This is a genomic window from Roseburia porci, assembly GCF_009695765.1.
In the GTDB taxonomy this organism is placed as follows: Bacteria; Bacillota; Clostridia; order Lachnospirales; family Lachnospiraceae; genus Roseburia; species Roseburia porci.
The window spans coordinates 1-115,343 of sequence record NZ_VUNI01000007.1 but is presented as its reverse complement, the minus strand read 5'-3'; the positions used below and the strand labels follow the sequence as shown (position 1 = coordinate 115,343).

The 115,343-nt window shown below is 41.4% G+C and carries 106 protein-coding genes and 1 other annotated feature (1 of these 107 running past the window's edge); of the genes, 101 read left to right on the top strand and 5 right to left on the bottom strand.

Features of this window, described 5'->3' with window-relative positions; genetic code table 11:
* From FYJ75_RS06165 to pulA, 21 genes are all read left to right on the top strand, one after another.
* Positions 1-1,079, top strand: partial view of an alpha-amylase family glycosyl hydrolase gene (locus FYJ75_RS06165; protein ID WP_235907021.1) — the 3' end only. It extends 3,505 nt beyond the left edge of the window; 1,079 of the gene's 4,584 nt are visible here — the last part of the coding sequence; the start codon falls outside the window, past its left edge; it ends in the stop codon at positions 1,077-1,079.
* Positions 1,080-1,335: 256 nt separating this feature from the next.
* The gene (locus FYJ75_RS06160) at positions 1,336-1,899 is read left to right on the top strand and encodes a TetR/AcrR family transcriptional regulator (protein ID WP_154429589.1); all 564 of its coding nucleotides are present in this window, start codon (positions 1,336-1,338) and stop codon (positions 1,897-1,899) included.
* Positions 1,900-1,944: 45 nt separating this feature from the next.
* The gene (locus FYJ75_RS06155; protein ID WP_154429588.1) at positions 1,945-4,407 is read left to right on the top strand and encodes a glycoside hydrolase family 2 protein; all 2,463 of its coding nucleotides are present in this window, start codon (positions 1,945-1,947) and stop codon (positions 4,405-4,407) included.
* 45 nt (positions 4,408-4,452) lie between these two features.
* Positions 4,453-5,931, top strand: coding sequence for a DUF6937 domain-containing protein (locus FYJ75_RS06150; protein ID WP_154429587.1), 1,479 nt, complete (start codon positions 4,453-4,455; stop codon positions 5,929-5,931).
* A gap of 14 nt (positions 5,932-5,945) precedes the next feature.
* A complete protein-coding gene (locus FYJ75_RS06145; RefSeq protein ID WP_154429586.1) occupies positions 5,946-7,343 on the top strand; it encodes a glycoside-pentoside-hexuronide (GPH):cation symporter in 1,398 nt (465 codons plus the stop codon).
* Positions 7,344-7,357: 14 nt separating this feature from the next.
* Positions 7,358-9,709 (top strand): alpha-galactosidase, encoded by a 2,352-nt coding sequence (locus FYJ75_RS06140; RefSeq protein ID WP_154429585.1) that lies wholly within the window; start codon positions 7,358-7,360, stop codon positions 9,707-9,709.
* Positions 9,710-9,780: 71 nt separating this feature from the next.
* Positions 9,781-11,271 carry a methyl-accepting chemotaxis protein gene (locus FYJ75_RS06135; protein WP_154429584.1) on the top strand — a complete coding sequence of 497 codons (1,491 nt, stop codon included), beginning with the start codon at positions 9,781-9,783 and terminating at the stop codon, positions 11,269-11,271.
* A gap of 152 nt (positions 11,272-11,423) precedes the next feature.
* The gene (thiM, locus tag FYJ75_RS06130) at positions 11,424-12,248 is read left to right on the top strand and encodes a hydroxyethylthiazole kinase (protein WP_154429583.1); all 825 of its coding nucleotides are present in this window, start codon (positions 11,424-11,426) and stop codon (positions 12,246-12,248) included.
* Between the two features lie 22 nt (positions 12,249-12,270).
* The gene (gene thiE, locus FYJ75_RS06125; RefSeq protein ID WP_154429582.1) at positions 12,271-12,915 is read left to right on the top strand and encodes a thiamine phosphate synthase; all 645 of its coding nucleotides are present in this window, start codon (positions 12,271-12,273) and stop codon (positions 12,913-12,915) included.
* A gap of 6 nt (positions 12,916-12,921) precedes the next feature.
* On the top strand, positions 12,922-13,599 hold the full coding sequence (locus FYJ75_RS06120; protein ID WP_154429581.1) for an HAD family hydrolase: 678 nt from the start codon (positions 12,922-12,924) through the stop codon (positions 13,597-13,599).
* 2 nt (positions 13,600-13,601) lie between these two features.
* On the top strand, positions 13,602-14,399 hold the full coding sequence (thiD, locus tag FYJ75_RS06115) for a bifunctional hydroxymethylpyrimidine kinase/phosphomethylpyrimidine kinase (protein ID WP_154429580.1): 798 nt from the start codon (positions 13,602-13,604) through the stop codon (positions 14,397-14,399).
* Positions 14,400-14,575: 176 nt separating this feature from the next.
* A complete protein-coding gene (locus FYJ75_RS06110) occupies positions 14,576-15,565 on the top strand; it encodes a 2-hydroxyacid dehydrogenase (RefSeq protein WP_154429579.1) in 990 nt (329 codons plus the stop codon).
* A gap of 77 nt (positions 15,566-15,642) precedes the next feature.
* Positions 15,643-15,960: a binding site (T-box leader), on the top strand.
* Positions 15,961-16,011: 51 nt separating this feature from the next.
* A complete protein-coding gene (gene trpE, locus FYJ75_RS06105; RefSeq protein ID WP_154429578.1) occupies positions 16,012-17,415 on the top strand; it encodes an anthranilate synthase component I in 1,404 nt (467 codons plus the stop codon).
* On the top strand, positions 17,412-17,981 hold the full coding sequence (locus FYJ75_RS06100; protein WP_154429577.1) for an anthranilate synthase component II: 570 nt from the start codon (positions 17,412-17,414) through the stop codon (positions 17,979-17,981). The genes trpE and FYJ75_RS06100 overlap by 4 nt, the downstream gene beginning before the upstream one ends.
* 12 nt (positions 17,982-17,993) lie before the next feature.
* The gene (trpC, locus tag FYJ75_RS06095; protein WP_154429576.1) at positions 17,994-18,776 is read left to right on the top strand and encodes an indole-3-glycerol phosphate synthase TrpC; all 783 of its coding nucleotides are present in this window, start codon (positions 17,994-17,996) and stop codon (positions 18,774-18,776) included.
* A gap of 41 nt (positions 18,777-18,817) precedes the next feature.
* Positions 18,818-20,005 carry a tryptophan synthase subunit beta gene (gene trpB / locus FYJ75_RS06090; RefSeq protein WP_154429575.1) on the top strand — a complete coding sequence of 396 codons (1,188 nt, stop codon included), beginning with the start codon at positions 18,818-18,820 and terminating at the stop codon, positions 20,003-20,005.
* A 12-nt stretch (positions 20,006-20,017) separates the two neighbouring features.
* A complete protein-coding gene (trpA, locus tag FYJ75_RS06085; RefSeq protein WP_154429574.1) occupies positions 20,018-20,815 on the top strand; it encodes a tryptophan synthase subunit alpha in 798 nt (265 codons plus the stop codon).
* Positions 20,816-20,832: 17 nt separating this feature from the next.
* Positions 20,833-21,843 carry an anthranilate phosphoribosyltransferase gene (gene trpD / locus FYJ75_RS06080; protein ID WP_154429573.1) on the top strand — a complete coding sequence of 337 codons (1,011 nt, stop codon included), beginning with the start codon at positions 20,833-20,835 and terminating at the stop codon, positions 21,841-21,843.
* A 13-nt stretch (positions 21,844-21,856) separates the two neighbouring features.
* Positions 21,857-22,894 (top strand): threonine aldolase family protein, encoded by a 1,038-nt coding sequence (locus FYJ75_RS06075; RefSeq protein ID WP_154429572.1) that lies wholly within the window; start codon positions 21,857-21,859, stop codon positions 22,892-22,894.
* A complete protein-coding gene (locus FYJ75_RS06070; protein ID WP_154429571.1) occupies positions 22,894-23,904 on the top strand; it encodes an asparaginase in 1,011 nt (336 codons plus the stop codon). Before FYJ75_RS06075 ends, FYJ75_RS06070 begins: the two co-directional genes overlap by 1 nt.
* Positions 23,905-24,086: 182 nt before the next feature.
* Entirely contained in the window at positions 24,087-26,048 is a 1,962-nt protein-coding gene (gene pulA / locus FYJ75_RS06065) for a type I pullulanase (RefSeq protein ID WP_154429570.1), read from the top strand.
* 9 nt (positions 26,049-26,057) lie between these two features.
* Here the strand turns inward: pulA and FYJ75_RS06060 are convergent, their stop codons facing one another.
* On the bottom strand, positions 26,058-27,317 hold the full coding sequence (locus tag FYJ75_RS06060) for a chloride channel protein (RefSeq protein ID WP_154429569.1): 1,260 nt from the start codon (positions 27,315-27,317) through the stop codon (positions 26,058-26,060).
* 236 nt (positions 27,318-27,553) lie between these two features.
* On the opposite strand from FYJ75_RS06060, the gene malQ reads away from it, so the two are divergent.
* The 17 genes from malQ to FYJ75_RS05975 all read left to right on the top strand — a co-directional run bounded on the left by malQ (position 27,554) and on the right by FYJ75_RS05975 (position 48,704).
* On the top strand, positions 27,554-29,086 hold the full coding sequence (malQ, locus tag FYJ75_RS06055; protein WP_268878581.1) for a 4-alpha-glucanotransferase: 1,533 nt from the start codon (positions 27,554-27,556) through the stop codon (positions 29,084-29,086).
* A 55-nt stretch (positions 29,087-29,141) separates the two neighbouring features.
* Positions 29,142-30,653 carry a stage IV sporulation protein A gene (gene spoIVA / locus FYJ75_RS06050; protein WP_154429567.1) on the top strand — a complete coding sequence of 504 codons (1,512 nt, stop codon included), beginning with the start codon at positions 29,142-29,144 and terminating at the stop codon, positions 30,651-30,653.
* Positions 30,654-30,722: 69 nt separating this feature from the next.
* Entirely contained in the window at positions 30,723-31,556 is an 834-nt protein-coding gene (locus tag FYJ75_RS06045; protein ID WP_154429566.1) for a purine-nucleoside phosphorylase, read from the top strand.
* 8 nt (positions 31,557-31,564) lie between these two features.
* Entirely contained in the window at positions 31,565-32,863 is a 1,299-nt protein-coding gene (locus FYJ75_RS06040) for an amidohydrolase family protein (RefSeq protein WP_154429565.1), read from the top strand.
* A 16-nt stretch (positions 32,864-32,879) separates the two neighbouring features.
* Positions 32,880-33,626: an MBL fold metallo-hydrolase gene (locus tag FYJ75_RS06035; protein ID WP_154429564.1), complete on the top strand. Its 747-nt coding sequence runs from the start codon at positions 32,880-32,882 to the stop codon at positions 33,624-33,626.
* Positions 33,627-33,730: 104 nt separating this feature from the next.
* On the top strand, positions 33,731-33,895 hold the full coding sequence (locus FYJ75_RS06030; RefSeq protein ID WP_154429563.1) for a vanadium nitrogenase: 165 nt from the start codon (positions 33,731-33,733) through the stop codon (positions 33,893-33,895).
* Between the two features lie 29 nt (positions 33,896-33,924).
* On the top strand, positions 33,925-36,585 hold the full coding sequence (alaS, locus tag FYJ75_RS06025; RefSeq protein ID WP_154429562.1) for an alanine--tRNA ligase: 2,661 nt from the start codon (positions 33,925-33,927) through the stop codon (positions 36,583-36,585).
* A 131-nt stretch (positions 36,586-36,716) separates the two neighbouring features.
* Entirely contained in the window at positions 36,717-36,893 is a 177-nt protein-coding gene (gene rpsU, locus FYJ75_RS06020) for a 30S ribosomal protein S21 (RefSeq protein WP_006856185.1), read from the top strand.
* A gap of 60 nt (positions 36,894-36,953) precedes the next feature.
* Positions 36,954-38,684, top strand: a complete 1,731-nt coding sequence (locus tag FYJ75_RS06015; RefSeq protein WP_154429561.1) for an ABC transporter ATP-binding protein — start codon at positions 36,954-36,956, stop codon at positions 38,682-38,684.
* A 99-nt stretch (positions 38,685-38,783) separates the two neighbouring features.
* Positions 38,784-39,818, top strand: a complete 1,035-nt coding sequence (locus tag FYJ75_RS06010; protein WP_154429560.1) for a CobW family GTP-binding protein — start codon at positions 38,784-38,786, stop codon at positions 39,816-39,818.
* 20 nt (positions 39,819-39,838) lie between these two features.
* Complete coding sequence (locus FYJ75_RS06005) at positions 39,839-40,783, top strand: TIGR03943 family putative permease subunit (RefSeq protein WP_154429559.1); 945 nt, start codon at positions 39,839-39,841, stop codon at positions 40,781-40,783.
* Between the two features lie 149 nt (positions 40,784-40,932).
* Positions 40,933-41,976, top strand: a complete 1,044-nt coding sequence (locus FYJ75_RS06000) for an ABC transporter substrate-binding protein (RefSeq protein ID WP_154429558.1) — start codon at positions 40,933-40,935, stop codon at positions 41,974-41,976.
* A gap of 17 nt (positions 41,977-41,993) precedes the next feature.
* The gene (locus FYJ75_RS05995; protein WP_154429557.1) at positions 41,994-42,935 is read left to right on the top strand and encodes an ABC transporter permease; all 942 of its coding nucleotides are present in this window, start codon (positions 41,994-41,996) and stop codon (positions 42,933-42,935) included.
* On the top strand, positions 42,935-43,747 hold the full coding sequence (locus FYJ75_RS05990; RefSeq protein ID WP_154429556.1) for an ABC transporter ATP-binding protein: 813 nt from the start codon (positions 42,935-42,937) through the stop codon (positions 43,745-43,747). Before FYJ75_RS05995 ends, FYJ75_RS05990 begins: the two co-directional genes overlap by 1 nt.
* Before the next feature lie 86 nt (positions 43,748-43,833).
* The gene (locus tag FYJ75_RS05985) at positions 43,834-44,718 is read left to right on the top strand and encodes a sulfide/dihydroorotate dehydrogenase-like FAD/NAD-binding protein (RefSeq protein ID WP_154429555.1); all 885 of its coding nucleotides are present in this window, start codon (positions 43,834-43,836) and stop codon (positions 44,716-44,718) included.
* Positions 44,719-44,742: 24 nt separating this feature from the next.
* Entirely contained in the window at positions 44,743-46,128 is a 1,386-nt protein-coding gene (gltA, locus tag FYJ75_RS05980; RefSeq protein WP_154429554.1) for an NADPH-dependent glutamate synthase, read from the top strand.
* Between the two features lie 200 nt (positions 46,129-46,328).
* Positions 46,329-48,704: a cation-translocating P-type ATPase gene (locus tag FYJ75_RS05975; RefSeq protein ID WP_154429553.1), complete on the top strand. Its 2,376-nt coding sequence runs from the start codon at positions 46,329-46,331 to the stop codon at positions 48,702-48,704.
* Here the strand turns inward: FYJ75_RS05975 and FYJ75_RS05970 are convergent.
* Positions 48,699-49,790: a pyridoxal phosphate-dependent aminotransferase gene (locus FYJ75_RS05970; protein ID WP_154429600.1), complete on the bottom strand. Its 1,092-nt coding sequence runs from the start codon at positions 49,788-49,790 to the stop codon at positions 48,699-48,701. The two genes, FYJ75_RS05975 and FYJ75_RS05970, sit on opposite strands and share 6 nt — an antisense overlap.
* 104 nt (positions 49,791-49,894) lie before the next feature.
* Between FYJ75_RS05970 and FYJ75_RS05965 the strand changes: the two genes are divergently transcribed.
* The 11 genes from FYJ75_RS05965 (at position 49,895) to FYJ75_RS05915 (ending at position 62,827) form a co-directional block, all read left to right on the top strand.
* Positions 49,895-53,434 carry a DUF5717 family protein gene (locus FYJ75_RS05965; RefSeq protein WP_154429552.1) on the top strand — a complete coding sequence of 1,180 codons (3,540 nt, stop codon included), beginning with the start codon at positions 49,895-49,897 and terminating at the stop codon, positions 53,432-53,434.
* Positions 53,435-53,470: 36 nt separating this feature from the next.
* The gene (locus FYJ75_RS05960) at positions 53,471-54,706 is read left to right on the top strand and encodes a DUF5716 family protein (protein ID WP_154429551.1); all 1,236 of its coding nucleotides are present in this window, start codon (positions 53,471-53,473) and stop codon (positions 54,704-54,706) included.
* Between the two features lie 13 nt (positions 54,707-54,719).
* Positions 54,720-55,559: a hypothetical protein gene (locus FYJ75_RS05955; RefSeq protein WP_154429550.1), complete on the top strand. Its 840-nt coding sequence runs from the start codon at positions 54,720-54,722 to the stop codon at positions 55,557-55,559.
* Positions 55,560-55,566: 7 nt separating this feature from the next.
* Positions 55,567-56,730 carry a hypothetical protein gene (locus FYJ75_RS05950; protein ID WP_154429549.1) on the top strand — a complete coding sequence of 388 codons (1,164 nt, stop codon included), beginning with the start codon at positions 55,567-55,569 and terminating at the stop codon, positions 56,728-56,730.
* 94 nt (positions 56,731-56,824) lie between these two features.
* Positions 56,825-57,553 (top strand): polyphosphate polymerase domain-containing protein, encoded by a 729-nt coding sequence (locus FYJ75_RS05945; RefSeq protein ID WP_235907020.1) that lies wholly within the window; start codon positions 56,825-56,827, stop codon positions 57,551-57,553.
* Complete coding sequence (locus FYJ75_RS05940; RefSeq protein WP_154429548.1) at positions 57,547-58,236, top strand: DUF4956 domain-containing protein; 690 nt, start codon at positions 57,547-57,549, stop codon at positions 58,234-58,236. The genes FYJ75_RS05945 and FYJ75_RS05940 overlap by 7 nt, the downstream gene beginning before the upstream one ends.
* Positions 58,237-58,298: 62 nt before the next feature.
* Positions 58,299-58,496 (top strand): spore coat associated protein CotJA, encoded by a 198-nt coding sequence (locus tag FYJ75_RS05935; protein ID WP_154429547.1) that lies wholly within the window; start codon positions 58,299-58,301, stop codon positions 58,494-58,496.
* Entirely contained in the window at positions 58,493-58,774 is a 282-nt protein-coding gene (locus FYJ75_RS05930; RefSeq protein WP_154429546.1) for a spore coat protein CotJB, read from the top strand. Before FYJ75_RS05935 ends, FYJ75_RS05930 begins: the two co-directional genes overlap by 4 nt.
* Positions 58,774-59,370, top strand: a complete 597-nt coding sequence (locus FYJ75_RS05925; RefSeq protein ID WP_154429545.1) for a manganese catalase family protein — start codon at positions 58,774-58,776, stop codon at positions 59,368-59,370. Before FYJ75_RS05930 ends, FYJ75_RS05925 begins: the two co-directional genes overlap by 1 nt.
* A gap of 136 nt (positions 59,371-59,506) precedes the next feature.
* Positions 59,507-60,958: a glutamate--tRNA ligase gene (gltX, locus tag FYJ75_RS05920; RefSeq protein ID WP_154429544.1), complete on the top strand. Its 1,452-nt coding sequence runs from the start codon at positions 59,507-59,509 to the stop codon at positions 60,956-60,958.
* A 21-nt stretch (positions 60,959-60,979) separates the two neighbouring features.
* Complete coding sequence (locus FYJ75_RS05915) at positions 60,980-62,827, top strand: ATP-dependent helicase (RefSeq protein ID WP_154429543.1); 1,848 nt, start codon at positions 60,980-60,982, stop codon at positions 62,825-62,827.
* A gap of 47 nt (positions 62,828-62,874) precedes the next feature.
* Here FYJ75_RS05915 and FYJ75_RS05910 read toward each other — a convergent pair whose 3' ends face one another.
* Together FYJ75_RS05910 and FYJ75_RS05905 are read right to left on the bottom strand one after the other, a co-directional pair.
* On the bottom strand, positions 62,875-63,201 hold the full coding sequence (locus FYJ75_RS05910) for a DUF1292 domain-containing protein (RefSeq protein ID WP_154429542.1): 327 nt from the start codon (positions 63,199-63,201) through the stop codon (positions 62,875-62,877).
* A gap of 17 nt (positions 63,202-63,218) precedes the next feature.
* A complete protein-coding gene (locus tag FYJ75_RS05905; protein WP_154429541.1) occupies positions 63,219-64,310 on the bottom strand; it encodes an HD-GYP domain-containing protein in 1,092 nt (363 codons plus the stop codon).
* 157 nt (positions 64,311-64,467) lie between these two features.
* Between FYJ75_RS05905 and FYJ75_RS05900 the strand changes: the two genes are divergently transcribed.
* From FYJ75_RS05900 to FYJ75_RS05645, 52 genes are all read left to right on the top strand, one after another.
* On the top strand, positions 64,468-66,342 hold the full coding sequence (locus tag FYJ75_RS05900) for an alpha-amylase family glycosyl hydrolase (RefSeq protein WP_154429540.1): 1,875 nt from the start codon (positions 64,468-64,470) through the stop codon (positions 66,340-66,342).
* 3 nt (positions 66,343-66,345) lie between these two features.
* Positions 66,346-66,951, top strand: coding sequence for a DUF5662 family protein (locus FYJ75_RS05895; protein WP_154429539.1), 606 nt, complete (start codon positions 66,346-66,348; stop codon positions 66,949-66,951).
* A 65-nt stretch (positions 66,952-67,016) separates the two neighbouring features.
* Positions 67,017-67,640, top strand: coding sequence for an RNA polymerase sporulation sigma factor SigK (gene sigK / locus FYJ75_RS05890; RefSeq protein WP_328596872.1), 624 nt, complete (start codon positions 67,017-67,019; stop codon positions 67,638-67,640).
* A 99-nt stretch (positions 67,641-67,739) separates the two neighbouring features.
* The gene (locus FYJ75_RS05885; RefSeq protein ID WP_154429538.1) at positions 67,740-69,272 is read left to right on the top strand and encodes a YifB family Mg chelatase-like AAA ATPase; all 1,533 of its coding nucleotides are present in this window, start codon (positions 67,740-67,742) and stop codon (positions 69,270-69,272) included.
* Complete coding sequence (dprA, locus tag FYJ75_RS05880) at positions 69,269-70,348, top strand: DNA-processing protein DprA (protein WP_154429537.1); 1,080 nt, start codon at positions 69,269-69,271, stop codon at positions 70,346-70,348. The genes FYJ75_RS05885 and dprA overlap by 4 nt, the downstream gene beginning before the upstream one ends.
* Before the next feature lie 146 nt (positions 70,349-70,494).
* Positions 70,495-72,579 (top strand): type I DNA topoisomerase, encoded by a 2,085-nt coding sequence (topA, locus tag FYJ75_RS05875; RefSeq protein ID WP_154429536.1) that lies wholly within the window; start codon positions 70,495-70,497, stop codon positions 72,577-72,579.
* 89 nt (positions 72,580-72,668) lie between these two features.
* Complete coding sequence (gene codY / locus FYJ75_RS05870; protein WP_154429535.1) at positions 72,669-73,448, top strand: GTP-sensing pleiotropic transcriptional regulator CodY; 780 nt, start codon at positions 72,669-72,671, stop codon at positions 73,446-73,448.
* Between the two features lie 158 nt (positions 73,449-73,606).
* Positions 73,607-73,996, top strand: coding sequence for a flagellar basal body rod protein FlgB (gene flgB, locus FYJ75_RS05865; protein ID WP_154429534.1), 390 nt, complete (start codon positions 73,607-73,609; stop codon positions 73,994-73,996).
* Positions 73,997-74,014: 18 nt separating this feature from the next.
* Positions 74,015-74,455, top strand: coding sequence for a flagellar basal body rod protein FlgC (gene flgC, locus FYJ75_RS05860; RefSeq protein WP_154429533.1), 441 nt, complete (start codon positions 74,015-74,017; stop codon positions 74,453-74,455).
* Between the two features lie 21 nt (positions 74,456-74,476).
* The gene (fliE, locus tag FYJ75_RS05855; RefSeq protein ID WP_154429532.1) at positions 74,477-74,788 is read left to right on the top strand and encodes a flagellar hook-basal body complex protein FliE; all 312 of its coding nucleotides are present in this window, start codon (positions 74,477-74,479) and stop codon (positions 74,786-74,788) included.
* Between the two features lie 45 nt (positions 74,789-74,833).
* Entirely contained in the window at positions 74,834-76,441 is a 1,608-nt protein-coding gene (gene fliF / locus FYJ75_RS05850) for a flagellar basal-body MS-ring/collar protein FliF (protein WP_154429531.1), read from the top strand.
* 6 nt (positions 76,442-76,447) lie between these two features.
* Positions 76,448-77,452, top strand: a complete 1,005-nt coding sequence (gene fliG, locus FYJ75_RS05845; protein ID WP_154429530.1) for a flagellar motor switch protein FliG — start codon at positions 76,448-76,450, stop codon at positions 77,450-77,452.
* Positions 77,433-78,215: a FliH/SctL family protein gene (locus tag FYJ75_RS14640; RefSeq protein ID WP_154429529.1), complete on the top strand. Its 783-nt coding sequence runs from the start codon at positions 77,433-77,435 to the stop codon at positions 78,213-78,215. Before fliG ends, FYJ75_RS14640 begins: the two co-directional genes overlap by 20 nt.
* Before the next feature lie 22 nt (positions 78,216-78,237).
* The gene (fliI, locus tag FYJ75_RS05835) at positions 78,238-79,551 is read left to right on the top strand and encodes a flagellar protein export ATPase FliI (RefSeq protein ID WP_154429528.1); all 1,314 of its coding nucleotides are present in this window, start codon (positions 78,238-78,240) and stop codon (positions 79,549-79,551) included.
* Between the two features lie 8 nt (positions 79,552-79,559).
* The gene (gene fliJ / locus FYJ75_RS05830; protein WP_154429527.1) at positions 79,560-80,000 is read left to right on the top strand and encodes a flagellar export protein FliJ; all 441 of its coding nucleotides are present in this window, start codon (positions 79,560-79,562) and stop codon (positions 79,998-80,000) included.
* 34 nt (positions 80,001-80,034) lie between these two features.
* A complete protein-coding gene (locus tag FYJ75_RS05825; RefSeq protein ID WP_154429526.1) occupies positions 80,035-80,925 on the top strand; it encodes a MotE family protein in 891 nt (296 codons plus the stop codon).
* A gap of 42 nt (positions 80,926-80,967) precedes the next feature.
* Positions 80,968-82,440 carry a flagellar hook-length control protein FliK gene (locus tag FYJ75_RS05820; RefSeq protein ID WP_195838951.1) on the top strand — a complete coding sequence of 491 codons (1,473 nt, stop codon included), beginning with the start codon at positions 80,968-80,970 and terminating at the stop codon, positions 82,438-82,440.
* Positions 82,441-82,458: 18 nt separating this feature from the next.
* The gene (locus FYJ75_RS05815; RefSeq protein WP_154429524.1) at positions 82,459-83,202 is read left to right on the top strand and encodes a flagellar hook assembly protein FlgD; all 744 of its coding nucleotides are present in this window, start codon (positions 82,459-82,461) and stop codon (positions 83,200-83,202) included.
* A 9-nt stretch (positions 83,203-83,211) separates the two neighbouring features.
* On the top strand, positions 83,212-83,616 hold the full coding sequence (locus FYJ75_RS05810) for a TIGR02530 family flagellar biosynthesis protein (protein WP_154429523.1): 405 nt from the start codon (positions 83,212-83,214) through the stop codon (positions 83,614-83,616).
* A 77-nt stretch (positions 83,617-83,693) separates the two neighbouring features.
* Positions 83,694-85,037, top strand: coding sequence for a flagellar hook protein FlgE (locus FYJ75_RS05805; protein ID WP_154429522.1), 1,344 nt, complete (start codon positions 83,694-83,696; stop codon positions 85,035-85,037).
* Between the two features lie 215 nt (positions 85,038-85,252).
* Positions 85,253-86,044, top strand: a complete 792-nt coding sequence (locus FYJ75_RS05800; RefSeq protein ID WP_154429521.1) for a motility protein A — start codon at positions 85,253-85,255, stop codon at positions 86,042-86,044.
* Entirely contained in the window at positions 86,044-86,868 is an 825-nt protein-coding gene (locus FYJ75_RS05795) for a flagellar motor protein MotB (RefSeq protein ID WP_328596870.1), read from the top strand. The genes FYJ75_RS05800 and FYJ75_RS05795 overlap by 1 nt, the downstream gene beginning before the upstream one ends.
* Before the next feature lie 19 nt (positions 86,869-86,887).
* Positions 86,888-87,418: a flagellar basal body-associated FliL family protein gene (locus FYJ75_RS05790; RefSeq protein ID WP_154429520.1), complete on the top strand. Its 531-nt coding sequence runs from the start codon at positions 86,888-86,890 to the stop codon at positions 87,416-87,418.
* A gap of 61 nt (positions 87,419-87,479) precedes the next feature.
* Entirely contained in the window at positions 87,480-88,460 is a 981-nt protein-coding gene (gene fliM, locus FYJ75_RS05785; protein ID WP_154429519.1) for a flagellar motor switch protein FliM, read from the top strand.
* Between the two features lie 4 nt (positions 88,461-88,464).
* On the top strand, positions 88,465-89,604 hold the full coding sequence (fliY, locus tag FYJ75_RS05780) for a flagellar motor switch phosphatase FliY (protein ID WP_154429518.1): 1,140 nt from the start codon (positions 88,465-88,467) through the stop codon (positions 89,602-89,604).
* Between the two features lie 23 nt (positions 89,605-89,627).
* Positions 89,628-89,990: a response regulator gene (locus FYJ75_RS05775; RefSeq protein ID WP_154429517.1), complete on the top strand. Its 363-nt coding sequence runs from the start codon at positions 89,628-89,630 to the stop codon at positions 89,988-89,990.
* Between the two features lies 1 nt (position 89,991).
* Positions 89,992-90,369: a flagellar biosynthetic protein FliO gene (locus FYJ75_RS05770; RefSeq protein WP_154429516.1), complete on the top strand. Its 378-nt coding sequence runs from the start codon at positions 89,992-89,994 to the stop codon at positions 90,367-90,369.
* A gap of 1 nt (position 90,370) precedes the next feature.
* Complete coding sequence (fliP, locus tag FYJ75_RS05765) at positions 90,371-91,219, top strand: flagellar type III secretion system pore protein FliP (RefSeq protein ID WP_154429515.1); 849 nt, start codon at positions 90,371-90,373, stop codon at positions 91,217-91,219.
* A 33-nt stretch (positions 91,220-91,252) separates the two neighbouring features.
* Positions 91,253-91,528: a flagellar biosynthesis protein FliQ gene (gene fliQ / locus FYJ75_RS05760; RefSeq protein ID WP_328596875.1), complete on the top strand. Its 276-nt coding sequence runs from the start codon at positions 91,253-91,255 to the stop codon at positions 91,526-91,528.
* Between the two features lie 3 nt (positions 91,529-91,531).
* Positions 91,532-92,311: a flagellar biosynthetic protein FliR gene (gene fliR / locus FYJ75_RS05755; RefSeq protein WP_154429513.1), complete on the top strand. Its 780-nt coding sequence runs from the start codon at positions 91,532-91,534 to the stop codon at positions 92,309-92,311.
* Complete coding sequence (flhB, locus tag FYJ75_RS05750) at positions 92,295-93,443, top strand: flagellar biosynthesis protein FlhB (RefSeq protein WP_235907019.1); 1,149 nt, start codon at positions 92,295-92,297, stop codon at positions 93,441-93,443. Before fliR ends, flhB begins: the two co-directional genes overlap by 17 nt.
* Positions 93,444-93,468: 25 nt before the next feature.
* The gene (gene flhA, locus FYJ75_RS05745; protein WP_154429512.1) at positions 93,469-95,502 is read left to right on the top strand and encodes a flagellar biosynthesis protein FlhA; all 2,034 of its coding nucleotides are present in this window, start codon (positions 93,469-93,471) and stop codon (positions 95,500-95,502) included.
* Positions 95,503-96,837, top strand: coding sequence for a flagellar biosynthesis protein FlhF (gene flhF / locus FYJ75_RS05740; protein ID WP_154429511.1), 1,335 nt, complete (start codon positions 95,503-95,505; stop codon positions 96,835-96,837). It abuts the gene before it with no gap.
* Positions 96,838-97,716 (top strand): MinD/ParA family protein, encoded by an 879-nt coding sequence (locus FYJ75_RS05735; RefSeq protein WP_154429510.1) that lies wholly within the window; start codon positions 96,838-96,840, stop codon positions 97,714-97,716.
* Between the two features lie 11 nt (positions 97,717-97,727).
* On the top strand, positions 97,728-98,471 hold the full coding sequence (locus FYJ75_RS05730; RefSeq protein WP_154429509.1) for a flagellar brake protein: 744 nt from the start codon (positions 97,728-97,730) through the stop codon (positions 98,469-98,471).
* Positions 98,472-98,475: 4 nt separating this feature from the next.
* A complete protein-coding gene (locus FYJ75_RS05725) occupies positions 98,476-99,549 on the top strand; it encodes a protein-glutamate methylesterase/protein-glutamine glutaminase (RefSeq protein ID WP_154429508.1) in 1,074 nt (357 codons plus the stop codon).
* A gap of 1 nt (position 99,550) precedes the next feature.
* Positions 99,551-101,629 carry a chemotaxis protein CheA gene (locus tag FYJ75_RS05720; protein ID WP_154429507.1) on the top strand — a complete coding sequence of 693 codons (2,079 nt, stop codon included), beginning with the start codon at positions 99,551-99,553 and terminating at the stop codon, positions 101,627-101,629.
* 15 nt (positions 101,630-101,644) lie between these two features.
* Positions 101,645-102,112 carry a chemotaxis protein CheW gene (locus FYJ75_RS05715; RefSeq protein WP_154429506.1) on the top strand — a complete coding sequence of 156 codons (468 nt, stop codon included), beginning with the start codon at positions 101,645-101,647 and terminating at the stop codon, positions 102,110-102,112.
* Positions 102,113-102,176: 64 nt separating this feature from the next.
* Complete coding sequence (locus FYJ75_RS05710; protein WP_154429505.1) at positions 102,177-102,797, top strand: chemotaxis protein CheC; 621 nt, start codon at positions 102,177-102,179, stop codon at positions 102,795-102,797.
* Positions 102,798-102,814: 17 nt separating this feature from the next.
* Positions 102,815-103,300 (top strand): chemotaxis protein CheD, encoded by a 486-nt coding sequence (locus tag FYJ75_RS05705; RefSeq protein ID WP_154429504.1) that lies wholly within the window; start codon positions 102,815-102,817, stop codon positions 103,298-103,300.
* A 16-nt stretch (positions 103,301-103,316) separates the two neighbouring features.
* Complete coding sequence (locus FYJ75_RS05700) at positions 103,317-103,598, top strand: hypothetical protein (RefSeq protein WP_154429503.1); 282 nt, start codon at positions 103,317-103,319, stop codon at positions 103,596-103,598.
* Between the two features lie 14 nt (positions 103,599-103,612).
* A complete protein-coding gene (locus FYJ75_RS05695; protein WP_154429502.1) occupies positions 103,613-104,377 on the top strand; it encodes a FliA/WhiG family RNA polymerase sigma factor in 765 nt (254 codons plus the stop codon).
* Positions 104,378-104,391: 14 nt separating this feature from the next.
* Entirely contained in the window at positions 104,392-105,984 is a 1,593-nt protein-coding gene (locus FYJ75_RS05690) for a DUF342 domain-containing protein (protein WP_154429501.1), read from the top strand.
* A gap of 45 nt (positions 105,985-106,029) precedes the next feature.
* A complete protein-coding gene (locus FYJ75_RS05685; RefSeq protein WP_154429500.1) occupies positions 106,030-106,344 on the top strand; it encodes a hypothetical protein in 315 nt (104 codons plus the stop codon).
* A gap of 15 nt (positions 106,345-106,359) precedes the next feature.
* Entirely contained in the window at positions 106,360-107,028 is a 669-nt protein-coding gene (locus tag FYJ75_RS05680) for a DUF6115 domain-containing protein (RefSeq protein WP_154429499.1), read from the top strand.
* Complete coding sequence (locus FYJ75_RS05675) at positions 107,025-107,621, top strand: hypothetical protein (RefSeq protein WP_154429498.1); 597 nt, start codon at positions 107,025-107,027, stop codon at positions 107,619-107,621. Before FYJ75_RS05680 ends, FYJ75_RS05675 begins: the two co-directional genes overlap by 4 nt.
* Before the next feature lie 158 nt (positions 107,622-107,779).
* Positions 107,780-108,517 (top strand): 30S ribosomal protein S2, encoded by a 738-nt coding sequence (gene rpsB, locus FYJ75_RS05670; protein ID WP_154429497.1) that lies wholly within the window; start codon positions 107,780-107,782, stop codon positions 108,515-108,517.
* Positions 108,518-108,549: 32 nt separating this feature from the next.
* Positions 108,550-109,482, top strand: a complete 933-nt coding sequence (gene tsf, locus FYJ75_RS05665; RefSeq protein WP_154429496.1) for a translation elongation factor Ts — start codon at positions 108,550-108,552, stop codon at positions 109,480-109,482.
* Positions 109,483-109,602: 120 nt separating this feature from the next.
* Entirely contained in the window at positions 109,603-110,223 is a 621-nt protein-coding gene (locus tag FYJ75_RS05660; RefSeq protein ID WP_154429596.1) for a methylated-DNA--[protein]-cysteine S-methyltransferase, read from the top strand.
* A 154-nt stretch (positions 110,224-110,377) separates the two neighbouring features.
* On the top strand, positions 110,378-110,785 hold the full coding sequence (locus FYJ75_RS14825) for a nitrous oxide-stimulated promoter family protein (protein WP_154429495.1): 408 nt from the start codon (positions 110,378-110,380) through the stop codon (positions 110,783-110,785).
* On the top strand, positions 110,782-112,521 hold the full coding sequence (locus FYJ75_RS05650; RefSeq protein ID WP_154429494.1) for an ABC transporter ATP-binding protein/permease: 1,740 nt from the start codon (positions 110,782-110,784) through the stop codon (positions 112,519-112,521). Before FYJ75_RS14825 ends, FYJ75_RS05650 begins: the two co-directional genes overlap by 4 nt.
* The gene (locus FYJ75_RS05645; protein WP_154429493.1) at positions 112,521-114,272 is read left to right on the top strand and encodes an amino acid ABC transporter ATP-binding/permease protein; all 1,752 of its coding nucleotides are present in this window, start codon (positions 112,521-112,523) and stop codon (positions 114,270-114,272) included. Before FYJ75_RS05650 ends, FYJ75_RS05645 begins: the two co-directional genes overlap by 1 nt.
* A 39-nt stretch (positions 114,273-114,311) precedes the next feature.
* On the opposite strand, the gene FYJ75_RS05640 is transcribed toward FYJ75_RS05645, so the two are convergent.
* The gene (locus FYJ75_RS05640) at positions 114,312-115,193 is read right to left on the bottom strand and encodes a diguanylate cyclase domain-containing protein (protein ID WP_195838950.1); all 882 of its coding nucleotides are present in this window, start codon (positions 115,191-115,193) and stop codon (positions 114,312-114,314) included.
* Positions 115,194-115,343 lie beyond the last annotated feature (150 nt).

The following is a 115,343-nucleotide window of genomic DNA, read 5'->3' as shown; positions in this document are numbered from 1 at the left end:
GAGGAACAAGAACCGATATTCAGACATCAGATGAGGAAGGATACAGTATTTTTGAACGCAGCTATCAGGGAGATACGCTGACGATCGGCTTAAATATCTCTGAGGGCGCAAAAGAAGTTACTTTCCATACCGATTATGCGGCTGGCACGATTTTAAAGGATCTTTATGGCGGCAGCAGTTATACCGTCGGTAAAGATCAGAACGTTACGGTGACAATACCTTCAGCAGAAAATGGAGGAACTGTAATTCTTTCAAAAGTAACAAGTGAATCAACGGATCCGACACCGGCTGTACCAGCTGGAGGAAAGGATACCAAATCAGAAGGAACAAAAGAAGAAACAAAAGAAGAAATTCCAACTGTTGCATCTGAAACAAAAACAGAAACAGAAACTGTGGAGACACCTGATACTGTCAGCGGAACAGTTTCAGCAACCGATTGGGATGCAGTAGTTTCAGCAATCAAAGGTGCTGCAGATGGCGAGACAATCACAGTTGTCATGGATGAAAAAGGAATCCTTTCAAGTCGTGCGATTGAGGCGTTAAAAGGAACCAGTAAAAAATTAATTCTTGATATGGGAAATGGAATAAAATGGATCATTGATGGAAAAAATATTGAAAAAGTTCCAACAAGTGATATTCATATGAAAGTAAAACTTGGATCTGATGCCATTTCAGATGCAGTGATCAAAGCATCTGATCTTGGAGAAAATGTAGAAAAGATCCTTACATTCAGCCTGGAACATGATGGCGAATTTGGATTTATGCCAACGTTGTCTCTTGAAATCGGAAAAGAATATGCCGGAAAATATGCAAATTTGTTTTATTATAATCCGAAGACCAAGAAACTTGAAGGCAAAACTTCGGTAAAAATTGCAGAAGATGGAACTGTAGAGTTCACATTCCGTCATGCATCTGATTATCTGATCTCTGTAACCGAGAATGCGGTTATGAGTGAGAACAAGATGGTACCAGATACCGGAGACACACAAAATGGTGAGGCATATTTACTTCTGATTGCGTTAGGTGCTGTGGCAATTGTGGCGGCCGGATATCAGAAGAAAAAGGCCGGTATGAGATAATGCTTAATTACATCTTTTTGATTCCTACCTAATAAATAGCGGAGGCGTCGGGAAATATCCCGGCGCTTCTGCTATTTTACTATATAGGAAAATTCCTTGCGTGCTGGATCTTTCTTTTGGACAAATTATACAAAAAAGGGAAACGCAATTTGTAAATTTAGTTTCTTGAAATGTATGTCAGATGGGTGGTAAAATATAGGAAACGGAAAAACGAAAATCAGTTTCTTGTGACAACAGCAAAGAGCGGGGAGGAAATATGGAGCAGAGGGAAAAAATACTGGATGCGACAATTAGAGTGTTTAACCGGAAAGGATTGAAATTTACAATGGACGATATTGCTGGAGAATTGTCCATGAGTAAAAAGACAATTTATACGGTATTTCGTGATAAAGAGACCTTGTTTTTTCAGATGGTAGATTATTGCTTTGACAATATAAAAGAAAGTGAACAGGCTATTTTAAATGATACTTCTTTAAAAACAGAGGATAAGATCCGGAAAATACTTGGGGTTCTTCCAGAAGGATATAAGGATATCGATTTTCGTAATCTCTATCAGCTGAAAGATAAATATCCGAAAATATATCACAAAGTGGAGGAACGATTAGAGACCGGATGGGAAAATACAATCGCTCTCATTCATCAGGGAGTGGAGGAAGGAGCAATCCGGCCGGTAAACATTATCGTAATTAAAACAATGTTGGAAGCAACGATTGAACAGTTTTTTCAAAGAGATGTGCTCATTACAAATGGTATTTCCTATGGGGATGCGTTGCAGGAGGTTGTAGATATTATTGTTGATGGTATAGCAATCAGAAAGTAAATTAAATGAGGAATTAATAAATGGACGACAGATGGAGGCGATAGAATGAGCCGTACATATTTAAACGACAACTGGAATTTTTCTACGGAATATACGGATGCGATGCTACAGGCAGATTATGATGAAAGCAGTATGGAAAGCGTTCGGATTCCACATACCTGCAAAGAAGTTCCGTTTCATTATTTTGATGAACAGATGTATCAGATGGTCTGTGGCTACCGCCGGAACATTTTTGCTCCAGAGACCTGGCGTGATAAATCGGTGGTGTTGACATTCGAGGGAGTCGCTCATAGTGCGCAGATCTTTATCAATGGAAAGCTGGTGAAAGAGCATAATTGCGGGTATACGGCATGTTCAGTTGAAATTGGCGATCTGCTGCGCTATGGACAGAACAATCAACTGACGGTAAGGGTGAACAGCAGAGAAGATCAGAACATTCCACCGTTTGGTTTTGTAATTGATTATATGACATTTGGTGGAATCTACAGGGATGTTTATCTGGAGGTAAGGGAAAAAGAATATCTGGAAGATATCTTTGTTAAGACTCTTTTGCCGCCGGAACTCAAAAGTCATCCGGAAAAGAAAGCAGCGGAACACTATCCGGCAAAGATCGTTTCTCTGATACAGATCCATTCTGACGATATCCAGGATCCGGAAAAGGAACCTTTGTACATCCGTCAGAAGCTTTTGAAAAAGGACAATGAGGATCTTGCGCTTGGGGAGACGGAGATCTCCGGAAATGAAGTAGAGATAGAGGAGGCTGTATCAGATATTCTTTTGTGGGAACTGGATGATCCATGCCTGTATGAACTGAAAACGGAACTGGTTCGTTCGGGTAAGGTAATCGATACGAGAGTGGATACATTTGGATTTCGTAAAGTGGAATTTGAAACAGATGGGTTTTACTTAAATGGAAATAAAGTAAAAATCCGTGGATTAAACAGACATCAGTCGTATCCGTATGTTGGCTATGCAATGCCGGAATCCATGCAGAAGCAGGATGCTGAGATTCTGAAACAGGAACTTGGATGTAATGCTGTACGGACATCCCATTATCCACAGTCGCAGTATTTCATCGAACGCTGTGATGAAATCGGACTGCTTGTATTTATGGAGATCCCGGGATGGCAGCATATTGGCGATGAAAACTGGAAAAGACAGGCGATACAGAATGTAAAAGATATGATCCGTCAATATCGGAATCATCCTTCCATTATTCTGTGGGGGGTGCGGATCAATGAATCCGGGGATGATGATGAATTTTATATACGAACGAATGAAGCTGCACACGAACTGGATGATTCGAGACCGACAGGCGGGGTGCGTGCACATAAGAAAAGTCATTTGTTCGAAGATGTGTATACATATAATGATTTTTCACATGATGGGAAAGCGCCTGGATGTGAGCCGAAAAAGAACATTACCAGTGATCGGAATAAACCATATCTGATCTCTGAATACAATGGACATATGTATCCAACGAAAGCGTTTGACGATGAAGAACACAGGAGAGAACATGCGCTTCGCCATGCAAGAGTACTCGATGCAGTGGCCGGACAGAATGATATTGCAGGAAGTTTCGGATGGTGCATGTTTGACTATAATACGCACAAAGACTTTGGAAGCGGAGACCGTATCTGCTATCACGGTGTTTTAGATATGTTCCGGAATCCGAAAATGGCTGCGTATGTTTATGCCTGTGAAGCGGAAGATGGAGACACCGTACTGGAATTAAGCTCTTCTATGGATATTGGAGAGCATCCGGGCTGCAATCGGGGAGCAACTTATATTTTTTCGAATGCAGACAGTGTAAAAATGTATAAGAATGATCATTTCATAAAAGAGTATACGAGAAAGGATTCTCCATTTCAGAATCTGAAACATGGTCCGATACTCATCGATGATTTTATCGGAGATGAGATCAAAAAGAGTGGTGATTTTACAGAAAAACAAGCAGAAGAAATTAAATCAGCACTTAATTACACGGCTGTACATGGATATGGCCATTATCCGGCGTGGATTATTAAGATTGCATTGAAAGCACTTCTTTTTTATCATATGAAGCCGGAAGACGCTGTAACGCTTTATAACAGTTATGTAGGGGACTGGGGTGGAAGCAGCACGATATATCGTTTTGAAGCGATTAAAGATGGGAGGATCGCAAAAACGATTGTCAAGAAGCCAATGACTGCTTATCATATGGACCTTACGGTTTCTTCCAGGGAATTGCTGGAACAAAGAAGTTATGATGTGGCGGAAGTAAGGATTGTGATGAGAGATGAAAATGGCAATCAGCTGTTCTATTTTGAAGACCCCGTGATTGCAGAGACTGAGGGACCAATCGAAATGATCGGACCGGAAATTGTTCCAGTGAGGGGAGGAATGACCGGAATTTATGTAAAAAGTCTTGGTGAATCCGGAAAAGCCGCATTGACATTACGATGTCTGGGCGCGGACCCGGTTCGGATCGAATTTGAAGTGATCTGTCCGGATAATAATGAGGGATAATTTTTGAGGGAAAATTATTTGAAGTAAATGATGAAGGAGTATAACATGTTGGAAAAATCGAAAAATATTTTTGGAAATGAGATCAGTGCCAGAGCATATAAGAGTGCGTGCAGATCAAAGGAAAAGTATCGGAAAAAATTTGGGGATGATTCCAGAAACGATTATCCGGTGAGCATTGAAAAAAATCTGTATATTGGGGATTCGCTTGGTGTCCGGAACATTTTGCTGGAACAGAAAGACAACAGTGCGGATTTTGATATGGAGAAGGGAATTATCGTTGGAAATATCCGTATGGGATTTGGACATTACCGGATTTCAATGGCGATGGCTTCGGCAGCAAAATATCTGGGATACACTCCATACTGGATGGATTTAAACGGTTATCCGCAGACCACATGCACAAAAGTCATCAGTGCACAGAATAAACTGTATTCTCTGGGTTCAAGAATGTCAAAAAACCGATTGTTTAACAAACTGGTCTGGGAACCGATGAACTACGAGGGATTCCGGGCATTGTCATATAATGCTTCCGACCAGAAAAATGCAGAACTTATGGTGCCGGTATTTCGGAATATCCCGAAGGAGATTCCGGTGATTGGAACCCATGTGTGGCCTGCGCAGGCTGCGGTTCATGCAGGCATGAAATATGTTGTCAATGCGATTCCGGATAACTGGCCGATGGCGCTTCATCTTGCAGAAGGCAGTGTGCATACGATCCAGTGTCACAATGCTTATATGGGATACCGTATTTTAAACGGAATGAATAAGAAAAATGTCTGCAATCCGATGCCGGCGGATGCTCTGGTGTATACCGGTCATTATATTGATCATGAATTGGTCAGCAATATAGAAAATGACTGTCAGGCGAGAATCGAGCGGAAAAATCAAAAGAAACCGATGCGTTTTCTGCTGACGATCGGCGGAGCCGGAGCACAAAAAGAAATCTTTGCTGCGATTATCCGCCATCTGCTTCCAATGATCCATGAAAAAAGAGCTGTTTTGTATATAAATGTCGGGGATTATAAAAATGTGTGGGATGAACTGAAAGAGATTCCGGAAATGGGGTCGGTTGCAACCGAACATTTTGAGAACTGGAAAGCAACCGAAAAATTTGCAGAAGACGCATTAAATCCGGCAAATGATATGTTCGGAATACATGGATTCTGGCATTCCAATATTTTTGAGGCAGTTTACTGTACCAACCTTCTGATGAGAAGTGCAGATGTGCTTGTGACAAAACCAAGTGAGCTTGCGTTTTATCCGGTTCCAAAACTTTTTATCAAGAGGGTCGGAAAGCATGAAATGTGGGGAGCAATTCATTCGGCAGAAATCGGCGATGGAACACTTGAGTGCAGGGATATTCCGCATACACTCCAGATGATCGATCTGTTTTTAAATGACAACGATCTACTGGAAGATATGTGTCAAAACATTATGACTAATAAATCCATCGGAATCTATGATGGAGCATATAAAGCAGTAGAACTTGCAATGGGGTTAAAAAATAAAGATCAGGGAAGATAGCATAGGAGAGAAAAATGGAAACGAAGAAAAAATTATCAGGAATAGAAAAGTTTGCCTACGGAATTGGCGCAGTTGGAAAAGACATGGTGTACATGTTATCTGCAAGTTACATCCTGTATTATTATCAGGATATTATGGGAGTCAGTGCATGGGCAATGGGAGTTATTCTTCTTGTAGCACGTGTGTTTGATGCATTTAATGATCCAATCATGGGGGTGATTGTTGCCAAAACAAAGACCAGATGGGGAAAATTCCGTCCGTGGCTTCTGATTGGAACGCTGACCAACGCGGTGATTTTATATCTGATGTTTTCCGCACCGACTTCTCTCAATGCGGGAGGACTTGTGGCATATGCGGCTGTTACATATATTTTGTGGGGTGTTACATACACCATGATGGATATTCCATACTGGTCCATGGTTCCTGCCTTTACAGAGAGTGGAAAAGAACGTGAGAATCTGTCGGCGCTTGCGCGTTCCTGTGCAGGAGTCGGCTCAGCAGTCATCACAATTATTACTGTTATGTGCGTGTCGGGACTTGGAAAATGGCTTGGCGGAGCAAACGATGGCGAGGTGGAGCGGCTTGGTTTTCAGGCTTTTGCAGCAATTGTCGCAGTATTATTTGTGATTTTTACAGTTATCACCTGTGTCTGCATCAAGGAAAAATCGTCGGTGGATATGCAGACCGCATCGGTAAAAGATATGTTCCGTGCTTTGATCCAGAATGACCAGGCAATGACGATGGTTGCAGCAATTGTCCTGATCAATTCAGCTCTTTATATTACGTCAAACTTACTGATCTATTTCTTTAAATATGATTTCAGTGGTGCCGGATGGAAAGCAGATTATACCTTGTTTAATACTTTTGGAGGAGCATTTCAGATACTTGCCATGATGATCCTGTTTCCACTTCTGAGAAAATTCATGAGCACGATAAAAGTATTTTATGTCAGCTTTACAATGGCTTTTTGCGGGTACCTCATCTTACTGTTCCTTACAACAGGAGGAGTGACAAATGTATACTTCCTTTTAGTGCCGGCATTTCTGATTATGTCCGCAATCGGAATGCTAAATGTAATTGTTACAGTTTTCCTGGCAAATACCGTAGATTATGGAGAACTGAAAAATAAACGAAGAGATGAGTCGGTTATTTTTTCCATGCAGACATTTGTGGTGAAACTTGCTTCCGGAATCTCTGCGCTTGTTGCTTCGCTTGTGCTTACCGTATGCCAGATCAGTTCGGATGAAACAGTGGAGGCAACCGTCAGCGGAAGCTCCAGAATCGGACTTCGCATGAGTATGACCATTATTCCGATATTTGTACTTATCATTGCAGTTATCATATTCCGCAGACACTATATCCTTACGGATGAAAAATTGAATGAAATTAAAAAGGAACTTGAGAAAAATTAAAGGAGGATATAATAATGATTCGAAAACTGGAAAATATTATGGTTCTTGATACAGAACATACAACGTATTGTTTCAAAATCCTTCCGACCGGACAGCTGGAACATCTGTATTATGGTGAAAAAATCATCATCGATTCCGCAGCAGAGGCAGAGGTACTCAGCGAGAAGCATGCATTTGCTCCGGGAAATACGAACGTGTATGATGCGGCACATACCAGCTATTCTCTTGAAGATATGAGACTTGAAATGTCTTCATACGGAAAGGGCGATATCCGGGAGCCATTTGTGGAACTTGTGCATGCAGATGGAGGAATGACATCGGATTTTGTGTATGAAGAAAGTCTGATTACAGAAGGCAAGGAGCCGTTTGTAACACTTCCTGGTTCTTATGAAGAGAATGGTAAAGTTGAGCATCTGACAGTAATCATGAAGGATCATAATTATGGACTGGTTCTGGAATTGAATTATTATGTCTTCCCCAAAAAGGATGTGATCACACGTGCTTCAAAACTGATCAATGAAAGTGAGGATTCTGTCTGGCTGAAAAGGCTCATGAGTACACAGCTGGATTTTGAAACGGATGATTATATCCTTACAACGTTTAATGGTTCGTGGGCCAGAGAGATGCAGCGTCATGACATCCGTGTCTGTGCTGGAAAACATGTGAATGCTTCCTATACAGGGACTTCTTCTAACCGTGCGAATCCGTTTGTCATGCTCTCAAAGGCGACAACCAGTGAAGATACAGGAATATGCTATGGCATGAATCTGATCTATAGTGGAAATCATTATGAGGCTGCAGAAGTGAATGGATATCATAAAACGAGATTTGTTGCCGGAATCAACCCGCAGAGCTTTTCCTTTGAAGTAAGACCTGGAGAATTCTTTGAATCACCGGAAGCAGTTATGACCTGTTCTACGGAGGGATTTAATGGAATGAGCAGACGGATGCATGCATTTGTACGGGCATGCATCTGCAGAGGTGAGTGGAGAGATAAAATCCGTCCGGTTCTCCTGAACAGCTGGGAAGCTGCTTATTTTGACATCAGTGAAAACAAGCTGTTAAAACTTGCAAAAGCAGGAAAAGCTGCAGGAATCGAATTGTTTGTTATGGATGACGGCTGGTTTGGACACCGGAATGATGACAAATCTTCATTAGGGGACTGGTATGTCAATAAGAAAAAACTTCCGAATGGACTGGAAGGGCTTGTAAAAAAAATAAATGCTCTTGGACTTGATTTTGGAATCTGGGTAGAACCGGAAATGGTCAATACAGACAGTGATTTGTACCGCGCACACCCGGAGTGGACGATGGAAATTCCTGGAAAACCACATTCCGAAGGACGAAATCAGAGAATTCTGGATCTGGCGAATCCAAAAGTCGTAGAGTATATCATCGAAGAGATGACAAAGGTATTTTCTTCAGCAAATATCAGTTATGTCAAATGGGACATGAACCGGATCTTTTCGGATTATTATTCGCAGTATCTGGATTATGAGCATCAGGGAGAGACCGCACATCGTTATGTACTTGGTCTGTATCGTGCAATGAAGACTTTGACAGAACGTTTCCCGCAGATCCTGTTTGAAGGCTGTGCGGCAGGCGGAAACCGTTTTGATCTTGGAATTTTGTCTTATTTTCCACAGATATGGGCAAGTGATGATACGGATGCTGCCTATCGTGTACAGGCACAGACGAATTACAGCTATGGATATCCGATGTCCTGCGTCAGTGCACATGTATCGGCCTGCCCGAATCATCAGACACTTCGAAATACTCCGTTAGATACCAGATTTCATGTGGCTGCATTTGGCATTTGTGGATATGAGTGTAATTTCTGCGATATGTCAAAGGAGGAATTAAGACAGATCAAAGAGCAGATTACACTTTATAAGGAATGGCGCGAAGTATTACAGCACGGAGAGTTTTACAGAGGAAGAAACGGACAGAATCTGTATGAATGGACCTGTGTATCCAAAGATCGTAAAAATGCAGTCGGAATGCTGATGCAATATATGGTGCAACCCAATACACAATTTGAACAATATATACCAAAAGGATTGATCAAAGAAGATAAATATAAATTATTTAATCAGGAATTAACATATAACATCAAAGAATTCGGCGATCTGGTCAATACACAATCACCGATTCATATCAAACAGGGCTCACTGGTGCAGCATGTTGTTTCCAGGTTTGTGACGATGCCGGGAGAAAAGGAAGAAGTGACAGCGTCCGGGTCTCTTCTGATGAATGGGGGAATTAAATTGAAGCAGGCGTTTGCAGCAACCGGATACAGCAATGAGGTCCGGTATTTCCAGGATTTTTCCTCCCGCATGTACTTTTTGAAAAGTATGAATTCGTAGTAGATATTTCCTAAAAATTAGTTTATAATTTTTATTATATTCGAATGAGGAAAGGGAGAGGAGACATAAAGATGGAGGAGACAAAATACCGTTATAACGATATCTCGGAGCGTTACCGCAAAATGAACCGTTTGAATCTGATTGCAATTGGATTCCTTTCTGCGGTTATTCTTGCATATATGTGGTTAAAACTGTTGAACGGACATATTCAGAGAATCACCGTGTTCAGCAATACATTTTTAATCATTGTTTTTCTGGCGCTGAATGCAGTGCTGTATCTGAGAGACAGGGCAACAACCAGACTGAAAGTTGCGGCAACTGTGGAGATGGCTCTTGAGTATTTACTTTTAGGAGCCCAGACAGATGCCAGTTTCATCCATTATATTCTGATCGGTATTCTGATTCTTCAGATTCCGTATTATGATCTTAAAGGGATCAAATACACAGGCATCATTACCGGTGTGTTTTATATAGTTGTGCTGGTCATCCAGGCGGTAAAAGGAATTACCGGAACCGATGTAGAGGCAATCTGTATTGTGCTTTGTGTACTGGCATTGATTCTTACTTCAACAAATGTAGGGAAAATTGCAATTTTATTTAATGATGATGCATTTGGGGCGATTGATGAGGAACATCAGAAACAGCAGGCAATTATGGACGGAATCATTTCAACCTCGCAGACAATTCAGGCCGAATCTGAAAAGAGCGGGGAACTGATCGAAAAGCTGGTTTCTGCAACGCAGTCGGTGACAGAGAGCATGCAGGAGATTACGGATTCTTCCAATACGACAGCACAGAGCATTGAAGAACAGAACAATATGACCAATTCCATCCAGGATGCAATTGAAGTTACCGGACAGAGTTCCAGACAGATGGTTCAGATAGCAACGAATTCCAATGAAAGTATTCAGCAGAACATACAGGTTATGGAAGAACTGAAAGAGCAGTCTACGCAGATCACAGAGACAAATAATGAAGTAACACAGGCGATGACGAAGCTTCAGAACAAGACAAAAGAAGTGGAAGAGATTGCCGGAATGATCTTAAATATCTCCAACCAGACCAATCTGCTGGCATTAAATGCTTCGATTGAAAGTGCGCGTGCGGGAGAAGCCGGTAAAGGATTTGCTGTTGTTGCAGAGCAGATCCGGCAGCTTGCAGAGCAGACAAGAAATTCAACAGAAGAAATTACTGCAATTGTAAATGAGCTGAATGAGAATGCCAACGAGGTTGTTCAGTCGGTTCAGGTATCGGTTGAGGCAACACAGAGTCAGAATGAGAAGATCATGGCTGCTTCAGAGGCGTTTGAACAGCTTGGAAAGAATATTGGAGAGCTTGTAAACCATATCGAGGAAGTGAACACACAGGTCGATGGACTTGCAGGTTCGAATAATAAGATCGTTGAGAATATTTCGCAGTTATCAGCTGCCACAGAAGAAGTAACTGCCAGCGCAGAGCAGGTTCACGGCATGAGTGAACAGAACCTGGATCATGCGGAGGCGGTAAAAGCTTCTGTTGACAGGATTCGAAGTACTGCGGACGATATGAAGAAATACATATAATACTTGTTTTTTACCTTTGTAAGAGGTAGTATGAGTGTAATGCCAACGTAGTATAAACTGCGCATAACCGGATGAGGCTATGTGCAGTTTTTGCGTTATCCGAAAAGGACGTATGTGTAAGGCACAAACGATGTTATTTTGGGAGATAGATCATGATCGCAGAATGTCTGAAAAATGTAAGAGAAAAGAAACCGCTGATACATAATATTACCAATTATGTTACTGTCAATGATGTGGCGAATATTTTGCTGGCCTGCGGCGGAAGTCCGATCATGGCGGACAATCCGATGGAAGTTGAGGAAATTACATCCATCTGTCAGGGGTTAAATATTAATATTGGAACGTTGCAGCAACATACGGTGAAGTCAATGTTTCTTGCTGGAAAAAGAGCAAAGGAACTTGGACATGTGGTGTTGTTTGACCCGGTAGGAGCTGGAGCAAGCCGGTTTCGGACCGAAGCCGCTTTAAAACTTATGAGAGAAATTCCCTTTGATGTGATACGCGGAAACATATCGGAAATTAAAACATTAGCGAATGGTTCCGGGTGTACAAGAGGTGTGGATGCCTCGGTCAGCGATCGTGTGACAGAGCAGAATCTGGGTGAAGCTGTTTCTTTTGTAAAAGAATTTGCGAAAAAGACGGGAAGTGTTATTGCAGTGACCGGAGCAATTGATCTGGTGGCAGATGACAGGGAATGTTATGTAATAAGAAACGGCCGGGCTGAGATGGGGAGTATTACAGGAACCGGATGCCAGCTTTCCGGAATGATGACGGCGTATCTTGCTGCAAATACCGAACACCTACTGGAAGCTGCGGCTGCCGCGGTATGTGCCATGGGCGTTGCCGGTGAAATCGCGTGGCAGCACCTTCCGGTGTATGGAGGAAATGCATCTTACCGTAATGCCATCATTGATGAAATCTGTCATCTGGATGAAAAAACACTTACAGAATATGCAAACTATGAGATTTATAAGTAGATAGAAAGGAAGCAGGATACATATGAGCAACTGCAGAAAAGAAGATATGTTATTATATGCGGTTACAGACCGCAGCTGGCTTGGAGACAAGACACTTGCAATGCAGGTAGAAGAGGCATTGAAAGGTGGAGCAACATTTGTACAGCTCAGGGAGAAGCATCTTGACAAAGAAGCATTTCAGAAGGAAGCTGTGGAGATTCAGAAGTTATGCCGCAAATACCATGTACCGTTTGTCATCAATGACAATGTGGAGATTGCCATGGAGATCGGTGCAGATGGCGTCCATGTCGGACAAAGTGATATGGAAGCCGGATCGGTGAGGGAAAAGCTTGGACCGGATAAAATAATCGGAGTATCAGCAGCTACCGTAGAACAGGCTTTACAGGCAGAAAAACGTGGAGCTGATTATCTTGGAGTAGGTGCGGTGTTTTCCACCAGCACAAAAGAAGATGCAAAGCCACTGGATCATAAAGTGTTAAAAGAGATCTGTGAGGCGGTAAATATTCCGGTTGTGGCAATTGGTGGGATCAGCCAGGATAATGTGCTTGAACTGAAAGGAAGCGGAATTTCAGGAATTGCAGTTGTAAGTGCGATTTTTGCACAGAAAAATATCAAAGAAGCTGCAAACAGATTAAAACAGTCTGTGGCTCAGATTGTGAAAGAATAGTCGGATATGAGTATAAAAGGGATTATTTTTGATGCGGATGGAGTACTTTTAGATTCGATGGGAATCTGGGATCAGGCTCCGGAAATGTATTTACGGAGTAAAGGGATTACTCCGGAGAAGCATCTTGGACAGAAAATGTTTGCCATGAGTATGACGGAAGGCGCAGAGTATATAAAGAAACATTATCTTGTCGATTTTCCGGTTACAAAGATATTAGATGGAGTTACGGACACGATCTGTACATTTTATGAACAGGAGGTTCTTTTGAAACCCGGAGTGGAAGAGACACTGCGGTGGATACAAAAACAGAGAATTCCAATGACTGTGGCGACGTCATCAGAGAAGAATGTGATCAGTAAGGCATTTGAACGTCTTGGAATTTTTTCCTGTTTTCAACAGGTCTTTTCCTGTGAAGAGGTTGGTGCAGGGAAAGACAGACCGGACATTTATTATGCAGCACAGCAGGAGATGGCGTGCAGAGTGGAAGAGACGATCGTATTTGAAGATTCGTTTTATGCACTTCAGACGGCAAAGAAGGCCGGATTTGTGACGGTTGGAGTCTATGACCGTTTTAGTGAAAATCAAAGAGAGGAAATTCAAATGCTTGCAGATCACTATCTGGGAAAGTTATCGGCAGATCAGGTCAGGGCGTGTATCGCGCAGCATGACAGTGGAAAGGAGTAAAAATGCATACAGCACTTACAATCGCGGGAAGCGACTCCTGTGGAGGCGCAGGAATACAGGCAGATATTAAGACAATGACAGTAAACGGAGTATATGCCATGAGCGCAATCACGGCATTGACCGCGCAGAATACGACCGGTGTCACCGGAATTATGGAGGTTACTCCGGAATTTTTAAAGAAACAGCTGGATGCGGTCATTACGGACATTTGTCCGGATGCAGTGAAAATAGGTATGGTTTCTTCCGGTGAACTGATTCATGTAATCGCAGAAACAATCCGGCAGTATCAACTGAAAAATGTGGTTGTAGATACCGTGATGGTTGCCACAAGCGGAGCGAGATTAATCAGTGAAGAAGCAATCGGGATACTTAAGCAGGAATTGCTCCCACTTGCAGATGTGATCACACCAAATATTCCGGAGGCAGAAGTACTCTCCGGCAGAAAAATAAACTCCGAAGAGGATATGATGTCCGCAGCAGAATGGATACAGAAACATTATCAGTGCAATGTCCTGTTAAAGGGAGGACATCAGGTAAATACAGCAAATGATCTGCTTGCAGATGCAGATGGAATGCACTGGTTTAAAGGCAGAAGAATCGATAATCCGAATACACACGGAACCGGATGCACGTTATCGAGTGCAATTGCAGCAAATCTTGCAAAAGGAATGACCATGCAGGCGGCAGTGGAAGGGGCAAAAGATTATATTTCCGGTGCGCTTGCAGCAATGCTTGACCTTGGAAAAGGAAGCGGACCGATGAATCATGCGTATGTAATCGATGAAATTTCTCAAAAATAGGAATGTTTTTTGTATGAAAAGAGAAACAAGCAAAAATGTTGTAAATACAACGTGCTTTTTCTCCGGATCTATGTTATATTCCTACCATGGAACAAGGAAATAACTGGCAGAGAAAATGTGATGTATGCAATCACGTTCTGTCGGGAAAAATATAAGCATTATGGAGGTAAGAATATATGAGAATCCTATTTTATGATGCAAAGCAATATGATGTAGATTCCTTTGAAAAGGAGCGTCCGAATTATCCGGATCTTGAAATTGAATATCTGGATACGGACATTTCTCCGAAGACAGCGGCTCTTGCGGATGGGTATGATGCAATCTGTGCATTTGTAAGTTCCGATCTTGGAGAAAAGACACTGGATATACTTGCAGACAAAGGCATAAAACTGATTCTTATGAGATGTGCGGGATTTAATAATGTGGATCTGAAAAAAGCGGAAGAACTTGGAATTACAGTACTTCGTGTTCCGGGATATTCACCGGAGGCTGTAGCGGAACATGCCATGACGCTTGCAATGAGCGTGAACCGGCGCATCCATAAAGAATATATCAAAGTACGTGAAAATAATTTCAGTCTGGTTGGACTGATGGGCTTAAATTTCCATGGACGTACAGCTGGAATTATCGGAACCGGAAAGATCGGGGCAGCTATGGCAAAAATCTGCCATGGATTCGGAATGAAAGTAATTGCCTATGATAAATATCCGAATAAAAATCTTGATTTTATCGAGTACAAAGAATTAGGGGATGTTTTGAGTGAAGCAGATCTGATCTCTCTTCACTGCCCGCTGACAGACGAGAACTATCATATGATTAACGCGCATACGATTGCAAAAATGAAAGATGATGTGGTACTCGTCAATACATCCAGAGGAGAACTGGTAGATACGAACGATCTGATTCAGGGAATCCGCAATCATAAATTCCATGGAGTTGGTCTGGACGTTTATGAAGAAGAAAGAGACAATGTGTTTGAAAATCGTTCCGCAGATATTCTGGAGTCATCGGTAACAGCAAGACTGTTGTCCTTCCCGAATGTTATCGTGACATCACATCAGGCATTTTTTACGGAAGAAGCGATGGCAGCGATCAGTAAAACAACACTGGATAATGCGGTTGATTTTATAAACAATGAGATCAAGGAAATGAATCTTGTAAAATAATCTGTAATTTTTAAAAATTGGTGTTGACATTAACACTTTAATAGGGTAGACTAACATCAAGTTAAAGAAATTCATAAGTAAAATCAAAGAGCGAAAGTAGTACTTCAGATGATTCTTCACAGAGAGTCTGCGGTGGTGGAAGCAGGCAGGATAGTTTGACAGGAATGGATTCGTTAGATGCAAAGTGAACAAGAGTAGCGGATGCCGTTTCCCCACGTTACAGGGGCAAGATATCGAAGTGACAAAGAATGCTTACTTCCGTATCTGCAGAGAGATGACGTAATTGGTGGCTGATATTTCCGATTGGAGATATCAGCCTTTTTGTTTCCAGAAGATGGATATATCTACAATTACATCATAAAGCAGGGTGGCACCACGAGAAATTCGTCCCTGGGAGATGCAAGAAAACATCTCCCGGGGACTTTTTATTTTATCAGGAGGAAAAAATGAGAAGATTACGGGTTTACAAGAAAACAGTCAGTATTGTAAATGAGACAGCAACCGGAATGTATGCGAGTCTGGTTGGAAACAAAAAGGGATTTTTGCTGGAAAGCTATGATAAAAATTATGACAGATATTCTTTTTTCGGAGAAGAACCGGAAGAACTGATCACATCAAAAGGCAATTCCCTGATCGTGACAAAACGCGATGGAAGCAAGACCGTAAAGGAAGGCAATCCACTGGTTCTTTTAAAAGAATATTACAGTGATTTTGATATTGTAAAAGACAATGAAGAGTTATCTTTCTCCGGAGGACTTGTTGGAAACCTTGGATATGATTTTGTAAGATATGCGGAAAAACTTCCGGACAATAATCCGGATGAGATTGGAATTGAAACGATCCAGATGATGCTTATGACAGAATTTCTTGTCATGGATTATGTGGCAGAAACACTGACAGCGATCGTTCTCGGAGAGGACAGCGAAGAAGGAAGGGAAAAGTCGCTCTTAAAAGCACAGGATATGATCGAACGCGCGAGAAGAAAACCGGAAGAAGAAACAGCATTTCATCACGATGGTGTAATCGTAGCGCAGTCCGACACATTAGAAGAGTACAGCAAAAAGGTCAATAAGATCAAAGAGTATATCAGAGAGGGGCATATCTTCCAGACTGTGTTATCTCAGCGCTGGACGATCGAGACAGGTCAGGATGGATTTGCACTCTATAAGGAGTTAAGAGAATTAAACCCATCTCCGTATCTGTATTATTTCAACTATGGAGAGTTTGAAGTGATCGGAAGCTCACCGGAAATGATCGTAAAACAGCAGGGAAACCGTGTGTTCACATGCCCGATCGCAGGAACAAGACGGCGTGGAGCAGATCCTCAGGAGGATGCACTTTTAAGAGATGAGCTGCTTCAGGATGAAAAAGAACGTGCCGAGCATGTAATGCTTGTTGATCTTGCAAGAAATGACATGGGACGTATCGCAGAGTTTGGAACCGTAAAAGTGACACAGTTTATGGAAGTGCAGAATTACTCGCACGTGATGCATATTGTTTCCCAGGTAGAGGGAAGAAAAAAAGGAGAATTTCATCCACTTGATCTGGTTTCTTCCTTCCTTCCGGCCGGAACATTGAGCGGTGCGCCGAAGATCCGGGCGATGGAGATCATCGATGAATTAGAGACGGTAAGGCGTGGATTGTATGGAGGCGCAACCGGATATATCGATTTTTCCGGAGATATGGATTTTTGTATTACAATCCGTACGATGGTGAAAAAAGGAAATCGTGTCTATCTGCAGGCGGGCGCAGGAATCGTTGCAGATTCTGTACCGGAAAACGAATATCAGGAATGCTGCAATAAAGTAATGGCACTTGCAAAAACACTGGTTGAGGAGGAAAACTTATGATTTTACTGATTGATAATTATGATTCATTTACATATAACCTGTATCAGTATATTGGTATTTTCGAGGATGGTATCAAAGTGGTACGAAATGATGAGATCACGATTGACGAGATTAGGCAGATGAATCCTCAGAGAATCGTGCTTTCACCGGGACCAAAGAATCCGAAAGAGGCCGGTATCTGTATGGATGTTGTAAAAGAGTTCTATGATAAGATCCCGATTCTTGGCATCTGTCTTGGACATCAGTGTATCGGTGAAGCACTTGGAGGAACTGTATCCTATGCCAAAGCTCTGTTTCATGGAAAACAGTCAACCATCACACATGACGGAACAAGCATTTTCAGTGGGATTGATTCACCGATCAAGGTGGCAAGATATCATTCACTTGCGGTACAAAGGGATACACTTCCAAAGGAACTTAAAGTGCTCGCAGAAACGGAAGATGGAGAGATCATGGCGATGCGCCACAGAAAATATCCGGTAGTTGGATTGCAGTTTCATCCGGAATCTATCTATACACAGCACGGCAAACGGATGATCGAGAATTTTATCAATGGAACAATATAAACGGAGGATGGCATGATTTTAGATGAAATCGTAGAAGACAAGAAAATAAGACTTGCAGAGCAGAAAAAAAAGATCCCATTCGAAGAGATGCGCCGGATGGGAGAAGGGCAGAAAACCAGAGAGAAAGACAGCTTTTATCATGCACTGAAAAAGCCGGGGTTATCCATTATCGGTGAGTTTAAAAAGGCATCGCCGAGCCTTGGAAACATTACAAGCAAAATTGATCTGATGGAACGGATCGATGAATATAACGAATCGGTAGATGCAATCAGCTGTCTGACAGAGGAAGATCATTTTCATGGGGATGTGAAATATCTGCAGCAGATCAGAGAGCGGTCAGACCTTCCAATCATTCGGAAAGATTTTATGATCGATGAATATCAGTTCTACGAAGCCAAAGCGATTGGGGCAGATGCCGTTCTTCTGATTGCCGCCATTTTGGATGATGAGAAACTCCGGGCATTTTATCAGCTGTCAAGAGAAATGGAACTGGATGCACTGGTAGAAGTTCACGATGAATACGAGATGGAGAGGGCATTAAAGCTGGACCCAAGGATCATCGGGATCAATAACCGGAATCTGAAAGATTTTTCCATCAGTCTGGAGAACACGGCAAGGCTTCGCAGCATGGTGCCGAAAGAGAAAGTACTGATCGCTGAAAGCGGGATCGTAAAAGACGATGATGTACGCTTCCTTGCAGAGTACGAAGTATCCGGATTTTTGATCGGAAGAGCATTTATGGAAGCTGAGGAGCCAAAAGTGTTAGCAAAACACTGGAAAGAGATTTATAAGTAATCACTACATATAGAAATGAAAAGTCAGAAAGGAAAAGAAAAATGAACAGTAAAGCATATTATGGACAGTACGGTGGACAGTACGTAGCAGAATCTTTGATGAACACATTGGAAGAACTTGATCAAGCCTTTGAGGAGGCAATTCATGATCCGGAATTTATGAAGCAGTATCATTATTATCTGAAACAGTATGTAGGACGTGAGACTCCGCTTTATTATGCGGAACGTCTGAGCGAGAAGTATGGAACCAAAATATATTTAAAGAGAGAAGATTTAAATCATACCGGAGCGCATAAGATCAATAACGTAATCGGTCAGATCCTTCTTGCAAAACGTATGGGAAAGACAAAAGTGATCGCAGAAACCGGTGCCGGACAGCACGGTGTTGCGACAGCGACCGGAGCTGCACTGTTTAATATGGAATGTACCGTATATATGGGAAAAGAGGATATTGAAAGACAGAAATTAAATGTTATGCGTATGGAAATGCTTGGAGCGAAAGTGGTATCGGTAGAATCCGGAAGCAATACATTAAAAGACGCAACAAACGAAGCCATCCGTACATGGGCAAAAACAGCAGAGGATACTTTCTATATTATCGGATCTGCGGTCGGACCATATCCATATCCGAAGATGGTAAAGGAATTCCAGAGTGTGATCAGTAAAGAAGCAAGAAAACAGCATATGGAAGTAGAAGGAAGAAATCCGGATGTTGTAATGGCCTGCGTTGGTGGTGGCTCCAATTCCATCGGTATGTTTGCGGATTTCATTGATCAGAAAGAAGTAGAACTGATCGGTGTGGAGGCAGCCGGCCTTGGAGTGGAAACCGGAAAACATGCTTCTGCAATGGCAATGGGAGAACCTGGAGTACTCCATGGAATGCGGTCATATCTGCTTCAGAATGAGGATGGCAATATCCAGCTTGCACATTCAATCTCTGCGGGACTTGATTATCCGGGAGTTGGACCGGAACATGCTTATTTAAAAGACACCGGACGTGCAAAATATGTCAGCATCACAGATGTCGAGGCAATGGATGCACTGATGGAACTTTGCAAGTTAGAAGGAATCATTCCGGCAATTGAAAGTGCGCATGCCGTTGCATATGCATTTAAAAAGGCAAAAGAAATGACAATGGATCAGTCTATGATCGTTTGCCTGTCAGGACGCGGAGACAAAGATGTGAATACTATTGCAAGCTATCTTGCAGGTGAAGGATATTTGAATTAGGAGGGAAATGGAATGAATCGTATTGAAGAGAAGCTTCAGGCATTAAAAAAAGACAATAAAAAGGCGTTTATCACATATATTACAGCCGGTTTTCCGGATTACAACAAGACAAAGGAACTGATTGAGGCACAGGAAAAAGCAGGTGTTGATATTATCGAGCTTGGAATTCCGTTTTCAGATCCGGTAGCCGATGGTCCGGTTATCCAGCAGGCATCTTACGAGGCAATTCTTGGAGGAGCCAATCTTGCCAAAACATTTGACTGCATGAAAGAAATGAGAGAAGCCAACGTTCAGGTGCCGATCGTTTTTATGATGTATTACAATACGGTACTTCATTATGGGGTGGAAGCATTTGCTGCAAAATGTAAGGAATGCGGAGTAGACGGACTGATTATCCCGGATCTTCCGTTTGAGGAGCAGGAAGAATTACAGAAGGCGTTAAACGGGGCAGATGAAACGATACTGATTGAACTCGTATCACCGGTATCAAAAGACAGAGTGCCAAAGCTTCTTGAAAACGCAAGAGGCTTTGTATATTGCGTATCGGCAATGGGAGTTACCGGACAGGGCGGTGAATTCCATAAACAGGTCAAAGAATATCTTGCTTCGGTGAAAAAGGTTTCAAAGATTCCGGTTATGATGGGATTCGGAATCCGTACGGCGAAGGATGTTGCACCGATGAAAGATCTGATTGATGGTGCTATTGTAGGAACACATTTTATTGAACTGATGCGTGAGAGCAATTTTGATGCAAAAACAGCTTCTGAGTATGTAAGCACATTCAAAAAAGAACTGAATGAATTGGATTAAGAACTGGAGGAAAGATGATGAAAGAGATATTAGGCAAACTTGCAGCAGGTGAAAATTTGACAGTAGATGAGGCAAAACAGGCACAGGAAGAGATCCTGACAGGTCAGGCAACTCCGGCGCAGATTGCCTGCTTTCTCACGGCGCTTCGCATGAAAGGGGAAACATTAGATGAGATTACAGGACTTGCATCTGTGTTAAGAGACAAAGCTATGACGATTGCACCAGACGTTCCAAATCATGTGGATCTTGTGGGAACCGGCGGAGACTGCACCTATTCTTTTAATATTTCGACAACCTCTGCGTTTGTTGTTGCAGCAGCCGGTCTTCCGGTTGCAAAACATGGAAACTGTTCCATCTCATCCAAGAGCGGAGCGGGAGATGTACTTGAAGCGTTAGGAGTAAATATCAGCGCGGATCCTGAGGTTGTAAAAAAATGTGTAGAAGAAGCTGGAATCGGCTTTATGTTTGCTCCACATTTTAATCCGGCAATGAAATATGTCGGTCCGGTACGAAAAGAACTTGGATTCCGCACCGTATTTAATATTTTAGGACCAATGTCAAATCCATCCCGTGCAAAGGGCATGGTCATTGGCGTTTATGATGCAAAACTTACAAAAGTGATTGCCGGTGCAATGATGAATCTTGGTGTGGAACGCGCTTATGTGGTAAGCGGATGTGACAATATGGATGAAATTACACTGACCGGGGAAACTACCGTTTCCGAGATCAAAGATCATGAGGTACATACGTTTACCATCACACCGGAGCAGTTCGGATTTGAGCGATGCAGCCTGGAGGAACTCCAGGGAGGCGACGGAATGGTCAATGCGCAGATTACAAAAGATATTTTATCCGGAAAAGAACAGGGCGCCAAGAGAAATATTGTACTTATGAATGCAGGTGCGACCTTGTATATTGGTGGAAAAGCTGATACTATGGAGGAAGGCATTCAGATTGCCGCTGATGCGATTGACTCCGGAAAAGCATTAAAAACACTGGAGGCTCTCGTAGCAGAATCCAATAAGTAAGAGAGTGAACCAGATGATCTATTTCAATTGTGACTATACGGAGGGCTGTCATCCGGATATTTTAAAAAGACTGACAGAAACAAATATGGAACAGACGATCGGGTACGGAATGGATGAACATTGCAGACATGCCGCTGATCTGATCCAAAAAGCCTGTGATGCACCGGATGCAGATGTACATTTTCTTGTAGGTGGCACACAGACAAATGCAACGGTCATTGATGCTGCATTAAAACCATATCAGGGGATTTTGTGTGCAGAGACAGGACATATCAATGTACATGAGACTGGCGCTGTGGAGGCGTGCGGACACAAATGCATTACGTTTCCAACCAATGACGGTAAGATCGAGGCAAAGCAGATCCGTGACTATGCAAAGGAGCATTTCCGAAATGGTGGAAATGAACACATGGCACAGCCGAAGATGGTATACATTTCCACACCAACGGAACTTGGAACCATCTACCAGAAAAAAGAACTGGAAGATATTTATCAGGTATGCCGGGAGTATGGAATGTATCTGTTTGTAGATGGGGCACGTATGGGATACGGACTTGTCTGCAAACAGAATGACCTGACACTTGCAGATATTGCAGCGAATTCGGATGTGTTTTATATTGGTGGAACAAAAGTCGGAGCATTGTTTGGCGAGGCAGTTGTAATTACCAATCCGGAATTAAAACCGGATTTCCGCTATAACATCAAGCAGCATGGAGGTATGCTCGCAAAGGGGCGGCTTCTTGGAATCCAGTTTGAGACGCTGTTTGAAAATGACTTATATTTTGAGATCGCAAAAAATGCGATCCGGCAGGCGGAGCGGATCACGGAATGTCTGACCGCGCTTCAGGTTCCTTTTACCGTTACACCACAGACAAACCAGTTATTTGTTGTACTTTCGGATGAAGTCTGCGACCGGCTTTCTGAAAAATACGTTCTGGAATATCAGGAAAAATTCGATGAAACACATTCTGTCATGAGAATCTGTACCAGCTGGGCAACCCGGCAGGAGGATGTTTCACAGTTCATGGAAGATTTAAAAGAGGTGTTGTAATGAAAGATATTTTATTTATTGCAACCGGTGGAACTATTGCATCGAAAAAGTCAGAAAATGGGCTAAAACCGCAGATTAAACCGGACGAACTGCTTACCTATATTCCACAGGTAAAAAAGGTGTGCCGCGTGCATGTGGAGCAGCTTTTAAATCTGGACAGCTCCAATATCGAACCGGTGCACTGGAAGATGATGGTCGAGTGTATCCAGGAGAATTATGAGCAGTATGATGGATTTGTCATTGCACATGGAACAGATACCATGGCCTACACGGCTGCTGCATTATCTTATATGATCCAGAATTCGCAGAAACCGATCGTGATCACAGGTTCACAGAAACCAATCAACATGGATATTACTGACGCCAAGACGAATCTTCTGGATAGCTTTGTCTATGCTTCCGATGCAAAATCACAGGGCGTTCAGATTGTTTTTGATGGTAAAGTAATCGCTGGAACGCGTGCAAAAAAAGTGCGTTCCAAAAGTTATAATGCATTTTCCAGCATTGATTTTCCGTCTCTTGCAGTTATTCAGGATATGAATATCATGCGTTATATTCCAATGATCCCATATGAGGATAAGGTTCGGTTTTATACCAGAATGAACGATAATATTTTCCTGTTAAAACTGATACCCGGAATCCGGCCGGAGATTCTGCCTTTTATTTTTGAACATTATGATGCAATAGTGATCGAAAGCTTTGGAGTCGGGGGAATTCCGCATTCCATCCGTGATGCATTTTGCAAATTATGTGAAGAACATCCGGACAAGATCATTATTATGGCAACACAGGTGGCACATGAAGGTAGTGATATGACTGTGTATGAGGTCGGCAATGAAATGAAGACCATGTGTAATTTCCTTGAGACGTATGATATGACACTGGAATCCGCGATCGCCAAGACGATGTGGATGAGTGCAAACGTGGACTGGAAGCGCTTTGACAGAGAAGATATCTTTTATAAAAACATCAATTATGATGTAATTTTTGGAAAAAACAGAAAATGTTAATCAGAAATCTCTATTACAACGTTGTAGTAATAGAGATTTTTTGCGTTTGTTTTTGCTATTATTACTAAATTTGAGACGATATTTTGAGTGAATTTCCCAATTGCCAAGTAAAAAGAAATAAAATATAATAAATACGAAAAAAAACGAAAATTTCGAATTCGCAAAGTAAGGAACACAGGAATATGAAACAAAACAAAGTAAATTATGAATTTGATGAAGCCTTTGACAAAAAGTTCTACTATAACGGGGATGATCTTGGCGCTGTCTATACAGTGGAAAAGACGAACTTCCGGCTATGGGCACCGACCGCAGAAAGCGTGGTACTTTGTCTGTTTGAACAGGGAGACGGAGAATGCCTGCTTGCAGAATATCCGATGCAGCAGTCGGAACATGGAACCTGGGTATATGAGTATCTGGGAGATCTGGAAGGCAGATATTATACCTATCTTGTGAAATGCGGCGGGGGAGAGAAGGAAACGATCGATCCTTATGCGAAAGCGGCCGGAGTGAATGGAAAACGTGCTATGGTAACCGATCTGAAAAAGACAGATCCAGCTGGATTCGATAAAGATCATGGACCGGCACTTTTACATAATACGGATGCTGTGATCTGCGAGATTTCCATTGCGGATACAACGGCCGATGCTTCATGCCACGCAGAATATCCGGGAAAATATCTGGGACTGACAGAAAGTAACACCGTAAATGACGAAGGAATGGCAACCGGAACCGATCATCTGAAGGAACTGGGAGTCACACATGTACAGATTATGCCATCGTTTGACTTTGGAAGCATTGATGAATCGGATCTTTCGGATCATCCTTATAACTGGGGATATGATCCACTGAATTATAATGTGCCGGAGGGCTCATTTGCAACCGATCCGTATCATGGTGAGGTAAGAATCCGTGAGTACAAACAGATGGTGCAGCATTTCCACCAAAATGGCATTGGCGTTATTATGGATGTTGTGTTTAATCATACCCATAATATTGAGGACAGCTGTTTCCAGAAGACGGTTCCAGATTATTTCTACAGAAAAGATGGGGAGCAGTATTCGGATGCATCTGCATGTGGAAATGAGATCGCATCGGAGCGGGCAATGGTTCGCAAATATATTGTGGATTCCGTATGCTACTGGGCAAAAGAGTATCACATTGACGGATACCGCTTTGATCTGATGGGATGTCTGGACATTGAAACCATGCAGCAGGTATATGATGAACTTAAGAAAATCAATCCGGATATCATTGTATATGGTGAGGGGTGGACCGGAGGAGATTCTACACTTCCGGTCGATCAAAGATCGTTAAAGGTCAATATCCCGAAACTGCATGGTGTCGGAGCGTTTTCCGATGACATCCGTGACAATATCAGAGGCCATGTTTTCTATGATGAAGAAAAAGGATATGTAAGCGGCGTACAGGGAAAAGAAAATGCAATCCGTTATTCAGTTGCCGGAGCATGCCGGCATCCACAGGTTGATTACAAGGCATATGAGTATACCAAATCCGGTGCCTGGGCGAAAAATCCGGTGGACACGATCAATTATGTATCCTGTCATGACAATTTGACATTGTGGGATAAAATGAGTATTTCCTGCAGGGAAGAGGATGAAGAGACAAGAATCAGAATGTGCAGGCTTGCGGCATCGATTGTATTTACGTCACAGGGAGTTCCGTTTTTCCTTCAGGGAGAGGAATTTTTACGCAGCAAACCAATTGAGGGAAGACCTGGTGAAGTATCTTCGAACAGCTATAATCTGCCATTATATACAAACGGTTTAAGATATGACCTGTTGTCTTGCAATAAAGAAGTATTTGAGTATTATAAGGGTTTGATCGCATTCCGAAAAGCGCATAAAGGTCTGCGCATGGCAACACAGAAAGAAGTGGAAGAACATCTGGTGTTTTTCTCAGATAAAGCAAAGAACGTTGTTTCATTCATCATTCAGGATGAAAAAGAACAGATTTTTGTTGCGTACAATGCTAATAAAGATGCAGTTGGGATCAGCCTTCCGGAAGGAGAAGCATGGAATCTCTGCGTGGATGGTGTAAAAGCAGGCAATGATACGCTGCAACAGATATCCTCCGGTACATATGAGATTCCGGGAATTGCCTGTATTGCAGCGTATCGTTCCTGAAATGCTGTATTATAATGTGGATTTGTTGATGTAGTTTGTTTTGTATTTGGAGTAAATGATCTTCTGGCTGCGGTAGAGTCCAAAGTATCCGGATAACATATAGCTTAATGCTACAGATAAGAGGAAATATGGCATACCGTCGTAACCGAATAATTCAAAACTGATTAAAAGTGATGAAATCGGGCAGTTTGTAACACCGCAGAATACGGCGGTCATTCCGACAGCAGTACATAAAGTTGGGGAAAAACCGAAGGCCAGTCCAAACAGGCAGCCGAACGCGGCACCGATGAAGAAGGATGGAACGATTTCCCCGCCTTTATATCCGGCACCGAGTGTACATGCCGTGAAAATGATCTTCAGAAGAAAAGCTTCCGGGCGTACAGAACCATCGATACACTGGGCGATAATATTGATTCCGGTTCCGTTGTAATTCTGGTTTCCGACTAGAAGTGTCAGAAACAATACAATACAGCCGCCGACAAAGACACGCAGATACGGGTTCTGGAAAAACTTCTTATAAAGATGTTCGCTTTCGTGTAATGCCACACAGAATAAAATACTTACGAGCGCACAGAGCACGGCAAGAATGGAAATGCGGACAGAATTACCGACGGAAAAAGCCGGAATATCCGTAATCAGGAACATTTCGTTGGATACACCGAAAGAATATGCGATTCCATGTGCAATCAGAGAACTGATCACGCACGGAACGAGAGCGGCGTAATACATAACGCCGACACTGACAACTTCCATAGGGAAGATCGCTGCAGCCATTGGAGTTCCAAATAATGCGGAGAATGCCGCACTCATGCCGCACATGATCATGACATGTTTGTCTTTTTCATCAAAGTGAAAAAGCTTGCCAAGTGTATTTCCGAGGCTTCCTCCCATCTGAAGAGCAGCACCCTCTCTTCCAGCAGAACCGCCAAGCAGATGGGTGATTAACGTCGAAATGAAGATCAGTGGTGCCATCCGGAACGGAAGCTCATCATCGGAATGAATGGCGGAAAGAACCAGATTGGTACCGGTGTCTTTTTCATCGTGGAGCATATGATAGAGTGCGACGATCGCGAGACCTCCGATCGGGAGGAAAAAGATCAGCCACGGATTTTGTGTGCGCACAACGGTTACAAGCGACATGCCAAAATAGAAGGCAGTACCGCAAAGTCCGACGATGATTCCGACCAGGATCGCAAAGATGATCCATTTGACGGAAGTGATTGCACGTTTTAAATTATGCTGCATTTTATGTTTTATCTGATCGTTCATTAGATTGTCCTCTTTTCGAATTCTGATATATAACATAATAGTAGCATTGCAAATTGCATTTTACAATGGTTTTCCAGGGTTTTGGGTTGTCCGATTCGTCAATTCTCATAAAAAAAACTTACGAAAATTAGCGAAAAAGTAGAAAAAGAAAGAAATTATTGAAATACCTACCGGAAAAAACTATACTGTTTTTAATTGGATGAAAACGTTCCCAGTGGGATGAATACATACGAAAAATGAAATTGTGTTTCAGGAGGAATATAATAATGAGAACAAGTGGTGTCTTAATGCCGATATCTTCACTGCCATCACCATATGGTATTGGAACAATGGGAAAAGCAGCGAGAAAATTTATTGATTTTCTGGATAAGTCAGGTCAGACTTACTGGCAGATACTTCCAATCTGTCCAACCAGTTATGGAGATTCTCCATATCAGTCATTTTCAAGCTTTGCAGGTAATCCGTATTTTATCGATCTCGAATATCTCTGCAAAGACGGACTGTTAAAGAAGAGTGAATGTGAATCTTTCGACTGGGGCGGAAGTGAGAAGTACGTAGATTATGGAACCATGTATGAGTCCAGATATGCACTCTTAAAGAAAGCATATGCGAGATTCGAGAAAAAGCTCCCGGATGATTATAAGGAATTCTGCAAAAATGAGGCTGAATGGTTAGAGGAATATGCGTTATTCATGGCTTTAAAAGATGCAAATGACGGTGTTGCTTGGCTGGAGTGGGAGAAAGATCTGAAATTCCGCAAACCGGAAGCGATTGATGCAGCAAAGAAGAAGTATGCACAGGACATTGAATTTTACTGCATGCTCCAGTATCTGTTCTTTAAACAGTGGAAAGAATTAAAAGCATATGCGAACGGTAAAGGAATCGAGATCATCGGTGATGTTCCAATCTATGTTGCACTTGACAGTGCTGATGTATGGGCAAACCCGACACAGTTCTACCTGAACAAAGACCTTGATCCGATCGAAGTGGCAGGATGCCCTCCGGATGCATTTTCAGAAGACGGACAGCTCTGGGGCAATCCGTTATTCCGCTGGGATGTCATGAAAAAAGACGATTATGCATGGTGGACAAAACGTATTTCCGCTATGGCAGATCTGTATGATATCGTAAGAATCGATCATTTCAGAGGATTTGATTCCTACTATGCAATTCCGGCAAAGGATGACACTGCGAAAAACGGAAAGTGGAAAGAGGGACCTGGAATGGACCTTTTCCGTGCACTTGAGAAAAAACTTGGAAAGCTTCCGATTATCGTGGAGGATCTTGGATTTTTAACTCCGTCGGTACATAAACTGCTCAAAGATTCCGGATTCCCGGGAATGAAGGTAATCCAGTTCGCATTTGATTCCAGAGAAGACAGCGATTATCTTCCACATAACTATCCAGAGCACTGCGTGGTTTATACCGGAACACATGATAATGATACCTGCATGGGCTGGATGAAAACTGCACCGAAACAGGCTGTAAAATACGCGAAAGAATACTTAAACCTCACAAAAGAAGAGGGATATAACTGGGGAATGATGAGAGGTGCATGGTCATCTGTAGCAGAGATGGCAATCGTTCCAATGCAGGATCTCATCGGACTTGGTTCTGAAGCCCGGATCAACACTCCGTCTACCATTGGTAACAACTGGAAATGGCGTGCAACTGAGGAGCAGATCAATACAAAGCTTGCAAAGAGATTATATAAATACATGGTTATGTATGGCCGCGAGCGCAAAAAAGAAGAAACCGAAGAAAAATAGCATAATAAGAACACCCCTTCCATATATTTATTGTAAATGAGGAAGGGGTATTTTTATGGACAAAAATACAAACAGTGAATTTAACCTGTACAAAGACATTCAGGGGCGGACAGATGGAGAAATCTATATTGGCGTTGTGGGCCCCGTAAGAACCGGAAAATCCACATTCATTAAACGGTTTATGGATATATGCGTGATTCCGATGATGGAAGACGGAGGAGCAAAGGAAAGACTGATCGATGAACTTCCCCAGTCTGCCCAGGGAAAAACGATTATGACAACCGAACCGAAATTCATTCCACAGGAAGCAGCGCAGGTGACACTTGAAGATGGAAGCAGCATCCGTATGCGGATGATCGATTGTGTGGGATTTATGGTGGATGGTGCGAGCGGACACATGGAAGGTAATGGAGAGCGCATGGTGAAAACACCGTGGTCAGAGGAAGAGATTCCATTTGTAGATGCAGCGAGAATCGGAACTCAGAAGGTGATCCATGAGCATGCAACAATCGGTGTTGTGGTTACAACCGATGGAACTGTGGGGGAGATTCCAAGGGAAAATTATCTTGCGGCAGAAAAACAGACAATCGATGAGATCAGTGGGATCGGAAAACCGTTTGTCATTGTTTTAAACTGCGAACGTCCGTACAGTGAGGAAACAAGGAATCTGAAAGATCAGATGGAGCAGGAGTATCAGGCTCCGGTTATTCCGGTAAACTGTAAACAGATGCGGAAAGAAGATATTAACCGGATATTAGAGGCAATGCTTTATGAATTTCCGGTATCGAATGTGGCATTTTTTATTCCAAGATGGACAGAAATGCTTTCATCTGAACATTGGGTAAAGAAAATGCTGATCAACCGTGCACGGGAAATCATGGGGAATATGATCCGGATGCGGGATGTATATCAGGATACATGGAAAACAGAACAAAGTTCAGATGTGGAAGGAACACCCGGACCGGTTACCAGGGAAGAAATTAAAAACGTTTCGCTTGAACAGGGTACCGTAGCACTGGCAATGGAAGTAGACGAAAAATATTATTATCAGAATATCAGTGAGATGACCGGAATACCGATTGAAGGGGAATATCAGCTGATCGCTATGGTGAAGGAACTTGCTGCCATGAAACAGGAATATGAGCAGGTAAAGGACGCAATGGATTCCGTACATATGAAAGGATATGGCGTGGTGATGCCAAAGCTTTCAGATATTAAAATGGAGAATCCGGTTCTGATCCGCCATGGCAATAAATTTGGCGTCAAGATCAATGCAATTTCGCCTTCGATACATATGATCAGGGCAAATATTGAAACGGAGATCGCCCCGATCGTCGGAAGCGAGGAACAGGCACAGGATCTGATCGATTATATCAAAAAGGGAGAGGAAAGCCAGGAGGGAATCTGGACAACGAATATTTTTGGAAAATCCGTGGGAGAACTTATGGAAGACGGAATCAAAAATAAGATCGCACTGATGGATGATGAATGCCAGATGAAGCTTCAGGATACGATGCAGAAAATCGTGAATGACAGCAATGGGGGAATGATCTGCATTATCATATAACACATTTAAGGAGTTCCTATTTGCCGATTTTTCTGGTATAATTTTATAAATTACAAAGGGGGAATTTTAATGAATCCGGTATATGATAAACTGATGAAATGCTATGCATGTTTTCAGGAAAAAACGAAGTTCAGACCACGTGTCGCACTGGTTTTAGGTTCGGGACTGGGAGATTATGCGAAAGACATCCGGGTTGTGGAGACACTTGACTATCATGAGATAGAAGGTTTTCCGGTTTCTACGGTACCTGGACACAAAGGCAGGTTTATTTTTGGATATGTAGGAGATGATCCGGTTGTCTGCATGCAGGGGCGTGTCCATTACTATGAGGGATATGCAATGGAGGATGTGGTTCTTCCAATCCGTCTGATGAAGCTGATGGGGGCAGAAGTATTGTTTTTGACGAATGCAGCAGGAGGAATCAGGCAGGGCATGCAGGCGGGGGATTTTATGCTCCTGACAGGACAGATTGCTTCTTTCGTTCCATCCCCGTTGATCGGAACAAATATTGACGAGCTGGGACCTCGCTTTCCGGATATGAGCCAGGTGTATGATCGTGCATTGCAGAAGATCGTAAGAAAAACAGCAATGCAGCTGGATATTCCGCTTCAGGAAGGCTGTTATGTCCAGCTGACAGGACCACAGTATGAAACACCGCAGGAAATTGCCATGCTCAGGACACTTGGCGCTGATGCTGTCGGAATGAGTACCGCGTGTGAGGCAGTTGCTGCAAAACATATGGGAATGCGGATCGTCGGGATATCCTGCATATCCAATCTGGCCTGCGGAATCTCTCCGGTTCCGCTGAGCCATAAGGAAGTACAGGAGACCGCAGACCGGGTGGCTCCGCAATTTAAAAAACTGGTAACGGAAACCATATTGGAGATTGGCAGAATACAATAGGAGAACATATGAATATTCGTTTTTATAATGCAAAGATCCTGATCTCGGAGCCGGATCATAAATTCCGGATCGAGGAAGGAGAACTTTGGGTCAAAGGGAACAGGATCTGTTATATTGGGGACGGCGAGGACGTTACGGATGTGTGCGGACCGGATGAGATACTGATCTGGGAGCGAGAAATTGATGTAAAAGGCAATTTGTTAATGCCGGGATTTAAAGATGCACATACACATACGGCAATGACGTTTTTAAGATCCTATGCAGACGATCTTCCACTTCAGGAATGGCTGAATGAGAAGGTGTTTCCAAACGAAGCCAGATTAAAGGAACAGGATCCGTATCCACTGAATATACTTGGAATTATGGAATACCTTACTTCCGGGATCACGGCGGATTTTGATATGTATCCATATCCGATGATTACAGCAAAGGCAGCTGTGGATTGCGGATTCCGGTCGGTAATTACCTCGGGATTTAATGATTTTGTGTCGTCAATCGGACAAATGGAAGAGGAGTATCACCAGATTAATGAGCTGAGCGAGCTGACAAGCTTTATACTTGGATTCCATGCAGAATATACAACCTCAGGGAAGCATATGGAGGAACTTGCAGATCTGGCAAACCGCCTGAAGACGCCAGTCTGGACGCACAATTCGGAAACAAAGCGGGAAATGGCAGAATGCCAAAAGCGCTGGGGCAAAACACCGACACAGTTTATGGAATCCATAGGAATGTATGAATATGGTGGCGGCGGTTATCATTGTATCTGGTTTGACGATGAAGATTTTGAAATATTCCGGAAACATCATATGAGCGTTGTTACAAATCCGGCATCGAATCTGAAGCTGGCGAGCGGGATTGCTCCGGTCAAACGTTTTCTGGACGAGCATATCAATGTCGGGATTGGAACCGATGGACCGGCAAGTAATAACTGCCTGGATATGTTCCGGGAAATGTTTCTGGTATCCGGGCTTGCAAAGCTGAGAGAAGAGGATGCAGCCTGTGTTGGCGCAGAAGAGATCCTCTATATGGCGGTTACCGGAGGGGCACATGCAATGGAACTTTGGGATTGCGACTGTCTGGCAAAAGGAAAAAAGGCGGATCTTATCATGATTGATTTAAACCAGCCGAATATGCAGCCGGAAAATAATCTTGTGACCAATCTGGTATACAGTGGAAGCAAGCAGAATGTAAAAATGACTATGATCAACGGCGTGATACGGTATGAAGACGGACAGTTTTTCATTGGACAGGATCCGAAAGAAATATACCGGCAGGCAAACGCAATTATTGACAGAATGAAATAGGACAGAGGAAAAAGATATGCTGGTTCGATTTATACACCACAGCTGTTTTGTTGCAGAAACAGACAGCAAGGTGCTGATATTTGATTATTTTGAAGGTGACCGTGTGAATGGATACCATTTTAACGGAAAAATTCCAGAGTATGACAGGAATACGCCAATCTATATGTTTGCAAGCCACAGTCACAGGGATCATTTTGATATGGATATTCTCCGCTGGACGGAAAAATATCCCAATATAAAATATATTTTGTCAAAGGACATACGGATAAGTCCGAACTTCCTGAAAAAGCATAAAATTGATCCAAAGGTACGGGAGCGGATACTTTTTGTGGCACCGGCTGCGGAATATGAGCTGGATGACATGAAGATCCGGACACTCCGGTCAACGGATGCGGGAGTGGCATATTATGTCCAGACAGACGGGACAGGCATTTATCATGCCGGAGATCTGAATATGTGGGTCTGGGACGGAGCCGGTGACCTGATCAACGGTCAGGTGAAGTCATTATACCGTTCCCAGATCCGGAAACTGGAGGAACTTCCGATCGAGGCTGCATTTGTTCCGATGGATCCAAGACTTGGCAGAAATGAATTCCTTGGGATTGATTATTTTATGAAAAACACAGAGTGTGAACATGTTTTTCCGATGCACATGTGGCAGGACTACAGTGGAATTGCCAGATACAAAAAGCGTATCACAAACCGGGATATGGCGGATCGGATCATGGACATCACGGAAGAAAACCAGCAATTTATTCTGTAGAAGATCTGATAAATGGAATCGTTACTTGAATTATGAAAAAACATCATATATAATATTAAAGTTATAAGCAGAGGGAAAGCTTATGCATACAGGGAGGGATTACTATGATCGCATTTTTGGGATGGGTTGTTCATTATCTTATTGTGTTAGTTGTACTGGCTGTATTTGCAGGACTTGGTCTTACAATCGGCATTAAACTGCGCAAAAAGAAGGATGCAAAAGAAGCTCAGATGACAGATACTGTTGATCAGGCAGTTGAAGATAAATAAAACCAAGATATTTTGGAGGAATTCACATTATGAAGAAGAGTTATGGCGTAAACGAATTACGTCGGATGTACCTGCAATTTTTTGAAAGCAAGGGACATCTTGCAATGAAAAGCTTTTCATTAGTACCACACAATGATAACAGCTTATTATTAATTAATGCTGGTATGGCACCATTGAAACCATATTTTACAGGACAGGAGATTCCACCTCGCAGAAGAGTGACAACCTGTCAGAAATGTGTGCGTACCGGAGATATTGAGAATGTTGGTAAGACAGCACGACACCTTACATTTTTTGAAATGCTGGGTAACTTCTCATTTGGAGATTATTTTAAGCACGAGGCCATTGCGTGGTCATGGGAGTTCCTGACACAGGTTCTCGGACTTGAAGAGGATCGTTTATATCCTTCTATTTATGGAGAGGATGAAGAGGCATTTGATATCTGGACCAAGGAGATCGGAGTGCCTGCAGACCGCATTACACGTTTCTACAGAGACCCGGAGACGGGAGAATGCGACAACTTCTGGGAGCATGGTGCTGGTCCTTGTGGTCCATGTTCAGAGATCTATTATGACCGCGGAGAGAAATACGGATGCGGCAGCCCGGATTGTAAAGTAGGCTGCGACTGTGACCGTTTTATGGAAGTATGGAACAACGTATTTACACAGTTTGAAGGCGATGGCAAGGGCGGATATACAGAACTTGCCCAGAAGAACATTGATACCGGAATGGGACTGGAACGTCTTGCAGTTGTAATGCAGGATGTCGATTCTGTATTTGATATTGATACAATGAAAGCAATCCGTGACAGTGTATGTGCAATGTCTGGAAAGAAATATCAGGTGGATGCACTGGATGATGTTTCTATCCGTCTGATTACAGATCATATCCGTTCTTCCACATTTATGGTTTCTGATGGAATCATGCCATCAAATGAAGGACGTGGATATGTACTTCGCCGTCTGATCCGCCGTGCAGCACGTCATGGAAGAATGCTTGGCATTGATGGCTTATTCCTTGCCAGACTGTCTGAGACAGTAATCAATGAAAGTAAAGACGGATATCCGGAACTGGAAGAGAAGAAAGACTTTATCTTCAAAGTTCTGACACAGGAAGAAGAAAAATTCAATAAGACGATCGATCAGGGCCTTGCAATCTTAAATGATATGCAGGATGAGATGAGCAAAAACGGAAGTAAGGTGCTCTCCGGAGAGAATACATTCAAGCTTTATGATACCTATGGATTCCCGGTAGACCTGACAGCTGAGATCCTGGAAGAAAAGGGATTCTCATACGATGAAGCCGGATTTAAAGCATGCATGGACGAGCAGAGAGAAAAAGCACGTAAGGCACGTAAGACGACAAACTACATGGGGGCAGATGTTACCGTTTATGAGTCGATTGACCCTTCCATTACAACAGAATTTGTTGGATATGATAAGCTTACAGCCAAATCCGAGATTTCGGTCCTGACAACAGAGTCAGAAATCGTAGAGGCATTAAGTGACGGAGAGATCGGAACTGTTATAGTAAAAGAGACCCCATTTTATGCAACCATGGGTGGACAGCAGGGAGATAAAGGTATTATCAAGACGGCTTCCGGTGAATTTAAAGTAGAAGATACAGTAAAACTTTTAGGTGGAAAAGTCGGACATATTGGTAAGATGATCTGTGGAATGATAAAAACCGGAGATCAGGCAGAACTGATGGTTGATGAAAAACTCCGCAGCCAGACATGCAAAAACCATTCTGCAACACATCTGTTACAGAAAGCACTTCGAATCGTACTTGGTACACATGTTGAACAGGCAGGATCTTATCAGGACAATGAAAGAACACGTTTTGACTTCAGCCATTTCCAGGCTATGACAGCAGATGAGATTGCAAGAGTTGAGCAGATCGTGAATGACGAGATTGCAGCAGCACTTCCTGTTGAAACTGCGATTATGTCAGTGGATGAAGCAAAAAAGACCGGTGCAATGGCTTTATTTGGTGAGAAATACGGCGAGAAGGTACGCGTTGTTTCTATGGGCGATTTCTCGAAAGAGTTCTGCGGCGGTACACATGTAAAGAACACATCAGAGATCACTGCATTCAAGATTATTTCAGAAAGTGGTGTGGCTGCCGGTGTACGTCGAATTGAAGCACTGACCGGAGATAATGTGTTCGCATATTACAAACACATGGAAGAAGAACTGAATACAGCAGCTAAAACGGTGAAAGCAACACCGGCTAATCTGGTAGAACGTCTGGAACATCTGATGGCTGAAATGAAAGCACTTCAGAGCGAGAATGAGTCATTAAAGAGTAAGGCAGCAAAAGACGCACTTGGTGATGTTATGGATCAGGTAACAGAAGTAAAAGGCGTAAAACTCCTTGCAGCTTCTGTTGACGGAGTGGATATGAACGGACTTCGTGAACTTGGCGATCAGCTGAAAGAGAAACTTGGAGAAGGCGTTGTAGTACTTGCTTCTGCTAATGAAGGCAAAGTAAATCTCATTGCAATGGCAACAGACGGAGCCATGAAACAGGGAGCACATGCAGGTAACCTTATCAAAGCGATCGCAGCAAAAGTCGGCGGTGGCGGTGGCGGACGTCCGAATATGGCTCAGGCAGGCGGAAAGAACCCTGCAGGTATTCCGGATGCAATCGCAGAAGCCAAAAATGCACTCGAAGGTATGCTGAAATAAATAATTTTTCAGTATTTACGAAAAAACTATTGACAAATAGGAATATTTTGATAAAATCTTTACTAGTGCAATAAAGATTACCTTACAGTTGATGCACAATACGCAACTGGAGGGAGGTTAGGTGTGAGATAATGTCTAGTGTAATTGTAAAAGAAAACGAGACTTTAGATAGCGCTTTACGTAGATTTAAAAGAAACTGCGCTAAAGCTGGTATCCAGCAGGAGATTCGTAAGAGAGAACATTACGAAAAACCAAGCGTAAAACGTAAGAAAAAATCTGAAGCAGCAAGAAAAAGAAAATACAATTAATCAAACTGAAGGAGTCATCGCTTGTGCGATGACTTCTTTTTTTCAAAACGAGAGGGATCTATGAATAAAAATCTGAAAAAAATGATGACTTATTATCGGCCATATCGGAAGATATTCTGGGCGGATATGCTTTTTGCCATACTTGATGCGGCGGTAGCTTTATCGATACCATTGATCATTCGTTATATTACATCGAAGGTTGTCTTTATGGAACCGGATCAGGCTTTGCATAAAATCATAATGCTCGGAATTGCGATGGTTCTTATGGTGGCAGTTGGATGTTACAGTAAATTTTTTATATGCAATTACGGGCATGTTATGGGTGCAAAAATCGAATATGATATGAGAGCGGAGATTTTTGGACATTTTCAGAAGCTGTCTTTTTCCTTTTATGATGAGGAAAAAGTGGGACAGCTCATGTCAAGAATTACATCGGATCTGTTCGATATCAGTGAGCTGATGCATCATGGTCCGGAAAATATTGTAATTTCTATGCTGAAAATCTTAGGTGCATTTGTGATTTTATTAAATATCAGTCCGAGACTTACGGTTGCAGCATTTCTGATGATTCCGTTTATGATCGTTTACGCGTATTTTGTGAACAGGCATATGCGAAAAGCATTTCGACAGAACCGGATTAAAATCGCGGAGATCAATGCACAGATCGAAGATAATCTGTCTGGAATCCGTGTTGTAAAATCTTTTGCAAATGAAGATATTGAACAAAAGAAATTCCGTGTCGGGAATGAAGGATTTCTCAATGCAAAAAGAAACAGCTATCACTATATGGGAGCTTTTCAGGCTGGGCTTGGAAGCTTTACCACTCTGATCCAGGTGTGTGTGATCGTTGCAGGAACTTATTTTATAACGCAGGGCAGCGTGGATGTAAATGACCTGATTACATTTATTTTGTATATATCGGTTTTTACAGATCCGATCCGGACATTGATTGATTTTACAGAGCAGTTCCAGAATGGATACAGTGGATTTGAAAGATTTATGGAAATTATGTCGATAGAGCCGGATATCGAGGACTCAGAAGATGCGATCGAAGCCCCTGTGTTAAAAGGAGATATTTGTTTTAAGGACGTTTCGTTTGCCTATAACGACAGTACTCCGGAAGTGTTAAGTCATGTTTCCCTGAATGTGCCGGCAGGATCGTATATGGCGCTTGTGGGATCTTCCGGAGCTGGAAAAACAACGCTTTGTTCTCTGATTCCAAGATTTTATGAGGTGACATCGGGCGAGATTACCATTGATGGAATTGATATCCGGAAAATGACACTGAAAAGTTTAAGAAACCAGATAGGAATCGTTCAGCAGGATGTATATCTGTTTGCAGGCTCTGTTTATGAAAATATATTATACGGAAAACCGGATGCAACAGAGGAAGAGGTCTATCAGGCTGCAAAGAATGCAAATGCACATGAGTTTATCATGAGCCTTCCGGAAGGATATCAGACGGACATCGGACAGAGGGGTATTAAACTTTCCGGAGGACAGAAGCAGCGTTTGTCGATTGCGAGAGTATTTTTGAAAAATCCGCCAATATTGATTTTTGATGAGGCAACGTCTGCGCTTGACAATGAAAGCGAGCGTGTTGTACAGGAGTCGTTGGAACATCTGGCAAAGAATCGTACAACATTTGTCATTGCGCACAGACTTTCAACGATTCGCAATGCAGAAAAAATACTTGTACTGACCGAAGACGGAATTGCGGAGCAGGGAACTCATGAAGGACTGCTTGCAAACGGCGGAATTTATGAGAAACTGTATCACATGCATGATTAATATTTGCAATCTTTTTAAAATGCGAGTATTATATATCAGATGGGATGAAATACCCAAAGGATATTTGAAATGGAATTTCCAGAAAAAGGAGCGATTAAAATGACAAAAATTGACATTATTTCAGGCTTTCTTGGTGCAGGTAAAACAACTTTCATTAAGAAAATGATAGAAGAAGCCTTTACAGGTGAGCAGGTAGTTTTGATTGAAAATGAGTTTGGTGAAGTCGGAATTGACGGCGGATTTTTAAAGGATTCCGGAATCCAGATCACAGAAATGAACTCCGGATGCATCTGCTGTTCACTGGTAGGTGATTTTGGAAAGAATCTGAATGAGGTAATTACCAAATATCATCCGGATCGTATTCTGATCGAGCCATCCGGAGTTGGAAAACTGTCAGATGTAATGAAATCAGTTATCGATATTGAAAAAGAACAGGATGTAAAACTGAACGGACTGGTTACGGTTGTAAATGCGTTAAAAGCCAGCAAGCAGATGAAAGCATTTGGTGAATTCTTTAACAATCAGATTGAGTGTGCAACGACAGTTATTTTAAGCAGAAGCCAGAATGCAACACCGGAGCAGCTGGAGTTTTGCGTAAAACAGATTCAGGCATTGAATCCAAAGGCTGCAATTATCACAACTGACTGGAATGCAATAAACGGAAAACAGATTCTGAAGGTTATGGAGGGACAGGATTCTCTTGAGATGAAACTTCTTGCGGATCAGATGCATAAACAGGAAGAGGAAGAACATGAACATGAGCATCATCATGATCATGACCATGAAGAACATGAGCATGGTGAGAACTGCACCTGCGGATGTCATGACCATGACCATCATCATCACCATCATGCAGATGATGTATTTACAAGCTGGGGCAAAGAGACTCCTCATAAATATGAGAAATCAAAGATTGAAGAAATCTTAAAGACTTTCCGCGATACAGAAGATTATGGCACGATTCTCCGTGCAAAAGGAATGGTAGAGAGCACAGATGGTACCTGGATCTACTTTGATATGGTTGAAGGAGAATACGAGCTGCGTGAAGGTGAACCGGATTATACGGGAAGACTTTGTGTAATCGGAACCAATATTGATGCACACAGATTAGAAGAATTATTTGAGATAGCCTAGAAAAGTGAAAAGGAGTAAGTATGGCACAGGAGATACCAGTTTATTTATTTACCGGTTTTATGGACAGCGGTAAAACAACATTAGTGAATGAAACCCTGTTTGAAAATGATTTCGCTGAGGGCGGCAAAGGTATTATTATAATGTGCGAAGACGGCGATGTGGAATATGATCTTGAGAAATTGAAAACGGTCAATTTTCAGGTTGTTACCATTGATTCAGAGGAAGAATTTACAGAAGAAAAGATGAAAGAAATCAATCTTCAGTACCTTCCGGAGCAGGTCTTTATTGAGTACAACGGCACATGGGGAATGGACAAGATTCTGGAGATGAACCTTCCGAAGGACTGGATCATTGTACAGTCGCTTGCAACCGTGGATTCAACGACATTTGAGATGTATATGAATAATATGCGTGCAATGATGCAGGAGCAGGTGTTCTCATCCGACGTTGTAATTTTTAACCGTACCGATGATAATACAGACAGAGGAAAATTCCGTCGTCTGATCAAGACAATCAACCGTAAGGCTCAGATTGTATATGAAAGAAAAGACGGTACGATCGATGAACGTCCGGAGGAACTTCCATTTGATATCAATCAGGATATCATCGAATTATCGGATGCAGATTATGCAATCTGGTACATGGATGCTATGGATAATTACAAAAAATACGATGGTAAGAAAGTAAAATTCCGTGCACTGGTATACAACCCGGATAAATTAAAAAAAGGAATTTTTGTACCGGGGCGTTTTGCAATGACCTGTTGTATAGAAGATGTAACCTTTATCGGATTTAAGTGTAAATATGATAAGGAAAATGAAATTCCGCATAAGTCATGGATCGATATCACAGCAGAAATCAGAGTAGAATTTGCACGTGAGTATAAAGGAAAAGGACCGGTGCTTTATCCGATCTCAATTGAACCGGCAGAGAAGCCGGAAGATGAACTTGTATACTTCACGTAGTATAATATAAGTTTCAGTTATAATAACGATTCAATTTTGCTGACTTGACAAAGATACTTTAATGAGATAAAGTGTTGTCATGTTCAAGCAGAAAAGACCATTTCAGGACTGCCTTGAAATGGTCTTTTTAGATTTAAGGAGGTCTGTTTATGAAAAAGAAAGTAGTAGCAACAATAATGATGGCAGTTCTGGCGGCATCGTCCGTAGTTGGATGCGGTGCATCGAACGGGGATGAGAAGGACAGTTCTGCAGGAAGTGATAAAGTATATAAAGTAGGAATTGTACAATACGTGGATGACGCGTCCTTAAATCAGATTGAAGCTGCAATTGAAAAAGAACTTGATGCAAAGGGAAAAGAGCTCGGAGTTACCTTTGACTATGGTGATTATGTCAACAATGGTCAGGCGGATTCGACGGTACTTGGACAGATCGCAACGGATCTGGTAGCCGATGACGTAGATGTGATTATTCCAATTGCGACTCCGGCGGCTATGATTATGCAGAATGCGACAGAGGATAATCAGATTCCGGTTGTTTTTTCTGCTGTATCCGATCCGGTATCCGCAGGTCTGGTAGACAGTATGGATGCTCCGGGAGCCAATATTACCGGAACTTCTGATGCACTGGATACAGAAGCAGTTATGAAGCTTATGATGGCAGCAAATCCGGATACAAAGAAAGTTGGACTTTTATATAATAAGAGTCAGGATTCATCACTCAAAGCAATTGAAGAAGCCAAAGATTTCTGCGATAAAAATAATCTGGAGTATGTTGAAAAAACAGGTACAACCAATGATGAGATTATGCTTGCAGCGGATGCACTTGTATCAGAAAAGGTAGATGCCGTGTTTACTCCGACAGATAATACCGTCCAGGTTGCTGAGATCTCTATTTTTGAGAAATTTGCAGATGCAAAGATTCCGCATTATGCAGGAGCAGACAGCTTTGCATTAAATGGAGCTTTCTGTGGCTATGGAGTCAACTATGAAGAGCTTGGAACCAAAACAGCAGATATGGTTGTTGATGTACTTGTAAATGGAAAGAAACCGGCGGAGATGCCAGTACAGACTTTGGATAATGGTATCGCAACCGTGAATACAGAAACAGCAGAAGCAGTCGGACTTGATTATTCTGTATTTAAAGACATGTGCGAAGAATTAAAGACAACAACTACCAAAAAAGAATTTGAATAAGTAATGAGGAAATGGCTATGGGGTCAATTTTTACAGTTTCAATATTGCAGAGTGCACTTGAACTGGGCTGCATTTATGCACTGGTTGCACTTGCATTATTTATATCGTTTACAATTTTAAATATTGCGGATCTGTCTACAGATGGATGTTTTACATTAGGCTGTGCAGTATGTGCAATGGTAACTCTGGCAGGACATCCGGTGCTTGGACTTCTGGCTGCAACCGCTGCCGGAATATGTTCCGGATTTGTGACCGCGTTTTTACAGACCAGAATGGGTGTTGAGTCAATTCTGGCAGGTATTATTGTAAATACCGGTCTGTATACGATTAATATTGCGGTAATGGGATTTGCATCGAATGTAAATCTTTTCAGTTGTAATACGATCTTTACGATTGCCAGGGAAAAGCTCGGTGGAACCTGGTATAAGCTTGCAGTGATCTTAATCATTGTTCTGGTGATTGGTGCACTGGTAGCGTTATTTTTAAATACGAAGCTTGGACTTTCCATCCGTGCAACAGGAGATAATGTTGATATGGTGCGGGCGTCCAGCATTAATCCGGCATTTACGATTACCGTAGGTCTTTGCGTGGCAAATGCACTGACCGGCCTGTCTGGCGGAATTCTTGCACAGTATCAGAGATCCTGTGATATTAACCTTGGAACTGGTATGGTGACAATTGCTCTTGCTTCATTGATTATCGGAGAGACACTCATTGGAAAAGGGTCGATGTTCAAGCGGATCATTGGTGTAATTCTCGGAAGCTGCCTGTACCGTTTTATCGTTGCGGTTGCTTTGCGTCTGAATGTGCCGGCAGAAAGCCTGAAACTGGTGTCTGCGGTAATCGTTGCGATTGCGATTGCTTTCCCATATCTGAAAAAGAAAGCAGTTTTTGAGAAGAATAAAAGAAAAATCATGGCGGAACGAAGAAAAACGGCATCCGGAAGGGAGGAGAAATAATGCTTGTTTTAGATCATATTTCAAAAACCTTTAACCCGGGAACGGTAAATGAAAAAAGTGCGCTCAGGGATGTTTCCTTAAGTCTGGAGGATGGAGATTTTGCAACCATAGTTGGAAGCAACGGTGCTGGAAAATCTACCATGTTCAACGCAATTACAGGAGCTTTTTACGTAGATCAGGGAAGCGTGATTCTGGATGGAGAAGACATAACCTTCGAAAAAGAGTATGTAAGGAGCAAGGTGATCGGTCATCTGTTTCAGGATCCGTTAAAAGGAACCGCGCCACATATGACGATCGAAGAAAATATGGCACTTGCATATTTGCGGGCTTCGACAGCAAATCATGCATATTTCAGCAGAATTTCTGCATCTGATAAAAAGAAGTTCCGTGAACAGCTTGCCTGTCTGGACATGGGACTCGAAGACCGGATGAAACAGCCGGTAGGATTGCTTTCCGGAGGACAGAGACAGGCGCTGACGCTTCTGATGGCAACGATGGTGACGCCGAAGATCTTACTGCTGGATGAACATACAGCGGCTTTGGACCCTGCAACGGCAGAGAAAGTTTTAAAACTGACAAGACAGATTGTTGCAGAACGGAAGATTACATGTCTTATGGTAACGCATAATATGCATCAGGCATTGGAGCTTGGAAACCGGACATTGATGATGCATGCCGGACATATTGTATTCGATGTTCAGGGCGAACAGCGGAATAAAATGACAGTAGAGGATCTTCTGGAGCAGTTTTCCCTGCATGCAGGAAGTGATTTGGACAATGATCGTATTCTTTTGTCGAAGGATGAGAATTAGACATTGCTATTTTTGATAAAATTTATTAATATGTTTATAGTGTTGATTAAAGTACTGAAAAAGAGTGTTTAACTAGGAGGAATAAAATGTATCCAATCGTTAGAAAAGAACAACTGGCTGATCAGATCATCCTGATGGATATCAAAGCGCCACGCGTTGCAAAATCCTGTCTTCCGGGACAGTTTATTATTGCCAAGGTAGATGAGGTAGGTGAGAGAATTCCGCTTACTATCTGTGATTATGACAGAGAGAAGGAGACTGTAACCATCGTCGTTCAGACGATTGGAGCTGGAACCAAGAGAATGATGTCTCTGAATGTTGGAGACGAACTGGAAGATTTTGTCGGACCATTAGGCTGTGCTTCGGAATTATGCATGGAAGAGAACCTTGAGGAAACGAAGAAGAAAAAGATCGTATTCATCGCAGGAGGGCTTGGAACTGCACCGGTTTATCCGCAGGTGAAATGGTTACATGAGCATGGAATTGATGCAGATGTGATCATGGGATCCAGAACAAAAGATTTACTGTTCTATATTGATGAGATGAAAGCGGTAGCAGGAAATGTTTATGTAACAACAGATGACGGAAGCTATGGGTTCCATGGTATGGGAACCAACCAGCTGGAAGAACTTGTAAATGAGGGAAAACATTACGATGTCTGTGTTGCAATCGGACCAATGATCATGATGAAATTTGTCTGCCTGTTAACAAAGAAGCTTGAGATTCCTACTGTTGTTTCCATGAACCCGATCATGGTAGACGGAACCGGAATGTGTGGAGCCTGCCGACTGGTAGTTGATGGCAAGGTGAAATTTGCCTGTGTTGACGGACCTGAGTTTGACGGACATCTTGTAGATTTTGATCAGGCAATGAAACGTCAGCAGCAGTATAAGACACAGGAAGGAAGAGCAAAGCTTGCTTATGAGGAAGGTGCTACACATCATGGTGGATGTGGACACTGCAACGGTTAGAATCATAGATTATTGGAGGAAACGATGGACGTATTAACAAGAATACCAGTTCGCGAGCAGGAACCTCAGGTTCGCGCAAAGAATTTTGAAGAAGTATGTTATGGATATAATGAAGAAGAGGCAGTCGCAGAGGCAGGACGTTGTCTGAATTGTAAAAATGCACAGTGCATGAAGGGATGTCCGGTTTCAATTAACATTCCTGGATTCATTGCAAAAGTAAAGGAAAGAGATTTTGAAGGTGCATATCAGGTAATCTCTGAGTCTTCCGCACTTCCGGCTGTATGTGGACGTGTATGCCCTCAGGAGAGCCAGTGTGAAGGAAAATGTATCCGTGGATTTAAAGGTGATCCGGTTGCAATCGGAAAACTTGAGCGTTTTGTGGCAGACTGGGCAAGAGAGCATGGAATCAGACCTAAGATGGCTGACAAACTGAATGGACATAAAGTTGCTGTAATCGGTTCCGGTCCTGCAGGACTTACCTGTGCCGGAGACCTTGCAAAATTAGGTTATGATGTAACTATTTTTGAGGCATTACATAAAGCCGGAGGCGTATTAAGCTATGGTATTCCGGAATTTCGACTTCCAAAGGACAAAGTCGTGGCAGCAGAGGTTGAAAATGTGAAGTCTCTGGGTGTTAAAATCGAGACGAACGTGGTAATCGGTAAGTCTGTTACCATCGATGAACTTATGGAAAATGAGGGATTTGAAGCTGTATTTATCGGTTCCGGAGCAGGTCTTCCACGATTCATGGGAATCCCGGGAGAGCAGGCAAACGGTGTATTTTCTGCAAATGAATTCCTTACAAGAAATAACCTGATGAAGGCATTTGAAGAAGGCTATGAGACTCCAATCGCTGAAGGAAAGAAAGTTGTTGTAGTCGGTGGTGGTAATGTTGCTATGGATGCAGCCAGAACAGCACTTCGACTTGGCGCTGAAGTGCACATCGTATACCGCCGTGGAGAAGAAGAACTTCCAGCACGTAAAGAGGAAGTTCATCATGCAAAAGAAGAGGGAATTATCTTTGATCTTCTTCAGAATCCAACAGAAATCCTGGTAGACGAGAACGGATGGGTAAAAGGCATCCGCATTATTAAGATGGAACTTGGTGAGCCGGATGCTTCCGGAAGAAGAAGCCCGATCGAAATTCCAGGTTCAGAATACGAGATGGAGTGTGATACCGTGATCATGTCACTTGGTACTTCTCCAAACCCGCTTATTTCTTCTACAACAATCGGACTTGATGTCAATAAGAGAAAATGCATTGTTGCGACAGAAGAGACCGGTGCAACATCAAAAGAAGGCGTATATGCCGGTGGTGATGCGGTAACCGGTGCAGCGACTGTTATCCTTGCTATGGGCGCAGGAAAAGCTGCTGCAAAAGGAATTGATGAATTCCTTTCCAATAAATAAGAAATATTTGAATGCCTCCGGGAAGTGTTCCCGGAGGCATTTTTGCATGATGCGCAGGAAAATCAAAAACTTTTATGAAATCGACAAAGAAAGTAACGACAAAAAACAAAAAACAAGTATAATGAAAATAGAATGATACAAAATAAAAATGCGAAAGATGTTGCGTTAGATTGCGAAATACATAACAGGAGTGTGGAACGATGGAGGGTGAAAAGAAAAAAGCATATTTGGAAGAAGAATTTATCGTAGATCCCAAACGTGGACTGGATGAGAGTCAGGTACAGCAAAGATATGCAGAGCATGCAGTGAATTATCACGTGGATTCATCGACAAAATCCACAGCAGATATCATAAAGAGTAATATTTTTACGTATTTTAACATGATATTTCTGATTCTTGGAATTCTTCTTACGGTTGTGGGGGCATGGCGAGATATGCTCTTTTTGCTGATTATTGTCGCCAATACTGCAATTGGAATCGTTCAGGAGCTTCATTCCAAAAAGGTATTGGATGATCTGTCCATTCTGAATGCACCAAAAACAATTGCTATCAGAAATGGAATAGAAGAAGAACTTCCGTCGGACAGACTTGTTCTGGACGATATTATTATTTTATCCGCTGGAAGTCAGATCCCGGCAGATGCGGTTGTCGTAGATGGGGAGATCCAGGTAAATGAATCGCTGATCACAGGCGAAGCGGATGAAATAACCAAAAAAGAATCGGATAAGCTGATGTCAGGAAGTTACGTTGTTTCCGGAGAAGCACGTGCAAGACTGGAACAGGTTGGAGAGAATTCCTATATATCCCGCCTGACAATCCAGGCGACGAAAACAAAAGAAGGCGAGCAGTCAGAGATGATCCGTTCGCTCAATAATCTGATCATGGTAATGGGAATCATTATACTTCCGATTGGAATTGCACTTTTTGTCCAGTCTTATATTTATAATGAGGAATCCTTGTATACGAGTATTACAAGTATGGTAGCTGCTGTGATCGGGATGATTCCGGAGGGACTCTATCTGCTGGCAAGTGTTGCGATGGCGGTCAGTGCAGTAAGGCTTGCAAAGCAGGAGGTACTGATCCATGATATGAAGTGTATTGAGACGCTGGCAAGGGTTAATGTGCTCTGTGTAGATAAGACAGGTACGATTACCGAGCCTGGAATGACGGTATATCATTATGAATCCCTGGATCCGGAAGGCGAAGAAAAAACAAAAACACTTGTAGCGGATTTCGCACAGAATATGCCCGTGGATAATGAAACAATGCGCGCTATGCAGGAGTATTTTAAAGAGTCATCCGGACAGAAAGCAAAAGAGATTTTTTCTTTTTCTTCAGAAACGAAATTTTCCGGTGCAGTATTGGGGGAAAAATCATATGTTCTGGGAGCTCCGGAATGGATATTGAGAGATGATTATGCGGCATATGAAAGCCGGATTGAGAATTACAGTATGCAGGGATATCGTGTGCTGGTGTTTGCGGAATATGATGGAAAGCTACAAAAGGCACCTTTGACACAGAAAGCAGTTCCAATTGCACTTATTATGTTAGCGAATCCGATTCGAAAAGGTGCAAAAGAAACATTTTCTTATTTTGCAAAGCGTGGAGTGGAAGTTAAGGTTATTTCCGGAGATAATCCGGTCACAGTATCTGCGATTGCAAAAGAGGCAGGAATCGCTCATGCGGAGCGCTATGTGGATGCATCGATGCTCAAGACAAAAGGAGATTACCAGAAGGCGGTACAAAGATATACGGTGTTCGGAAGGGTAACGCCAAGTCAGAAACGGATTCTGGTCCAGGCTTTAAAAAATGAAAGAAAGACAGTTGCAATGACCGGAGACGGTGTAAATGATGTGCTTGCATTAAAGGATGCTGACTGCAGTATCGCAATGGCTTCCGGAAGTGATGCGGCATCGCAGGTGGCACAGCTGGTGCTTTTGGATTCTGATTTTTCAAGAATGCCATCGGTTGTTATGGAAGGAAGAAGAGTTGTAAATAACATTGAGAGAACAGCATCGCTATATATTGTTAAGAATATTTTTTCCATGCTTTTAGCTGTGTTTTCTGTCATCCTTTTACTGGAATATCCGCTGGAGCCTTCACAGGTATCTTTGATCAGTATGTTTACCATTGGAATTCCATCGTTTGTTCTGGCGTTAGAACCAAACAAAAACCGGATACAGGGCCATTTTATGACCAATGTGTTACTAAGGGCGTTACCGGCAGGTCTGACAGATTTTATCGTGGTAAGCGGTCTTGTGCTGTTTTGCAGGGAGTTTGGGGTAGATACGGATTGTCTTTCCACGTCATGCACGATACTTGTCGCCATTGTCGGATTTATGATTCTTTATCGTATTGCACAGCCAATGAATAAGGCACATATCATTATGATGATCGGAGTGATTGCAGGATGGCTGTATTGTATGCTGTTTATCAGCCATTTGTTTGCAATAACCGGAATATCCAAACAATGTGCGATGTTAATGGTTGTGTTTGCAATTATCACAGAACCGGTATTACGGTATCTGAGTCTGGCGGTGGAAACAATTCGCAGTAAACTGAAACGGTTTTTATAGACGGAGAAGACATTCCGCCAGCCGGTCGTTGTCTTCCGGTTTCATAAAACAGAAACGGATATATTGTTCATCCAGAAATGGAAATGTCGAACAGTCGCGTATCATCATTTTTTCGCGGATTGCCCGGTCAAAAAGTTCAGACGCAGAAAGAGACTGGTCTAAAATGCGAAGAAGCATAAAATTCCCGTATGGACGATATGGTTTAAAGCGCTCACTGGATGCAAAAAGATGATAGAGGCGTTCCCGTTCTCCGGAAATCAGAGATCGGGTTGCATCGATATAGGATTGATCCCTGAACATCATTTCTCCGGCAATTACGGCAAGAGAGTTGATCGTCCAGGGATTTTTTCTAGTATTGATCTGATGGAGCAGATCATGGTTTCCGGTGATCGCATATCCGAGCCGAAGACCGGGAGCAGCAAAAAACTTGGAGGTTCCTCTTAAAATGACAAGGTTATTATAATCGTTGGTTAAGGATACGGAGGAGATTTCCGAAACATCCGGTGCAAATTCAACGTAGGTCTCATCTACCATGACGTAGATTCCGTGAATTTTACAGTTGTCAAGGATCTTACGCATATCGTTCTGGCAGATACAGGTCGAAGTTGGGTTATTTGGATTACACAGGATTAAAAGATCGGTATCCTGATCCAGATGGGAAATAAAGTCATCGACATCAAGAACAAAATCATTGGATTCTTTGAGGGGGTAATAATGTGTTGTGCCTCCATCCAACATGATCTCACGTTCATATTCTGAATATGTCGGACCGAGAATCAGTGCCTTTTTTGGGTGTCTGATCTGGATGAACAGGGAGATCAGTTCGGTCGATCCGTTTCCGACAACAATATTTTCATAGTCACATCCGCAATATGCAGCCATGCTTTTTCGAAGAGAAGTATATTCCCTGTCAGGATAGCTGGTAATTGCATCGATGTGTTCTGCAAGTTCCGTTCTTAAAAGAGGCGAAATACCGAGCGGATTTACATTGGCGGAAAAGCTGACAATTTCTTCCTTCCGGATTCCGTAAATTTGTTCGATTTTTTCAAGATCACTGCCGTGAAAATGGTCTTTGTGCTTTAGCATTATCTTTCCTTTCATGTTGCAACGCTTCCGTAAATAGTTTATAATTCATTATAGTCTATATTGAGGAAAAAGCAATAAACAAGAAGAAATAAGCAGGTGATGGATTGCGAAGACGATTAAGACAGCTGGCCGGCGGAAGATTCGATTTCACACTGCCAAATGTATCATTTTCTGCGGATAAGATTGACATTCAGGTGAAAGAGGGGACGGATCATCAGGATGAATTTGAGATGATCAGTCAGAGTGAGATTCCGGTTCGGGGAATCGTGTATTCATCGAATCCGAGAATGGAATGTCTGACGCCACAGTTTGATGGGGAAAAGGTAAGAATCAGATATCAATTTCATAGTGAAGGTCTTATAGAAGGAGATATTCAAAGAGGGTGTTTTACCATTGTATGCAGCCAGAAAGAATATAGCCTTCCTTTTTGTGTTACAATTGGAAAAGAATATCCGGAAGCGGATTTTGGACAGCTGCGTACACTGGATGATTTTGTACGGCTTGCAAGGGAAAAATGGCAGGAAGCATATCGGATATTTTATTCTTCTGCGTTTGCGGCTCTCTTACAAAAAGACGATGAAAAGCTGCTTTATCGTGCGTATGAGCGTGCATTGCCATGTAATCGGAATATGGAAGAATTTCTGATTGGTGCGGGCAGAAAATCACCGGTTCATTTTGGAATCTCCCGTCTGCAATTTCAAATTCAAGATATAGAGGAAGAACAGCAGGAAAAAATAGAGATACATAAAGAGGAATGGGGATATACCCAGATCCATATAGAGACGGATGCAGATTTTCTGACTCTGGACAGAGAACGTATTACGACGGAAGATTTTATTGGAAATACACTTTTACTTCCTGTTACAATCAGACCGGAGTATCTGCATGCTGGAAAAAATTACGGAAGTGTTGTGCTAAAAAGCAATTTGCAGACATTTCGGGTAATGTTTGAAGTCTCCGGTGGCGAAAAAAGCGATTTGGAATTATGGAAGAAGAAACGCGAGACCAAAGAGGGAAGATGCAGAATCGCACAGCTTTATCTGGATTACCGATTTAAACGTACGGTAACAGGTGTGTGGGCGAATGAGAGTGTTCAGATTCTGGATCATCTTTATGCTTTGAATCCGGAGGAACCATTGTATCTGCTTATGAAGGCACAGGCTTTTATCATCAATAAACAGAAACAGGAAGCAGAATGGATTTTAAGTCAGTTTAAGAGGAAGAGCACAGATCACAGATCTCCGGTGTGGGGATATTATCTGTATTTGCTGACACTGATGCAGCGGGAACCTTCCTTTGTCGATAAGATGACAAATGAGATTGAAGATATTTTCCGGGAGAATGAAGACAGTGCATTGTTATTCTGGATACTCACTTTCCTGAGGGAAGAGTATTGTAATAACCCGGCGAATAAACTGAAAGCAATTCTTTATTGGATCGAAAAAGGAAATGCATCGCCGTATCTGTATCTGGAAGCATATTATCTGTATCAGCAGGATCCTTATCTTTTACATCGACTGAATCGTACGGAAATGAAAATCATGCGATGGGCAATCCGGCATGAGGCACTCACAAAAGAACTGGCAGAACAGATTTTTGATCTGATTCCATGGAACGATGGATTTGATAAGGTGATTTTCTCTCTGATGGAAGCAGCATACCAAAGTGCACCAAAGGAAGAGTATGTTGAGAAAATCTGTAGTTATCTGATCAAGGGACAGCGGTTTGAAACTGTATATCACAACTGGTATGAACAAGGAATTGAATTAAATCTGCGTCTTACCGGACTGTATGAAGCATTTCTGCTTTCCATGGATGAAGAAGAACTGGTAAGGATTCCAAGGATTATTCAGATGTATTTTCAGTATGACAGTGCGCTTCCGTATAAGAAGCTTGCGGTCTTATATCGCAACATTATTGCTGTGAAGGAGAAAGAACCGGAGGTATATCAGAAATACCGCAGAAGTATGGCAAGGTTTGCAATGGAGCAGCTGGAACAAAGACATATGGATGACGATTTGTCTGTACTTTATGAGGACATGATCGGACTTGGTTTTATCAATGCGGAAATTGCCATAGCTCTTTCCGAAATCGTATTTACCAATAAGCTGATTGTGAAAAATGTTGATGCAGTAAGAGCTTATATTTATCATGAACAGCTGGAAGAACCACAGATCGTGCCAATTGTGAATGGAAGTGCATATTGCAGTTTGTATGGGAAAGCATACCGCATCGTGTTAGAAGATGTGAATGGATACAGGATTACAAATACAGACTGCTATCGCACTGAAGCGTTGATGCAGCCGGAAAAATATATGCAAAAATGCAGAGCCTCTGCGCCGGAAAATCTGGCATATCTGGTTTATTATTTTGAAAAGCATCCGCAGTATGGCGAATGGAATGAAAATGACGAAGGCTATTTTGCAACGATTTTATCTTCAAAGGAATTAAGCAGTATATTCCGCAAGAAGATGCTTCCTGAGATCATCCATTATTGCAGGGGGAATGGAAAAGAACCACAGCTTGCAGCATTTTTCAAGACGATCGACATTTCAGAATATCAGGGAGAAAACAAAAGGCTGCTGCTTGAACTTTTGATCGAAGAACATATGTATGATCTGGCTTATGAAGCGATGGGCAGATATGGGATGGATCAGATTGGCAGTGCACAAAGGGTATCACTTGCAGGATATCTCATCGAAAAATATGAGTATGAAAAAGAAGATGTTCTGTTGGATCTTTCCTATATGGCTTTTCAGGCAGACAAATACAGCGAAACGGTTTTGGAATATTTAAGCAGATACTACTTTGGACCGGAAAAAACAATGATCGGTATATGGGATAAAGCCAGACAGTATGAAGTTATGGTGCGTGATCTGGAAGAACGGATTCTGACGCAGGTTCTGTATGCGGGCAATGTTACAGAACAATCGGATCAGGTATTTTTCGATTATGAGAAAAATGGTGGCACGGAATTGATTGAACTTGCGTATCTGTCATATCGTGCATATGAATATTTTACAGAGGGAAAGAAAATCGAAGCGCCTGTTTTTAAAGGAATCGAAAACAGATATCTTGCGGATCCGGAACTGAATGACGCATGTAAGCTGGCTCTTTTAAAATATTATGCGGAAAGCGGACAAGTAAATGAGACAGAACTTAAAATCGAGGACCAGCTGTTAGGCGAATATATTAAAAGAAATATGTGTTTTGCCTTTTTCCGCAAACTGGATAAGTCACTGATCATGAAATACCACTTATATGACAAAGTGATCTTAGAGTATCGGGCGCCGAAGGGAACACATGTTGTTCTGCATTACAGCAGAGATGAGGATGGCGAAGATTTTATTACGGAAGATATGCCGGAAATTTTTGACGGAATCTATACCAAGTCTTTTATTATGTTTTTTGGCGAAATGATACAGTATTATATTTCGGAAGAAGAAGGAAAACAGATAAAAGTATCGGAAAACAGCAGGATCACACATAATGAAGTGTATAGTGAAAATGATTTAAGCAGGTACAATCTGATCAATCAGATGATTATCTCAAATACGTTACAGGAAAACAGTGCCTTATTTAAAGACATGAAAGAATACAAAATACTTTCGAAAACCGTAAAACAGCTGCTGACTGTTTTATAATTTACAGAAGGACAATATAAAGAAGCAGAGGTTTGTATGGAAACAGCAAAACAGCCGTATTTTCTTGGCATCGATTTAAATGAACGATATGCCATGATCAGTTTCTATCAATTGAATATGAAGGAGCCGGAAACGGTCAGTATGATCGCCGGAAGCGAAATCTACCAGATTCCTATGGTGATCGGCAAGAAGAAAAATATCGGACAGTGGTATATTGGAGATGAAGCCAGAAAACTGGCAAAAACCAGTGATGTGGTATGTATCGATGAACTGTGGCGGCGGACAAGAAATCATGACAAAATAGAAATAGAAGGAGAAGAATACCAGGCAGAAGATTTATTTATTCTTTACATGAAAAAGCTTTTTCTTCTTCCGCAAAAGCTTGGAAATCCGTCTTACTGTGACAGACTTGTTGTAACGATGGAGCATCTGGACAGGGAGTGCATGGATCTTTTATGGAATGTGTCTGCAAAACTGAACCTGAAAAAGGAACAGTTTATGGTATTGGATCATAAAGAAAGCTTTTATTATTTTGCATTGAACCAGAAACCGGAGCTGTTTTTCCATGATGTCGTTCTGTTTGAATATGAGACGGAGGTTATGAAAAGCTATCGGCTTGAGAGAAATATCCATACAACACCACAGCTGATCACGATTTTAGAGAGAGATGGAAAAAGCATGGAAGGAGATCGTGATCTGGAATTTATTGATATCATGCAGGATACATTTGGAAAGCACATGATATCTTCGGTATATCTCGTCGGAGACGGCTTTGACGGGCAGTGGATGAAAGCTTCGCTTCCGGTTTTGTGCAGGGGAAGAAGAGCCTTTATGGGAAAGAATCTTTTCTCGAAGGGGGCATGCTATGCGGCAGCAGTATGTCAGATGCAGGAGAATTGGCCATATATTTATATGGGTGAGAATGAGATGAAGTTTAATCTCAGAGTGAAGGTTTTGCATCACGGAAAAATGGAATTTTATGATCTGATCACGGCTGGGAAAAACTGGTTCGAAATAAAGGGAGAATGCGAAGTGATTTTGTCAGGATCGCATGAAATCAATTTCTGGAAACAGCTTCCACACAGCAGGGAAGCAAAGATCGAAACACTGGAATTGACAGATTTTCCGGAAAGACCAGATCGGACAACCAGACTTCGGATTGTGGCAAAGCCGGTATCTGATGAAGAGGTTGAAATTGAGATCAAGGACATGGGATTTGGCGAGATTTTCCGGGCAACAGACAAGGTATGGAAATACAAAATGTCAATGTAATGGAGGCGTTTGAATGGGAGAATTATTATTATGCAGTGAACAGATTGCAGGCATGCCATATTACATTGAGGGTGTTGGTCTGAATGTGTATTCGCTGGAAGAATTAAGTTATTATATTTCCCATAATGTATATCTGATCGACCACTCGTTTATGAACAGAGAACTCTGTACATGGATGAGGGAGGAACTTCATGCGGATGAACTTGCGGAAACGTTAGAGAAGATGATTGATACAGGTGCAAAGTTATCCGGGTTTGTGGAGCTGCTTTTAAGGTGGACGGGATATTGCAGGGAAGAAGAGATAAACGATATTCAGCAGATGCTTATAAAACTGGAGAACAAAAGTGAGTTTGAATGTCGGAAACTTCGGGCAGACCGGCTGACAGAAAAGGAAAAATACACGGCTGCGATATGGGAATATAGAAATCTTCTGGGTGACAAAGCTGCTGAAAATGAACAAAAATCATTGATTGGTGATATATGGCACAATCTTGCATTTGCGTATGCGGGAATGTTTTTGTTTGATACGGCTTCTGAATGTTATGAAAAAGCATACAGGCTGAATGGGCGTAAGGAATCCTTAAAGGAATGCCTGATCATGCATCTGTGCAGAAAAGATGAGGAAGCATATCAGAAAACTGCAGCACAATATGAAGTCCGGGAAGAGGAACTGGAAAAGCTGCAGGAAGAAATAAGTGCAGTAACAAATGACGGAGAAATGCAGAAATTTTCTGAAAAAATAAATGAACTTGCACAGATGACATCGGATGGACAAAAGGAAAGATTTCAGGAAAATGTAAAACAGATGATTTTTGAATGGAAGGAAGATTACCGAAGGAAAACTCGGAATTAATTGACAGATGATATTTTTTAAGAAAAAAAAGAAAGAGAAAAACAATACACAGCCGAAAGCTGAAACAGAATTACAAAAAAAATTAAATCAGACAGATATCAAATATGAAGTGATTGATCAGTGCGAGCAGGTGATTGATGCATCCAGGGAACTGGAGGATATACGGAGTGAATATGGTCTTGTAACCTCGTATTTAAATGATATTCAGATCATAGAAGAACTTCCGGAAGATGAGATGCGCCAGATCCGGGATACGGCCGGAAATATTATGCAGCTGAATGCAACAAAGAATGAATTTTTAAAGACAGAGCATCAGATTACGGATGCACAGTTTACCCAGATCCAGGAACAGGAGGATTCGGTTCCGGATGCAATTAAGCGTCTTCAGGCCAATGAAACTTATCTGGATACAATCAAGCGTGATCTGAATTATCTTGAGGGAGAGAAGATTGAGCTTGGTTATCAGAAGGAACGCTGCAAAAAGAAACAGAAACAACTACAGAGACTTGCATTTTTTCTGCTTGGTTTATTTGCAATCATTGTATTTTTATTGCTGTTAATGAAGCTGATGTTTCAGCTGGAGACAGAGACATGGATGATTTTTGCAGCCTTTCTTGCAACGGTATCGGGAGTTTTTACACTGGTTCGTTATCAGGATTATGGTTCAGAGATCCGCAATTCGGATGCGAAGATGAACCATGCCATATCCCTGGAGAATCACGTAAAGATCAAGTATGTAAACATCAAAAATGCAGTGGATTATGTGTATGCAAAGTATCACGTAAAGAATTCCTATGAATTTATTTTCATCTGGGAAAAATACAATGAGGCTGTAAAGAAGAGAGAAAAACAAAAACAGACGGATGATGATCTGGAATATTTTAATAACAAGCTGATCCGTATGTTACATATACATCAGTTGTATGATTCCAAAGTGTGGATCAATCACGCCAATGCGCTTTATGACAAAAAAGAGATGGTCGAGGTAAAACATAATCTTCTGATCCGTAGACAGAAGCTGCGTACCAGAATGGAATACAACATGGATGTCATCCAGCGGATGAAGCGCGAAATTGAAAAAAACAGCAAAATTATGGGAGCCGGTGGGGCGCAGATCAGAGAGATTATTGCAAAATTAGATACGATAAACGGATTTCAGGAGCCATTTTAATGGCTCCTTTTTTCAAGCAGATTTCGAATGACATTCACACAGCCGTCACGTAGAAATTTTACAATTTCTTTACATTCGAAAGGAGAGATTGTAAATGATCCAGAACGTGTTCAGTCGTATAGAAAAAAAATATCTGTTAAATAAAAGCCAGTTTGAACATGTCATACGTGCACTTGAGCCGTATATGGAAATTGATGAGTATGGACTTCATACGATTCGGAATATTTATTATGACACTTCCAATCAGGAACTGATCCGCACATCGTTAGACAAACCGTGTTATAAAGAGAAATTCAGAGTTCGGTGCTATGGAGAACCGACACAGGACGCAAAGATTTTTCTTGAGATCAAAAAGAAATATCAGGGTGTCGTGAATAAAAGAAGAATTGCTTTGCCGTATAAAGAGGCAATGGCTTATCTGAACGACGGAACAAAACCGCAAAAGACGGACTGGCAGATTTTCCGGGAAATTGATTATTTTTTCAATTATTATGATTTAAGACCGGAAGTTTACCTTGCTTATGACAGAATTGCCCTGTTTGGAAAAGAAAATCCGGATTTTCGAGTTACATTTGATCAAAACATACGGAGCAGAAATTCCAAACTGTTGTTGGAGAACGATACAGATACGACACCGCTTCTGGAGGAAGGATACCGGCTTATGGAGGTGAAAATATCAGATTCCCTGCCATTGTGGTTTGTAGATATCCTGAATCGGGAGCAGATACGAAATATCAGTTTCTCAAAGTACGGGAACGTGTATCGGAACAATCTCATATCCGGGGTGTATCATTATAGTGTGAAAGAGGTAGAAATATGTTAGAATCATTATTATCAGGAGCATCTTCAACGGTTGCGGAAACCGTATCTATGTCAAATGCGTTTGCCTATTGTATCATGGCAGGCATTCTTGGACTTATTATTTCAATTACTTATATAAAAACAGGAAAAGTTTCAAAGAATTTTTCAAGAACATTGATCATTCTTCCGATTCTGGTGTGCGTGGTAATGCTTGTAGTAAATGGTAATCTTGGAACATCGGTTGCAATTGTTGGAGCATTTGGACTGATTCGTTTCCGGTCATTGCAGGGCAGCTCGAGAGATATTGCATACATATTTTTTGTCATGGCAGCCGGACTTACCTGCAGCGTCGGGTATATCGGGTTTGCAATCGCAGTTACACTGATGGTATGTGCAATCTTATTTATTTTGCAATTTTGTCATTATGGTGAAGACCGGACAGAGAAGAAAGAACTTCGGATTACGATTCCGGAAAATCTGGATTATGCAGGAATTTTTGATGATCTTTTTGAAAAATATACCGTATCCCATAAGCTGAACAGGGTCAGGACGACAAATATGGGAAGTTTATATGAGCTGAATTACGATATTGCGCTTACTGATGAGACTGCGGAAAAAGAATTTATTGACGCGATCCGCTGCAGAAACGGGAATCTTACCGTAATATGTGGAAGAAAAGATTACAGACAGATGGAAGAACTGTAGAGGCGCAATTTCTGGTTTCCTGCATAGGATAATAATGTAAGTGAGTTAGAAAGGAAATCAGAATGAACAATCATAAAACAGACGATGACAGACCAGAACGAAAAGATATGGATTGTCTCGATCAGATGGCGCTTGCAATGGCGTATGTTCCCTGGCAGTATATGAGCCGTACCTATGATCCGGAAAAAGCTTTGATGATCGGTACGATATTTCCTGAACTTGATAAGAGATTTACCGGAAGATCAGGAGGTAGGCGATGAGTAATCAGACTGTAAAAGCAGCAAAAATGAATCAAAGGCAGCTCTTACGCTGGATTACGATGCTTGGATTCTGTCATGATGACATGATTTTGTATCTGGATACCCATCCGGATGACGCAGAAGCGCTTGCATATGCAAATCAATGCGCAGAGCTTTTGCGTAATGCAGTGAAGACATATGAAGAGCAGTATGGCATGCTGACGGTAAAGCCGGATCAAAACGTGCAGGAATGGAACTGGGTACAGACACCATGGCCGTGGGAAGGGGGATATCAGTAATGTGGAGTTATGAAAAAAGACTGCAGTACCCGGTTGATATTAAAAATCCGGACCCATCGATCGCAATGATCATTATGAGCCAGTACGGTGGACCGGATGGAGAGATGGGTGCATCTCTCAGATATCTTTCGCAAAGATATACAATGCCGGATCGGACGGTAGCCGGACTCATGACGGATATCGGTACAGAAGAACTTGCCCACCTCGAAATTGTGGCAACGATCGTGCATCAGCTGACGCGGAACCTGACGGCGGATGAACTGAAGGCAGCAGGTTTTGACCAGTATTATGTGGATCATACAAATGGAATCTGGCCACAGTCGGCAGGCGGAGTTCCGTTTAATGCATGTGAGTTTCAGTCCAAAGGAGATCCGATTACGGATCTGTTTGAAGATATGGCGGCAGAACAGAAGGCAAGAACGACATATGACAATATTCTTCGTCTTGTAAGAGACCCGGATGTAAGAGATCCGATCAAATTTTTAAGAGAGCGTGAAATTGTTCATTTCCAGAGGTTTGGCGAAGGTCTCAGGAGACTTACGGATAACCTGGATTCAAAGAATTTTTATGCATTCAATCCGGCATTTGATCAGTAATCACGTGTTGATAAAAGGTGTAATTTGTTATATAATAGCTTAAGCTGAGCCAGAAGGAGATGACAGGTCTTCTTCTGGTAAATTACTGCAATATATGTGCAGATAGAATGCACTTGAATTAAGAGGAGATATTAGAATGAGCAAAGTCAGAACAAGATTTGCACCAAGCCCGACAGGAAGAATGCATGTAGGAAACCTTCGTACAGCTTTGTATGCGTACCTGCTTGCAAAGCATGAAGGTGGAGATTTTATTTTAAGAATCGAAGATACGGATCAGGAGCGTTATGTAGAGGGTGCCGTGGAGATTATTTACCGCACAATGCAGGAGACCGGACTGATTCATGACGAAGGACCGGACAAGGATGGCGGATGTGGCCCGTATGTTCAGAGTGAGAGACAGAAAGCCGGCATTTATCTGGAGTATGCCAAAAAGCTGATCGACAAAGGACAGGCATATTATTGCTTCTGTGACAAAGAACGTCTGGAAGGATTAAAAAGAACCGTTGCCGGTAAAGAAATCACAACTTACGATAAGCATTGTCTGCATCTTTCCAAAGAAGAAGTAGAAGCAAAACTTGCAGCAGGAGTTCCATACGTAATCAGACAGAATAATCCAACGGAGGGAACAACAACATTCCATGATGAGATCTATGGAGATATCACAGTGGATAACAGCGAACTGGATGATATGATCCTGATCAAATCCGATGGATATCCAACCTATAATTTTGCAAATGTAGTAGATGACCATTTGATGGGAATTACGCATGTTGTAAGAGGAAATGAATATTTATCATCATCTCCAAAATATAATCGTCTGTATGAAGCATTTGGATGGGAAGTTCCGGTTTATGTTCACTGCCCGCTGATCACGGATGAGAATCATAATAAGCTGAGCAAGCGAAGCGGTCATTCTTCTTTTGAAGATCTGATCGATCAGGGATTTTTAACAGAAGCTGTCGTGAACTTTGTTGCACTTCTTGGCTGGAGCCCTGCCGATAATCAGGAGATTATGTCATTGGATGAGCTGATCAAGAGATTTGATTATCACCATATGAGCAAATCACCGGCTGTTTTTGACTACACCAAATTAAAATGGATGAATGGCGAATATATCAAGGCAATGGATTTTGACAAATTCTATGAAATGGCGCTTCCATATATTAAGAAGGTCATTACGAAGGATTATGATCTGAAGAAGATTGCCAAGATGGTTCAGAGCCGAATCGAGATATTCCCGGATATTGAAGAACATATTGACTTCTTTGAGAAACTTCCGGAATATGATCCTGCAATGTACACACATAAGAAAATGAAAACCAATGCGGAAACATCGCTTGAAGTACTGCAGGAAGTGCTTCCAATTCTCGAGGCACAGGAAGACTACAGCAATGACGCATTATATGCATCTCTTTGCAAATATGTAGAGCAGAAAGGCTGCAAAAATGGATATGTTATGTGGCCGATCCGTACCGCTGTATCTGGCAAACAGATGACCCCGGGTGGAGCAACCGAACTGATGGAAGTACTTGGAAAAGAAGAATCCATCGCCCGCATTAAAAAAGGAATCGAATTACTTTCTGAATAGTCTGTAGAAAGATTGGATTTTATGCAAAATACACTGAATGAACCGCAAGCTCTTGCGGTGAAGCATTTCCAGGGACCGTGCATGATTCTTGCCGGTCCCGGTTCTGGAAAGACCTTCGTTATCACACAAAGAACAGCCAATTTAATAAGAGAATGTGGAGTAGATCCGTCACATATACTTGTGATTACATTTACCAGGGCAGCTGCCAATGAGATGCGCCAGAGATTTCAGAAATTGATGAATGGAGAAGCTGGTGGAGTTACATTTGGAACTTTTCACGCTGTATATTTCATGGTATTGAAATATGCTTATCATTTTCAGGCATCCAATATTATCACTGAAGAAAAGAAATATCAGCTGATGCGGGAAATTCTTGCCAGATATCACGTAGAATATGAAGATGAAAATGAGTTTATCGGCAATCTGTTCCGGGAAATCAGTATGATCAAGAATACAAGGATTCCAATCGAGAATTTTTATTCCGGACAATGCGCGGAAGAACTATTTCGCAAAATATACAAGGATTATAAGTGCATGCTGGATCGATACAAACTGATCGACTTTGATGATATGCTCCTTTATACGTATGAATTGTTTGAAAAAAGAAAAGATATACTGGCATCATGGCAGAAAAAGTATCAGTATATTCTGGTGGATGAATTTCAGGATATTAATCAGATCCAGTATGACATACTGCGGATGCTTGCACTTCCGGAAAACAATTTATTCATCGTAGGAGATGATGATCAGTCCATTTACAGATTTCGCGGGTCGAAACCGGAGATTATGCTGAACTTCGCAAAGGATTACCCGGATACCAAAAGAATCCTGCTTGATGTGAATTATCGCTGTCAGAAAAACATTGTGGACGCTTCCTTAAACCTGATCAGTTATAACAAAGAACGATTTGAAAAGAAGATCAGTGCGAATCAAAGCGCCGAGGATCCGGTGCGCATCTTACAGTTTGCACAGCAGAGGGAACAGAATTTGTATGTGATCGAAGAAATAAAAAAGGCAGTACAAAGTGGAACGGAATTGTCGGATTTTGCGATTCTGTTTCGCACCAATACGCAGCCACGTTTACTGATGGAGCAATTGATGGAATATAACATTCCGTTCCGGACGAAAGAACAGATTCCGAATCTGTATGAGCATTGGGCAGTCAGGGATATTTTTACTTATATCCAGATTGCTCAGGGAAGCAGGAAAAGAAGGGATTTCCTGCAGATCATGAACCGGCCGAAAAGATATATTGGACGAGATTCTTTATATGGGGAAACAATTTCTTTCGAAGAATGGAAACGTATGTATGAGAAACAGCCGTGGATTGCGGAACGGATCGAACGTCTGGCATATGATATACAGATGCTTAAAAATATGAGTCCCTATGCTGCAATCAATTATATTCGAAAAGGAATTGGATATGATGATTATCTGAAAGAATATGCAAAGCAGCGTCATCTGAAGGAAGAGGATCTTTCGGATGTGTTAGATGAGCTTCAGACAACAGCCAGAGGCTATAAAAGCTATGAACAGTGGCAGGAACATATCCGGAAATATACCGAAGAAATGAGAATGATCGCAGAACAGAAAAACAGTAATCCGGACGCAGTAACCCTCGCAACATTGCACAGCTCAAAAGGACTTGAGTTTCCAATCGTTTATATAGTGGATGTCAATGAAGGAATCATGCCGTATAAAAAGGCGGTCCTTGAAAAAGAACTGGAAGAAGAACGAAGAATGTTTTATGTCGGAATGACACGTGCAAAACATGCGCTTACTTTGTGTACGGTGAATAATGTAAATAATAAGACGATGGAATGTTCAAGATTTTTGAATGAATGCAGAGAACAGAAAAAGACAAAATAAAAGAACCGTTAACTACATGAATTATGTGGTTAACGGTTCTTCTGGTTTTATTCATCGTCCATTTCATTGAACATAATTTCGTCCTGAACTTCATCAAAACGGTCAACGACAGCTTCGTACTCGTCATCATCTGTAATATTTTCAACAGATGGAAGACCTTCTTCGTCTTCATAATAACGATATACATAAAGATCGCCGTTGGAATTCTCGTTTCCGTCTGCATCTAATGGGATTAAAGCGATGTAATCCTGATCACCCATATCAAAAATGGTAAAGATCTTACATTCGACTTCGCCATCATCAAGTTCTAAAGTGACGCGGATATCATCTTTTTCTTCTTCTGTAACCGGTGTTGCTTTTTCATGTTTGCTCATAATTGTTTCCTTTCGTTTTATACAATTGCTTCAATATACAGATCCGGATGTTTGGTCAGATCAATGATCTCACCGGATTCGGTCTGGAGCATTGGGCGTGTTGGCTGTTCTGTTATAAAAATGATACGTGCGATCGTGTGATCATTTAAAAGAACTTTGCTGTTTACATAGGAATTCGCAATCCTTTTTAAAAATGGAAGTATAAATTTTGGATTGTAGCGGTTTACCCCTTCATCTTCAAAAGCAGCAATAACATCAAACGGGCACAGACCATTCCGATAGCAGCGGTCTGAAGTCATGGCGTCATAAACATCTGCAATTGCGACAATTGATGCAAAGTCATCAATTTCATCACCATGGAGACCGAGTGGATATCCGCTTCCGTCACAGCGCTCATGATGAAGCAGTACGGCCTTTTTGACTCTTGGATCAATATCCTGATCTTTAAGGATGTCATAACCAAACTGAGGATGCAGTTTTATGAATTCATATTCCTGTTTGGAAAGCTTGGATGGTTTTAACAGAATATCTTCCGGAATTTTAGCTTTTCCAATATCGTGAAGCAGGCCGGAAAGCGTGAGAGCGTCCAGATCTTCTGTATTCATTTGAAACCAGGTTCCCATAAGCCGGCATATGACGGATACATTTACACAATGTGCAGAAGTGGAATCATCCAATTCCTGCATGTTGTGAAGCATTCCGAAGATAGAAAAAGCCGTTGGGTTATCGTCAAAAAGTTCGATGGTCTCACGGATCAGTTCGGTACTGTTGAGTGGTACATTTTTAATGATCAGATCATTGATGGAAGTTTCAACCATGCGGACCTGTAAATGATAATGTTTTACAAATTTACGGTAGACAGGGGAATTGAATAATCGATCGATATAATCCTGTCGTACTTCATTTTTTAATTCAATCAGTTCTTTTGCTTTTTCAGGAAGGTCGCCTTCATGAATCGGAATTGACGGGATCTGATAGTATTTAAGCCTTGAAATCATCTGTCTGCTAAGTATAGAATCCTGTGGCAGGATCAATTGTCCTTTTGGGGAGTAGATATGCTCTGCTACAACCATTCCAACTTTCAAATTCTGAGTGGAGATATCTGGCATTCTTTATTATCCTCCTAAAGATGATATAAACTTTTTTTATTCTTAATATTATAATGGATTATACAACTTGTCAATTGCACATGAAGAAAAAGTTCTATACAAAAATTTGTAAAAAAGCTATAATATATAGGCTAAGAAACAGACAGGTGGATAAAAGATGCGTTATCAGGTATGCGAAGGAAATTATGCCCGAATGGGCATTACAAAGGATAAAGACAGTGTGATCTTTACTTTTGAAGGAGAAAAAGAGGACAAGTGCGAAATCGTACTTGTGAATCGAAATACAATGTGCGAGACAAGGATTCTGGCCAGTCAGGAGTTTTGCATGGGATCCTTGCGGTCTGTTTCGATGAAACATATAGATACAGAGAATACCTTATATTATTATGCCATAAATGGAGTCCCTGTCCTCGATCCCTATGCACCGGGAATTGCAGGACGGGAACAGTGGAATGATAAGAACCGCAGAAAGCAGCAATATAAAGTATTTGGAAGCATGAATTTTGATGAGTATTCATGGCAGGGAGACCATAATCCGGAAGTTGCAAGAAAAGATATGGTCATGTATAAACTGCATGTTCGTGGATTCACGATGGAAAATGCTCCAAAAGAACGGACTGCAGGGACATTTCTTGGACTTTCCCAAAAACTTTCCTATTTGAAAAAGCTTGGAATTACGACGGTCGAACTTATGCCGGTGTATGAGTTTGAAGAAATGGATATTCCGGTAAAACAGGAAATGCCAGAGTATCTGAAAGGAAAAATGAGACCGGAAGATCTTTTGCATATAAAAAAGGAGACGGAGTGTGGCAAAAAGGTTAATTTCTGGGGCTATTGTGCCGGAAATTATTTTGCAGTGAAAGCCGCTTATGCATTTGATAAAAAAGATCCTGCAAAAGAATTGAAGGATCTGGTGCGTAAGATGCATCGAATGGGAATGGAATGTGTTATGGAAATGTATTTTCCGGAGCACAGTAATCATAACCTGGTTCTGGAGGCTTTGCATTACTGGGTTCGTGAATTCCATGTAGATGGCTTTCATCTGATCGGACAGAATCTTCCGATTACAGCAATTGTTCAGGATGTGATGTTGAGCAGAACAAAGATTTTTTACGAAGCTTTTGATGAGGCCTTGTTAAAAGAAACAAAGAAATACAAACACTTGTATGTATATAAGGATGAATATCAGTTCCCGGCGAGAAAGATACTCAATCATGTGAACGGGAACATGGGAGAGTTTCTTGATCAGCAGAGAAAGCAGGGAACAGAAGCCGGATTTGTGAATTATCTTGCAAATAATAATGGATTCACACTGGCAGATGTATTTATGTATAACGACAGACACAATGAAGCAAACGGTGAGAACAATGAAGATGGCTGTGAGTGGAATTTCAGTAATAATTACGGAGTGGAGGGACCAACCAGGAAAAAATATATTTCGGATCTGAGAAAACGCCAGTGGCGGAATGGAATCATAATGCTGATGCTGGCGCAGGGCGTTCCGATGATATGGGCCGGAGATGAAATGGGAAATTCCCAGAATGGAAATAATAATGCTTATTGCCAGGATAATCCGATCGGGTGGACAAACTGGAAGACACGGGGGTCCCATGGAGAGCTTATTGATTTTGTCCGGCACATGATCGGATTCCGGCATGAACATGCAATTATTGCAAAAGAAACACCATTTTTATTTAGCGATTATAAAGCAAAGGGAACTCCGGATCTGTCATACCATGGGGAGAGCGCATGGCTATCTGGAATTCATCCGGGAAGAATGAGCGTAGGAATCCTTTATTGTGGTCAATATGCTCCGAAAGATACGGGAAATGAAGATATCTATGTCGGATTTAATTTCTTTTCCGGAATCAGTACACTGGCTTTGCCAAAATTATCCGGGAAAAGAAAATGGTATCTGGCTGTTAACAGTGCGGACAGAAAACAGCCTTATTACAAGGAAGCGGTGCCATACAAAGATCAGCATCAGCTGACACTCAGTCCGCAGTCAATTTGCATTTTGATAGGAAAGTAGAATATGAAGGCTTGGAAACATTTTTGTACAATTACAAAGCATAAAATATTAGTGATGAAAGGCTGCTTTCAGATCGGCTTATATAAGCAGGGATTACTGCATGATCTTTCAAAATACAGTCCGACCGAATTCCTTGTTGGATGTAAATATTATAAAGGCTATATGAGTCCGAACAATGCGGAAAGAGAAGATAAAGGATATTCTCTGGCCTGGCTTCATCACAAAGGCAGAAATAAGCATCATCTGGAATACTGGATTGATTATGGAATACCAGGGAAAGATCATCCCAATGAAAAAATGGGTATGTGTGGAATGAAGATGCCGATCCGTTATGTTGCGGAAATGTTTATAGACCGGGTTTCTGCATCAAAAAATTATCAGGGCGATGCATATACGGATCAGAGTGCACTGATTTATTATGAGAAGGGAAAAGGGCATTATCTGATCCATGAGGATACTGCTGCGATGTTAGAACTTCTTCTTGTTATGCTCGCAAAAAAAGGGGAGAAAGAGACATTTGCCTTTGTGAAGAATGAGGTATTAAAGGGAAAAGTCCCGTATGACAAGAAAGAACTGGATGCGAGAAAGGAAGCTTTTTATTCAATTTAACAGGGAAAAGCACAGAAATGGATAAAGTTTCATAGAATGTAGAAAGTAAGCATTTAAGGTGCAGCGTGAAAACTTTTTTGGCACCATTATCACAGGCGGAAGAGAAGGAATATCTGGCTCAACTGAAAAATGGAAATGTGCAGGCAAAAGAGGAACTGATACTTCACAATATGCGCCTTGTTGCTCATGTCGCGAAGAAATATCTGAATTCAGATGAAGAACAGGAAGATCTGATCTCGATTGGTACCATCGGTCTGATGAAGGCGGTATCGACTTTTGACCGGGATTATGGAAGCCGGTTTGCAACGTATGCGGCACGTTGCATAGAAAATGAAATGCTTATGTATTTCCGGAGCAGAAAAAGAACCAAAAATGAAGTGTCGCTGTATGAACCGATCGGCACCGACAAAGAAGGAAATCAGATCCATCTGTTGGATGTAGTTGAAAATGAACAAAGGGATATCGTGGAAGATGTCGAGAACAGACAGCTGATCGAAAAAATCCATAAAGGAATGAAAAAAGCGCTGACTCCACGGGAGTATATGATTATTTGCAGACGGTTTGGATTATACGGACAAAAAGAAGCAACGCAGCGTGAAATTGCAAAAGAAATCGGAATATCAAGGTCTTATGTTTCCCGAATTGAAAAAAGGGCCTTAAATAAAATGAAAAAAGTCATATCAGAATAAAAATACGTGAAAAAAGATAGGAGATGTGTTATAATCATCCTATCTTTTTTCGTGCAGAAATCTCTGCATTTTTCCCTTACAATTGGAACAGGAGAATATATGTACAGTACGGTAATGACTTCCATCGTGGAAGGAATCAATACCTTACCAATTTTTGTGGAAGCAGACATCAGTGATGGAATGCCAATGTTTGATATGGTAGGCAATCTTGGCCCGGAAGTCAGGGAGGCGAGGGAACGTGTGAGAACAGCGCTTCATAATTGTGGAATCATACTTCCGGCAAAACGCATTACCATCAATCTGGCTCCGGGTAATATCAGAAAGAATGGGACAGCATTTGATCTTCCTATAGCAATTGGAATCCTTTCATCAATGGGGATTGTAGACGAACGATTATGCAATGGGAAAATGTTTGTGGGAGAGTTGAATCTGCGTGGGGAGATTCTGCCTGTTAATGGCGTTTTCCCGATGGTGTCCGATGGTGTAAAAAATGGATGCAGGTCGTTTGTTGTTCCTCTGGATAATATGAGGGAAGCAGAACTTGCTGCGGGAGCAGAGGTTTACGGATTTTCCCATTTGAAAGAAATTATTGAATTCTTAAATGACGGGAACTATACAAAGAGGACATATAATATAGAAGAAAGTAAACCGGAAATGAAACAGATGGATTTTGCGGAAGTAAATGGACAGCATTATCTGAAAAGAGCATGTGAGATTGCAGCATCCGGCATGCACAATCTGCTTATGATCGGACCGCCTGGAGCTGGGAAAACAATGATATCAGAAAGAGTGGCAACGATACTTCCACCACTCACGGATGAGGAGAAAATGGAACTGTCCAAAATATACAGTGTTTGTGGAATGCTGTCTAAAATGAATGCACTCCTTTCGAAACGACCATTTCGAAGCCCGCATCATACGATTACAAAGGCAGGATTGATCGGAGGAGGTACGAATCTGCATCCCGGCGAATTATCTCTGGCGCATCATGGGGTATTGTTTCTGGATGAACTTACAGAATTTCAGAAGTCTACGCTGGAACTTTTAAGACAGCCACTTGAGGATCACCAGATTCGTCTTGTTCGTGGAAATGGTGCAGTGAGTTATCCGGCATCTGTGCTTTTACTTGCGGCAATGAATCCATGCGGCTGTGGATATTATCCGGACATGCAGCGATGCAGATGTACACCTGCATCATTAAAAAGATATTTTAACAGGATATCCCAGCCGCTTCTGGACCGGATCGACATCTGCGTGGAAGCCCAGCCGCTTAGTTATCAGGAATTGACAGGAAAAGCAAAGAATGAGAGTTCGGAGACAATCAGAGACAGAGTGGTGCGCTGCCATGAAATTCAATATGAACGTTTTAAAAAGGAGGAATTTTTACATAATACACAGATACCGGTCTCAAAACTAAAGCAATATTGCGGGCTGGAAGAAAAAGAGGAGCGGTATATGGAACATATGTATGAGAAAATGGGAATGACTGGAAGAACGTATCATAAAATTTTAAGAGTGGCACGGACGATCGCAGATATGGAAGAATGTGAGCGTATCCAGATGCGGCATCTGAATGAGGCAATCTGTTACCGGAGTGTAAATGAAAAGTTCTGGGGAGGTGGGAATGCATGAAATATGCACTTTGGCTTGCGAATATTCCTGGAATTGGAAATCAAAAGATCCGATATCTTCTGCAGGAGTGTCAGAATGCACAGGAAATTTATTATCTTGAAGAGCGATATTTTGAAAAAATATATGGAATTGATGACGAAGATATCAAGCGGATCGTAACAAGCCGCAGAATCTGGAATCTGGACGCAGAATTGTGGAAACTGGGAGAGCATGGAATTCATTTTGCTTCATGGGAACAGAAGGAATTTCCGGATAAGCTAAGAAAGATCCCGTCTGCTCCGTATGCATTGTATTACAAGGGAAAGCTTCCAGATCCAAAACGGAAAGCAGTAGCGATTGTAGGGGCAAGGGGAAGGTCGGAATATGGATGTTCGGTGGCAAGAGAGCTTGCACAAAAACTGGTCGATAATGGAATTGATGTTATCAGTGGAATGGCGAGAGGAATTGATGCAGACGGACATGTCGGAGCACTGGACGCCGGAGGAGAAACGTATGCTGTACTTGGATGTGGAGTGGATATATGTTATCCTGCACAGAACCGTTTCCTGTATGAGAAGATTCCACAGAAAGGAGGTCTGATATCGGAATATCCACCACATACAGCAGCAAAAGCGACGCTGTTTCCTGCAAGAAATCGTATTATTTCAGGACTGAGTGATTGCGTTGTGGTGGTCGAGGCGAGAGAAAAGAGCGGATCTTTGATTACCGCGGACTACGCAATCGAACAGGGAAAAGATGTATTCGCTGTTCCGGGAAGAGTTAAGGATTCTTTGAGCAGAGGATGTAACCGTCTGATCCATGAAGGGGCGGGAATCTTTCTGGATACAGAGACTTTTCTTGCAGACTGGCTGCTGTTACAGAATCCGGAAGCGGGACAGATGGATTTTAAAGACTTTCTGCTTAATCAGGATGAAAAACAGATTTACGAATATCTGGATTTTACACCGGTCGGAATCGGAACCCTGGTGGAGAAAACTTCACTTCGGCTGGACGAAATACTGGATATTCTTGATAAACTGACACAGAAAGGAATGGCGAAAGAAATTATCCCTAATTATTACGTTCGGTTGAATTAAAAAAGATGGATAAATGGGGAACAATTTCCGGATGATTTCGAATTTTTTGAAAATTTACTTGAAAAAGATGGAACGTTGGTGTATAGTAACAACGATTTTTGTCCGAGAGTTCGGATGATCGGAAGACCAGATAAAGGAGCGTATTTATGGCTAAATACTTGGTAATTGTGGAATCACCTGCAAAAGTTAAGACAATTAAGAAATTTCTGGGTAAGAACTATGAAGTCGTTGCATCGAACGGACATGTGAGAGATCTTCCAAAGAGTCAGCTTGGAATTGATGTTGAACATGGATTTGAACCAAAATATATAACAATTCGTGGAAAAGGAGAAATCCTTGCCAAATTAAGGAAAGAAGTAAAAAAAGCAGATAAAATATATCTCGCAACTGACCCTGACCGTGAGGGGGAGGCTATTTCATGGCATTTGAGCACTGCATTGAAACTGGAAGATAAAAATGTCTGCAGAATCAGCTTTAACGAGATTACAAAAAGTGCTGTGAAAGCATCCCTTAAGAATCCAAGACAGATTGATATGGACCTTGTAGATGCACAGCAGGCAAGACGTGTGTTAGACCGTATGGTAGGTTATGAGATCAGTCCTGTACTCTGGGCGAAGGTGAAAAGGGGACTGAGTGCAGGACGAGTACAATCGGTAGCACTTCGTATTGTGTGTGACAGAGAAGAAGAGATCAATGCATTTATTCCGGAAGAATACTGGAGTCTTGATGCACAATTACAGGTGGAAGGCGAGAAAAAACCGCTGATCGCCAAGCTGTATGGAAAGAATAAAGATAAGATCAGTATTTCCTCCAAAGAGGAGATGGATCAGATTCTGAAAGACCTTGAACATGGTGAATTTAAAGTACTGGATGTAAAAAAGGGCGAGAGAGTAAAGAAGGCACCACTTCCGTTTACGACGAGTACACTTCAGCAGGAAGCATCAAAAGCACTGAATTTCCCAATCTCCAAAACAATGAGAATTGCGCAGCAGTTATACGAAGGTGTGGATATTAAAGGACAGGGAACGGTCGGAATTATCACTTATCTTCGTACGGATTCTGTCAGAATCTCAGAAGAAGCAGATGCCGCTGCCAGAGAGTTTATTGGAAATAATTATGGAAATCAGTATCTTTCAGCGGGCGGTGGAACAAAGAGCAAATCCGCAAAGATCCAGGATGCGCATGAGGCAATCCGCCCTTCGGATATCAACAGAGTTCCGTCGGAAATAAAAGAGTCCCTGACCAGGGACCAGTTCCGGCTTTACCAGCTGATCTGGAAACGTTTTGCAGCAAGCCGTATGGCAAATGCAGTATATGAGACAACGACAGTCAATATCGGACAGGGTGAATATCGTTTTCATGTATCCGCATCAAAGGTAGCTTTTGACGGATTTATGCTTGCCTATGTAGATTCGGATGATGAAAAAGCTGTGGGAAATGTTTTATTAAAATCAATTGATGAGAATACAAAACTTTCTTTAAAGGAATTTGAACCGAAACAGCATTTTACACAGCCACCGGCACATTATACGGAGGCGTCGTTGGTAAAAACACTTGAAGAACTTGGAATTGGACGTCCAAGTACTTATTCACCTACGATCACGACGATCATAGCACGAAGATACATTACCAAAGAAGCCAAAAATTTATACGTTACCGAAATTGGTGAAGTTGTAAATTCAATTATGAAAGAATCATTCCCGACAATTGTGGATGAACATTTTACAGCGAATATGGAATCCCTTCTTGATGGTGTTGAAGAGGGAAAAGTAAACTGGAAAGCAGTTGTTGCGAACTTTTATCCGGATCTGGAAGAGGCAGTTCAGAAAGCTCAGAAAGAACTGGAAAAAGTCACCATTGAAGATGAAGTTACCGATGTCATCTGCGAGGAATGCGGACGGAATATGGTAATTAAATACGGACCACATGGAAAATTCCTTGCATGCCCGGGATTCCCGGAATGCAGAAATACAAAACCGTATTTTGAGAAAATTGGCGTAAGCTGTCCGAAATGCGGCAAGGATGTTGTAATCAAGAAAACGCGGAAAGGCCGTAAATATTATGGCTGTGTGGATAATCCGGAATGCGATTTCATGAGCTGGGGCAGACCGGTCAATGAAAAATGTCCAAGATGTGGCGGCTATATGGTAGTAAAAGGAAATAAAATCGTCTGTGCAGATGAACAATGCGGATATGTCATGGACAAAAAGGATGATTCGAAAGAAAAATAGATACAGATATAAAAATTTATTGAATTGTCAGAAAGTTTGTGTTAAACTACATTCAGTTGAAGAGAGTAGTTAATCATAGGAGGAATAGCATGAGCGTTCAATTGTTAGACAAAACAAGAAAAATTAATAAGCTACTTCATAATAACAGCTCTTCCAAGGTCGTTTTTAATGATATATGTGAGGTTCTTACTGGAATACTGAATTCGGATATTCTTGTAATCAGTAAGAAGGGAAAAGTTCTTGGCTCAAGCATTTGTAAAGGTGTCGATGAGATTCAGGAACTGATCGTGGATGAAGTTGGGGGTTACATCGATCCGGTTTTGAATGAACGTCTTCTTGGAATTTTATCAACAAAAGAAAATGTTAATCTTGAAACATTGGGATTTGGAGACGAAAGCAGAAAATACCGCGCAATTATTACACCAATCGATATTGCAGGAGAGCGGTTGGGAACTCTTTTTGTATACCGGGGAAATGGAGAGTATGATATTGATGATATCATTCTTACAGAATACGGCACAACGGTAGTTGGACTTGAAATGATGCGCTCTGTAAACGAAGAGAGTGCGGAAGAAGCCAGAAAAGTGCAGATCGTAAAATCTGCGATCAGTACACTTTCATTTTCAGAACTTGAAGCGATTATTCATATTTTTGACGAACTGGACGGAAAAGAAGGAATCCTTGTTGCAAGCCGCATTGCAGACCGGGTTGGAATTACAAGATCCGTTATCGTGAATGCTCTGCGCAAATTTGAAAGTGCAGGTGTAATCGAATCAAGATCGTCTGGTATGAAGGGGACGTATATTAAAGTTATGAATGATGTTGTTTTTGATGAACTGGACAAACTGAAAAAACATAAAAGTTTATGATCATGCTTATGGCTGTATCGCTTTAAAAACAGATAAAAGAACTTATATTTTGTATAGGTTCTTTTTTACGTATAAAATTGCACAAAAAGTCTTGAGTTTTTTTGCTTATATTATATACTAAATATAGTAGGTTTGTACTAAAGTGAGGAGATGAGAATATGCTGACATCGAATGCGTTTAATTATGTGAATGTCCTTGATAAGGCTGCGGATGCAAGCTGGACAAGAAAGAGCGTAATTGATAACAATATTGCGAATGTAGATACTCCGGGTTACAAGAGACAGGAAGTGGACTTTGAAAGTGTCCTGAAAAGAGAACTTGGAGATTATAAATATGAATCATTGAATTCAAAGATTAATCATGTCAATCTGTCAAATCTGCATGCAGATACCTATACAGATTATGCAAATTATTCCTATCGTATGGATGGCAATAATGTCGATATTGATGTGGAAGAAACAGAACTTGCTTCTGAACAGATCAAATATGAAGCACTTACTTCAAGTATCAGTTCAGAGTTTGCACGAATGAAAGCCGTGATCAGTTAATGAAACAGGAGGATAGAGATGGGATTATTTCAGTCGTTTAATATAAATGCATCTGGAATGACAGCAGAACGTTTTCGTACTGACATCATTTCAGAGAATATTGCAAATGTGAATTCGACATCGACAGAAGAAGGCGGACCATACCGCCGTAAGATCGTCACATTTGCGGAAAAGCCGGTAACACCGTTCAGCCAGTATTATTCTGCATCCAAGAATAAAGCTGTTGGAAATGGAGTAAAGGTTTCTTCCGTTACGAGAGACTATTCTACGGATTTTACAGAAGAATATGATCCATCGAATCCGGATGCGGATGAGAATGGATATGTATATTATCCAAATGTGAATACCGTTACAGAAATGACCAACCTGATCGATGCAACGCGCGCTTATGAGGCTAATGCGACTGCTTTTAATGCAAGCAAGAGTATGGCAGAGGCGGGATTACAGATCGGCAAATAATAGATAACACAGGAGAAATTTATGGATATTTCAGTATTAAATGGCGTGACATCAGATTATTTGAATAATTTCGCACAAAATGAATCCCTGGTTCAGAAAAAAGATGACTCGTTTAGCTCCGTGCTGTCTTCAGCAATGGACGCAATTGATGAGACAAACGATCTTCAGAATGATGCAGAATCAGAAACGATTCGTTTTGCACTTGGAGAATCCGAGAATACACATGATTTACTTATTGCGCAGACAAAGGCACTTACAGCATTACAGTATACGACAGCGGTAAGAGACAAGATGATTGATGCGTATAAAGAAATTATGCAGATATCAATCTGATGAACCAACAGACAAGATTTTAAAGGAATGTAAGGGGAATTTTAAATGCCAGAACAAGTACAAAAGATTCTGAACAGAATTCTGGAATGGTGGAAAAAGTTCAATACAAAGCAGAAAGCACTTTTGATCAGCAGTACGGCGGTTGTACTGGTGGCGCTTGTGATTCTTGGGATTGCAGTGACGAAACCGACCTATGTGCCGCTTGTGACCTGCGAAGATACTTCAAAGGCATCCGAGGTTAAAACGGTTCTTGACGGAGATGGCAGTATTGATTATAAAGTTTCGGATGATGGATTGACATTTCAGGTAAATCAGAAGAACGAATCAACGGCGAAGATTTTGTTGGGACAGAATAATATTCCGTCCGAGGGATTTTCTATCGATGATGCGGTCAATGGAAGCTTTTCCACAACGGAGGCTGACAAACAGAAAAGATATAAAGTGTATCTGGAAGATAAATTTGCAAAACATCTGGAGTCTCTGGGCTCTGTTAAGTCTGCAAATGTTGACCTGACACTTCCGGATGATGACGGAACGATTCTTTCTAAAGATGAGCAGGCAAAAGCAGCGGTAACATTGGAATTATCAGGAGATCTGAGCGAAGACCAGGCTTATGGCATTGCACGGTTCATTGCTACTGAGATTGGCAATGAATCGACAGACGGAATTACGATTCTTGATCAGAATGCAAATGTGTTATATTCCGGAGCAGATTCGGATTCTGCGATCGGAACTGCAAGTACGCAGCTTTCCTATAAACAGAAACAGGAAAATATGGTCAAAGATAAGATCAAGGATGTCCTCGTTGAAACCAAAATCTATTCTAATGTAGAGGTGGCTCCGAACCTGGATATCAATTTTGATAACACAGAGACGGCAACACATGAGTATAGCGCTCCGGATGGACAGACGGACGGAATGGTATCATCGAAAGATGAATATGAACAGGAGACCACAAACAGCGGAGGCGGAACTCCGGGAACGGATTCCAATGACGCAAATTCCTATGTGACACAGGACAATGAGAATTCGTCGTCTACAACATCTGAGACCAAAACACAGTATCAGAATAACGAGAAGATCACCAAGACAACAAATGCTGGCGGCAATATCAATTATGATTCCTCATCCGTTTCTATCGTCTGCACGAGATATGTTGTTTATGATGAAGAGACAATGGATAAGGCGGGAGAACTGAAAGGTACAACATTTGATGAATTTGTTGCGCAGAACAGTGATCCGGTACAGGTGACGGTTGATGATTCACTGAAGGAAATGATTGCAAATGCAACCGGATTTTCAACAGATGCGATTACGATTTTATGCTATCAGCAGCCGGAATTCCATTATAAGGATAAGAGCAACAGAACATTGACAGATATATTCCAGATCGCTTTGGCAGTACTTATTTTTGCACTGCTTGGTTATGTTGTTTTCCGGAGTACAAGAAAAGAGCCGGAACCGGAACTGGAACCGGAACTTTCGGTAGAATCTCTGCTTTCTTCTACTGCGGAGGCACAGCAGGATGAACTGGAAGATATTGGATATAATGAGAAGTCAGAGACAAGAATTCTCATTGAAAAATTTGTAGATGAAAATCCAAATGCGGCAGCATTATTACTGCGCAACTGGTTAAATGAAGATTGGGAGTAGTTTTTCATGAGCGAGACATATACAGGCGTACAAAAGGCGGCAATTCTTTTAATAGCATTAGGACCGGAGAAATCCTCAGCAATTTTTAAACATCTGAAAGAAGATGAAATTGAGGAACTGACACTTGAGATTGCCAATACAAGAAGTGTTTCACCACAGACAAAGGAAGATATTCTGAATGAATTTTATCAGGTCTGTCTTGCCCAGCAGTATATTGCAGAGGGTGGTATTGGATACGCAAAAGAATTACTGGAAAAATCACTGGGAGACGAAAAAGCACAGGATGTTATTTCCAAACTGACAGCTTCCCTTCAGGTTCGGCCTTTCGAGTTTGTGAGAAAGACAGATCCAAGCCAGCTGCTTAACTTTATTCAGGATGAACATCCTCAGACGATTGCGATGATTCTTTCCTATTTATCGCCTGCCCAGGCATCTATGGTGCTTGGAGCACTTCCACCTGAAAAACAGGCGGATGTTGCAAAAAGAATCGCTTTAATGGATCGTGCATCACCGGATGTAATTAAAGAGGTGGAAAAAGTGCTTGAAAGAAAACTGGCTTCACTTGTCAACCAGGATTACACGATCGTTGGCGGTGTAGATGCGATTGTTGCAATCCTCAATTCAGTTGACCGTGCAACAGAAAAACATATTATGGAATCGCTTGAAATTGAAGAACCAGAACTTGCAGATGAAATCCGCAAGAAAATGTTTGTATTTGAGGATATTCTGTTACTTGATGACCGTGCAATTCAGAGAGTACTGCGTGATGTTGAAAATTCAGATCTTGCGCTTGCACTTAAGAATGCAACCGAAGAGGTACAGAATGTTATCTTTAAGAATCTGTCCAAACGTCTTGCTGCAATGATCAAGGAAGACATGGAATTCATGGGACCTGTTCGTATGAAAGATGTTGAAGAGGCTCAGCAGAAGATTGTAAGTGTAATCAGAAAACTGGAGGATTCCGCTGAAATCGTTATTTCACGAGGCGGAGGTGACGATATCGTTGTATAATGTTGTAAAACAAAATTACGTAGTTCGTTCCGATGAAGGTACGCGTTTTATTAATTCCGATGAAGTATTGGAACATAAACTGGCATCGGAAAGAGAAAATCAGGAGGCGGCTGCTTATGGAGAAAACGCCGAGGGTCAGAACATGGCGGAACAGCCGACAGCGGAGCAGGTTCTTCAGGCTGCAAGAATACAGGCCGGGCTGATTGAAGGAAAAGCCAAAGACGAAGCTGATAAAATGCTTGAAAGCGCAAAAGATCAGGTGCTTACTTTGTTTGAAGAACAAAGACAGGCCGGATATGCTGAGGGAATGCGGCAGTTTGAGGAAGAACGCGAACAATTGCGTGAGCAATTGGAAGATGAGTATTCGAAGAAGAAAGATGAACTGGTGAAGGAGTTTGATACAAGAAAAGAAACTCTGGAAAATGATATTGTTGATGCTGTGATACAGGTTTTTGACAAGGTGTTCCATATCCAGTTCGAAAATAAAAAAGAAATTTTGATCTATCTGATTAAAAATATGATTGATCATAATGAAAATGACAAGAATTTTCATGTGAGAGTATCGCCTGAAAATAAACAGTATCTGTCAGAACATCCGGAAATTATTGCGCAGGAATTTTCGGATCAGATCATAATTGATTATATTGCAGATCCTGCGCTGGATAATACAGAATGCACGGTGGAAACAGATTCCGGAGTGTTTGACTGCAGTATTGATACAGAATTTCAGAATTTGATCAGAGATATAAAATCTCTGTGCTAGAATGCTTTGAGTTGGAGAATGTTTGGTGGTTAAAGAAGCAGAAAAATACCTTCAGCTTTTAGACAGAAGTTATTACAAAAGCTATGGTAAAGTTACAAAAGTTGTAGGACTGACAATTGAATCGGTTGGACCTGAGGCGAGATTGAATGACCTTTGCCGCATTTATCTGAATAAGGACAAAACTACATCTGTGATGGCAGAAGTAGTTGGATTTCAGGAAATGCGGCTGATTTTGATGCCACTTGATAACGTTGAGGGCGTTGGAATTGGATGTACTGTTGAGAATACAGGACATCCTTTGTCTGTTATGGTGGGAGATGAAATCCTTGGGCATACACTGGATGGAATCGGAAGACCGACGGATACCAGCGATCTGGAAACCAACCTCTATTATCCAGTTGAGGCAGATCCGCCAGATCCGATGGACAGAAAAATTATCAGCGAAGTTCTCCCACTTGGCGTGAAAGCAGTGGATGGACTTATTACGGTTGGAAAAGGACAGAGAATCGGAATTTTTGCCGGTTCAGGAGTCGGAAAAAGTACGCTTCTTGGAATGTTTGCACGTAATACCAAAGCGGATATCAATGTAATTGCACTGATCGGTGAACGAGGAAGAGAAGTACGCGAATTTATTGAACGTGATCTGGGGCCGGAAGGAATGGCAAGATCGGTTGTTGTTGTGGCAACCTCTGACAAACCGGCATTGATTCGAAAAAATGCGGCAAAAACAGCCACGGCGATTGCTGAATACTTCAGGGATCAGGGGAAAGATGTACTTCTTATGATGGATTCCCTGACACGTTTTTCGATGGCTCAAAGAGAGATTGGACTGGCCTCTGGAGAACCACCGGTTACCAGAGGGTATCCGCCGAGTGTGTATTCGGAAATGCCAAAGCTTTTGGAACGTGCCGGAACTTCGGAAAATGGATCGATTACGGGACTATATACGGTGCTTGTTGATGGTGATGATTTTAACGAACCGATTACAGATACTGCGAGAAGTATTCTCGATGGACATATTATGTTAGACCGGAAGCTGGGACACAAAAATCATTATCCTGCAATTGACGTTTTACAGAGTATTTCAAGGGTAATGAGCGCGATTGCAACGAAGGAACATAAAGAGCTTGCAGGAAAACTGAAAAATGTTCTTGCAACATATCAGGAAGCAGAGGATCTGATCAATATTGGTGCATATAAGAATGGTTCCAATCCGGAAATTGATTATGCAATTCAAAAAATTGCTGCAGTAAACCAATTCCTCTGCCAGGGAACCGATGAAAAATTTACGTTTGAGGAAGAAATTGAACTTTTGAAACAGGTTTTTGCTGAGTAGGAGTATGAATGGCGAAGTTTAGATATCGGATGCAGAATATCCTTGATATAAAAAGAAAACTGGAAAGTCAGGCGAGAGTTACTTTCAGTCAGGCAAATGCCAGATATCTTGAGGAAGAAGAAAAACTTCAGACTCTTGTTCTGGAACGTCTGAAATATGACAGCGAACTTAAGGAACAGCTTTCCGGTAATCTGGATATTTTACAGGTGAAACGTGCAAGAGAGAATGCAAATACAATGAAAACGCTTGTCCGCCGTCAGATGATGGAGGTACACAAAGCTGAAATGACATTGGAGGCGGCAAGGGAGGAACTTGGTATTGTCATGAAAGAAAGAAAAACTCAGGAAATACTAAGAGATAAAGATTTTGAAGAATTCAAAAAAGAATTAATGCGCCAGGAATCAAAAGAAATTGATGAACTGGTAAGCTATACATACAACCCGAACTAGAAGAAAGACAGAATTATCGGGAAGGAGATACGATATGGCAGAAGAAATGAATCCGAATGATTCACAGGAAACAAAGGAAAAAGAGCTTACAAAAGAAGAACGAAAAGAACAGAAACGACGCGAAAAAGAAGAAAAGAAGTTAGCTAAGAAAAAAGGCAAAAAACAGGGCGAGGATCAGGACGAGGAAGAAGAAAAGACAACCGGAAAGGTGGTTATTTTCTTCGTAACATTATTAATTATACTGATCTGGCTTGGAATTATTGCAATTCTTATTAAGACAGATGTCGGTGGATTTGGTTCTTCTGTGCTTTCTCCAATGCTTAAGAACGTACCGTATGTGAATAAAATACTTCCGGCGTCAAGTGAAGCGGTTACGGACGGTTCGCAAACGACAGAGGAATATCCGTATGAATCATTAAACGATGCAATTAACAGAATCAAAGAACTTGAGGTTGAAGTAGATAATGCTGCTGCAACAAAACAGCAGGATGATGCAACGATTGCAGACTTACAGGCTCAGGTAGATGATCTTTCAAAGTATAAAGATGAACAGGCAGCTTTTGAGGACGAAAAAGAAAAGTTCTATGAAGATGTTGTCTTTTCGGATCAGGCTCCGGATATAAGCCAGTATAAGGCTTATTATGAGAGTATTGATCCGGCAAATGCAGAGGTCCTGTATAAACAGGTGGTAGAGCAGCTTACGTATGATTCTGAAGTTGAGGATTATGCGAAAACATATGCATCCATGAAACCAAAAGAAGCAGCGGCTATTTTTGACACAATGACAGATAACCTGAGCCTGGTCGCAAATATTCTATCGGCGATGGATACGCAGTCAAGAGCGGATATCCTTGGAAAAATGAATTCGGATACAGCAGCACAGGTTACAAAACTGCTGGAACCGGAACAACAGCAGCAACAGTAGGACAGACGTAATGCTGAATAAAGCAAGAAAGGAGGAAGGATGATGAAAACGATGGATGTAATGCAAACAAACGCAGTAAATGCAGCAAATAGCAATGGAATCGGAAAGACTTCCAGCGCACAGAAGAGTCCGGCAAAAACGGAAACATTTTCCGGAATGCTCAGACAGTATGGAAAGACACCGGCAAATACGGTGAGCCAGAGTCAGACGCCGGATCATTCACTGACAGACACAAAACAGATGACATATCCTGTGAAGCAGAACCAGATACAGCCTGCAAAGAAGCTTTCGGTTGAAGAAACGGTTCAGAATAATAAGGATACCGTTGAGGATGTTACGAATCGCATTGTCCAGACAATTGCAGAAGATCTGAATGTGGATGAACAGCAGATTGCAGATGCGATGGAAACGCTTGGACTGACGGTGATGCAGCTACTGCAGCCACAGAATCTGATGGAACTTGTGCAGACAATTACCGGAACAGATAACCCGGCAGAATTACTTTTGAATGCAGATTTTCAACTTGTAATGAAAGATATGTCCGACCTGACAGGAAAAATTCTGCAACAGCTGGATCTGGGCGAAAATCAGTTAGATGAATTGGTGGATGCGATGCAACCGGCAGAAGAAATGCAGACAGTTGATGTCAACCCGCAGGAACCGGATGTTTTACAGAATGTATCAGAAAATCAGCAGATGAATCAGCCGGATGACTCGAACGTTATGGAAAATCAGAATATGACGGAAGAACCTGTTACGGAAGGAATGAATGAGATTCATCAGGAAAGTGTCTCGAAAAATTTACCGGTCGATGAGATTGAAACGGATCAAAGTCGGGAAACAAAGACTCAGACATCGGTGGAAATTGAGGTACAGGATCAGCCACTGGATAGCATTCATGAACAGACGGAGTCAGGAAATCCTGAGATGAATCAGAAAAAAGATGAATCGCAGATGAATGAAAATGTTCTTTTAAACGGAGCAGCAACATCACAGATAGAACCGGAGAATGTTTTTACGGTTGAAAAACAGGATACGACAGTTCATATGAATGTGATCGACATGATCGAGCAGATTGCAGAACAGACAAAAGTTACACTTTCGCAGGATGTTTCAACAATGGAAATGCAATTAAAGCCGGAGAATCTCGGAAGGGTTTATCTTGAAGTCTCTACAAAAGAAGGCGCTGTTCGTGCACAGATTGCAGTACAGGATGAGATGGTAAAAGAGGCACTTCAGACACAGGTTGCAACACTTCAGGAAAAGTTGAACCAGGCGGGTGTGCGTGTTGATGCAGTAGAAGTTACTGTAGCATCGCATCAGTTTGAAAAGAATCTGGAACAGGATCAGAAACAACAGGAAGATCCGAATACAGATCAGAATCATTCCGAAAGACGTGGAAGAAATCTGAAGCTGGATGAACTGGATGGAATGAACGGACTGATGACAGAGGAAGAACAGCTTGCAGCACAGATTATGAAAGACAATGGTAATTCCGTTGATCTTACAGCATAGAAGAAAGGAGATGAAACAATGGCAGGAATAACAGCAAACGTTGTAGATGGAAAATTACAATATGATTATACGGATACTGCAAAGAAAAAGGAAGAAGAGTCGAAAGGATCAAATCTTGGATATGATCAGTTCCTTCAGCTTTTGTGTGCAGAAATGCAGTATCAGGATCCACTGGAACCGACAAGTAATACGGATTACGTTGCACAGCTCGCAACATTCTCACAACTTGAAGCAACACTCTCAATGGAGAATACACAGCAGAGTTCTATGGCCAATTCTTTAGTTGGAAAACAGGTTATTTTAAAAACAACGAATTCTTCAACCGGAGCGATCAGTTATGTAGACGGCAAAGTAGATTATGTTATGTATCAGAACAGCAAGATCTATCTTTCTGTAAATAACAATCTGTATCCGTTGGATGAGTTGGATACCGTTGCAGATTCCGATTATTATGATGCACTTGCATTATCGAAGACGTTCAGCAATATGGTAGCAGCGCTTCCGGATCTTGATCACGTGAACAAAAATTCACAATCAATTGTAGATTCAGTTCGCAAGGTGTATGACGGAATGACTGATTATCAGAAGAAATACGTCAATGCTTCCGATCTTAAGACACTGACAGAAATTGAAGACCGCATTAAAGAATTGTCAAAGACAGAAGATAATACAACTTCGGACAACACGAAAGATGATTCGGATAATAGTACCGTGGAAACTGATAAAAAAGAGAACAGCACAGATGAGACAACGACAGTATAGGAGGGAAATATGAATCAGATTAATAATCAGTTCACTTCCATCCAGCAGGTTCAGGCACAGTATCTGAGCGGCGCAGAAAACAAAACAAAAGAGACTTCCGCAGAGTTATCATTTGAAGAAGTACTGAAAGCGGCGCAGGACGCAAAACTTTCGAAAGAATCAGGACTTCGGTTTTCAAAGCACGCAGCAATGCGGCTGGCAGACCGAAATATAAACCTTACCAATGAACAGAATCTGCGATTGGAAAATGGTGTTGAAAAGGCAAACGAAAAAGGAATTAGTGAGTCTTTGGTTTTGATGGATTCATTGGCTTTCATTGTAAACATACCGAATAAGACGGTAGTTACAGCAATGGACCAGAATGAATCAGAAAGCAATATTTTTACAAACATAGACGGTGCGGTAATCGTATAGCTGGACCTTAATGGAAGCTATCTGCTCCGGAATGACAGATGGAGCATAAAAGCACCTCTTAAGGAGGATAAAAAACTATGATGAGATCACTTTATTCTGCTGTGTCAGGACTTAAGACACATCAGACAAGAATGGATGTTATTGGTAACAATATCGCCAATGTTAACACAGAAGCATTTAAATCTTCTTCTGTAACGTTCAGCGAGATTATGTATCAGACAACATCCAGCGCATCCGGCGGAAATGCGGCTGCCGGAATTGGAGGTATCAACGCAAAGCAGGTCGGACTTGGTGTTACAACCGGTTCTACATCTATTAACATTACTTCGGCAGGAGCTGCTGAGACAACCGGAAACCCATTTGACTTGAAACTGACAGACAGCCAGTCTACCAATTTCTTTATCGTAAGCGATGGAACAAATACAATGTTCACAAGAGCAGGATCCTTTTATGTAGACGGAAACGGATATCTTTGTATGAGTTCTACTGGATATACATTGATGGGATGGCAGGTAGATCCGACAACTGGTAATGTCAGAAAAGATACGGTTTCTGCACTTCAGGTAATGTCTGCGGACAATCAGACTTCTGCGGCAGAGGCAACTTCTAAATCATACATATCCGGTGTTCTGGATAAAAATGACAGCGACGTAAAAGATAAGGGATATACCATGAACCTGAACTTGTATGATAATCTGGGATATTCCTATACCGCAAAGTTTGCGGTAACAGCTGGAGCAACAGAGGGACAGTTTCATGTTTCGCTGACCGACATTATTGACAGTGACAGTAAATCAATCATTCCACAGGGTGTGACAACACAACAGCTTTTTGGCGGAAATGCAGATGGATACGATCTGGTATATGACCGTGACAACGGAGTATTCGTTTCTCTTGGTGGCGATGATCAGCCAAAGGATCTGAATATGACAGTACTTGGAAATAAATTCTCCAATATTGCAATTGATTTTTCAAAATCAAAAAATGCGAATAATGGTGGAACATCCACATTGAAAGCAAACCGTGGAGACAGCATTGGTGATGGCGCTGGAAAGAAACTTGGCGCACTTACCGGAATTACCGTTGATACAGATGGTACAATCCATGGATCTTATGATAACGGTAATACAGAAACTCTGGGACAGATTGCAGTAGCACGTTTTTCGAATGCATCCGGACTGGAAAAGGTCGGTGAAAACTGCTATCAGACAACATTAAACTCTGGAGATTTTGATGGAATCGGAGTTGCAGTTGATACAGACGGAAGTTCAATTTCTACAGGTGAACTTGAGATGTCAAACGTTGATCTTTCCGGACAGTTTACGGACATGATTGTTACACAGCGTGGTTTCCAGGCAAACTCAAGAGTTATTACAACATCGGATACGCTTCTGGAAGAACTGATCAATCTGAAACGTTAATCTAAAATAAAGCTTTGGATATAACTTAGGAATAACCGGTGCTGACCGATCCTGCCAGTGATTAGTCAGCACCACCCTGAGAAGGTGTTTAAATGAGAAAACCTGTTCAGGAATTCGCAAAAGAACATAGACAATTATACGAAAATTTAGTAGAATTATAGAAAAGACAAATTGTGACAACATATGTCAGATTTGGGAAATGGTAGGTGTGAAAGTTGGATATAGCATCTCTTGTAGGTATTGTGGTTGGAGTGGTCATGGTACTCCTTGGAGTTATGACCAGTGGTGGTATTCAGACAATTGGACACTTTATGGATTTGCCATCATTTTTGATCACATTTGGTGGATCAATCGCTTCTGTACTGACAGCAAGCAAACTTCCTGACTTTATAGGAGGACTTCAGTCCATGAAATTGGCATTTCAGGAAAGAGTACTGGACCCGGGGCAGGTGATACATACGATTATTGATCTGTCGAATGTGGCACGTAAAGAGGGACTTCTTGCATTGGAAGAGGCGGCAAGTGGAATTGAGGAACCATTTCTCAAAAAAGGAATTATGCTTGTTGTCGATGGAACAGATCCGGATCTTGTAAGAGGTATTCTTGAAACAGATCTTGTCTGTCTGGAAGACCGGCATAAAAAGGTAATTGGCTTTTGGGAAAAATGGGCTGAGATGGGTCCTGCCTGGGGTATGATCGGTACACTGATTGGACTTATCAATATGTTGTACAATATGGAAGATTCATCTTCAATTGGACCAAGTATGGCAACTGCTCTGGTTACAACATTTTATGGATCTTTGATTGCAAACTGGATCTGTACGCCAATCGCAAATAAATTAAAAACAAACAATGAAAAAGAAGTTATGATGAAAGAAGTGACGATTGAAGGACTTCTTTCCATTCAGGCAGGTGAGAACCCACGTGTAATCGAGGAAAAATTAAAATCCTTCCTGTCACCGTCTGCACGTGATAATATGGCGGAAGGCGCCGGAGGTGAAGAATAGTGGCAAGAAAGAAAAAGGAAGAGGGTTCAAAAGGTTCACCGGCATGGATGTCAACGTTCTCGGATTTGATGAATCTGCTGCTTTGCTTTTTCGTTCTGCTTTATTCCATGTCAACAGTTGATGCTGAAAAGTTTCAGGAAGTAATTGCCTCGCTGCAGTCGAGCGTAAGTATTCTTCCAAGTGGAGGCGCAAGCATTGGAGAAGGACAGATGATTTCTGCCGGAGTCAGACAGCTCGAATTTCTGGATTCCTATTATTCGGAGATGGCGAACTCAAAGACGGATGATGCGAACGATGAAAATACACAGGATGGAACAAATAATGTGTATGAAGCATACAAAGAACAGGAACTGGCAGAATCGGAACAGATGGCATCTGAGATTCAGGATGCGGTAAAACAGTCAGGGATTGAGGAACAGGTTGATATTGATTTTAATTCGGAATATGTGCAGCTGAATCTGAGTGGTGCGATATTATTTGAGACAGGCCAGTCAGACCTGATGACAGAAGCTTATCCACTTATGGATAAAATTGACACAATTCTTGAAAAATATAAAGATAATCTGATTGAGGTGGAAGGTCATACGGATAATGTGCCAATCCATAACAGCAAATATCCGGACAACAATGTATTGTCCATGTACAGGGCACTTAGTGTTGCAGATTATATGAGAGGTGCGACAGATATTGATCCTTCACATATCAAATCTTCCGGACGTGGAGATTATGTCCCGATAGCGGACAATTCTACAACAGAGGGAAGAGCGTTAAATAGAAGAGTTGTTATAAAAATATATAATTCATATAATTCGGATTTTAACTGATTTTAAAGAGGAGAAGAATATGAAAAAGAATTTGATTTCTGTAATTATTTTAGCTTTGGTATTTGCCAATTTTGTCCTGACTGCACTGTTGATTTTTACAGTACTTCCGGAGACAAAGAAAGCAAATAAAATGATTGACGCAGTATGTTCTGCCATTGATCTGGATGTTAACAGTGGTGCTGGAAGCAATCAGTTATCTGTTCCAATCGATCAGACAGAAGAATTTAAAGTGAATGGTGGAGAGACGATGACAATGAACCTTGCGCAGGGCTCAGATGGCAAGTCTCATTATGCAGTTCTTTCGGTTACACTTCTTATGAATACGAAGAGTGATGCTTATAAGAAATATGGCGCAAACAGTGCGGAAGGACTTACAGCGAAAGAATCTATCATTAAGAATGATATCAATCAGGTGATTCGTTCTTATACAATTGATGATTTTAATAATGACGTGACTGGGGTTCAGGATCAGATTTTAAGTGATCTCCAGGATATGTTTGGATCTGATTTTATTGTCGGAGTTAATTTCTCCAGTGTGACAACAGAATAACAGATGAGATAAAATGACTGTGAATGCAGTTAAATGAAGTAACAGGTGGTGAGAAAAGGATATGGGTGATGTTTTATCTCAAAATGAGATAGATAGTTTACTACAGGCTCTGAGTAATGGAGAACTTGATGTAGATGAAATAAAAGAGAATTCTGAAAAACAGGTTAAAGATTATGATTTCGCCCGTCCTTCCAAATTCTCAAAAGAACATTTAAGAACACTGGAAATTATTTTCGAACATTACGGAAGGCTTTTGTCAACAAATCTTCCGGTTTATTTCCGCAAGAATGTTCAGATTGAGGTTATGAATGCAGAGGCTGTTACATATTCTGAATTTTCGAATGCTCTTTCTAACCCGGTATTGCTTGGAATTGTTGATTTTGCTCCTTTACCAGGTAACATTATATTAGAACTTGCAGCGAACCTGGGATATGCAATGGTAGACCGCATGCTTGGAGGACGCGGAGATCCAATCGAAAAGACAAGGGATTTTTCGGAAATAGAACTTCTGATTATCGAACGAATTTTCGTGGTGTGTGTAAATCTACTCAAGGAACCATGGGAAAATGTAGTAGATATACAGCCACATCTGGAAAGAATTGAAACCAATTCCCAATATGCTCAGATTATCTCTCCAAGCGAGATGATCGCGATTGTGACGATCAATATGAAAATCGGAGAAGTTGAGGGACTTATGAATGTTTGTCTTCCATATATTACGTTGGAAGAAGTCATGGACAAACTGAATACGAAATATTGGTTCTCAAATATGACAAGGCATGATGAAACAAATTATGCAGATTCGATCGAAGTACTGATCAAGAGAGCGGAAATTCCGATGAAAGCAGTATTAGGTGAAAGTACGATCTCAGTCAGTGATTTTGCATGTCTTCAGCCTGGAGACATTATTCGGCTGAATCGTAAAGTGGATGAGGAACTGGATGTTTATGTGGGAAATATCCGTAAATTTACAGCTCTGCCGGGGGCGTACGGGGATAAAAACGCGGTAAGGATTACCTCGGTAGTGAGAGAGGAGCAATAAAACTATGGATGGAGTGTTATCTCAGGAAGAAATTAACGCACTGTTAAATGATACGGGTAAGAATGACGTTACTGATGAAGAAACGCTTACAGAAGATCAAAGAGACGCGATTGGGGAAATCGCGAATATCAGTATGGGGACTGCAGCTACCACATTGTTTTCACTGGTAAATCATAAGGTAGAAATTTCAACTCCGGTTGTTTCATTTGCAACATGGGAGGATGTAGTCAATAATTATGAAAGACCATGCGTTTTTATTCGCATTGCTTATACAATGGGACTGGATGGCAGCAATATTCTTGTTCTGAAAGAGAAGGATGTAAAAGTAATCACGGATCTCATGATGGGCGGTGATGGACGAAATACCGACGGAGAACTTGGAGAACTGCATCTTAGTGCAATCAGTGAAGCGATGAACCAGATGATGGGTTCTGCAGCGACATCATTGTCGTCAATGCTGAATAAGAAAATTGATATTAGTCCGCCAATTGCAGATCTGATTGATCTTCAGGAAAATGTAGATGAAGGATCTATCGATAAATTTCTTACCGGACGTTTTGTAAAGATTTCTTTTAAAATGGAAATTGGAGATCTGGTAGACAGTGAAATCATGCAACTTTATCCATTCTCTTTTGCAAGAGAAATGTGTGAAGGCGTTTCAAAGAATATGGAAATGGAGAGCGAGTCGCTGATGAATGAAGGTGAAACAAAAGCAGCACCAACACAAACTGCTCAGACAGCACAGGCAACTGCTCAACAGCCAAATATGGGAGCGGCACAAATGATGAATCAACAGATGGCAGCACAGCAAAATTCATATGCACAACAGCCAGTCAATGTACAGCCGGCACAATTCCAGCCGTTTACAGCAGGAAATGTTGGAAATTACAATCCAGAGAACATTGGACTGATCATGGACGTACCGCTTCAGGTAACTGTGGAATTGGGCAGAACAACCAAATCAATTTCCGATATTTTGGATTTCAGTCCGGGAAAAATTATTGAATTGGATAAACTGGCTGGAGAGCCGATTGATATTCTTGTAAATGGAAAGAATGTCGCAAAGGGCGAAGTTGTTGTAATTGAAGAAAGTTTCGGTGTACGTATCACGGAAATTATCAATAATGGAAGACCAATTATTTAAAAAAGAAAACAGGAGATAAAAAAATGGCAAAGAATGTTCTTATTTGTGATGATGCAGCGTTCATGCGCATGATGATCAAAGATATACTTTCAAAAAATGGATACAATATCGCTGGTGAAGCGGAAAATGGACTTAAGGCAATTGAAAAATACAATGAATTAAAACCGGATCTTGTTTTAATGGATATTACAATGCCTGAAATGGATGGAATTGAAGCACTGAAAAAGATTAAAGAGTCAGATCCGAATGCAACGATTATCATGTGTTCTGCAATGGGACAGCAGGCTATGGTAATTGAAGCAATCCAGTCTGGTGCGAAAGACTTTATTGTAAAGCCATTCCAGCCGGAACGAGTATTGGAAGCAGTTAAAAAAGTAGTGGGATAATATGAATATATTACTTTCAAGTTCACTGGATAGTTTTTTTCAGTTAATTGGTGTTTTACTGATTTTTATTTTTGTCCTTGTGATTACCTGGCTGACAACAAAATGGATGGCTGGGTATCAGAAGTCACATACATACAATAAGAATCTTAAAGTTATTGAGAGCATCCGGATGGGAAATAACAAACTGATCAGTATTGTTGAAGCCGGAGATGTTTATCTTGTTGTAGCATGTGGCAAGGACGAAATTCATTTGTTGGCACAGCTGACGAGAGAACAGTTAAAAGATTTCTCGTTTGAGCAGAATAATTCTGCAACAACAGAAAGTTTTCAGGAACTTTTCGCAAAAATGAAGAACAAGTTTCCAAAAAAGCAGGGTTGATATGACAAAAACAAAAAAAAGATACTGCATGGCATCCTTTTTGTTTGCCTGTGCAGTAGTTATTTGCACAATAAGTTTGATGTTCTGCAAACCGGCACATGTTCAGGCAGCATCTATGGATCCGGATAGTATCACATCTATGGATGGAGGCGGAGATGGAACGGTAGCAGATATAAATTCCGGAAATACAAATGGGTTATCGATTTCTTACAATAATGACGATGGATCGGTTTCAACACCGATTAAGATGCTTTTGGTACTGACGGTACTTTCACTGGCACCTTCCATCTTAATTATGCTTACGTCATTCACCAGAATTATTGTGGTGCTGCATTTCGTAAGAACTGCACTTGGAACCCAGACTGCACCGCCGAACCAGGTACTGATTGGTTTGGCATTGTTTTTGACCTTTTTTATTATGTGGCCGACATTTCAGCAGATTAATACAGATGCGATTCAGCCACTCGATGAGGGGAAAATTACACAGCAGGAGGCTTTCGAGGCGGCAGAAAAGCCATTACGGGAGTTTATGTATGGACAGACCCAGACAAAGGATCTGAAATTATTTGTGGATATGTCGGATGAAACATATGACAATTATGATGATATCCCGTTTACAACGCTTGTTCCGGCATTTATCTTAAGCGAACTTCGGACATCGTTTATTATCGGATTCTTAATCTATATTCCGTTTATTGTAATAGATATGGTTGTGGCGTCGGTACTTATGTCTATGGGTATGATGATGCTTCCACCAACAACAATATCGCTTCCGTTTAAAATATTGTTATTTGTATTGGCGGATGGATGGAATCTGGTAATAGCAAATCTTGTAAAAACATTTTACTGATGGGATTATTAAAAAAAGAGGTGTTTATTTTTGATTACACAGGATGCAGTACTTGACATTGCGAGAGACGCCATCTATACGATCATTATTACATCAGCACCGCTGCTGCTTGTTTCTCTGATCATTGGACTGATCGTCAGTATATTTCAGACGGTTACTTCGATTCAGGAGCAGACATTAACGTTTGTACCAAAAATTATAGGTGTATTCGTGGCCTTGATTATTTTTGGGTCATGGATGATGAATGATTTGACCGGTTTTATGACAAATCTCTGGTCAAATTTCAGCTATTATCTGAGTTTGGGATAACATATGGTAAATTATTCTTTTTCATTAGACAATCTTGAATATTTTCTATTGATTTTTGTGAGAATTTCCTGCTTTGTATATGTTGCACCATTTCTGGGACAGAGCGAAGTACCAAGACAGGTGAAAATTGGATTGTCTGCCTTTGTATCGTTACTGCTTTACAATGTATTACAAAGGCCAGAATTAAATTATACAGATGTGATCGGATATGCGGTCATTGTTTTTCAGGAGGGAATTACGGGATTGCTTATAGGTTTTTCAGCAAATATCTGTAATTCCATTGTTTTATTTGCAGGTAATATCATTGATATGGATATTGGGTTGTCGATGGCAACCATATTTAATCCGGAGACAAACAGTGAAACAACGATTTCAGGTAATTTTTATCAGAAAATTATTATTTTGATTTTAATTGCTTCCAATATGCATTTATATATATTGCGTGCAATCGGGGATTCTTTTTCCGTAATACCGATTGGAGGCACGCAATTTAACTGGCAGCATATCGCGGATACACTTGGAACCTATATGTGTGATATGGGAGTGATTGGTTTCCGCATATATCTTCCCTTTTTTGCATGTGTCATGATACTGAACTGTATTTTAGGTATTATGGCAAAGGTAGCTCCTCAGATGAATATGTTTGCCGTGGGAATGCAGTTAAAAGTACTTGTAGGTTTTGCAGTCATGTTTCTGACAGTAATCCTATTACCGGATGCGGCTGATTTTATATCAGATGAAATGAAAAAAATGGTGGTCATGATTATTGAGGGATTGCATTAGACAAAAGGATGAAACGAACAACCTAATATTGAAATATGATCTTCAGTTTTTTGCAAAAGATGGAGAAGGCGGAGAAAAAACAGAGCCTGCAACCGCAAAGAAACTCAAAGATGCCAGAGAAGAGGGAAAAGTAGCCAAAAGTAAAGAACTGACAGCTGCGTTTGATCTGATTGTGCTTTTCCTTGTATTAAAGGTATTTATTTCTTTTGTGGGAAAAGGACTGCTCGGACTTTTTCCATCCATTTATGCAAAGATTCCGGAGTTTATTAAAATAAATGCTTCCGGGCTGTCACCACATGCAGTTTCCACTTTTTTGACAGAAATGATTTTAAAATGGCTGGAGATTGTTGCTCCTTTTTTTGCATGTGGAGTTGTGATTACAATTCTGATCAGTATTATTCAGGTTGGCTGGAAAATATCAACCAAACCAATGAACCCCAAATTATCAAAAATGAATCCATTGAATGGATTCAAGCGTATTTTTTCAAAGGATTCACTATTTGAATTATTAAAATCAATTGTTAAAATTGCATTGATCGTATATATTGCATATACGTCAATAAAAGATCATAGAAATCAATTATTTATTCTTTATGACCTGGCACTGAATCAGGCAGTCTGTCTGGTTGGAGAAATCATTATTGATACAGGTTTGAAAATCAGCATTGTTTATCTGGTTGTCGGCATTGCAGATTATGTTTTTCAAAAACGGAAGTTTAACGAAGACATGAAAATGACGAAACAGGAAGTAAAGGATGAATTTAAAAATACAGAGGGAGATCCGCAGATCAAAGGACAGCAGCGAAGAAGAATGCAGGAAGCATCGCAACGAAGAATGATGCAGGATGTTCCAAAAGCGGATGTCGTAATTACGAATCCGACACATTATGCGGTTGCTTTAAAATATGATGCGGATAAGAGTACAGCTCCGATTGTTGTGGCAAAAGGAGAAGATTATCTGGCTCAGAAAATTAAAGAGATTGCGAAAGACAATCAGATAGAAATTGTAGAAAATAAACCGTTGGCACGAATGTTGTATGCAAATGTGGAAATTGGCGCAGAAATTCCGCCGGAATTATATCAGGCAGTAGCGGAAGTGCTTGCAATGGTGTATCATATGAAAAACGGATAAAATATAGAAAGGGGGATACAACAGAATGAAAAAATCAGATATTGGTGTTGGAATGTACCTGCTTGCCGCTGTTATTTTCTTTATTATTCCTATTCCATCTTTTTTACTGGATATTATGCTTGCAATCAATATTTCGGTTGCGCTGATCATTCTGTTTAATGTTCTCTTTGTAAAAGAAGTACTGGACATGTCTTTTTTCCCGACATTACTTTTATTTACAACGATTTTTAGAATTTCCCTTAATGTATCGTCGACGAGGCTGATTCTTACGACCGGTAATCCTGGTAATGTTGTAACGACTTTTGGTAATTTCGTAGGTGGCGGAGATATGATTATCGGAGCCATTGTATTTATCGTGTTGATTCTGATCCAGTTTATTGTAATTAACAAAGGTTCGGAACGTGTATCAGAGGTAACAGCAAGATTTACACTGGATGCTATGCCTGGTAAGCAGATGGCGATTGATGCAGATCTGAATACAGGGGCGATTACCGATAAAGAAGCAAAAGCAAGACGTGAGAAGATACAGAAAGAATCCAGCTTCTTTGGATCCATGGATGGTGCAACAAAGTATGTAAAAGGAGATGCAACAGCTGGTCTGATCATCACCTTTATTAACCTGATCGGTGGAACTGCGATGGGAATGATGAATCAGGGGATGGATTTTCAGTCTGCGATTATGCAGTACGGAATTCTTACCATAGGTGATGGACTGGTTTCACAGATTCCGTCTCTTCTGATCTCACTTTCAACCGGTATACTCGTAACAAAGGGCTCCAATGAGGCGGATTTTTCCGGAGTGCTTGTCAAACAGCTGTTTGGCATCCCGAAAGTACTGTATATTGTAGGTACGGTTTTGATTTTCCTAGGTGTTGTTACACCATTGAACTGGGTATTGTTTGTGGCATTAGGAGCAGTATTTATTCTTGTTGGAAGAAATATCAGCAGTGAGATTGGTGAGGAAAATATAGAGGAAGAAGTACAGGCTGCGGAAAGTGAAGCAGAGGAGATACGGAAACCGGAAAATGTGGTTTCGCTGCTACAGGTAGATCCAATTGAACTTGAATTTGGATACGGAATTATTCCACTTGCGGATGTAAATCAGGGTGGCGATCTTCTGGATCGTGTGGTAATGATTCGAAGACAGATTGCGTTAGAACTTGGTACGGTTGTACCGATCATTCGATTGAGGGATAATATCCAGCTGAATCCGAATCAGTATATTATTAAAATCAAAGGAATACAGGTGACAGAGGGTGAGATCCTTTTTGATCACTATATGGCAATGAATCCCGGATATGTGGAAGAAGAGATCACGGGTATTCCGACATTTGAGCCATCATTCCATCTTCCGGCGATCTGGATTACAGAGGGACAGAGGGAGAGAGCGGAAAGCCTGGGATATACAGTTGTAGACCCACCGTCGATCATTGCAACGCATTTGACGGAAGTGATTCGTGCGCATATTGCAGAACTTCTTACAAGACAGGACGTTCAGAATCTTGTCAACAATCTGAAAGAATCCAATCCGGTGCTTGTGGACGAGCTGATTCCAAAACTCCTTGGACTTGGCGAAATTCAAAAGGTATTGCAGAACCTGCTTAAGGAGGGCATCTCGATCCGTGATCTTTTGACAATCTTTGAGACACTTGCAGATCATGCTGCTACAACGCGGGATACGGATGTTCTGACAGAGTATGTAAGACAAAGTCTTAAGAGGGCAATTTCAAGCAAATATTTCCCTGCAAACGAGACAACAAGCGTTGTAACTCTGGATCCGAAAGTGGAGCAGGAAATTATGCAGTCCGTGAAACAAACAGAACAGGGTGCATATCTGACATTGGACCCGGAAAAGACAAAGAGTATTATGAAATCGTTAGGAGAAGAGATTTCAAAACTTGAGAATCTTGGAAAGAGTGCGATTGTAATTACTTCGCCGATTGTGCGAATGTATTTTAAAAAGCTAACCGAAGACTATTACAAGGATTTGATTGTTGTGTCTTATAATGAAGTGGAATCAAATGTAGAATTACAATCAGTTGGGATGGTGACAGCGTAAATGACAATTAACAAGTATCAGGGGAAGACAAAAGAAGAGGCTATTGAAAAGGCAAAGCAGGAACTCGGAGAGAATGCAGTGATCATGAACGTAAAAGAAATAAAACCGAAAGGGGTTTTCCGGGCGTTCAAAAGTTCAAATTATGAGGTGACAGCTGCACTGGAAGAAAGAGAGTCATTTGCCAATCCGTTAAATGCACTGAAAAATGTAAATAAACAGCATGAAAGCATCAATCTTGCAGCGGATGAGAAAATAGAGATTCCGGTTATGGACGAGACAAAGACAGAGGACAGGACAACAGAGGACAGGACAGCAATGGTCAGTGATCTGTTGAAAAAGGAAATCCTTCAGGCAAAAGAAGAATTAAATCAGGACACTGCAAAAGATACAGCCAATATGGACGGTTCTCAGAGAAACCGGTTCACCAGCGAGAGCAGAGAACCAGATATTGAAAAACGTATTGAGAGCCTTTCAAATATGCTGGATCAGAAAATGACATCACAGAAAGACTTTACAGAGATCGGTAAGAAAGCAACAGAAGAAGAACTGAATTTCGTTAAGATACTTTATAATACACTTCTGACAAATGAAGTAAATGAGCAGTATGTCAATCAGATTCTGGATGAAGTGGAGCGTTTTATCAGACCGGGAAACAGTCTGGATCTGATTCTTTCAAATGTATATCAGAAACTGATTCTGCGGTTCGGACAGCCAAATCCGATTGGATTAACCGGGAAAAAACCAAAGGTTATTTTCTTTATCGGGCCTACTGGAGTGGGAAAAACAACAACAATTGCAAAGATTGCTTCAAAGTATAAGGTAGAACATGATCGTAAGGTTGCGTTTTTTACGGCGGATACATACAGAATTGCGGCAACGGAACAGCTTCGTGTTTATGCCAATATCCTGGATGCTCCGATGTCGATCATTTATTCACCGGAGGAGATGAACGAAGCAATTGCAGGAGCAGCGGACAGCGATCTGATTTTTGTTGACACAGCGGGATTTTCACATCGAAATGAAGAACAGAGAAATGACATTAAAAAACTGATCGACAGTGTCAGCACGGAGTATGAAAAAGAAGTTTATCTGGTACTCAGTGCTACTACAAAATATAAAGATCTTCTTGAAATCACAAAAAGTTACCACAAAATATCAGATTATAAACTTATTTTTACAAAACTGGATGAGACATCTACATATGGAAATATTCTAAACGTTAAGTTATATTCGGGAGCTGATCTTTCTTATGTTACAAACGGACAGAATGTGCCAGATGATATAGAGATTTTTGACACACAAAAGATTGTAAAACAGCTTTTAGGGGGTAGATAAATGGATCAGGCAGAGCAACTGAGAAATGTTATTAAACTACATAATCAAAATCAGATGAATACTGCCCGGGTTATTACTGTGACCAGTGGTAAAGGAGGCGTTGGAAAATCCAATGTTGCAGTGAATCTTGCGATTCAGCTGACGAAAGCGGGAAAGAAAGTTTTGATTTTTGACGCTGATTTTGGACTGGCGAATGTGGAGGTTATGTTTGGAGTCGCCCCGAAATATAATCTTTTTGATGTGATTTATAAAGGGAAGAGCATGAAGGAGATTATAACACCGGGACCAATGGGAATCGGTTTTATTTCCGGAGGATCTGGAATTGTCGGACTAAGTAATCTCTATCGTGAACAGATCATGTATCTGATCCGTTGTCTGGGAGAATTGAACGAACTGGCGGATTTTATCATTATTGATACCGGAGCCGGAATTTCGCCACAGGTTTTGGAATTTGTTATGGCGAGTCCTGAGGTTCTGCTGATTACGACACCGGAGCCGAGTTCTCTGACAGATTCCTATTCTCTGTTAAAAGTACTGTATCGCAATCCGAAATTTACGTCAGGCGGTACAGTGGTTCATGTCATTGCCAATAAAGTGACTTCGAACGAAGAGGGAAAACAGGTTTTTGACAAATTAAGCACCGTTGTAAGTCAGTTTTTGAATGGCAGTATTGATTATCTTGGAACGATTCCGCAGGACTGGCAGTTAGAAAAATCAATCCGTCAGCAGAAAACGGTTTCGATTAATGCACCGAATTCATCAGCGACAAAAGCTTTTGAGGTGCTCGCAGATAATCTTTTAAATGGAACACATGAGCAGATTCAGATCGGCTGGGGGATTACGCAGTTATTTATGAAGTTTTTTAATCGAATGAATTAAGGGAGAGAAATATGTTACTTTCTGAATTAATTGAGCCTGGAAACAAAATAGATATCCAAATGCTTCAACAAACACAACAGGCAAATGAAACAGGAGATACAGTTAAAATATACAAAAGCAGTGTCCTTGATATTCTGGATGATTCTGAGATGGAAATTTCAATGCCGACAGAGGGTGGGAAAATGCTTTTGCTGCCGGCAGGTATAAGATATAGTCTTTTGTTCTATGGGAAAAATGGAATGTATGGCTGTGTCGGAACCGTGGTTGATCGTTACAAAAAAGGAAACCTGTATATTTTACTTGTAGAAATGAATACGAACCTGGAACGGATTCAGCGGAGAGAGTTTTTCCGCATGAGCTGTGCGATTGATATTAATTATTATCAGATTACAGATGAAATGGCACAGCTGGAAACGACGGAAGAGATCTTTCAGGAACTTCATGACGATAATTTCTTTGAAGCATGTAAAAGAGGAACTGTTTTGGATATCAGTGGCGGTGGAATCCGTTTTGTCTGTGATCAGGAATTAGAAGCAAAATCACATTTGCTCGTAGTAATGCATCTGAATAATGAATGGATCGATCAGCAATTTTATATTGTTGTCAAAATCATAGATGGATGGAAATCGGAGAAAAGCTCAGAAAAATATATTTATCGTGCAAAATTTCTGATTAAAAATCCGAGAACACGCGAGGCAATCATTAAATATATTTTTGACGAAGAAAGAAAAGCGCGTAAGAAAGAAAATGGGTGATGGTATGAAGAAAAACATTCTTGTTGTTGATGACTCTGCACTCATGAGAAGAGCCATATGTGATATAATCAACTCAGATAGTAATTTTCAGGCAATTGATGTATGCAGAGACGGTCTTGAAGCGTATGAAAAATTAAAAACAACTTCTTATGATGGAGTTGTTTTGGATGTCAATATGCCGAGGATGGATGGTCTGGAATTACTTGAAAGGTTACAAAAAGAGCACATAAAAGCAAATATTATTATGGTCAGCACACTGACTACAAAAGATGCTGAAGTGACCATTCTTGCAATGGAACGTGGTGCAATCGATTTTGTAACCAAGCCGACAAATATCATAGAGGCAAAAGGCGAGGATTTTAAGAATCGCCTTCTCTCTATTCTGTCAGCAGTTTTACGGACAAGATCATATACAAGAAGAATGCAGACTTCAGATCCGATTCCGAAGAAGAGCATTTCACCAACAGTTACAAGGATGAAGGCTCCTTTAGGAAAAGGTGGTAAAATCGTTGCTCTTGCATGTTCTACCGGAGGTCCGAAGGCTTTACAGAGTGTAATTCCGTACCTGCCTAAGAATCTGGATGCTCCGATGGTACTTGTTCAGCATATGCCAGCCGGATTTACAAAATCTATGGCAGATCGGCTGAATGAGATCAGTGAGATTAAGGTAAAAGAAGCTGAGGATGGGGAAAAGCTGGAAAAAGGAACCGTTTATATTGCACCAGGAGGCAAACACATTGAAGTGAAAAAGACACCGGATGGAGGGCATAAGGTGGTATACAATGATATGCCTGCCATTGGAGGATTGAAACCCTGTGCAAATATCATGTTTGATTCATTATCCCAGTCCGGATATGACGAAATTGTCTGTGTTGTTCTGACAGGAATGGGAGCAGACGGAACAAACGGAATTCTTTCACTGAACCAGCATAAACCGATTCATGTTATTGCACAGAATGCGGAGACATGTGTCGTATATGGAATGCCAAAAATGATAGCAGAGGCAGGAGTAGTAGATGAAGTAGTTCCTCTTACAGAGGTAGCCAAAACAATAACTAAGAATGTGGGGGTAAGATAAAATGGATGTAAGTCAGTATCTTGAAATTTTCCTTGATGAAAGTAGCGAACATTTGCAGACCCTGAGTGACTGTATCATGTCTCTTGAGAAAGAACCGGAGAACAAAGACACAATCAATGAGGTGTTCAGGGCTGCACATTCCCTGAAAGGAATGGCTGGAACCATGGGATTTAAACGCATGCAGCATTTGACGCATGACATGGAAAATGTGTTCCAGGAAGTAAGAAGCGACCATATTAAGGTTGACAGCAACATGATTGACCTGTTGTTTGAATGTCTTGATGCTCTGGATGCATATCTTGAGAACATTAAAGCAAGTTCCGACGAGGGTACGGAAGATAATGAACTTATCATTAAAGAACTGAATGATTTTATTGCAAAGGCAAACGGAGAGCAGCCGGCAGAGGAAACAAAGCCGGAACCGGAAAAGACGGAAGTCAAAGAAGAGTCTGCAGAGAAAAAGGTTGAGCAGTTTGAATTGACGGACGCAGAGATTAATTCAGTGAAAGAAGCTCTTGACGGAGGACAGCATGTATATGCAGTCAAGGTTACCATTCAAAAGGATTGTCTTCTGAAAGCTGCAAGAGCATTTCTTGTGTTTAAAGCAGTGGAAGAATTTGGACAGATTCTTGTATATCGTCCGAGCTCACAGGATATCGAAGATGAGAAGTTTGAACTTGAATTCAGCTTTTACATTGCTACAAATGAAAGTGCAGACAAGCTTGTTGCGGCAGCAAAGAATGTATCTGAAATTGAAGACGCGGTTGCTGAACCGGTTGATTTGACACAGTCGCAGCCGGAACCGGAAAAGGAAGAAAAGAAGGAAGAAAAAACGGACAGCCCTGCACCAGAGGCAAAGAAAGCTCCGGAACCAAAGAAAGCTCCGGCGGCCGGAAAGAAAACAACAACAGCAAAACCGGTTACAAACAGAACTGTCCGTGTTGATATTGAAAAACTGGACGCACTTATGAACCAGGTGTCTGAGCTTATCATTGCTAAGAACAGTCTTGTGTCCATTAGTGGAAATGAAGGTGACAGCACGAACAGCCAGTCATTCCAGGAGCAGATTGAATATCTGGAACGTATTACAACGAACCTGCATGAATCCGTTATGAAAGTGCGAATGGTTCCAATTGAGAGTGTTGTCAGCAAGTTCCCGAGAATGATTCGTGATCTTTCCAGAACACTGAATAAGAAGATGGAACTTATTATGACCGGTGAAGATACAGAACTTGACCGTACCGTAGTGGATCAGATCGGTGATCCATTGCAGCACCTGCTTCGTAATTCCGCAGATCATGGACTTGAAGACAATGAGACACGTATCCAGAGAGGAAAACCGGAAGTCGGAAGCATTTACCTGAATGCATATCAGGAAGGTAATAATGTCATCATTCAGGTTGGCGATGATGGTAATGGTATTGACACAGAAGCAGTAAAGAATAAAGCTGTTGAAAGAGGAATCGTTACACCGGAACAGGCAGAAGTGATGACTCAGAAAGAAATCGTAAATCTGCTCTTTTTACCAAGCTTTTCCATGGCAAAGAAGATTACAGATATTTCCGGACGAGGAGTTGGACTTGATGTAGTAAAATCAAACATTGAGGCACTTGGTGGAGATGTTGAGGTTGCTACAAAGCTTGGTGAGGGAACTACATTTACAGTAAGACTTCCACTTACACTTGCAATTATCCAGGCTCTGATGGTTGAAATCAGAGATGAAAAATATGCGATCGCACTTGGATCTATTTCGAATATTGAGGATATTCCGGTGGCAGATATTAAATATATTCAGGCGGAAGAAGTAATTCACCTGAGAGGTAATGTAATTCCTTTGATTCGCCTTGACAAAGTTCTTGATATTGAACCACGTGAGGAAGAACCGGAAAGTCTCACTGTCGTAATTGTAAAACGTGGAGACAGCCAGGCGGGACTTGTAGTTGACAATCTGATCGGACAGCAGGAAATCGTTATTAAGTCATTAGGCAAATACATTAATGGCAATAAATTGATCAGTGGAGCCACAATCCTTGGTGATGGCGAGGTTGCGTTGATCCTGGATGTAAATACTTTGATGTAACGGGGGGATTGGACAATGGCAGAGAAAAAAGTAGAAAATGCAGAACTTGAAACCAAACAGTATATTGTAGTAAGTATCGGAAACGAACAGTACGGAATTGATATTGGTTACGTTGATAATATTGTACGTATGCAGAAAATCACCCGTGTTCCGAAGGCACAGCCTTATTTTAAGGGAATTATAAATCTTCGTGGTGAAATTGTGCCGGTAATGAGCATCCGAAGAAAAATGGGCCTCGAGGATGATGTAATTACCAATGCTTCCAGAATCATTATTCTTAAGATTGAGGAGAAAGGTTCTCTTGGTATTATTGTGGATGAGGTAAAAGAAGTCGTAACACTGGCAACTGATGAGATTGATAAGTCTGCTACAAGCAGCAAGAACGTAAAAGACAACTTTATCAATGGAATCGGAAAAACAGGAGATTCACTGGTATCCTTATTTGAAATCAGTGCGATCGTTGATGAAAAAGAAAACGCTTAATTTTTAGAATATAGTGGGGGCTTTTTGTCCTCACTATATTCAGTATTGCTGATAAGGGGGACATATGAGCAAATTTAGTCTTGATGACATGAACACAATGTATGTGGATGTCTTAAAAGAAATAGGTAATATTGGTGCAGGAAATGCAACGACAGCAATTGCAACGATGATAAATGCCAGAATGAACATGCATGTACCGGATGTGCGGCTGATTGAAGCATCGAAACTGGGAGGTGCAATCTGTCCGGAGGATGAAACAATTGTTGGCATTTTCCTGGAAGTGGAAACGGATATTTCGGGAAGTATGATGTTCCTTATGAGAATGGATTCAGCATATTATCTTGTGAATACATTAATGGGAAGAGATCAGAGTTATCGTGAACCATTTAGTGAGATGGATCTTTCCGCCATGAAAGAGATTGGTAATATTATTGCCGGATCTTATCTGTCCGCGCTTTCATCGATGACGAATCTTGTGATTACATCATCGATTCCATACATTGCAGTAGATATGGCAGCTGCCATTTTAAGTGTACCAGCGATTCAGTTTGGACAATACGGGGATAATGCACTTATGATCGAAACAGAATTCGGAGATGATGTTATGATGTCTGGCTTCTTTATTCTGATGCCGGAACAGGGATCTTATGAAAAGATTCTTACTTCTCTGGGATTTGCAATGTAGAAGGGATAAAGAAAGTTATGGGCGATGTAATTAAAGTTGGGATGGCAGACTTAAAAACCGGAAAAGGCACAGATGTGCTTACAACGCTTGGACTTGGATCCTGCATAGGACTTACCTTTTATGATCCAACTTCAAAAATTGGTGGACTGGTTCATTATATGCTGCCAGATAGTACAAAATTAAAAAATAATTCCAATATTGCAAAATTTGGAGATACCGGGATTCGGGAATTATATAATCAGGTAATTGCAATGGGAGCGAACAAGTACAGGCTGGTGGCTAAGATTGCCGGTGGTGCTAAGATGTTCGAGGTAAGCGGACTGTCTGGAATCGGAAACGTTGGTGACCGGAATGCGGAAGCTGCCAAAAAAACATTAAAAGAACTTGGTGTGAAACTGATTGCTGAGGATACGGGATTAAACTATGGTCGAACAGTAGAACTTCATTGTGACACCGGAGAGTTTTATGTAAAATCTGTTGGAAAAGAAATAAAAATCATATAATCAAAGGAAATGGTATATGAATACAAAAAATGTACCTGCAATCATTATGCTGATTGCAGGATTTGTGGATTGTATTTTTGCAATATGTCAGCACCTGGCACTTGCAGAATTTACAAAACAGTTATTACTTGTGCTGGTTATATTTCTTATCATTGGCTGGGGAGTCAAACTGGTTTTAGACCGCTTCTTTAATGAAAAGGAGCCGGAAGAGAAACCTGAGGATGGGTCAGAAAAACCGGAAAGCGAAGAGAAAACCGAAGAGAGTGAAGAAGGTCCGGGAGAAGAACAAAAGAATTAGTTTGAGGCGATTAGATGAAGACAGTTGACAAAGAGAAACTTTGGAGTGACTATCAGAAGAACCCGACACAGCAGCTCCGGGAACAGCTGATTATAGAATATTCACAGCTGGTCAAACTGGTTGCTGGACGTCTTAGCATGTATCTGGGATATAATGTGGAATATGAGGACCTGGTAAGTTATGGGGTTTTTGGACTCATTGATGCAATTGATAAATTTGATATGGATAAAAATGTAAAGTTTGAAACGTACGCGAGTCTGCGAATACGTGGGGCAATTCTCGATCAGATCCGTAAAATGGACTGGATTCCAAGAACGGTCAGACAACGGCAGAGAAAAATCGATGAAGCGATCAAACAGGTGGAGATGAGAACCGGGAAGACCGCATCGGACGAGGAAATAGCAAAAGAACTTGGAATGTCAGAAACGGAATTGCTTTCATGGCAGTCACAGCTTAAAGTGACCAATGTCGTTTCTTTAAATGAATTTGAAGAACAGGGAACGGAACCGGTTACGGAAATACGGTATCCGACGAGTTTTGCGCAGCCGGAAGAGGCCATTGCGGAAGAAGAATTGAAACAGACACTGATTGACTCGTTGGATCTTTTGACAGAAAAAGAAAGACGTGTAATTGAACTTTACTATTATGAAGATCTGACATTAAAGGAAATCAGCAGAATTCTTGAAGTGTCAGAGTCGCGCGTATCACAGCTGCATACGAAAGCGCTTGTGAAAATGCGAAAGCGTATGGGCAGTTATATGGGAATTTTAATGGAGTAAATATTGGGGGAGCCATGAAAAATCAGTATTTTCAGATGGTATTTTCAGAAGAAAAAGCATACATACATTTTTACCCGGCTGAAGATGGCGGGAAAAATCTAAATATTTCTGAGGTGGAAGAATATCTCAGAAGCAAACAGATTGACGGATATGATCTGAAAGAATTACATGCTGCCATGAACAGTGGACATGAAGCAGATGTTTATGTTGGTCCGTGGGATGGAATCAAAGTCCGTGAAACCATGGATATCAGAGTTTCGTTGGATAAAATGAGAGTTGTGTGCCAGTTTTATCCACCATCTGAAGGTGGTGGTTATATGGATGAAAATGAAATCATAAACGACCTTGGGTATCATAAGATTCGTTTTGGCATAAAAGAGGATGCGATAAAGAACTATCTTAAAAACCGTGAGTTTTGTACCGATATTGTTGTTGCAGAAGGACTTCAGCCGGTACATGGCAGAGATGCAAGAATTGAATATATGTTCCATACAGATATGAAAATCCAGCCACTGCATAATGAGGATGGAACCGTCAATTATAAAGAATTAAACACAATTTCGCATGTTCAGAAGGGGGAACTTCTGGCAAAGTTGATTCCAGCGGATATGGGAAAAAGCGGACGCAACGTATACGGGGAAGAGATTAAACCCCGTACCGTGAAAACATGTCGTCTCGAATATGGACGGAATATATCCATTAATGAGGACAAAACGGAAATTTATTCGGATGTTACCGGACATGTCATGTATATTAACGGAAAGGTATTTGTGTCCAATGTATATGAAGTGCCGGCGGATGTAGATAATTCCATTGGCAACATCAATTATGATGGGAGTGTCCATGTAAAGGGAAATATTAAAAGTGGATTTACCGTACAGGCAGAAGGGGATGTCATTGTAGACGGTGTTATTGAAAATGCCAGTGTATATGCCGGTGGACAGATTATTGTAAAACGTGGTGTGCAGGGAAGGCACAAAGGTGTTTTAAAAGCCGGATCCAATATTATTTCAAAATACATTGAGAATGCAACAGTTTCAGCAGCTGGATATATTGAATCTGAAATCATCCTAAACAGTACAGTCTCTTCTGGAGGAACAATTAAGGTACACGGCAAAAAAGGACTGATCAATGGCGGTGTTACAAGAGCTGCAAACAGCATTGAAGCGAATAACTTTGGAACAGAGATGGAGACACCAACGATCCTGGAAGTTGGAATTGATCCTGCAAAAAAGGAAAGATATACAGAACTGAAAAAGCAGATTACACAGGCAGACGAAAAACTGGCAGATCAAAAAGTGATTCTTGACAATTATGCGGGAATGATAAACCGCGGGGATCGGCTTCCGGCAGATAAACTGCTGTATGTTCAGAAGCTTGCATTAGGTTATAAAGAAGAAAAAGCCAGACTGGAGCCTCTTAGAGCAGAAATGAACCAGATTCATGTTGAGATGATGGTGGCGGCACATTCTTATGTTTCAGTTACAGGAAAGGCGTATCCGGGTGTTGTTATTTCGATTGCTGACATGGAATATCATGTAAAATCACCTGTTTTTAATTCAAAATTCAAAAAACAGGATGGAAATATTAAAACAGTTCCGCTATAATAACAATGGATTTGAAATTTTTAGTTATAGACGGCAGGTGAGAATATGACGATTAGACCCGTAGTGCTTAATGGAATGATTCAAAGAACAGATGACATTGGTCAGCTGAAACAGCATGAAGATGCAAAACCGGCTGTGGACCAGCAGAATATACAGATGCAGGTTCAAAGAGCGGAACATCAAAGCCAGAAACAGGTCAATAAGGCTGAAAACAGCCAGCTGATGGATGAACGCTTTGATGCGAAGGAGGAAGGCAAGGGACAGTATCGGGATAATAGAAAGAAAAATCCATCGAAAAAGAAAGAAGATGGCCACGTAGTTGCCAAAAAGCCAGTCGGTAATTTTGATATAAAAATTTAAGCAGAGGAAGAACAAATGACAGCAGTAGAAATCGCATTGATAATTATTGGACTGATCATTATGATCGGAAGTTTTTTTGTGCAGGAAAAGATTACGAATAAAGATATTGAGAATATCTGCGAGCTGAATGACGATCAGATGAAAATGATTGTTGAAAAACAGCTAAAGAATGCAGATCAGCGCATTGATGATGCAATTACAGACAAACTTGATGAGCTGATGGACATTGCAGATCGTGCCATGGCAAAGGAAACAAATGAGAAGATGATGTCGATCAGTGAATATTCAGACACTGTACTGAGCGCTATGAATAAGAGTCATAATGAGATCATGTTCTTATACAGTATGTTAAATGACAAGCATGAAGAACTGACAAACCTTGCGGGAGAATTGCAGAATTTTTCGAACCAGTTAAAGAATACAGAGAATGAGATTCTTGGTAAGCTCGCAGATGCTGCAGACGCGGTAGAAGAAAAAATGACAGAACCGGCAGATATTGACAGGGAGCAGATGTTAGAGGCATCTGTTCAGAGTGTAGATGAACCAAATGCCAATAGCAATGCAAGAATTTTGCAGCTCCACAAACTGGGGAAAACCGATGTGGAAATCGCGAAGGAATTAGGCCTTGGACTTGGCGAGGTTAAGCTTGTAATAGGTTTATATAAAGGAGATAACGTACGGTGAAACTGAAATATTATCTGCGCGGGCTTGCAGTTGGAATTATCGTTACGACAGTGATCCTGGCAATTGTGTCCGGACATTCCGAAAAAAACATGAGTGATGCAGACGTGATTGCCAGAGCAAAACAGCTTGGAATGGTGATGTCGAATTCTCAGACGATAGATAAGAATAATCTTTTTTCAACGGAAAATACGGAAGATACAGAAGACAGCGCAACAACAGAAAACAGCACACAGGAAACACAGGATGAAAATCAGCAGACAGAAGCTGGTGGAACAGACGCTTCTGCGGAACAGACGGGTTCGGATGAGAACACAGATAACAATACGGCTGAAGGACAGGAAAATACAGATGCTGCACAACAACAGGATCCGGAACAGACGCAGTATGTAGAGGTGATTATCGCGCCGGGAGAATATTGCAGAGCGGTAAGCGAAGATCTTGCAAGTAAAGGTCTCGTCAGTGATTCAGAGTCCTTCCGTAAATATATGTTTGATGCAAAATATGATGAACTGATTAGTAGTGGAGTATATCAGATTCCAGTGGGAGCAAGCTATGAAGAAATCGGAAAAATACTGATTTCAGGAAATAATTAAAAAATACTTGAAATAAAGCCTTTGACATGATATAATGCCAAAGGCTTTAAAACTATTAATCACGTATACTGACGAACAAGCCGGTGCCAGCTCAACGCATACTGGTAGCTTATATCGAATGAGGTATACGGAAGAAATGAACCAATGGAGGTAAAAAAATGAGCGTTATTTCAATGAAACAGTTATTAGAAGCAGGTGTTCACTTTGGACATCAGACAAGAAGATGGAACCCAAAAATGGCTCCATATATCTACACAGAGCGTAATGGTATCTACATCATCGACTTACAGAAATCTGTAGGTAAAGTAGATGAAGCTTACGATGCTGTATCTGATATCACAGCACAGGGTGGAACAATCCTTTTCGTAGGAACAAAGAAACAGGCTCAGGATGCAATCAAAACAGAAGCTGAGCGTTGTGGAATGTTTTATGTAAATGAGAGATGGTTAGGCGGAATGCTTACAAACTTCAGAACAATCCAGAGCCGTATCGCAAGATTAAAAGAGATCGAGACAATGGCTGAGGATGGAACATTTGATGTTCTTCCTAAGAAAGAAGTTATCGCACTGAAAAAAGAGTGGGAGAAACTTGAGAAAAACCTTGGTGGAATTAAAGAGATGAAGAAGATTCCAGATGCAATCTTTGTAGTAGATCCTAAGAAAGAAAGAATCTGTATCCAGGAAGCTCAGGCTTTAGGAATCACACTGATCGGTATTGCCGATACAAACTGTGATCCAGAAGAGTTAGATTATGTAATCCCAGGTAATGACGATGCAATCAGAGCGGTTAAATTAATCGTTTCTAAGATGGCAGATGCTGTTATCGAAGCAAAACAGGGTGCTGAAGAAGTTGCAGAAGAAGCTCCAGTTGAAGAAGAAACAGCAGTAGAAGAATAATATTACAGAATCATTAATTGGAGGATAATAAGATGGCAATTACAGCAGCTATGGTAAAAGAACTGCGTGAAATGACCGGCGCAGGTATGATGGATTGCAAAAAAGCATTAAATGAGACAGCAGGCGATATGGATGCCGCTGTTGAATTCTTAAGAAAAAATGGACAGGCAAAAGCTGAGAAAAAAGCTGGAAGAATTGCAGCTGAAGGACTTTGCGCTGTTGTATTAAAAGACGATCAGACAGCAGCTGTCGTAGAGGTTAACTCTGAGACAGATTTCGTTGCTAAAAATGCTACATTCCAGGAGTTTGTTGATGCAGTAGCAAAACAGGCAGTTGAATCAGATGCAGCTGATATGGATGCATTTATGGCTGAGCCTTGGAATGAGGATACCAGCAAGACTGTAAATGATGCATTAGTTGGCAAAGTAGCTGTAATCGGTGAGAACCTTAAGATCAGAAGATTTGAGAAGGTTGTAGCTTCTAACGGATGTGTTGTTTCTTATGTTCATGGTGGCGGTAGAATCGGTGTTATCGTAGAAGCTGATACTGCTGTAGTAAATGATGCTGTAAAAGAAGCTCTTACAAATATCGCAATGCAGATCGCTGCATTAAATCCAAAATATGTTTCAAGAGAAGAAATTCCAGCAGAGCATATTGCACATGAGAAAGAAATCCTTCTTGCTCAGATTATGAACGATCCAAAAGAATCCCAGAAACCAGAGAAGGTTATCAAAGGTATGATCGAAGGTCGTGTAAACAAAGAGTTAAAAGAGGTTTGTCTGGTTGATCAGGTATATGTAAAAGCTGAAGACGGCAAACAGACTGTAGCAAAATACTTAGAGCAGGTTTCCAAAGAAGTTGGAACTCCTGTTACTGTTAAGAAATTTGTTCGTTTCGAGACTGGTGAAGGTATCGAGAAGAAAGAAGAAGATTTCGCAGCAGAAGTTGCAGCTCAGTTAAAATAATAAATAGCTGACTATTTTAAGTAAGAGGCCCCTGACAGATTCTGAATTGGATTTGTCAGGGGTCTTATGATTATCTGCGGAAAAATTTGAGGGAAAAAGATGGAACAGAACGAATATAAAATGATCAAACGGGAAGACGCATTAGCATATGGATTGTCTTTCCCAGGGACATATCAGGAAGCTCCATTTCACGATCCGAACTGGCAGCTTGTACGCATAAAGGGAAGCAGAAAAGCATTTCTCTGGACTTATGAAAAAGATGGTCATATTAATTTGAATGTAAAAACGGATCCAGAGTGGCGCGATTTCTGGAGAAATACATATGCATCCGTAATCCCTGGATATCATCTGAATAAAGAACACTGGAATACGATCATTCTGGATGGGACAATCCCAGACTCAGATATAAAGAGAATGATTGCAGAAAGCTATGATCTTGTTACAGACAGCCCTACAAAGAGAATCTATGAAGCGGTGAAAAAAATCCCAAAGGGTAAAGTAGCAACCTATGGCAAAGTGGCTGAGATGGCTGGCGATAAAAAGATGGCAAGAGCTGTTGGAAATGCATTACATAAAAATCCAGACCCGAATGGAATACCGTGTTATCGTGTTGTGAATGCAAAAGGAGAACTTGCAGGAGAATTTGCATTTGGCGGAAGTGGAGCGCAGGCAAAATTATTGCGAGAGGATGGCATTGAGGTAGTTGATGGGAAGGTGGATCTGAAAAGATACGGTATATAGAAAACATAGTAAAAATTGAAAAAAAGATTGACGACATCGAAATATATCATGTATATTGTAGATAGTAAGTTAGCGAAGCAGAACTTGGATTATATATAACTCACCAATTGCTTCGCTTTTTTATTGGAAAAATTTATTTTGCAGGAAAAAACAGATGGAACAAGTGGACAAGAAAAGACTGAAAGAGCAGTATGTTGTAGAAGAAATGATAAAGCTGTATTGCCGGAAAAACCATAGAGCAGGATATATGGAGGCTGTGAGATCGGGAGAGAAGATGTGCCCCGAGTGTTTGCATATTGCTGAATATTCAAAGATGCGTAGCGAAAAATGCCCGTTTATGGAACAAAAAACATTCTGTGCTAATTGTAAGGTACATTGTTATAAACCTGATATGAGAGAAAAAATCCGTACAGTGATGCGTTTTTCGGGGCCACGCATGTTATGGCATCATCCGTGTCTTGCAATCTGGCATTTCATATGTACCGTGAAATCGGGAACAGAAACTTCGAAGAATGTACAGAAGTGGGACAATAAGAATAAGGGAAAAGGTAAGATTTTATGATTAAAACAAGACTGGTGGGATTGTTGTCCCATGCAAAAAAATATATCGTGTATACAATATGGTGGCAGTGGGCAGCCCTTCTGTCGCAGGTGCTGGCAGTCTTTTCTATCGCAGATTTGCTGGAGAGGGTGGTGAACCAGGCAGTAACGGTGTCTATTATTGAACGGACGATACTGATTTTAATCCTGGTTGTGATAGTCAGGTTCGTATGTGAGCGGATGGGAGCAAGATCTTCCTATCTGGCGTCTGTGGACGTCAAGCGGATTCTGCGCGAAAAGATTTATGAGAAAATGTTGAAGCTTGGTGCTTCCTACAGTGAGCAGGTATCCTCTTCTGAGGTGGTGCAAGTGGCAACAGAGGGTGTAGAACAGCTGGAAACCTATTTTGGAAAATATCTTCCACAGTTATTCTACAGCCTGATTGCGCCGTTGACATTATTTATCATTCTTTGCAGAGTGAGTTTGAAAGCAAGTGTAATTCTTTTGATCTGTGTACCGTTAATCCCGATTTCCATTGTGGTAGTACAGAAGATTGCCAAGAAATTACTGAATAAGTACTGGAGCATCTATACAGGCCTGGGAGATTCGTTCCTTGAAAATTTACAGGGACTTACTACTCTGAAAATTTACCAGGCAGACCAGCAGAAAGCAGACGAGATGGATGTGGAATCCCAGAATTTCCGCAGGATTACGATGAAGGTTCTGACCATGCAGCTCAACTCGACCAGTGTGATGGATATTGTGGCGTATGGCGGGGCAGCGATCGGTATGGCGGTTGCGCTTTCTGAATTTCTAAAAGGAAATATCAGCGTATCGGGAACATTATGTATTGTTCTGCTTGCCAGCGAGTTTTTTCTGCCGCTTCGATTGCTTGGTTCTTTCTTCCATATCGCAATGAATGGAATGGCAGCGAGTGATAAGATTTTTAAAATTTTAGATTTGCCGGAGCCACAGGATGGAGAAAAAATGCTGCCGGACGGAGCGTTAGATGTCACATTAAAAGACGTTCATTTTTCTTATGAAGAGGACAGAGAGATATTAAAAGGAGTCAACTTCAATCTTCCGGCAGGAAGTTTTGTATCGCTGGTTGGAGAGTCCGGATGTGGAAAAAGTACGATTGCAGGAATTCTTGCAGCGAAGAACCGGGGATATGGCGGAGAGATCACCATCGGTGGTGTACCGCTTTCTGAAGTGAATGAAACTGACCTGATGAAGCATGTTGTACTGGTTCGACATAACAGTTATCTGTTCAAGGGTACGGTAGAAGAAAATCTGAAGATGGCAAAACCGGATGCCACAAAAGAAGAGATGGAAGCAGTTCTTCAGAAAGTCAATCTCTTAGGATTCTTACAGACACAGGATGGCTTGCAGACACAGTTATTAGAAAAAGCGGGTAACCTGTCGGGCGGTCAGTGTCAGAGACTGGTGATCGCTAGGGCATTGCTCAGAAGTAATTGTGCGGTTTACATCTTCGACGAGGCGGCATCGAATATTGATGTGGAAAGTGAAGAACTGATCATGAAGGTCATTCACGAACTGGCAAAGACAAAGACGGTGCTTCTGATTTCCCACAGACTGGCAAATGTAGTAAAGTCCGACAGGATTTATTTCCTAAAAGACGGGGAAATCAAGGAGAGCGGAAAGCATGAAGAACTGATGAGACGGAATGGAGCGTACAGACATCTGTATGAAAGCCAGATGGCATTGGAAAACTATGGAAAAGGGGGAGCGGCATAATGAGCGAAAAGACAAATACAACAAAACGCAGAAGTGCCGTCAGGATCATGGGAAGCCTGATCGGCTTAGTAAAACCTCTGCTCCATATCATGCTGGCAGCAATCATCCTTGGAACTTTAGGCTACTTGTGTGCCATCTTTCTGACGATACTGGCGGGACAGGTCATCGTGCATGGGCTTCTGACAGGAATAGCCGGAAGGAGTGTTGCGGTAGACAATATGTGGCTGGTGTTTACTCCGGAAAAAACGATTCTCACGGTCATGATTGTGATTGCGGTGCTTCGTGGAATCCTGCATTATGCAGAACAGTATTGCAACCATTTTATCGCATTTAAACTGTTGGCGATCATCCGTCACAAAGTGTTTGCGGCACTGAGAAAGCTCTGCCCGGCAAAACTGGAAGGACGGGATAAGGGAAACCTGATTTCTATTATTACGACAGATATTGAGTTGCTGGAAGTATTCTATGCGCACACCATTTCCCCGATTGCGATTGCCACACTGACCTCAATTATTATGGTAATTTTTATTGGAAGATATCATTGGCTTGCAGGACTGCTTGCACTGGCTGCTTATCTGACTGTCGGTATTGCAATCCCGATGTGGAATGGAAAACGTGGCAGCCAGAAGGGAATGGAATTCCGTACAGAATTTGGAGAACTGAACAGTTTTGTATTGGATTCCTTACGTGGACTGGATGAGACTATCCAGTACGGACAGGGCGAAAAAAGAAAAGAGCAGATGAGCAGGCGATCCAAAGATCTTGCAGGACTGCAGGAAGATTTAAGCAGAATGGAAGGCTCACAGCGTTCATTTACCAACATGGTGATTCTGCTTGCATCGTTTGGAATGCTGGCACTGACTATCTGGCTGTATGCAAAAGACGAGATGGGAGTTGAGGGAATCTTAACCTGTACCATTGCAATGATGGGGTCTTTTGGACCGGTAGTAGCATTGTCAAGTCTTTCCAACAATCTGAACCAGACACTGGCAAGTGGTGAACGTGTCCTTTCCCTTCTGGAAGAGGCACCGCTTGTGGAAGAAATTCCGGATGATGTGGAATCGATGGGAGCTTCTGAGGCAAAGAGCAGAGGGAATGAATTTACAGGAGCAGAGGCGGAGAATATAACATTTGCTTATCAGGATGAAACTATTTTGGAGAACTATTCACTGAAACTACAGCCGGGAAAGATCACAGGCATTCATGGAGTGAGTGGTTCTGGAAAGTCTACGCTCTTAAAACTTTTGATGCGGTTCTGGGATGTACAAAAAGGGTGCGTATTGGTAGATGGTGAGGATGTCAGGAAGATTCCGACCAGCCATCTGAGAGATATGGAAAGTTATGTGACACAGGAAACACATCTGTTTCATGATTCGATTGCAAACAATATTGCAATTGTAAAACCGGGAGCGGCCAGAGAAGAGATTATGGAAGCTGCAAAGAAAGCTTCCATCCACGATTTTATTATGACACTTCCAAAGTGCTATGATACAGAAGTCGGAGAATTGGGGGATACATTGTCCGGCGGCGAAAAGCAGAGAATCGGGATCGCAAGAGCATTTTTACATGATGCGCCAATGATTCTTATGGACGAACCAACCAGTAATCTGGATTCTTTAAACGAGGGAATTATCTTAAAATCATTGAAAGAATCGGCTGAGAAGAAAACCATTGTCCTGGTATCCCACAGAGTATCCACAATGAATGTGGCCGATGTAGTTTATGAAATGGAAAACGGCAGAATTTCATAAAAAATTGGAGGGGTTACACTGGTAATCCCTCCATTTATGCTATTGTGGAGAATCGGAAGAAGACAGACGTTCCAGCAGCAGAGAAAACAGCTGTTTTGAATCGCAAATCTGTTCTGTGTTTAAGGAAACCGTTGAAGACTCGAGTTCAAAAGGCAGTAGCTGACTCTGATACAGGATATGTTGTGTGGCGGACTGCTTTTGGATCAAACGGATGCAGGAACAAAGCTGCGTATAAGTATGGCTCTTATCAAGAACAAAGAATGTGTCATTTTCATAGCGTGCCAGTATCGTGTCAGGACAATCTGTAAGGGACAGGGTTGTCTGGAGAATCTTGTATAAACGGCAGATTACACCAGAAGCTGCAACAGATCCATATGTTTCCTGAATGTTATCGTAGGATTTTAAGTGAATAAGGGCAGCATTCACCGTACGATGTTCCTGGACCTCAGAAAAAATATTCGGAAGATGTTCAGCCAGATATTCACGGTTGTAGGCTGAAGTCTCAGAATCCAGAAGAATTTTGCGGTTCAGGGAACGAAACTGTGACAGCAGGGTATTCTCTTCGGAGTTGCCCGGACAGATATCCGGGTAGGACATGGGCTGAACAATCTCAAGTACAAGCGGATGATTTTCAATCCGCACCGGGCGTGCGGTGATATAGAATAACTTGTCATTGCAGGTTTCACATTTGGAGTGGATCTGATCCGTACGAAGTGCTCTGGATGATGTACAGTTGATACACTGATCTGGGTGAAACCAGGTGTCATAGCAGACACCAGATGGGATCAGTGTGAATTTTCCGTTTACTTTTGCAGGTTCCATAATCTGGCAGGCGTTCGGATCTACCAGCCGCACCTGAAAAAAAGATTTTTTTAAAATAGCGATTTCGTTTTTGATTTCTTCAAACGTGTAGTTGTCCATATATTTGCTCCCCATAACCGTATGGTAGTGTCAAGTTAACTACCTTTTTTATTTTTATAAACATTATATTTTCAAGGATTTCTCACATTTTTTTACAAAAAAAGTGATTACCCCCTAAAAAAGCAGTATAATTGAATCTGCGAAAACACA

What these genes read in the sequence shown, in the direction of transcription:
- FYJ75_RS05910 (WP_154429542.1), bottom strand. Translation starts at nt 63,201, where the DNA reads ATGAGCAAACATGAAAAAGCAACACCGGTTACAGAAGAAGAAAAAGAT.
- thiD (WP_154429580.1), top strand. Translation starts at nt 13,602, where the DNA reads ATGCATACAGCACTTACAATCGCGGGAAGCGACTCCTGTGGAGGCGCA.
- FYJ75_RS05950 (WP_154429549.1), top strand. Translation starts at nt 55,567, where the DNA reads ATGATATTTTTTAAGAAAAAAAAGAAAGAGAAAAACAATACACAGCCG.
- FYJ75_RS05945 (WP_235907020.1), top strand. Translation starts at nt 56,825, where the DNA reads ATGATCCAGAACGTGTTCAGTCGTATAGAAAAAAAATATCTGTTAAAT.
- FYJ75_RS06150 (WP_154429587.1), top strand. Translation starts at nt 4,453, where the DNA reads ATGTTGGAAAAATCGAAAAATATTTTTGGAAATGAGATCAGTGCCAGA.
- FYJ75_RS05900 (WP_154429540.1), top strand. Translation starts at nt 64,468, where the DNA reads ATGCGTTATCAGGTATGCGAAGGAAATTATGCCCGAATGGGCATTACA.
- FYJ75_RS06135 (WP_154429584.1), top strand. Translation starts at nt 9,781, where the DNA reads ATGGAGGAGACAAAATACCGTTATAACGATATCTCGGAGCGTTACCGC.
- FYJ75_RS05775 (WP_154429517.1), top strand. Translation starts at nt 89,628, where the DNA reads ATGGCAAAGAATGTTCTTATTTGTGATGATGCAGCGTTCATGCGCATG.
- FYJ75_RS06045 (WP_154429566.1), top strand. Translation starts at nt 30,723, where the DNA reads ATGAATCCGGTATATGATAAACTGATGAAATGCTATGCATGTTTTCAG.
- FYJ75_RS05715 (WP_154429506.1), top strand. Translation starts at nt 101,645, where the DNA reads ATGGCAGAGAAAAAAGTAGAAAATGCAGAACTTGAAACCAAACAGTAT.
- FYJ75_RS05935 (WP_154429547.1), top strand. Translation starts at nt 58,299, where the DNA reads ATGAACAATCATAAAACAGACGATGACAGACCAGAACGAAAAGATATG.
- topA (WP_154429536.1), top strand. Translation starts at nt 70,495, where the DNA reads ATGGCTAAATACTTGGTAATTGTGGAATCACCTGCAAAAGTTAAGACA.
- FYJ75_RS06120 (WP_154429581.1), top strand. Translation starts at nt 12,922, where the DNA reads ATGAGTATAAAAGGGATTATTTTTGATGCGGATGGAGTACTTTTAGAT.
- fliY (WP_154429518.1), top strand. Translation starts at nt 88,465, where the DNA reads ATGGATGGAGTGTTATCTCAGGAAGAAATTAACGCACTGTTAAATGAT.
- trpE (WP_154429578.1), top strand. Translation starts at nt 16,012, where the DNA reads ATGAGAAGATTACGGGTTTACAAGAAAACAGTCAGTATTGTAAATGAG.
- flhF (WP_154429511.1), top strand. Translation starts at nt 95,503, where the DNA reads ATGACAATTAACAAGTATCAGGGGAAGACAAAAGAAGAGGCTATTGAA.
- fliM (WP_154429519.1), top strand. Translation starts at nt 87,480, where the DNA reads ATGGGTGATGTTTTATCTCAAAATGAGATAGATAGTTTACTACAGGCT.
- thiM (WP_154429583.1), top strand. Translation starts at nt 11,424, where the DNA reads ATGATCGCAGAATGTCTGAAAAATGTAAGAGAAAAGAAACCGCTGATA.
- codY (WP_154429535.1), top strand. Translation starts at nt 72,669, where the DNA reads ATGAGCGTTCAATTGTTAGACAAAACAAGAAAAATTAATAAGCTACTT.
- FYJ75_RS05895 (WP_154429539.1), top strand. Translation starts at nt 66,346, where the DNA reads ATGAAGGCTTGGAAACATTTTTGTACAATTACAAAGCATAAAATATTA.
- FYJ75_RS05970 (WP_154429600.1), bottom strand. Translation starts at nt 49,790, where the DNA reads ATGCTAAAGCACAAAGACCATTTTCACGGCAGTGATCTTGAAAAAATC.
- FYJ75_RS05685 (WP_154429500.1), top strand. Translation starts at nt 106,030, where the DNA reads ATGACGATTAGACCCGTAGTGCTTAATGGAATGATTCAAAGAACAGAT.
- thiE (WP_154429582.1), top strand. Translation starts at nt 12,271, where the DNA reads ATGAGCAACTGCAGAAAAGAAGATATGTTATTATATGCGGTTACAGAC.
- FYJ75_RS05735 (WP_154429510.1), top strand. Translation starts at nt 96,838, where the DNA reads ATGGATCAGGCAGAGCAACTGAGAAATGTTATTAAACTACATAATCAA.
- FYJ75_RS05930 (WP_154429546.1), top strand. Translation starts at nt 58,493, where the DNA reads ATGAGTAATCAGACTGTAAAAGCAGCAAAAATGAATCAAAGGCAGCTC.
- FYJ75_RS05705 (WP_154429504.1), top strand. Translation starts at nt 102,815, where the DNA reads ATGGGCGATGTAATTAAAGTTGGGATGGCAGACTTAAAAACCGGAAAA.
- fliG (WP_154429530.1), top strand. Translation starts at nt 76,448, where the DNA reads ATGAGCGAGACATATACAGGCGTACAAAAGGCGGCAATTCTTTTAATA.
- FYJ75_RS05940 (WP_154429548.1), top strand. Translation starts at nt 57,547, where the DNA reads ATGTTAGAATCATTATTATCAGGAGCATCTTCAACGGTTGCGGAAACC.
- FYJ75_RS05960 (WP_154429551.1), top strand. Translation starts at nt 53,471, where the DNA reads ATGGAAACAGCAAAACAGCCGTATTTTCTTGGCATCGATTTAAATGAA.
- tsf (WP_154429496.1), top strand. Translation starts at nt 108,550, where the DNA reads ATGGCAATTACAGCAGCTATGGTAAAAGAACTGCGTGAAATGACCGGC.
- dprA (WP_154429537.1), top strand. Translation starts at nt 69,269, where the DNA reads ATGAAATATGCACTTTGGCTTGCGAATATTCCTGGAATTGGAAATCAA.
- FYJ75_RS05975 (WP_154429553.1), top strand. Translation starts at nt 46,329, where the DNA reads ATGGAGGGTGAAAAGAAAAAAGCATATTTGGAAGAAGAATTTATCGTA.
- FYJ75_RS06030 (WP_154429563.1), top strand. Translation starts at nt 33,731, where the DNA reads ATGATCGCATTTTTGGGATGGGTTGTTCATTATCTTATTGTGTTAGTT.
- FYJ75_RS06060 (WP_154429569.1), bottom strand. Translation starts at nt 27,317, where the DNA reads ATGAACGATCAGATAAAACATAAAATGCAGCATAATTTAAAACGTGCA.
- FYJ75_RS05770 (WP_154429516.1), top strand. Translation starts at nt 89,992, where the DNA reads ATGAATATATTACTTTCAAGTTCACTGGATAGTTTTTTTCAGTTAATT.
- FYJ75_RS06160 (WP_154429589.1), top strand. Translation starts at nt 1,336, where the DNA reads ATGGAGCAGAGGGAAAAAATACTGGATGCGACAATTAGAGTGTTTAAC.
- FYJ75_RS06040 (WP_154429565.1), top strand. Translation starts at nt 31,565, where the DNA reads ATGAATATTCGTTTTTATAATGCAAAGATCCTGATCTCGGAGCCGGAT.
- FYJ75_RS06010 (WP_154429560.1), top strand. Translation starts at nt 38,784, where the DNA reads ATGACAAAAATTGACATTATTTCAGGCTTTCTTGGTGCAGGTAAAACA.
- fliE (WP_154429532.1), top strand. Translation starts at nt 74,477, where the DNA reads ATGGATATTTCAGTATTAAATGGCGTGACATCAGATTATTTGAATAAT.
- gltA (WP_154429554.1), top strand. Translation starts at nt 44,743, where the DNA reads ATGGACGTATTAACAAGAATACCAGTTCGCGAGCAGGAACCTCAGGTT.
- trpA (WP_154429574.1), top strand. Translation starts at nt 20,018, where the DNA reads ATGAATCGTATTGAAGAGAAGCTTCAGGCATTAAAAAAAGACAATAAA.
- trpD (WP_154429573.1), top strand. Translation starts at nt 20,833, where the DNA reads ATGAAAGAGATATTAGGCAAACTTGCAGCAGGTGAAAATTTGACAGTA.
- FYJ75_RS05825 (WP_154429526.1), top strand. Translation starts at nt 80,035, where the DNA reads ATGGCAGAAGAAATGAATCCGAATGATTCACAGGAAACAAAGGAAAAA.
- FYJ75_RS05990 (WP_154429556.1), top strand. Translation starts at nt 42,935, where the DNA reads ATGCTTGTTTTAGATCATATTTCAAAAACCTTTAACCCGGGAACGGTA.
- FYJ75_RS05905 (WP_154429541.1), bottom strand. Translation starts at nt 64,310, where the DNA reads ATGCCAGATATCTCCACTCAGAATTTGAAAGTTGGAATGGTTGTAGCA.
- FYJ75_RS05955 (WP_154429550.1), top strand. Translation starts at nt 54,720, where the DNA reads ATGGGAGAATTATTATTATGCAGTGAACAGATTGCAGGCATGCCATAT.
- FYJ75_RS06075 (WP_154429572.1), top strand. Translation starts at nt 21,857, where the DNA reads ATGATCTATTTCAATTGTGACTATACGGAGGGCTGTCATCCGGATATT.
- FYJ75_RS05985 (WP_154429555.1), top strand. Translation starts at nt 43,834, where the DNA reads ATGTATCCAATCGTTAGAAAAGAACAACTGGCTGATCAGATCATCCTG.
- FYJ75_RS06145 (WP_154429586.1), top strand. Translation starts at nt 5,946, where the DNA reads ATGGAAACGAAGAAAAAATTATCAGGAATAGAAAAGTTTGCCTACGGA.
- FYJ75_RS06015 (WP_154429561.1), top strand. Translation starts at nt 36,954, where the DNA reads ATGAATAAAAATCTGAAAAAAATGATGACTTATTATCGGCCATATCGG.
- trpB (WP_154429575.1), top strand. Translation starts at nt 18,818, where the DNA reads ATGAACAGTAAAGCATATTATGGACAGTACGGTGGACAGTACGTAGCA.
- FYJ75_RS05645 (WP_154429493.1), top strand. Translation starts at nt 112,521, where the DNA reads ATGAGCGAAAAGACAAATACAACAAAACGCAGAAGTGCCGTCAGGATC.
- FYJ75_RS06000 (WP_154429558.1), top strand. Translation starts at nt 40,933, where the DNA reads ATGAAAAAGAAAGTAGTAGCAACAATAATGATGGCAGTTCTGGCGGCA.
- rpsB (WP_154429497.1), top strand. Translation starts at nt 107,780, where the DNA reads ATGAGCGTTATTTCAATGAAACAGTTATTAGAAGCAGGTGTTCACTTT.
- malQ (WP_268878581.1), top strand. Translation starts at nt 27,554, where the DNA reads ATGAAATTGTGTTTCAGGAGGAATATAATAATGAGAACAAGTGGTGTC.
- FYJ75_RS05700 (WP_154429503.1), top strand. Translation starts at nt 103,317, where the DNA reads ATGAATACAAAAAATGTACCTGCAATCATTATGCTGATTGCAGGATTT.
- FYJ75_RS05805 (WP_154429522.1), top strand. Translation starts at nt 83,694, where the DNA reads ATGATGAGATCACTTTATTCTGCTGTGTCAGGACTTAAGACACATCAG.
- gltX (WP_154429544.1), top strand. Translation starts at nt 59,507, where the DNA reads ATGAGCAAAGTCAGAACAAGATTTGCACCAAGCCCGACAGGAAGAATG.
- FYJ75_RS06140 (WP_154429585.1), top strand. Translation starts at nt 7,358, where the DNA reads ATGATTCGAAAACTGGAAAATATTATGGTTCTTGATACAGAACATACA.
- FYJ75_RS05640 (WP_195838950.1), bottom strand. Translation starts at nt 115,193, where the DNA reads ATGGACAACTACACGTTTGAAGAAATCAAAAACGAAATCGCTATTTTA.
- FYJ75_RS05730 (WP_154429509.1), top strand. Translation starts at nt 97,728, where the DNA reads ATGTTACTTTCTGAATTAATTGAGCCTGGAAACAAAATAGATATCCAA.
- trpC (WP_154429576.1), top strand. Translation starts at nt 17,994, where the DNA reads ATGATTTTAGATGAAATCGTAGAAGACAAGAAAATAAGACTTGCAGAG.
- fliF (WP_154429531.1), top strand. Translation starts at nt 74,834, where the DNA reads ATGCCAGAACAAGTACAAAAGATTCTGAACAGAATTCTGGAATGGTGG.
- FYJ75_RS14825 (WP_154429495.1), top strand. Translation starts at nt 110,378, where the DNA reads ATGGAACAAGTGGACAAGAAAAGACTGAAAGAGCAGTATGTTGTAGAA.
- FYJ75_RS06070 (WP_154429571.1), top strand. Translation starts at nt 22,894, where the DNA reads ATGAAAGATATTTTATTTATTGCAACCGGTGGAACTATTGCATCGAAA.
- FYJ75_RS05925 (WP_154429545.1), top strand. Translation starts at nt 58,774, where the DNA reads ATGTGGAGTTATGAAAAAAGACTGCAGTACCCGGTTGATATTAAAAAT.
- FYJ75_RS05815 (WP_154429524.1), top strand. Translation starts at nt 82,459, where the DNA reads ATGGCAGGAATAACAGCAAACGTTGTAGATGGAAAATTACAATATGAT.
- FYJ75_RS05995 (WP_154429557.1), top strand. Translation starts at nt 41,994, where the DNA reads ATGGGGTCAATTTTTACAGTTTCAATATTGCAGAGTGCACTTGAACTG.
- fliJ (WP_154429527.1), top strand. Translation starts at nt 79,560, where the DNA reads ATGGCGAAGTTTAGATATCGGATGCAGAATATCCTTGATATAAAAAGA.
- fliP (WP_154429515.1), top strand. Translation starts at nt 90,371, where the DNA reads ATGACAAAAACAAAAAAAAGATACTGCATGGCATCCTTTTTGTTTGCC.
- FYJ75_RS05680 (WP_154429499.1), top strand. Translation starts at nt 106,360, where the DNA reads ATGACAGCAGTAGAAATCGCATTGATAATTATTGGACTGATCATTATG.
- FYJ75_RS06100 (WP_154429577.1), top strand. Translation starts at nt 17,412, where the DNA reads ATGATTTTACTGATTGATAATTATGATTCATTTACATATAACCTGTAT.
- flhA (WP_154429512.1), top strand. Translation starts at nt 93,469, where the DNA reads ATGAAAAAATCAGATATTGGTGTTGGAATGTACCTGCTTGCCGCTGTT.
- spoIVA (WP_154429567.1), top strand. Translation starts at nt 29,142, where the DNA reads ATGGACAAAAATACAAACAGTGAATTTAACCTGTACAAAGACATTCAG.
- FYJ75_RS06155 (WP_154429588.1), top strand. Translation starts at nt 1,945, where the DNA reads ATGAGCCGTACATATTTAAACGACAACTGGAATTTTTCTACGGAATAT.
- FYJ75_RS05710 (WP_154429505.1), top strand. Translation starts at nt 102,177, where the DNA reads ATGAGCAAATTTAGTCTTGATGACATGAACACAATGTATGTGGATGTC.
- FYJ75_RS05810 (WP_154429523.1), top strand. Translation starts at nt 83,212, where the DNA reads ATGAATCAGATTAATAATCAGTTCACTTCCATCCAGCAGGTTCAGGCA.
- FYJ75_RS05720 (WP_154429507.1), top strand. Translation starts at nt 99,551, where the DNA reads ATGGATGTAAGTCAGTATCTTGAAATTTTCCTTGATGAAAGTAGCGAA.
- FYJ75_RS05660 (WP_154429596.1), top strand. Translation starts at nt 109,603, where the DNA reads ATGATCAAACGGGAAGACGCATTAGCATATGGATTGTCTTTCCCAGGG.
- flgB (WP_154429534.1), top strand. Translation starts at nt 73,607, where the DNA reads ATGCTGACATCGAATGCGTTTAATTATGTGAATGTCCTTGATAAGGCT.
- FYJ75_RS06005 (WP_154429559.1), top strand. Translation starts at nt 39,839, where the DNA reads ATGGCACAGGAGATACCAGTTTATTTATTTACCGGTTTTATGGACAGC.
- FYJ75_RS05820 (WP_195838951.1), top strand. Translation starts at nt 80,968, where the DNA reads ATGAAAACGATGGATGTAATGCAAACAAACGCAGTAAATGCAGCAAAT.
- FYJ75_RS06110 (WP_154429579.1), top strand. Translation starts at nt 14,576, where the DNA reads ATGAGAATCCTATTTTATGATGCAAAGCAATATGATGTAGATTCCTTT.
- FYJ75_RS05915 (WP_154429543.1), top strand. Translation starts at nt 60,980, where the DNA reads ATGCAAAATACACTGAATGAACCGCAAGCTCTTGCGGTGAAGCATTTC.
- pulA (WP_154429570.1), top strand. Translation starts at nt 24,087, where the DNA reads ATGAAACAAAACAAAGTAAATTATGAATTTGATGAAGCCTTTGACAAA.
- rpsU (WP_006856185.1), top strand. Translation starts at nt 36,717, where the DNA reads ATGTCTAGTGTAATTGTAAAAGAAAACGAGACTTTAGATAGCGCTTTA.
- FYJ75_RS06035 (WP_154429564.1), top strand. Translation starts at nt 32,880, where the DNA reads ATGCTGGTTCGATTTATACACCACAGCTGTTTTGTTGCAGAAACAGAC.
- FYJ75_RS05725 (WP_154429508.1), top strand. Translation starts at nt 98,476, where the DNA reads ATGAAGAAAAACATTCTTGTTGTTGATGACTCTGCACTCATGAGAAGA.
- FYJ75_RS05690 (WP_154429501.1), top strand. Translation starts at nt 104,392, where the DNA reads ATGAAAAATCAGTATTTTCAGATGGTATTTTCAGAAGAAAAAGCATAC.
- FYJ75_RS05695 (WP_154429502.1), top strand. Translation starts at nt 103,613, where the DNA reads ATGAAGACAGTTGACAAAGAGAAACTTTGGAGTGACTATCAGAAGAAC.
- FYJ75_RS05650 (WP_154429494.1), top strand. Translation starts at nt 110,782, where the DNA reads ATGATTAAAACAAGACTGGTGGGATTGTTGTCCCATGCAAAAAAATAT.
- flgC (WP_154429533.1), top strand. Translation starts at nt 74,015, where the DNA reads ATGGGATTATTTCAGTCGTTTAATATAAATGCATCTGGAATGACAGCA.
- FYJ75_RS05885 (WP_154429538.1), top strand. Translation starts at nt 67,740, where the DNA reads ATGTACAGTACGGTAATGACTTCCATCGTGGAAGGAATCAATACCTTA.
- alaS (WP_154429562.1), top strand. Translation starts at nt 33,925, where the DNA reads ATGAAGAAGAGTTATGGCGTAAACGAATTACGTCGGATGTACCTGCAA.
- FYJ75_RS05790 (WP_154429520.1), top strand. Translation starts at nt 86,888, where the DNA reads ATGAAAAAGAATTTGATTTCTGTAATTATTTTAGCTTTGGTATTTGCC.
- fliR (WP_154429513.1), top strand. Translation starts at nt 91,532, where the DNA reads ATGGTAAATTATTCTTTTTCATTAGACAATCTTGAATATTTTCTATTG.